105 protein-coding genes, 1 other RNA gene and 1 other annotated feature (2 of these 107 only partly in view) are annotated in these 115,343 nt (G+C 46.5%); of the genes, 10 read left to right on the top strand and 96 right to left on the bottom strand.

Annotation, left to right across the window (positions count from 1 at the left end):
• The 8 genes from NST33_RS21585 to pyrR form a co-directional block, all read right to left on the bottom strand.
• Positions 1-242, bottom strand: partial view of an ABC transporter ATP-binding protein gene (locus NST33_RS21585; RefSeq protein ID WP_339305007.1) — the 5' portion only. 688 nt of this gene lie to the left of the window's left edge; the window shows 242 of its 930 coding nt (coding positions 1-242); its start codon is at positions 240-242; the stop codon falls past the left edge of the window.
• Positions 243-532: 290 nt separating this feature from the next.
• Positions 533-1,174, bottom strand: a complete 642-nt coding sequence (gene pyrE, locus NST33_RS21590; RefSeq protein WP_036674850.1) for an orotate phosphoribosyltransferase — start codon at positions 1,172-1,174, stop codon at positions 533-535.
• Positions 1,171-1,911, bottom strand: a complete 741-nt coding sequence (pyrF, locus tag NST33_RS21595) for an orotidine-5'-phosphate decarboxylase (RefSeq protein ID WP_339305009.1) — start codon at positions 1,909-1,911, stop codon at positions 1,171-1,173. The genes pyrE and pyrF overlap by 4 nt, the downstream gene beginning before the upstream one ends.
• Before the next feature lie 103 nt (positions 1,912-2,014).
• On the bottom strand, positions 2,015-5,233 hold the full coding sequence (gene carB / locus NST33_RS21600) for a carbamoyl-phosphate synthase large subunit (protein WP_047843734.1): 3,219 nt from the start codon (positions 5,231-5,233) through the stop codon (positions 2,015-2,017).
• A gap of 1 nt (position 5,234) precedes the next feature.
• Positions 5,235-6,377 (bottom strand): glutamine-hydrolyzing carbamoyl-phosphate synthase small subunit, encoded by a 1,143-nt coding sequence (gene carA / locus NST33_RS21605; RefSeq protein ID WP_047843735.1) that lies wholly within the window; start codon positions 6,375-6,377, stop codon positions 5,235-5,237.
• 455 nt (positions 6,378-6,832) lie between these two features.
• Positions 6,833-8,137 (bottom strand): dihydroorotase, encoded by a 1,305-nt coding sequence (locus NST33_RS21610; protein WP_339305011.1) that lies wholly within the window; start codon positions 8,135-8,137, stop codon positions 6,833-6,835.
• A 125-nt stretch (positions 8,138-8,262) separates the two neighbouring features.
• Entirely contained in the window at positions 8,263-9,177 is a 915-nt protein-coding gene (locus NST33_RS21615) for an aspartate carbamoyltransferase catalytic subunit (protein ID WP_279303086.1), read from the bottom strand.
• Entirely contained in the window at positions 9,174-9,737 is a 564-nt protein-coding gene (gene pyrR, locus NST33_RS21620; protein WP_017687330.1) for a bifunctional pyr operon transcriptional regulator/uracil phosphoribosyltransferase PyrR, read from the bottom strand. The genes NST33_RS21615 and pyrR overlap by 4 nt, the downstream gene beginning before the upstream one ends.
• Before the next feature lie 707 nt (positions 9,738-10,444).
• Between pyrR and NST33_RS21625 the strand changes: the two genes are divergently transcribed.
• Complete coding sequence (locus tag NST33_RS21625; protein WP_339305013.1) at positions 10,445-13,120, top strand: YhgE/Pip domain-containing protein; 2,676 nt, start codon at positions 10,445-10,447, stop codon at positions 13,118-13,120.
• A gap of 98 nt (positions 13,121-13,218) precedes the next feature.
• Here NST33_RS21625 and NST33_RS21630 read toward each other — a convergent pair whose 3' ends face one another.
• The 8 genes from NST33_RS21630 to lspA form a co-directional block, all read right to left on the bottom strand.
• Complete coding sequence (locus NST33_RS21630) at positions 13,219-14,523, bottom strand: DUF6080 domain-containing protein (RefSeq protein WP_339305014.1); 1,305 nt, start codon at positions 14,521-14,523, stop codon at positions 13,219-13,221.
• A 31-nt stretch (positions 14,524-14,554) separates the two neighbouring features.
• Positions 14,555-14,875, bottom strand: a complete 321-nt coding sequence (locus tag NST33_RS21635) for an EamA family transporter (RefSeq protein WP_339177950.1) — start codon at positions 14,873-14,875, stop codon at positions 14,555-14,557.
• On the bottom strand, positions 14,862-15,191 hold the full coding sequence (locus NST33_RS21640; protein ID WP_017687326.1) for an EamA family transporter: 330 nt from the start codon (positions 15,189-15,191) through the stop codon (positions 14,862-14,864). Before NST33_RS21640 ends, NST33_RS21635 begins: the two co-directional genes overlap by 14 nt.
• A complete protein-coding gene (locus tag NST33_RS21645) occupies positions 15,179-15,811 on the bottom strand; it encodes an HAD family hydrolase (RefSeq protein WP_339177952.1) in 633 nt (210 codons plus the stop codon). Before NST33_RS21645 ends, NST33_RS21640 begins: the two co-directional genes overlap by 13 nt.
• 18 nt (positions 15,812-15,829) lie before the next feature.
• On the bottom strand, positions 15,830-16,720 hold the full coding sequence (locus NST33_RS21650) for a decaprenyl-phosphate phosphoribosyltransferase (protein ID WP_339185425.1): 891 nt from the start codon (positions 16,718-16,720) through the stop codon (positions 15,830-15,832).
• A gap of 203 nt (positions 16,721-16,923) precedes the next feature.
• Entirely contained in the window at positions 16,924-18,177 is a 1,254-nt protein-coding gene (locus NST33_RS21655) for an LL-diaminopimelate aminotransferase (RefSeq protein WP_036674844.1), read from the bottom strand.
• 110 nt (positions 18,178-18,287) lie between these two features.
• Entirely contained in the window at positions 18,288-19,259 is a 972-nt protein-coding gene (locus NST33_RS21660) for an RluA family pseudouridine synthase (RefSeq protein ID WP_339305017.1), read from the bottom strand.
• A complete protein-coding gene (gene lspA / locus NST33_RS21665; RefSeq protein WP_091028497.1) occupies positions 19,243-19,737 on the bottom strand; it encodes a signal peptidase II in 495 nt (164 codons plus the stop codon). Before lspA ends, NST33_RS21660 begins: the two co-directional genes overlap by 17 nt.
• A gap of 221 nt (positions 19,738-19,958) precedes the next feature.
• Here lspA and NST33_RS21670 point away from each other — a divergent pair, with 221 nt between their 5' ends.
• Positions 19,959-20,696: a TraR/DksA C4-type zinc finger protein gene (locus tag NST33_RS21670; protein ID WP_076211518.1), complete on the top strand. Its 738-nt coding sequence runs from the start codon at positions 19,959-19,961 to the stop codon at positions 20,694-20,696.
• 31 nt (positions 20,697-20,727) lie between these two features.
• On the opposite strand, the gene NST33_RS21675 is transcribed toward NST33_RS21670, so the two are convergent.
• The 37 genes from NST33_RS21675 to NST33_RS21855 form a co-directional block, all read right to left on the bottom strand.
• Complete coding sequence (locus NST33_RS21675) at positions 20,728-21,087, bottom strand: DUF5665 domain-containing protein (protein ID WP_017687319.1); 360 nt, start codon at positions 21,085-21,087, stop codon at positions 20,728-20,730.
• A gap of 165 nt (positions 21,088-21,252) precedes the next feature.
• Positions 21,253-24,351, bottom strand: a complete 3,099-nt coding sequence (gene ileS / locus NST33_RS21680; protein WP_339305020.1) for an isoleucine--tRNA ligase — start codon at positions 24,349-24,351, stop codon at positions 21,253-21,255.
• A gap of 425 nt (positions 24,352-24,776) precedes the next feature.
• Positions 24,777-25,069 (bottom strand) — a binding site (T-box leader).
• Positions 25,070-25,126: 57 nt separating this feature from the next.
• Positions 25,127-25,636: a DivIVA domain-containing protein gene (locus tag NST33_RS21685; RefSeq protein WP_017687316.1), complete on the bottom strand. Its 510-nt coding sequence runs from the start codon at positions 25,634-25,636 to the stop codon at positions 25,127-25,129.
• Between the two features lie 239 nt (positions 25,637-25,875).
• Entirely contained in the window at positions 25,876-26,658 is a 783-nt protein-coding gene (locus NST33_RS21690; RefSeq protein WP_221822044.1) for a YlmH/Sll1252 family protein, read from the bottom strand.
• A gap of 15 nt (positions 26,659-26,673) precedes the next feature.
• Positions 26,674-26,943, bottom strand: coding sequence for a YggT family protein (locus NST33_RS21695; protein WP_017687314.1), 270 nt, complete (start codon positions 26,941-26,943; stop codon positions 26,674-26,676).
• A gap of 7 nt (positions 26,944-26,950) precedes the next feature.
• Positions 26,951-27,418, bottom strand: coding sequence for a cell division protein SepF (locus NST33_RS21700; RefSeq protein ID WP_036614853.1), 468 nt, complete (start codon positions 27,416-27,418; stop codon positions 26,951-26,953).
• Entirely contained in the window at positions 27,409-28,110 is a 702-nt protein-coding gene (locus NST33_RS21705; RefSeq protein WP_036614854.1) for a YggS family pyridoxal phosphate-dependent enzyme, read from the bottom strand. The genes NST33_RS21700 and NST33_RS21705 overlap by 10 nt, the downstream gene beginning before the upstream one ends.
• Positions 28,111-28,116: 6 nt before the next feature.
• Complete coding sequence (gene pgeF / locus NST33_RS21710) at positions 28,117-29,016, bottom strand: peptidoglycan editing factor PgeF (protein WP_339305023.1); 900 nt, start codon at positions 29,014-29,016, stop codon at positions 28,117-28,119.
• Positions 29,017-29,067: 51 nt separating this feature from the next.
• On the bottom strand, positions 29,068-29,460 hold the full coding sequence (locus NST33_RS21715) for a YlmC/YmxH family sporulation protein (protein WP_017687310.1): 393 nt from the start codon (positions 29,458-29,460) through the stop codon (positions 29,068-29,070).
• A 174-nt stretch (positions 29,461-29,634) separates the two neighbouring features.
• A complete protein-coding gene (gene sigG / locus NST33_RS21720) occupies positions 29,635-30,417 on the bottom strand; it encodes an RNA polymerase sporulation sigma factor SigG (protein ID WP_339305025.1) in 783 nt (260 codons plus the stop codon).
• Between the two features lie 111 nt (positions 30,418-30,528).
• Positions 30,529-31,251, bottom strand: coding sequence for an RNA polymerase sporulation sigma factor SigE (gene sigE, locus NST33_RS21725; RefSeq protein WP_017687308.1), 723 nt, complete (start codon positions 31,249-31,251; stop codon positions 30,529-30,531).
• Between the two features lie 11 nt (positions 31,252-31,262).
• Complete coding sequence (spoIIGA, locus tag NST33_RS21730; RefSeq protein ID WP_339308739.1) at positions 31,263-32,243, bottom strand: sigma-E processing peptidase SpoIIGA; 981 nt, start codon at positions 32,241-32,243, stop codon at positions 31,263-31,265.
• Between the two features lie 261 nt (positions 32,244-32,504).
• A complete protein-coding gene (gene ftsZ, locus NST33_RS21735) occupies positions 32,505-33,620 on the bottom strand; it encodes a cell division protein FtsZ (RefSeq protein WP_017687306.1) in 1,116 nt (371 codons plus the stop codon).
• 150 nt (positions 33,621-33,770) lie between these two features.
• Entirely contained in the window at positions 33,771-35,054 is a 1,284-nt protein-coding gene (ftsA, locus tag NST33_RS21740; protein WP_036614863.1) for a cell division protein FtsA, read from the bottom strand.
• A 293-nt stretch (positions 35,055-35,347) separates the two neighbouring features.
• A complete protein-coding gene (locus tag NST33_RS21745) occupies positions 35,348-36,115 on the bottom strand; it encodes an FtsQ-type POTRA domain-containing protein (RefSeq protein ID WP_091014077.1) in 768 nt (255 codons plus the stop codon).
• 58 nt (positions 36,116-36,173) lie between these two features.
• Positions 36,174-37,457: a UDP-N-acetylglucosamine 1-carboxyvinyltransferase gene (gene murA / locus NST33_RS21750; protein ID WP_221822039.1), complete on the bottom strand. Its 1,284-nt coding sequence runs from the start codon at positions 37,455-37,457 to the stop codon at positions 36,174-36,176.
• 17 nt (positions 37,458-37,474) lie between these two features.
• Positions 37,475-38,380, bottom strand: coding sequence for a UDP-N-acetylmuramate dehydrogenase (murB, locus tag NST33_RS21755; protein ID WP_076250757.1), 906 nt, complete (start codon positions 38,378-38,380; stop codon positions 37,475-37,477).
• A gap of 149 nt (positions 38,381-38,529) precedes the next feature.
• A complete protein-coding gene (gene murG / locus NST33_RS21760) occupies positions 38,530-39,639 on the bottom strand; it encodes an undecaprenyldiphospho-muramoylpentapeptide beta-N-acetylglucosaminyltransferase (RefSeq protein WP_076211539.1) in 1,110 nt (369 codons plus the stop codon).
• A gap of 7 nt (positions 39,640-39,646) precedes the next feature.
• Positions 39,647-40,744, bottom strand: coding sequence for a stage V sporulation protein E (gene spoVE / locus NST33_RS21765; RefSeq protein WP_339305028.1), 1,098 nt, complete (start codon positions 40,742-40,744; stop codon positions 39,647-39,649).
• Between the two features lie 48 nt (positions 40,745-40,792).
• Entirely contained in the window at positions 40,793-42,214 is a 1,422-nt protein-coding gene (gene murD, locus NST33_RS21770; RefSeq protein ID WP_339305030.1) for a UDP-N-acetylmuramoyl-L-alanine--D-glutamate ligase, read from the bottom strand.
• A gap of 3 nt (positions 42,215-42,217) precedes the next feature.
• Positions 42,218-43,186 (bottom strand): phospho-N-acetylmuramoyl-pentapeptide-transferase, encoded by a 969-nt coding sequence (gene mraY / locus NST33_RS21775; protein WP_047843751.1) that lies wholly within the window; start codon positions 43,184-43,186, stop codon positions 42,218-42,220.
• Positions 43,187-43,198: 12 nt separating this feature from the next.
• Entirely contained in the window at positions 43,199-44,611 is a 1,413-nt protein-coding gene (gene murF / locus NST33_RS21780) for a UDP-N-acetylmuramoyl-tripeptide--D-alanyl-D-alanine ligase (protein WP_339308741.1), read from the bottom strand.
• Complete coding sequence (locus NST33_RS21785) at positions 44,611-46,098, bottom strand: UDP-N-acetylmuramoyl-L-alanyl-D-glutamate--2,6-diaminopimelate ligase (RefSeq protein WP_339185427.1); 1,488 nt, start codon at positions 46,096-46,098, stop codon at positions 44,611-44,613. The genes murF and NST33_RS21785 overlap by 1 nt, the downstream gene beginning before the upstream one ends.
• A gap of 140 nt (positions 46,099-46,238) precedes the next feature.
• Positions 46,239-48,191, bottom strand: coding sequence for a stage V sporulation protein D (locus NST33_RS21790; protein ID WP_339305032.1), 1,953 nt, complete (start codon positions 48,189-48,191; stop codon positions 46,239-46,241).
• 94 nt (positions 48,192-48,285) lie between these two features.
• Positions 48,286-50,619, bottom strand: coding sequence for a penicillin-binding transpeptidase domain-containing protein (locus NST33_RS21795; RefSeq protein WP_339305033.1), 2,334 nt, complete (start codon positions 50,617-50,619; stop codon positions 48,286-48,288).
• Between the two features lie 12 nt (positions 50,620-50,631).
• Positions 50,632-51,060 (bottom strand): hypothetical protein, encoded by a 429-nt coding sequence (locus tag NST33_RS21800; protein WP_339305035.1) that lies wholly within the window; start codon positions 51,058-51,060, stop codon positions 50,632-50,634.
• A gap of 27 nt (positions 51,061-51,087) precedes the next feature.
• Positions 51,088-52,038 carry a 16S rRNA (cytosine(1402)-N(4))-methyltransferase RsmH gene (gene rsmH, locus NST33_RS21805; protein WP_221822028.1) on the bottom strand — a complete coding sequence of 317 codons (951 nt, stop codon included), beginning with the start codon at positions 52,036-52,038 and terminating at the stop codon, positions 51,088-51,090.
• An 18-nt stretch (positions 52,039-52,056) separates the two neighbouring features.
• The gene (mraZ, locus tag NST33_RS21810) at positions 52,057-52,494 is read right to left on the bottom strand and encodes a division/cell wall cluster transcriptional repressor MraZ (RefSeq protein WP_017687291.1); all 438 of its coding nucleotides are present in this window, start codon (positions 52,492-52,494) and stop codon (positions 52,057-52,059) included.
• 273 nt (positions 52,495-52,767) lie between these two features.
• Positions 52,768-54,033 (bottom strand): adenosylhomocysteinase, encoded by a 1,266-nt coding sequence (locus NST33_RS21815; RefSeq protein ID WP_221822023.1) that lies wholly within the window; start codon positions 54,031-54,033, stop codon positions 52,768-52,770.
• A gap of 44 nt (positions 54,034-54,077) precedes the next feature.
• Positions 54,078-55,709: a bacillithiol biosynthesis cysteine-adding enzyme BshC gene (gene bshC / locus NST33_RS21820; RefSeq protein WP_221822021.1), complete on the bottom strand. Its 1,632-nt coding sequence runs from the start codon at positions 55,707-55,709 to the stop codon at positions 54,078-54,080.
• Positions 55,710-55,866: 157 nt separating this feature from the next.
• Positions 55,867-57,636: an ABC transporter ATP-binding protein gene (locus NST33_RS21825; protein ID WP_339305041.1), complete on the bottom strand. Its 1,770-nt coding sequence runs from the start codon at positions 57,634-57,636 to the stop codon at positions 55,867-55,869.
• Positions 57,637-57,653: 17 nt separating this feature from the next.
• On the bottom strand, positions 57,654-58,580 hold the full coding sequence (locus NST33_RS21830) for an ABC transporter permease (protein ID WP_017687287.1): 927 nt from the start codon (positions 58,578-58,580) through the stop codon (positions 57,654-57,656).
• Between the two features lie 2 nt (positions 58,581-58,582).
• On the bottom strand, positions 58,583-59,515 hold the full coding sequence (locus tag NST33_RS21835) for an ABC transporter permease (RefSeq protein ID WP_076211567.1): 933 nt from the start codon (positions 59,513-59,515) through the stop codon (positions 58,583-58,585).
• 189 nt (positions 59,516-59,704) lie between these two features.
• Positions 59,705-61,402, bottom strand: a complete 1,698-nt coding sequence (locus tag NST33_RS21840) for a peptide ABC transporter substrate-binding protein (protein ID WP_221822019.1) — start codon at positions 61,400-61,402, stop codon at positions 59,705-59,707.
• 153 nt (positions 61,403-61,555) lie between these two features.
• Complete coding sequence (locus tag NST33_RS21845; RefSeq protein ID WP_036614898.1) at positions 61,556-61,930, bottom strand: DUF3397 domain-containing protein; 375 nt, start codon at positions 61,928-61,930, stop codon at positions 61,556-61,558.
• Positions 61,909-62,889 (bottom strand): 2-dehydropantoate 2-reductase, encoded by a 981-nt coding sequence (locus tag NST33_RS21850; protein WP_339305043.1) that lies wholly within the window; start codon positions 62,887-62,889, stop codon positions 61,909-61,911. Before NST33_RS21850 ends, NST33_RS21845 begins: the two co-directional genes overlap by 22 nt.
• A gap of 149 nt (positions 62,890-63,038) precedes the next feature.
• On the bottom strand, positions 63,039-63,689 hold the full coding sequence (locus tag NST33_RS21855; protein ID WP_076211575.1) for an RsfA family transcriptional regulator: 651 nt from the start codon (positions 63,687-63,689) through the stop codon (positions 63,039-63,041).
• Between the two features lie 314 nt (positions 63,690-64,003).
• Between NST33_RS21855 and NST33_RS21860 the strand changes: the two genes are divergently transcribed.
• Positions 64,004-64,240, top strand: coding sequence for a DUF2626 domain-containing protein (locus NST33_RS21860; RefSeq protein WP_017687281.1), 237 nt, complete (start codon positions 64,004-64,006; stop codon positions 64,238-64,240).
• Positions 64,241-64,424: 184 nt separating this feature from the next.
• Entirely contained in the window at positions 64,425-65,504 is a 1,080-nt protein-coding gene (locus NST33_RS21865) for a hypothetical protein (RefSeq protein WP_339305046.1), read from the top strand.
• A 23-nt stretch (positions 65,505-65,527) separates the two neighbouring features.
• On the opposite strand, the gene NST33_RS21870 is transcribed toward NST33_RS21865, so the two are convergent.
• Together NST33_RS21870 and NST33_RS21875 are read right to left on the bottom strand one after the other, a co-directional pair.
• Positions 65,528-66,799: an extracellular solute-binding protein gene (locus NST33_RS21870; RefSeq protein WP_339305048.1), complete on the bottom strand. Its 1,272-nt coding sequence runs from the start codon at positions 66,797-66,799 to the stop codon at positions 65,528-65,530.
• Positions 66,800-67,020: 221 nt separating this feature from the next.
• Positions 67,021-68,355, bottom strand: coding sequence for a PhoH family protein (locus tag NST33_RS21875; RefSeq protein ID WP_024628438.1), 1,335 nt, complete (start codon positions 68,353-68,355; stop codon positions 67,021-67,023).
• Positions 68,356-68,507: 152 nt separating this feature from the next.
• Here NST33_RS21875 and NST33_RS21880 point away from each other — a divergent pair, with 152 nt between their 5' ends.
• A complete protein-coding gene (locus tag NST33_RS21880) occupies positions 68,508-69,206 on the top strand; it encodes a YhcN/YlaJ family sporulation lipoprotein (RefSeq protein ID WP_221822012.1) in 699 nt (232 codons plus the stop codon).
• Positions 69,207-69,213: 7 nt separating this feature from the next.
• Here the strand turns inward: NST33_RS21880 and NST33_RS21885 are convergent, their stop codons facing one another.
• The 6 genes from NST33_RS21885 to NST33_RS21910 all read right to left on the bottom strand — a co-directional run bounded on the left by NST33_RS21885 (position 69,214) and on the right by NST33_RS21910 (position 74,985).
• Positions 69,214-69,666: a pyridoxamine 5'-phosphate oxidase family protein gene (locus NST33_RS21885; protein WP_221822011.1), complete on the bottom strand. Its 453-nt coding sequence runs from the start codon at positions 69,664-69,666 to the stop codon at positions 69,214-69,216.
• 98 nt (positions 69,667-69,764) lie between these two features.
• Complete coding sequence (locus NST33_RS21890; RefSeq protein WP_221822010.1) at positions 69,765-70,826, bottom strand: LCP family protein; 1,062 nt, start codon at positions 70,824-70,826, stop codon at positions 69,765-69,767.
• Between the two features lie 90 nt (positions 70,827-70,916).
• Positions 70,917-71,213 (bottom strand): YlaH-like family protein, encoded by a 297-nt coding sequence (locus NST33_RS21895; protein WP_036614990.1) that lies wholly within the window; start codon positions 71,211-71,213, stop codon positions 70,917-70,919.
• Between the two features lie 300 nt (positions 71,214-71,513).
• Positions 71,514-73,358 (bottom strand): translational GTPase TypA, encoded by a 1,845-nt coding sequence (gene typA / locus NST33_RS21900; RefSeq protein WP_036674819.1) that lies wholly within the window; start codon positions 73,356-73,358, stop codon positions 71,514-71,516.
• A 177-nt stretch (positions 73,359-73,535) separates the two neighbouring features.
• Entirely contained in the window at positions 73,536-74,030 is a 495-nt protein-coding gene (locus NST33_RS21905) for a hypothetical protein (RefSeq protein ID WP_221822008.1), read from the bottom strand.
• A gap of 295 nt (positions 74,031-74,325) precedes the next feature.
• The gene (locus NST33_RS21910) at positions 74,326-74,985 is read right to left on the bottom strand and encodes a TerC family protein (RefSeq protein WP_091014030.1); all 660 of its coding nucleotides are present in this window, start codon (positions 74,983-74,985) and stop codon (positions 74,326-74,328) included.
• A gap of 87 nt (positions 74,986-75,072) precedes the next feature.
• On the opposite strand from NST33_RS21910, the gene NST33_RS21915 reads away from it, so the two are divergent.
• On the top strand, positions 75,073-75,783 hold the full coding sequence (locus NST33_RS21915) for a TerC family protein (protein ID WP_221822006.1): 711 nt from the start codon (positions 75,073-75,075) through the stop codon (positions 75,781-75,783).
• A 122-nt stretch (positions 75,784-75,905) separates the two neighbouring features.
• Here NST33_RS21915 and thiI read toward each other — a convergent pair whose 3' ends face one another.
• From thiI to NST33_RS21945, 6 genes are all read right to left on the bottom strand, one after another.
• Positions 75,906-77,147 carry a tRNA uracil 4-sulfurtransferase ThiI gene (gene thiI / locus NST33_RS21920; protein WP_221822064.1) on the bottom strand — a complete coding sequence of 414 codons (1,242 nt, stop codon included), beginning with the start codon at positions 77,145-77,147 and terminating at the stop codon, positions 75,906-75,908.
• A 5-nt stretch (positions 77,148-77,152) separates the two neighbouring features.
• Positions 77,153-78,301, bottom strand: coding sequence for a cysteine desulfurase family protein (locus NST33_RS21925; protein WP_221822004.1), 1,149 nt, complete (start codon positions 78,299-78,301; stop codon positions 77,153-77,155).
• A gap of 173 nt (positions 78,302-78,474) precedes the next feature.
• Positions 78,475-79,227: a lytic transglycosylase domain-containing protein gene (locus NST33_RS21930; RefSeq protein ID WP_237174367.1), complete on the bottom strand. Its 753-nt coding sequence runs from the start codon at positions 79,225-79,227 to the stop codon at positions 78,475-78,477.
• 189 nt (positions 79,228-79,416) lie between these two features.
• Positions 79,417-79,758: a hypothetical protein gene (locus tag NST33_RS21935; protein ID WP_237175704.1), complete on the bottom strand. Its 342-nt coding sequence runs from the start codon at positions 79,756-79,758 to the stop codon at positions 79,417-79,419.
• 108 nt (positions 79,759-79,866) lie between these two features.
• Complete coding sequence (locus NST33_RS21940; protein ID WP_074095869.1) at positions 79,867-80,085, bottom strand: DUF1540 domain-containing protein; 219 nt, start codon at positions 80,083-80,085, stop codon at positions 79,867-79,869.
• 166 nt (positions 80,086-80,251) lie between these two features.
• Positions 80,252-80,758 carry a YpuI family protein gene (locus tag NST33_RS21945; RefSeq protein WP_017687263.1) on the bottom strand — a complete coding sequence of 169 codons (507 nt, stop codon included), beginning with the start codon at positions 80,756-80,758 and terminating at the stop codon, positions 80,252-80,254.
• A 283-nt stretch (positions 80,759-81,041) separates the two neighbouring features.
• Between NST33_RS21945 and NST33_RS21950 the strand changes: the two genes are divergently transcribed.
• Positions 81,042-82,916, top strand: coding sequence for a S8 family peptidase (locus NST33_RS21950; protein WP_339305053.1), 1,875 nt, complete (start codon positions 81,042-81,044; stop codon positions 82,914-82,916).
• A 100-nt stretch (positions 82,917-83,016) separates the two neighbouring features.
• Here the strand turns inward: NST33_RS21950 and NST33_RS21955 are convergent, their stop codons facing one another.
• On the bottom strand, positions 83,017-83,274 hold the full coding sequence (locus tag NST33_RS21955) for a hypothetical protein (RefSeq protein WP_076211601.1): 258 nt from the start codon (positions 83,272-83,274) through the stop codon (positions 83,017-83,019).
• Positions 83,275-83,360: 86 nt separating this feature from the next.
• On the bottom strand, positions 83,361-84,881 hold the full coding sequence (locus NST33_RS21960) for a PLP-dependent aminotransferase family protein (RefSeq protein WP_339308743.1): 1,521 nt from the start codon (positions 84,879-84,881) through the stop codon (positions 83,361-83,363).
• A gap of 107 nt (positions 84,882-84,988) precedes the next feature.
• On the opposite strand from NST33_RS21960, the gene NST33_RS21965 reads away from it, so the two are divergent.
• Positions 84,989-86,218, top strand: a complete 1,230-nt coding sequence (locus NST33_RS21965) for a PLP-dependent aminotransferase family protein (protein WP_221821996.1) — start codon at positions 84,989-84,991, stop codon at positions 86,216-86,218.
• A 255-nt stretch (positions 86,219-86,473) separates the two neighbouring features.
• Here the strand turns inward: NST33_RS21965 and rnpB are convergent.
• The 25 genes from rnpB to NST33_RS22090 all read right to left on the bottom strand — a co-directional run bounded on the left by rnpB (position 86,474) and on the right by NST33_RS22090 (position 109,290).
• An RNA gene (gene rnpB, locus NST33_RS21970) (RNase P RNA component class A) lies at positions 86,474-86,883 on the bottom strand.
• Between the two features lie 82 nt (positions 86,884-86,965).
• Complete coding sequence (locus tag NST33_RS21975; protein ID WP_339305056.1) at positions 86,966-88,081, bottom strand: Nif3-like dinuclear metal center hexameric protein; 1,116 nt, start codon at positions 88,079-88,081, stop codon at positions 86,966-86,968.
• Positions 88,057-88,815: a class I SAM-dependent methyltransferase gene (locus NST33_RS21980; protein ID WP_133385556.1), complete on the bottom strand. Its 759-nt coding sequence runs from the start codon at positions 88,813-88,815 to the stop codon at positions 88,057-88,059. The genes NST33_RS21975 and NST33_RS21980 overlap by 25 nt, the downstream gene beginning before the upstream one ends.
• Before the next feature lie 184 nt (positions 88,816-88,999).
• On the bottom strand, positions 89,000-90,139 hold the full coding sequence (gene rpoD / locus NST33_RS21985) for an RNA polymerase sigma factor RpoD (protein ID WP_017687256.1): 1,140 nt from the start codon (positions 90,137-90,139) through the stop codon (positions 89,000-89,002).
• Positions 90,140-90,182: 43 nt separating this feature from the next.
• Complete coding sequence (gene dnaG, locus NST33_RS21990; protein ID WP_339305059.1) at positions 90,183-92,003, bottom strand: DNA primase; 1,821 nt, start codon at positions 92,001-92,003, stop codon at positions 90,183-90,185.
• A 47-nt stretch (positions 92,004-92,050) separates the two neighbouring features.
• Positions 92,051-92,539, bottom strand: coding sequence for a YaiI/YqxD family protein (locus NST33_RS21995; RefSeq protein ID WP_047843776.1), 489 nt, complete (start codon positions 92,537-92,539; stop codon positions 92,051-92,053).
• A 208-nt stretch (positions 92,540-92,747) separates the two neighbouring features.
• Positions 92,748-94,823 carry a glycine--tRNA ligase subunit beta gene (gene glyS / locus NST33_RS22000; protein ID WP_339305061.1) on the bottom strand — a complete coding sequence of 692 codons (2,076 nt, stop codon included), beginning with the start codon at positions 94,821-94,823 and terminating at the stop codon, positions 92,748-92,750.
• A complete protein-coding gene (gene glyQ / locus NST33_RS22005; RefSeq protein WP_017687252.1) occupies positions 94,816-95,703 on the bottom strand; it encodes a glycine--tRNA ligase subunit alpha in 888 nt (295 codons plus the stop codon). The genes glyS and glyQ overlap by 8 nt, the downstream gene beginning before the upstream one ends.
• A 135-nt stretch (positions 95,704-95,838) precedes the next feature.
• The gene (locus tag NST33_RS22010) at positions 95,839-95,964 is read right to left on the bottom strand and encodes a hypothetical protein (RefSeq protein ID WP_339305063.1); all 126 of its coding nucleotides are present in this window, start codon (positions 95,962-95,964) and stop codon (positions 95,839-95,841) included.
• 149 nt (positions 95,965-96,113) lie between these two features.
• Positions 96,114-96,866, bottom strand: coding sequence for a DNA repair protein RecO (recO, locus tag NST33_RS22015; protein ID WP_047843778.1), 753 nt, complete (start codon positions 96,864-96,866; stop codon positions 96,114-96,116).
• Positions 96,867-96,899: 33 nt separating this feature from the next.
• The gene (locus tag NST33_RS22020) at positions 96,900-97,040 is read right to left on the bottom strand and encodes a YqzL family protein (RefSeq protein ID WP_091013993.1); all 141 of its coding nucleotides are present in this window, start codon (positions 97,038-97,040) and stop codon (positions 96,900-96,902) included.
• A gap of 104 nt (positions 97,041-97,144) precedes the next feature.
• Positions 97,145-98,044 (bottom strand): GTPase Era, encoded by a 900-nt coding sequence (gene era, locus NST33_RS22025; RefSeq protein ID WP_076211614.1) that lies wholly within the window; start codon positions 98,042-98,044, stop codon positions 97,145-97,147.
• Between the two features lie 37 nt (positions 98,045-98,081).
• Positions 98,082-98,495 (bottom strand): cytidine deaminase, encoded by a 414-nt coding sequence (locus NST33_RS22030; RefSeq protein WP_076211616.1) that lies wholly within the window; start codon positions 98,493-98,495, stop codon positions 98,082-98,084.
• A 299-nt stretch (positions 98,496-98,794) separates the two neighbouring features.
• A complete protein-coding gene (locus tag NST33_RS22035; RefSeq protein WP_076211618.1) occupies positions 98,795-99,166 on the bottom strand; it encodes a diacylglycerol kinase family protein in 372 nt (123 codons plus the stop codon).
• The gene (gene ybeY / locus NST33_RS22040) at positions 99,166-99,654 is read right to left on the bottom strand and encodes an rRNA maturation RNase YbeY (RefSeq protein WP_339305067.1); all 489 of its coding nucleotides are present in this window, start codon (positions 99,652-99,654) and stop codon (positions 99,166-99,168) included. Before ybeY ends, NST33_RS22035 begins: the two co-directional genes overlap by 1 nt.
• A 113-nt stretch (positions 99,655-99,767) precedes the next feature.
• Positions 99,768-102,017 carry an HDIG domain-containing metalloprotein gene (locus NST33_RS22045; protein WP_036674803.1) on the bottom strand — a complete coding sequence of 750 codons (2,250 nt, stop codon included), beginning with the start codon at positions 102,015-102,017 and terminating at the stop codon, positions 99,768-99,770.
• A gap of 16 nt (positions 102,018-102,033) precedes the next feature.
• Positions 102,034-103,005, bottom strand: a complete 972-nt coding sequence (locus NST33_RS22050) for a PhoH family protein (protein WP_017687243.1) — start codon at positions 103,003-103,005, stop codon at positions 102,034-102,036.
• 6 nt (positions 103,006-103,011) lie between these two features.
• Positions 103,012-104,205 (bottom strand): sporulation protein YqfD, encoded by a 1,194-nt coding sequence (gene yqfD / locus NST33_RS22055; protein ID WP_339305069.1) that lies wholly within the window; start codon positions 104,203-104,205, stop codon positions 103,012-103,014.
• On the bottom strand, positions 104,202-104,495 hold the full coding sequence (gene yqfC, locus NST33_RS22060; protein WP_017687241.1) for a sporulation protein YqfC: 294 nt from the start codon (positions 104,493-104,495) through the stop codon (positions 104,202-104,204). Before yqfC ends, yqfD begins: the two co-directional genes overlap by 4 nt.
• A gap of 181 nt (positions 104,496-104,676) precedes the next feature.
• Positions 104,677-105,276: a hypothetical protein gene (locus tag NST33_RS22065; protein ID WP_221821985.1), complete on the bottom strand. Its 600-nt coding sequence runs from the start codon at positions 105,274-105,276 to the stop codon at positions 104,677-104,679.
• A 13-nt stretch (positions 105,277-105,289) separates the two neighbouring features.
• The gene (floA, locus tag NST33_RS22070; protein ID WP_221821983.1) at positions 105,290-106,300 is read right to left on the bottom strand and encodes a flotillin-like protein FloA; all 1,011 of its coding nucleotides are present in this window, start codon (positions 106,298-106,300) and stop codon (positions 105,290-105,292) included.
• A 160-nt stretch (positions 106,301-106,460) separates the two neighbouring features.
• Positions 106,461-107,783, bottom strand: a complete 1,323-nt coding sequence (locus NST33_RS22075; protein WP_221822063.1) for an NfeD family protein — start codon at positions 107,781-107,783, stop codon at positions 106,461-106,463.
• 282 nt (positions 107,784-108,065) lie between these two features.
• Positions 108,066-108,509: a GatB/YqeY domain-containing protein gene (locus NST33_RS22080; RefSeq protein WP_017687237.1), complete on the bottom strand. Its 444-nt coding sequence runs from the start codon at positions 108,507-108,509 to the stop codon at positions 108,066-108,068.
• Positions 108,510-108,524: 15 nt separating this feature from the next.
• Positions 108,525-108,698 carry a 30S ribosomal protein S21 gene (rpsU, locus tag NST33_RS22085; protein WP_005547957.1) on the bottom strand — a complete coding sequence of 58 codons (174 nt, stop codon included), beginning with the start codon at positions 108,696-108,698 and terminating at the stop codon, positions 108,525-108,527.
• 232 nt (positions 108,699-108,930) lie between these two features.
• Complete coding sequence (locus NST33_RS22090; protein ID WP_024628477.1) at positions 108,931-109,290, bottom strand: histidine triad nucleotide-binding protein; 360 nt, start codon at positions 109,288-109,290, stop codon at positions 108,931-108,933.
• A 247-nt stretch (positions 109,291-109,537) separates the two neighbouring features.
• Here NST33_RS22090 and NST33_RS22095 point away from each other — a divergent pair, with 247 nt between their 5' ends.
• On the top strand, positions 109,538-110,461 hold the full coding sequence (locus NST33_RS22095; protein ID WP_221821981.1) for a cysteine synthase family protein: 924 nt from the start codon (positions 109,538-109,540) through the stop codon (positions 110,459-110,461).
• A 1-nt stretch (position 110,462) separates the two neighbouring features.
• Complete coding sequence (locus NST33_RS22100) at positions 110,463-111,596, top strand: bifunctional cystathionine gamma-lyase/homocysteine desulfhydrase (protein WP_221821979.1); 1,134 nt, start codon at positions 110,463-110,465, stop codon at positions 111,594-111,596.
• Positions 111,597-112,366: 770 nt separating this feature from the next.
• Here the strand turns inward: NST33_RS22100 and NST33_RS22105 are convergent.
• Positions 112,367-112,711: a hypothetical protein gene (locus tag NST33_RS22105; RefSeq protein ID WP_036674796.1), complete on the bottom strand. Its 345-nt coding sequence runs from the start codon at positions 112,709-112,711 to the stop codon at positions 112,367-112,369.
• A gap of 588 nt (positions 112,712-113,299) precedes the next feature.
• Positions 113,300-115,343, bottom strand: the 3' portion of a protein-coding gene (locus NST33_RS22110; RefSeq protein WP_339305073.1) for an SMC family ATPase. Its footprint extends 1,376 nt past the window's final position; 2,044 of the gene's 3,420 nt are visible here — the last part of the coding sequence; the start codon falls outside the window, past its right edge; the stop codon is at positions 113,300-113,302.

The raw sequence follows: 115,343 nt of genomic DNA on the forward strand, positions 1-115,343 counted from the left end.
ATATCCTTCTTTGGTTTGATCTTCTTCTGGGGTTCCTCAACGGTAGTGACAGCAGCTGCAGCCACTTCATCTGAAGCGATTTCACTTTCAGGTAACGGAGGTTTATTCGTCGGGTAATCGTGTTCATTGTTGTATGTATTTTCCCCCGACTCCGTCGATGTCTCTAACGGTGTTTCCCCCTGTTGATGTTCATCGCCTGACTGGCTCTTGGCAGGTCTTTTTCTGAGAAATAAATTCTTCATGCCAGCAATCACGCTCATCCTTTCTTGAAATCCCGTTCATTTCTTCAAAAAACCTAAAATTAGAAATCTGTTCCATCCTACACTGAATTATAAACGACCGATCCCAACTAAAAGTTACAAGCTTTTTACAACGGTAGAGGGAAAAAGTTAATATTTTGATGAACAAACAAAAAAAGCACCCCAAAGTGCGGGATGCCTCTTGCATATTCGATGGTTTTGCCGCTATGACGGCAATCATTACAATTTTGATACCGTTCAATCCTGAACATTTTTTCGAGGTATCAATGATATTATTTACCAAATGAAGAAGGATCTTCACGCCAGGATTTAAGCAACTCAAAGTCACTCTCCTGAATCGTTCCCTGAGCCAAAGCCACATCCATCAAAGCCGTATAATTGGACAGCGTCTGAAGTGGAATTCCAGCATCTTCAAATGCTTTCACACCTTTATCCAGCTGGTAGCTGAAAATGGCAAGTACGGCCAACGGTGTTGCACCTGCTACACGTACAGCTTCGGCTGCTTTGATCGAACTGCCACCTGTAGAGATCAGATCTTCAATGACAACCACTTTCTGTCCTTCGGTAATCAGACCTTCGATCAGGTTCTCCTTGCCGTGTCCCTTGGCTTTATCACGAATGTAGGCCATCGGCAGATTCAGCTTCTGAGCCACCCAGGCAGCATGCGGGATACCTGCGGTTGCCGTACCTGCAATTACTTCTGCATCCGGGTATTGGTTCCGAATAATCGTTGCAAAGGCTTCAGCGATATCGTTGCGAATCTCGGGATAGGACATCGTTAAACGGTTATCGCAGTATATTGGTGATTTGATGCCGGATGTCCATGTAAATGGCTGCTGTGGGCGCAAAGCCACCGCTTTAATTTTCAACAGTTGGGAAGCAATATGATTTGGGATCTCATTGAGTTCGATCATGCGTTCAACATCTCCTTCAAAATGGTTTCTGCCGCTTCTCGCGGATTCGGAGCGCCTGTAATGGGTCTGCCTACAACAATGTAATGACTGCCTCTGGCGATGGCTTCACCCGGCGTCAAGACGCGTGTCTGATCTCCCAGACCACTACCTGCTGGACGAATTCCCGGTGTAACGGTGTGAAAAGCACTGCCGCACGCTGCCCGAATTGCGGGCACTTCCAGTGGAGAAGCAACAACCCCATCGAGTCCAGCCTCTTGGGCTAGTCCTGCATAACGGACCACAGTAGCTTCCACACTTCCCGGGATGCCAATCTCGTTATTCATCGTTTCCAGACTTGTACTGGTGAGTTGGGTGACTGCAATAATCTCGGGCTTACTAAGGGAAGGATCGGCAGCGATTGCTGCCTCAGCACCTTCACGTGCAGCACGCATCATGAGGGCCCCACCCGCTGCATGTACATTGAACATGTCTACCCCAAGACGTGTGATACTTTCAGCACCGCCACGAACGGTGTTGGGAATGTCATGCATTTTCACATCCAGAAAAACGGAGTAACCTTTGGATTTCAGCTCCCGAATAAAGTCCGGTCCTGCTGCGTAGAACAGCTGCATGCCCACCTTCAGATAACAGGGAATGCCCTCAAGAGCTTGTACCAATTCTTGAGCTTCTTCCGCTCCAGGATAATCCAGTGCCACCATCAGACGGCCAGCCATTTCATTGAAACTCGCTTGATTCATCACCAGCGCTCCCCTCCACTTGCTCATTTTTTCCGTTTTTGCCCGATATAAAGGACATCCCGCCAGCCCGCAGGCTGACTGATGTCCTTCATCAGAGAGTTATTTATTTTACAAAGACAGGCATTGCTTCCGAAGAGAAGTTGATCGTTTGCAGCATGATCAGCAGCGCACGAATCGTATCCAATGAAGTCATACATACAATGCCGTTTTCTACCGCTTCACGACGGATACGGAATCCATCACGCTGCGGTGTTTTGCCTTTGGTGAGTGTGTTGAAGACAAAGTTTGCTTCGCCGCTACGGATCATATCCAGAATGTTCGGCGAACCTTCACTTAATTTGTTCACAGTCGTTACCGGAATGTTCGCTGCTTCAAGCGCAGCTGCTGTTCCGCCGGTAGCCATGATTTTGTAACCCAGTCTGTAGAAACCTTCGAGCAAAGGAACCGCTTCATCTTTGTCTTTGTCTGCCACAGTTACTACGATCGCTCCGGTTGCCGGAATTTTCATTCCTGCACCGATGAGACCTTTGAACAACGCTTTAGCGTAATTCGGGTCACGGCCCATAACCTCACCTGTAGACTTCATCTCAGGTCCGAGGGTTGGTTCTACACGACGCAGCTTCGCGAAGGAGAAGACCGGAACTTTGACAGATACATGATCCGATTCAGGCCACAGTCCATCGACATAACCAAGATCTTTCAGTTTCACACCCAGAATGGCTTGTGTTGCCAAGTTCGCCATTGGAATGTTGGTTACTTTGCTCAGGAATGGTACGGTACGGGATGAACGTGGGTTCACCTCGATAATGTACACTTGGCCATCATGGATAACAAACTGGATGTTGACCAAACCTACCGTTTTCAGTTCTTTCGCAATTTTGATGGTAATCTCTACAATTTTTTCTTTCAAATCCTGGGACAGATGTTGAGGAGGATATACCGCGATGGAGTCACCAGAGTGAACCCCTGCACGCTCGATATGTTCCATGATTCCCGGAATCAATACCGTTTCACCATCACAGATGGCGTCAACCTCAACTTCTTTACCCATCATGTAACGGTCGATCAGGACCGGATGCTCCGGATTGATTTTAACCGCCTGTTCCATGTATGTCAGCAATTCAGCATCAGAGTATACAATCTCCATCGCACGACCGCCGAGTACATAGGAAGGACGAACCAGTACCGGGTAGCCCAGACTTTGAGCTGTTTCTACTGCATCATCAACGGAAATGACCGTTTTACCTTTTGGCTGTGCAATCTCCAGACGGGAGAGCAGACGCTCGAACTTCTTGCGATCCTCCGCCTCATCGATGCTTTCCAGATCCGTTCCGAGAATGGTTACACCTGCATTACGCAGTGGTGCTGCCAGGTTGATGGCCGTTTGACCGCCGAACTGTACGATAACCCCTACTGGTTTCTCCTGTTCAATCACGTTCATGACATCTTCGAAGAAGAGCGGTTCAAAGTACAGACGATCCGATGTATTAAAGTCCGTAGACACCGTCTCCGGGTTATTGTTGATAATGACTGCTTCATAGCCTGCTTTTTGTAATGCCCATACTGCGTGTACAGTAGAGTAGTCGAACTCGATCCCTTGACCGATCCGGATTGGTCCTGAACCCAGTACCACAACTTTTTTCTTGTCTGAAGGGATCACTTCATTCTCTGTCTCGTAAGTGGAGTAGTAATATGGCGTTGTTGCTTCAAACTCAGCCGCACATGTATCTACCATTTTGTACACTGGGCGCAGGTTCTCTGCTTCCCGACGAGTTCTAACTTCCGCTTCAGTTGTTAATGTGCCTCCTGGTTGACCTTGCGCACGCAGTTCAGCAATGGCACGGTCTGTGAATCCAAGGCGTTTCGCTTGATACAGAATGTCGGAAGACAATTCAGATTCTTCGCGAATGCGATCTTCAAATGCGATCAGACCTTCGATTTTGTCCAGGAACCACCAGTCAATCTTGGTCAAATCCTGTAGCTGTTGCAGCGTATACCCTCTGCGGAATGCTTCGGCAATCAGGAAGATACGCTCATCATCTGCTTTGATCAGACGCTCGTTCAGGGTAGCTTCGTCCAGCGTTTCAGCATCCTTCAGGTAGAGGCGATGTACGCCAATTTCCAGGGAACGAACTGCTTTGTGGATCGACTCTTCGAATGTCCGGCCAATCGCCATTACTTCGCCTGTTGCTTTCATCTGAGTTCCCAGTTTACGGTTCGCCGAGATGAACTTGTCGAACGGCCAGCGAGGAATTTTGCTCACGATATAATCCAGTGTAGGCTCGAAGCAAGCATACGTTTGGCCTGTTACCGGGTTTACGATTTCATCCAACGTGTAACCCATGGCAATTTTGGCAGCCATTTTTGCAATCGGATAACCCGTTGCTTTGGAAGCCAGAGCCGATGAACGGCTTACCCGTGGATTTACTTCGATAACATAGTATTGGAAGCTGTGTGGGTCCAGTGCAAACTGTACGTTACATCCACCCTCGATGTTCAGGGCACGGATGATTTTCAGGGAAGCTGAACGCAGCATTTGATATTCACGGTCCGACAGAGTTTGGCTTGGTGCTACAACGATACTGTCGCCTGTATGAACACCTACCGGGTCAAAGTTTTCCATGTTGCAGACAACGATACAGTTATCGTTTTTGTCCCGCATCACTTCATACTCGACTTCTTTCATGCCTGCAATACTCTTCTCGACCAGACATTGCCCAATCGGGCTGTAACGAATTCCCGCTGCCACAGTCTCACGCAGCTCTTCTTCGTTCGCACAGATTCCGCCGCCTGTTCCGCCCAGTGTATAGGCTGGACGCACGATGATTGGATAACCAATCTCATTTGCAAATTCAAGTGATTCTTCAAGTGTCGTTACGATTACACTCTCTGGTACAGGTTGTTCCAATTCACGCATCAGGTCACGGAACAGATCACGATCTTCCGCTTTCTCGATGGATGTCAGCTGTGTTCCGAGCAATTTCACATTTTCACGTTCCAGCACGCCTGCACGAGCCAGTTCTACAGCCATGTTCAGACCTGTTTGACCACCCAGTGTTGGCAACAAGCCGTCTGGACGCTCTTGACGAATGATTTGGGTTACAAAATCCAGTGTGATAGGCTCGATGTAGACTTTGTCAGCCATGTTTGTATCTGTCATAATGGTCGCCGGGTTGCTGTTGATAAGTACAACTTCCACGCCTTCTTCTTTCAGAGCCTGGCAAGCTTGTGTACCGGCATAGTCGAACTCGGCCGCTTGACCGATGACGATTGGACCGGAACCAATCACCAGGATTTTTTTGAGATCTTTGTTAATCGGCATGTTATTGTGCTCCTTTCACTGCGGCTGCCAATACGGCTTGACGCGGCTTTTGCGGGTTAGTGATCTTGTGCTCGCGAATCATCTCGATGAAGCGGTCGAACAGGTAGCTGTTGTCGTAAGGACCCGGGGCTGCTTCAGGGTGATATTGAACCGAGAATGCCGGGAATGATTTATGTTTCAGACCTTCAATGGTCTTATCGTTATTGTTGATATGTGTAACTTCCAGGTCTGTACTCTTCACAGACTCTTCGTTTACGGTAAATCCATGGTTCTGGGATGTGATGAAGCAACGTCCGCTCTCCAGTTCTTTCACCGGGTGGTTTCCTCCGCGATGTCCAAACTTAAGTTTTTCGGTGTCTGCTCCTGCTGCAAGTGCGAACAACTGGTGACCCAGGCAGATACCGAAGATCGGGTATTCGCCAAGCAGTTCACTGATCATGTTAACCGCATGAGGTACATCTTTCGGGTCCCCAGGGCCATTGGACAGTTGAATGCCGTCCGGGTTCAGGCGACGAATTTCGTCTGCTGTTACATCGTGTGGAACAACAACAACGTCACAGTTACGTTTGCTGAGTTCGCGCAAGATTCCTGTTTTAGCACCATAATCCACGAGCACAATACGTTCAGCCGTTCCCGGGCTGTTGTAGACATGTTCTGTAGAAGTCATTGGCACCTGGTTACGCAGCTCGGCAATGGTGGTGTCTCCCATCATCTCCAGCAGTTCTTCCACAGGCTTCGATCCTGTTGTGAGAATTCCCTTCATTGTGCCGTGGTGACGAATCCGGCGAGTCAACATGCGTGTATCAATTTCGCTGATTCCTACGATGCCGTATTCTTTGAGCAGATTGTCTACGCTGTATTCCGCACGCCAGTTGCTTGGCGTTGGCTCATGACGACGCACAACGAAACCGTGCACGTATGGACGAATCGACTCAAAGTCATCACGCGTAATACCGTAGTTTCCGATCAGTGGATACGTCATGGTCACGATTTGACCGCAATAGGAAGGATCCGAAAGCACCTCTTGATAGCCTGTAATTCCCGTATTAAAAACGACCTCACCTGTAGTTTCACCTTCAGCACCAAATGCTTTCCCGGTGAACAGTGTGCCGTCTTCCAACAATAATCTTGCCTGTGCCTGCATCCCATTTCACTCCTCTGTGTTTATCAACGTTGAATATTTTGAGTTGAACATGGGTGACGTTACGATTGTGCGGCTCCGCGTACAGAAAACCCTTTGATCGCTGTTATCCCCGGACTACTTTTTATCATTTTTCAAATGATGTAATCCGGTGATAAAGGCGAACGCTTTGCTTCTTCGGGTCTTTTCTGTCCGCTCCGCAGTTACGTTGGAGTCCAAGTTCAAAATCATGACATTCAACTTTGCTTGTTTCGTATGTTAGACTCTCGGCATGATTTGCCTCGAGTTAGTTGAAAAGATGTTACTGGTGTAAAAAGTTATAGATTAAGTTCTAGAGTTAGAGCTAGAGTTAGATTTAAAAAAGATTTGTTGTTTTAAAAAAGTTAAGAGTTACTATTGCTGATTTAAAGATTTAAAGATATAGCGTTACTAATTTATCAATTTACTAAATTACCGTTTTATTGTTGTACAGTGTTGCTCCATACGCTTTTGCCATCCACCCATGTTTGTGTGGCCCAGCCTTTCAGCTTCCAGCCTGTGAATGGAGTGTTTCTTCCTTTGGTTGCAAACGTTGCAGGATCAACTGCTTTTTCTTCGTTCAGGTCAATCATCGTGATATCCGCTGGTGCTCCCTCTTCCAGTTTGCCTGTATCCAGTCGGAATACACGTGCCGGATCAGCTGTCATACGTTTCACCAGGAAGTCCAAGCTCCACAGTCCTGTTTCCACAAACTTCGTGTACAGCAGCGGGAAGGCTGTTTCGAATCCTACGATTCCGAACGGTGCCAGCTCCATGCCTTTGGCTTTCTCTTCTTCACTGTGTGGCGCGTGATCAGTTACGATCATATCCAACGTGCCGTCCAGCAAACCTTCGATACAAGCCTGCACATCGCGTGGTGAGCGCAGAGGCGGGTTCATTTTCCAGTTGGCGTCCATGCCCGGGATATCTTCATCCGATAACACCAGATGGTGCGGACACACCTCAGCAGTTACTTTAATGCCGATGGACTTCGCTAGACGAATCAAGCGAACCGATTGCTCTGTACTTACGTGACAGACATGGTAGTGAACTCCCGTTGCTTCTGCGAGCAGGATATCACGGCCAACGTGGATAGCTTCGGATTCATTTGGAATCCCTTTGATGCCGTGACGCTTCGAAAACTCACCTTCCGTCACATATCCACCAACAACCAGTGAGTCATCTTCACAGTGAGCGATCACGGGCATATCCATGCTTGCCGCGAGGCTCATGGCATCTTTCATCATTTGAGCGTTTTGTACGCCTACACCGTCATCTGTGAATCCAATAGCACCAGCTTCTTTTAATGCGGCAAAATCGGTAAGTTCACGACCCAGTTCGTTTTTTGTAATGGCTGCATAAGGCAACACTTTAACCAGATCAGCTTCTTTGGCTTTATCCAATACCAGTTTCACAACTTCCGCTGTATCTGTTACTGGTCTCGTGTTCGGCATGCAAGCGATCGTTGTAAAACCACCTTGTGCTGCTGAACGGGCACCTGTCTCGATCGTCTCTTTGTGTTCGAATCCAGGTTCACGCAAATGTACGTGCATATCGATCAATCCCGGAATGACCAGTTTGCCTGATGCGTCTGTTACACTTTGCGCTGACTTTTCGGCATCCAGTACGGCTTGGTCTTCCAGACCAGCGATTTTTTTAATTTTACCTTCATCTATAATGATGGTTTTCCGTTCAAGTTCCCCTTGTTGGTTCAAGATGTTCGCGTTTTTTATAATCTGTAGCATAATTGCCCTCCGCTTCGGTTCTGTCCGGCTTACCAGGCAAGCCGGATGATTTTCTTTATCGTGTACTCTCTATTGCTCTATAAGAACTTCCGTACCATCAGCCTATGACCCACAGCCAGACCCTGTTACAGTTTCATCGCACGTTCCATAACCGCCATGCGGATTGGAACGCCGTTTGCCATCTGCGGGAAGATCCGCGATGCTTCACTCTCCACAACCGCGTCATCTACCTCGACATTGCGATTCACAGGAGCAGGGTGCATGATAATGGTGCTTGGTTTTAGGCGTGACGCACGTTCTTCCGTCAATCCGTAGTGTTCGCGATAATCCTCAGCTGAAGTAATTAAGCCATGTTGATGACGTTCCAGTTGAACACGGAGCATCATGACTACATCTGCATCCAGCGCTTCTTCAAGACCGACATAAGGAGCATGCTCTGCGAGTTCCGGTGCCTGCATTGTTTGCGGAGCACAGAAGCGTACATCTGCACCAAACTTTTGCAGTGCCCACAGGTTGGAACGAGCTACACGGCTATGCAGGATGTCACCAATGATGGAAACACGCAAGCCTTTCAGTTCGCCAAATGCTTTCCTCATCGTGTAGAGGTCCAGCAAGGCCTGTGTGGGATGCTCATTGTTGCCGTCTCCAGCGTTCACGAGTGGTACATTCACTTTCTGAGCCAGTTGTTGCAGAACGCCTGCCGGTTTCAACCGGATCACGCCTGCATCAATGCCCATCGACTCAAGTGTTCGTACCGTATCGTAAATGGACTCTCCTTTTTCCACACTGGATGCGGCTGCCGTAAAGTTCAGCACTTGTGCGCCCAGGCGTTTCTCTGCCATTTCGAAAGAGAAGCGGGTACGTGTGCTGTTCTCGAAGAACATGTTCGCAACGAAGCGTGATTCCAGTACAGGAACCAGTTTCTCTTTCTGCGCTTCCCAGTGAGCCGCTCTGTTCAGAATGGACTCAATTTCTCCTCGACTAAGTTCCTTCAGTCCAAGCAAGCTTCGGTCTCTCAATGCTGTCTGTGTAATCATTATGCTTGCTCCCCCCGGTTCTGAGTGATTTTGACTTCGTCCTGTCCATCCGTTTCCATGAGTGCAACTTCGATCTCCTCTGATTTGGAAGTCGGCACATTCTTGCCGATAAAATCAGGTCGGATCGGAAGTTCCCGGTGTCCGCGGTCTGCGAGTACAGCCAGCTGAATGTTCTGCGGTCTTCCACAGTCCATCAGGGCATCCATCGCTGCGCGAATCGTCCGTCCGGTATAGAGCACATCATCGAACAAAATCACTTTTTTGTTGTGGATCGAAAGTGATTCAGGTGTCATAATCAACATTTCCTTGCGATTCGCTTTATTTTCGTCCAAGCGGTCATCGCGGTAAGGAGTCACATCCAGTTCTCCCCAGGGGACTTTGGCGCCTTCGATTTCTTCAATCTTGGCGGCAATCCGTTCTGCCAGGTAAACCCCGCGTGTACGAATACCGACCAACACACAATCGTCGATTCCTTTGTTTTTCTCCAATATCTCATGGGCAATCCGTGTTAGTGCGCGGCGGATCGCCGTCTCATCCATAATGACATGTGTCTCTGTGCTCATGCGTTCAGCCTCCTCAGGATATCCCTTCAGCATCATGGCCCCGTGACGAGGAGAACAAAAAAGACTCCTTGCCGTGTTTATTGGCAAGGAGTCTCCGAACTTCAGACCGCTCTGAAGAAAGTTTACTCTCGGGGATGCATCGTTTCATTTGCCGCAGCAAAAAACGATGTATCGTTCACGTTACCTTGCCAGTCTCACGGGACTGATTTAAAGGTGCTATTCATGTCGTTCATATTGCAGGACCTCACAGGGTTCTGTACTCAATATGTCCGTTTGTCTTCATGAATTATGACAGAAAGACAACCCCCTGTCAACACCTCACCATCGCAGGTGAAAACCCTCTGCTACGTTCTTCTTAGAATCAGCAGTTAGGCTGAAAAACATCCATGCACAATACATCTCATTGGTTATTCATAATTATACATCATTTCTGCATATTTATCCATAGGCAAATGAGAAATTTGATATAACCAAAATAAACCTCTGACTATACTCAAGTAGAGACAGACACTTCTTTTTAGAACAAACGGTGAGTTTTATTTAAGTAATATATGAAGATTCCGAATTAGCAACGAGTGGAATGGGTACAGTTTATAAACATGAACCCATTCATAGATGCTGCAATAATGCCGATATACATAAGATTCACAAATAAGCGACATAGAAATAAGATACGCCCTACATTTATGTACATTTAGGAGGAAGTCATGCGTCACATTTGGCACGTTTACAAAACAGACTGGTTGCATATTCTGAAGGTCCCCACAGGTATATTTCTAATTGTGGCTATTATTCTACTACCCGGGGTATATGACTGGGTCAATGTGAAATCCGTCTGGGACCCATACAGTAACACTCAAGGGATCAAAATTGCAGTGACAACCGAGGATGAGGGTGCGACTGTTGAAGGAACCAACGTTAATATCGGAGACGAACTGGTAACCAGCCTCAAACACAACGAGAAGCTGGGCTGGACTTTTGTAGATTGGACTGAGGCTAGTCGGGGGGTACAAACAGGAGAATATTATGCAAGCCTGCTCATTCCCGGAGACTTTTCGTCCAAAATTACAGGTATCGTTGACGGAAAGCTGGAACGTCCAGAGGTAATCTATACCGTTAATGAGAAAGTCAATGCCATTGCTCCTAAAATCACAGGCTCCGGTGTATCTGCCATAACAACACAAATCAATGAAAGTTTCACTGAAGCCGTCAGTGAGGCCGTTCTAACCAAGTTGAAGGAAGCCGGGGTTGAAATTAACACCCAGCTTCCAACTTTGCGCAAGATGGAGAATGGCATTTTTACACTGGAGAAAAATCTTCCGGCTATTCAAGCCGCAGGTCAAAAGGTTCTGGAAGTAGAAAAAGCCATGCCCGAGATTGTAAAAGATGCTCAAAAGATCGTTGAAATCGAGAAAAAACTGCCTGAAATCAATGAAGCAGCACAGTATGTGCTCAAGGTGCAGGAGTATTGGCCACAAATCAATGATGCGGCTTCCGAAGTGCTGGCTATTCAAGGGCGGATACCGGATATACAAAAAGCGGTAGAACGCATTCGAGAAGTGGATGAAAACTTTGGCCAGGTATCAGATGTCATCCAAACAGCGTTGGATAAAACCAACAAAGCTCTGTCTATCGTAACGGCAGCAGAGCAAGATTTGGACAAAGTATCACAAATCGCTGGCAACGGGATTGAGCTTGCTGAGGGATTAAATCAGTTCGTGGATTCCAGTGAAGAAGCGTTTCAGACAATTGGCCCGGCGATCCGCCAAAATCTGCTGCTGGTGCAGCAGATTACTAACGCTGCAGGAGACGTATTTGCACAATTGCAACATTCTGATCTTAGTAACCTTCCTACAGCAGAAGATCTCGACCGGATTGCTTCGCGTTTAGGGATTGCGGTAAAACTCGTGGACAGTATGGCAGAACTATTGGGCAACATCAATAAATTGCTTCCAAGCCAACCGCTTGCCGATAAAATTACACAACTGAACTCCATTTCTGATAAACTTCAGTTGCAAATCCGCTTGACTGGCATCATCAGTGATGCCATGCGTCGTAATACAACTCCACCGACAGACGTCATCGCTCAGTTAAATACACTCTCGAAGGACATCAGCAGCGGGATTGGCAATATCTTAAACACCTATGAAAGTGAAATATCTCCTGCACTTGCAGCTGGTGCGGATAAGTTCAGGTCTACCCTCTCCACTTCAGCAGAAACTCTACAAGGAGCAAAAGATCGTATTCCGGATATTGCAGACATTCTTGCATCAGCCAAAGAAGGGATTACGTTTGGGCAGACCGAGTTGACAAAAATCCAGAGCGAACTGCCTCAAATACAATCTAAGATCCATGAGATATCAGAGACACTCGCGAACAAAAGTGAAGGTTTTATCCAAGCTCTGAACACAGTGTCTTCATTAATTCGAAACGATCTGCCCAAGCTGGGAAACAAACTGAACGAAGCCGCTGACTTTGTTCGTAATGATCTGCCTAATGCCGAGAAACAGATAGGCAAGGCATCGGATTTTGTCCAGAACCAGCTTCCGGAGGTCGAAAAAGGAGTTCACAGAGTTGCCACGCTGGTACGTGATGATCTGCCAGCATTGGAAAGTGCCATCAGCAAGGCTGCTGACAAACTTCGGGAGGTCGAAGGTAATAACCAGTTTGCCGAACTTGCCAAACTTTTGCGTGGTGATATCGAAGAAGAAAGTGCTTTCCTTGCAAGTCCGGTGCAAATCAAGGAACAACAGCTTTACCCGATTCCGAATTATGGATCGGCTATGTCACCATTTTATGGCGTGCTGTCTTTGTGGGTTGGCTCAACACTACTGATTTCTCTGCTTCGTGCCGAAGCTGAAAATCCAGAGGGCAAGTTCCGGGGATATGAGTTGTATCTTGGACGTCTCGCTACTTTTCTGACCATTGGGTTACTTCAGGCGATATGCGTCACCCTGGGAGATATCTTAATCTTGGGTACCTATGTCGCAGATAAACTGTGGTTTGTCCTGTTTGCCATGCTGGTGAGTGCCGTATTTGTCACCATAACATACACCCTGCTGTCCGTTTTTGGGAATATCGGAAAAGGGATCGCCATTATCTTCATGGTGTTCCAGTTCTCCAGCTCCGGCGGTACGTTCCCAATCAGCATGACATCACCCTTTTTCCAGGCATTGAATCCGTTCATGCCCTTCACGTATGCGATCAGTCTGCTGCGTGAGTCGGTCGGCGGCATATTGTGGTCTACTGCCATCAAGGATATTCTGTGGTTGTGTATGTTCATCGCGCTGAGTCTCATCGTTGCACTTGCTTTGAAACGCCCACTCAGCAGTCTCACCAAACGTTCAGCCGAGAATGCCAAAAAGACCAAAATTATTGCTTAACTCATGTGCTCAACACTAAATAAGATAAGGCCATTGGACTTTCCATCCAATGGCCTTATCTTATTTCATTATATGAATCGATACATTTGACTATTTGACTATTTCACTGAGCGTTCCTGTTCCAACTGATTATAGGATTGTTTGATTGTTGTTAATGTTTCTACATGGCGATAGATGTTGTTACTTACCGTAACGATGACACATAACATGATCAAGCCTATAACCAATTTTTTCACCAATCCCGGACGAAGGCTGATGACGAAACCTCCACCCAACAGGAAAAACGCAAACAGATAATGCCCCGCATACAGGTACATATCATATTGAAATACAGCCAGACCAAAGCCCACGACGACATGAAGCAAAAAGGCAAACAGAATATATGGCACCAGGGTCCACACTTCACGTTCACGAATACCCTTAATGAAGCCCATGAATGCCAGTAGTAAAACAAAGATACCTGTCATCTGCACATAGATTGGATTGGAACGGGATAGATCCGTAACAAAGGCTGCCATGCCCGGGTCCAGTAAATGCATCTTCGGTGTCAGCATCGGATTAATGGTTAACATGTTCAATGCTTTCCAATGAACAGCGAACTGGAATGGTGTTGCATAGCTGGTTCCACCATTTTGAATGCCCAACAGCCAGTTACTAACCCAGCTACGGCCCCCAAAGGCAACATACTGAATGCCAGTTAATACGACGATGATCAGAACCGCCAGTGCCATGATGCCGATGTATTTTTTCAAATTTGCCTTATTGCGCCATGCATGCATATTGAAGAATGTGGCAGCAGCAAATGGTACGATATTGGTCGAGGTTAGTCCAAAGTTAATCGATGCAAGCAATGCATTGGGTACATAACGTACGTCCTGACGCTCACGAGTATACTGCATGTAAACCACTGAGAACAGAATAACGAACTGTACATAAGGATACGAATCCGGGATCAACGCGGTATACATCAGGTAGGAACTGAAACCAAACAGTAAGGCAAACAGCAGCGGTACGATGGTCGGTTTATCTTCTTTTTGACTCAGGAACAGATACGCCAGCACCACCGAACCCGCATTCACCAGCGATTGCAAAATTAGAAAGAACCAGTTGCCTCCCAGAAGTTTCGCTACAGCCGCAAGGGTGACTGCGAGAAAGGAAATCAGCGGATGGATCACGGAAGAACTGTTGTCCCCATAATACATTGAAGGATCAAAGTTGAATAAATTGATTGGAAACAGCGTTGTATTAAATGGGCTATAGGCCCCAAGCATCTCTGCATTATTTTCAATGTACAGAACATACGAGCCGTTCATTAAACCATAGAACAGAGCAAATCCTGCAAACAGGTAAAAGGCTGTCCAGTTGGCTCTGCGATTATAAAATAAGTAATCTAAAAAGTTCATGCTTTCTTTTCACATCCTGATTAATTAAGTTCTAAAATACCAGTAATAGTAAGCCACCCATAATACATGCCACACCGATCCAGCGTAAAGGGCCCACTGTCTCTTTAAATACCAGTCGCGCTATGATAAGAGTCCACACATATGTTAATGCGTTCGCAGGCAACACTACAGTTAATGGAAGAAACTTCAGCAATACAATATTCAGCAACGCACCCGTTCCGTAGAATCCAAGTCCCATGGATACATGCAGACGATTGCGACTGGAAGCATAAGCTTTCAGTCCGGCCCCGCCCAGTGCACCACACAACGTCATGACAATTAATACGGCAACCATCCAGCTATCGATCAACACTGGTTAATGTCACCCCGATTCCAAGCAACACAACTGCTGCCAGCTTTTGCACCGTAATTTCTTCCCCAAGCAAAAAATACCCATAGATTAAGGCAAATACGTAGCTGGCACACATCAGAGGATAAGCAACAGAGAGTTTTTCCAGAGCAAAAGCTTTGATCATCAAAATCGCTCCAAGTCCATAACACAGAAAACCAACACCCAGGTAGATCCACTCGGTTAGTCCCCATTTCCAGAACAATTGACCCGTTGCTGTCAGAAAAGCGGAAACGAGCATCAACCATTTACCAGTATGACGCGATTTTATTTCCCCCACGTTAATGCCTCCATGTCTGGTACACGCTTGTTAATAAAGTATCGTTGACTTACAAGCTGCATGACTGGAAGGTCGGATAAAGAATCCGAGTAGGAACATGACTGGTCATAATCAATGACCATATTCTTCTCACTCAGATAAGCCTGAATTCGGCGTACTTTCTCTTCCCCTTTGCAATTGCTGCCATCAACTCTGCATGTGTAACCATTCGCATGGCGGACAAGTTCAGTTCCAATTACGTGATCCACCCACGGAAAATTATTAAAGTATTTCATATAGGCATGAGGAGATGCAGTTACCAGCAAGACATGATAACCTGCTTCTTTGCGATGTTGCATCTCTACACTGGCCTCGGCAAAAATGGACGTACGCAAACGAGTATCAAAGAAATGTTCGAGATCTTTTTCAGACATACGCTCAATTTCTTGAAAGTAGGATCGTTTGACTTGTTCAACCGTCATGAAGCCTGCCTTGAATAACACGGTATGTAATGCAATAACAGGTAATCTCCATACCTGCCACGGGTAACGGCGAACTCCGTAATGCACAAATTGAAACATGGAATCACTGCGTATGATCGTTTTATCAATATCAAAAATGGCAACTTTCGTGCTTTTCACCCTGATCCCCCTCAGCTTTTATTCAAAGATTGCAAAGATTGTAATAACACTTATCACATACAACGTAACCGTAATTAATATGGGCTTGTCCTCAAACAGCACACGATCGGGCGAACCTCCCTGGTCCTTCATGTGGATCAGATACAGGTAACGGAACATGCCGTAAATAACCAATGGAATCGTCCACATGAGATGAATGGTTCGATCTGAAGTGAATGTGAACAGGGAATAACTGATAATCGTAGCTGTCGTCACAATCGTATTGAATTGATCCAGTAACGTAATGGAGTAGTTATCCAAAACCTTACGATGTGATCCCGTATTTCCCTCAAGCAACGTAAGTTCATTTCTGCGTTTGCCAATAGCCAAAAACAACGACAACAGCATTGTACAGATCAAAAACCACGGCGTAAATGGCACATGGATCAGCACACCACCTGCAATGGCACGAAGTACAAAACCGGCTGCAATGGTCATCATATCCAGGATAACGAGATGTTTCAGCACAAATGAATATGATACATTCAACAGGAAATAGACGATACATAACACCCCGAATAGAGGGTTCATCATGAAGGCCGTTCCTACGGAAAGGATTAATAGAAGAATGCCAAACAACAAAGCATGACTCGGATTCACCTGCCCAGAAGCCATGGGACGATACTTTTTCACCGGATGCTGTCGATCCCTGTCCCGGTCTACAAAGTCATTTAAAATATACACACAGCCTGCAACGAGGCTAAATAGAATAAAACCAAGCAACGTCGCAAGAATGGTTTCAGTCCGAATCTCCTCAAAAGAGAATAGTAACGCAGCAAATAACAGCAGATTTTTGGTCCACTGTTTGGGTCTTAACAATCTGAATAATCCTGACACTGTACTACCTGTTCCTGTTGCCGGTGAGGACACCGTACTTGTTCGTGATGATAACAATTGAAATAACTCCCTTCAAAAACAACTTCTGTATATAACAAATAACGTAAAGATCTAATCATATGTTGCTTGTATAATTTTGTAAAGGGAGTAAATGAAAAAAATCTAATATGGGCATAAAAAAAGAGACCGTATCCGGTCTCTTCGTTAGTACATGATTTAACTATTGGGTACTGCGATTAAAATTCAAATTGTACGTCGCTCAGACGACGTTTGATCTCAGCAATAACACGTTTCTCTTCCTCTTCACCCTTCGCTTCAAAGGTTACGGAGAAACGAACAAAGTTACCCGCATCATCCCAAGGTACGGATGAGATCAGTTTCTCACGGATCAGGAATTGGGAGAAATCTTCGCCGGATTCGAAGCGACGTCCACCAACCACACCTTTTGGTGCTTCAACATACAGGAAGAATGAACCTTTAGGTTTTTCAGCCTGGAAGCCCAGTTCGTTCAGTGCGGCAACGAGCATGTCGTGACGACGGGAATATTTCTCTGCAATTTTTTCCGTGATCTCAGGGTGATTCAATCCATAAGCAGCAGCCTTTTGAATCGCGATGAACTGACCGGAGTCATTGTTGTCCTTCACGTCGCTGAATGCTTTGACTACAAGCGGGTTACCCGCTACAAATCCGATTCTCCAACCTGTCATGTTGTAGGACTTGGACAGAGAGTGCAGCTCTACGCCGACATCCTTCGCACCAGGTACCGAGAGGAAGCTGAACGGTTTTTTGCCATCATACGTCAATGCTGCATATGGAGCATCATGTACAACCACAACATTATATTTCTTCGCCCACTCCACGACTTCAGTGAAGAACTCCACTGTTGCACTTGCACCTGTTGGGTTGTTCGGATAGTTCAGGTAGAGCAACTTCGCACGTTTTGCGATGTCTTCCGGAATAGCCGTCAGATCAGGCAAGAAGTTGTTCTCTTTCGTCAACTGGATGTTGAACACTTCTCCACCCAGATACTTCGTATGTGTACCCATAACCGGGTAACCTGGAACGGTCATGATCGTCACATCACCCGGATTGATGAAGCATGAAGGCATCATCGCCAAAGCCGGTTTTGAACCAATGGAGTGCACGATCTCAGTATCTGCATCGATACCTTCTACGTTGAATACGTTTTTCAGGTAGGAAGCAGCAGCAGCTTTGAATTCAGGAATACCATTGTCAGCATAACCACGGTTCTCAGGTCTGGAAGCTTCTTCTGCAAGTGCAGCTACAATGCCTGCATCAGCCATTTCGTCCGGTTCACCTACACCAAGGTCAATCAGTTCCACATCGGGAAAATCTTTTTTGGCCGAAGCTTTGGCACGTTTGATTTTCTCGAATTTATAAATGTTCGTGTCTTTACCATAGTTGGAGCCACCGATACGGTCGGCAAAATTAGTCTGAATGTAAGTTTCTTGGTATTTATCGATACTCATAACGTTGTTCATCTCCTCATTTGACGCAAATTTCTACACTTTAATATGAAGCATTTGCGTGATCAAAGCCATGGACAAAGTATCCGAACATTTGTACTTTCTTGGAGCTGTTAACGACTGCGTAGCGAGGCGAGCACGTCTTCCATATCTTGCGGAATCGGAGCTGAAAATTCAAGGTATTCTCCCGTTGTTGGATGCACAAATCCAAGAATGGCCGCATGAAGAGCCTGTCCTTGCATTTTGATGCCTTTATTCCGTCCATAAGTTGGATCTCCTACAAGTGGGTGACCAATAAATTTCATGTGAACCCGAATCTGGTGAGTACGTCCTGTCTCCAGTTTCAATTCCAGCAAGGTGTAATCATTAATCCGCTCTGTAACGGTAAAATGCGTAACGGCATGTTTACTGTTACGTTCTGTGACCGTATACATTTTGCGGTCATTGGTATCGCGTCCAATCGGTGCATCAATGGTCCCTTGATCATGGTTAAGATGACCATGAACAAGCGCAATATACCGTCTATTCACCGTATGTTCCTTCAACTGAGCAGCCAGTGATGCATGCGCACGATCGTTCTTGGCAGCCATAATCAGGCCAGATGTATCCTTATCGATACGATGCACAATACCAGGACGCAACTCCCCATTAATACCCGAGAGGTCTTTGCAATGATACATGAGTGCATTAACGAGGGTACCCGACGTGTGTCCTGGTGCCGGATGCACCACAAGACCACGCTGTTTGTTGATCACGATCAGGTCGCTATCTTCATATACCACTTCCAGCGGAATATCTTCGGCAATGATCTCCACAGCAGCTGGTTCTGGAATCTGTAACTCAACCAGATCCCCTTCGGATAACTTGGCATTGGCTTTGACTACAGTACCATTTACCGTAACCATTCCGTCTCCGATCCACAATTGAACTTGGGAGCGAGATACGTTATCCACGGCTTCCGTAATATATTTGTCAATTCGTTCTTTTTTATGTTCAGCGGCAACGGTCCATTCCATACGTTCATTGCCATTCATTAGTTCTTCGTCGTTAATCTGTTCCTTATTCGGATTACTCATGATGTTCATTCCCTTCAATCTTCGCGGCTGCTTTTTCGCGCCGTCCTTCAAGCAACGTCTCCACAATGATCAACGCTACACCGATGCAGATTGCCGAATCGGCGATGTTAAAAATGGGAAACGTATAACTTCCAAAATTAAGCTGTACAAAATCTACAACTTCTCCGGTCAATGCCCGGTCAAGGAAGTTGCCAATTGCTCCACCAAGCACCAGACTAAGCGCCACAGGCAGCAATTTGTGCGGGGTATCTTTTACCTTTTGCAAATACCAAATCAAGGCAACGACCACAATCAACGTAACCACGATAAAGAACCAACGCTGGTCTTGCAGAATGCCAAATGCTGCCCCTGAATTACGATGTGATGTGATGACAAAGAAATTGCCGATGACCGGAATTTCTTCTCTGAGTTCCATCCGGGTTGCAATCAGATACTTGGTTCCCTGATCCAATAAAAATACGATAAAAGCGAGGATATAATACACCACGTTTGTTTGTCACTCCGTTCTTGTCTTTTCCAAACGATACCAGGCTTACGCCAGACTTGTTTATTGTAGCACAGCTGTTTGGAAATCGTCCACGACGTGCTACATCGCAATGCTTATGGCAAAAACGATAACATTTCCCTTCTGTAATCTTGCCCTTAATGGCACATCCTACAATAGAGTCAAAATCCGGATTCCAGCATGAAAGCAGAAAGGGGAAAATCATGTCACATTTTACTAACGAACAACTGCAATTTTTACGTTCCCAACTGATGTCCGATAAGCGCGATATTGAACATAGACTTTCGGAAAACGAGCATTATGGCCTTGGAGATTCCCTTAAACTACAGACAGGTGAATTATCACCAATTGATAACCATCCTGGTGACATAGCCACGGAGGTGTATGAACGCGAGAAAGATATTTCCCTGCTGGAACATGATGAATTCCAATTGGAACGTATCGATTCTGCACTGCACTCCATCGAAGAAGGACATTACGGTACATGTGCGGTCTGCCAGCAACCCATCCCTTATGAACGCATGGAAGCTGTTCCCTACACCAAATACTGCAAAAAACATCAACCGGAAACCGTTGTCTCTGAGAACCGTCCTGTAGAGGAAGAATTCCTTGCCCCGGCATTTGGTCGAACCAGTCTGGACGAACGTGATGACCAAAATGGCTTCGATGGCGAGGATGCCTGGCAGATCGTTGAGAGCTGGGGCACATCGAACTCACCAGCCATGGCTGAAGGGCGTGATATCGACAGCTATGATGTTATGGCGATTGAAGCCACCGATGAAGTGGAAGGCTGCGTTGAAGCGTACGAAAGCTTTGTTGCAACAGACATCTATGGTCATGACGTCTCCATCGTGCGCAATCGGCAATATCGCCAGTACCTGGAGAACCGTGAGGGCGAGGGTCTGTTAGAACCAGATATGGAGACGGATGACATGTACTAAATGCACTTTGATATCCTTCACCTTTAATCGCTTAATAGGTGTTCATATCAAGCTGACGCTGGACAATGCGCACAATATCAGCGATGTAGTCTCCAACAATGGGAAGATTGAGCGCCCCAAGTAGCTGCAAAACGTAAATGATCGTTGCTGCGAAAAAGGTAAACCCAATCGCGATCCCCACACCTCGGGCGGCTCCTGACAACAGGTTAAGTCCAATCAATTTCCATGGTCTGTTCAGCAATTCTGTGTATTGCGCTATTCGTGAACGTTCCAGTTCATTCGCCAGACGGTTCGTCAGGGTATGTAACTCTTCAATTTTGTCATGGGAATTCAGATTATCTGATGTTGATTGTTGTGAAGTGGATGCGGTTTGCTTGTCATGTTCGCTCATGTTTTGGTCAGTTCCTTTGATCAATATAGATTGACTGCACTATAGAATCATTGCCTTTTTGCCTAAAAAACAAACGAGCCCAGATACAGGGAATATGTCCCTGCCTCTGCGGCTCGTTTGTTTATGCTCTATATTCTGTCTTAATTGGATGGGACATGCTCCGAATTACGCTTCGATGTAAATACCGATCGATTTGCCTCCGGCTTCAACACGTTCCATGGACTCATTCGAGCCAAATGTAACTTCGGTTACGAGAACATTTTCACGCAACACATCATCAAACGCCTGAATAGCTTCCTGAAGGGATGCATCCACATCCAGCGTCAAACGTACTCTTTTCTCAATCGGCAGGTCCAGTCGTTTCCGGGTATCCTGCACAGCACGAACCACTTCACGGACCCAGCCTTCCTGTTCCAATGCTGGCGTGATTTCGGTATTGAGCGCAACCGTCAGACCGTAACCTGATGCTGATGCAAAACCTGATTTGGCCTGTTTATCAACTAATAATTCTTCGTTCGTCACTTGCAGCTCTTCTCCTTCCGGTGAAACGATGTTCAGCATACCCTCCGAAACCACTTTACGTGTCTCATCGGCCGACATTCCCTTGAAGAAGTTTTGCAGGAATCCTACGTTTTTACCGTATTTCTTACCTGCAACTTTCAGGTTCAGCTTCAATGTAAAGTCAACGAATTCCGCATCATTATGCTCCGTACGGATTCCTTTTACATTGATCTCTTCCTTGATGATCTCTTCATAACTTGCCAGGTCAAACCCTTTATCAAGAGAAACGATCAATTCGGACAGCGGTTGACGTGTCTTGATACCTGTTTCGTTACGAACGTTACGGGCAAGTTCAACCACGCGGCGAGCCGTCTCCATATCCTGTTCCAGTCCTGCATCAATCAGCGCTTCATTGGCTACTGGATAGTCTTCCATGTGTACACTCTCACCTGTTGCAAGGTTCAGATAGATGTCTTCTGCCAGCATCGGTGTAAACGGAGCAACCAACTTCGCAGTAGTCACCAGTACCTCAGTCAATGTACGGTAAGCGTCCAGTTTATCCTCTGTCAGACCACTTCCCCAGAACCGGTCACGGGAACGACGGATATACCAGTTACTCAACTCATCAACAAATGCTTCAATCGCTTTGGAAGAGTTCAGATAGTCGTTAACCAACAGCGCTTTTTCTACAACCAGGATCAGGCTGTTCAGTCTCGACAGAATCCAGCGATCCAGCTTGTGTGCAGACAGTTGGAACGGGTGCTCCTGTGGATCAAATCCATCAATGGTAGCATAAAGCGTCAGGAATGCATGGGTGTTGACCAGCGTATCCACCATTTTGGATTTTGCTTCGCCTACGATACCTTTGGAGAAACGTTTGCTGTTCCACGGTGCACTGTCAGACAACAAAGCCCAGCGGAATGCATCTGTACCGTATTCTTCAATCACTTCCCAAGGATCGATAACGTTACCTTTGGATTTGGACATCTTCTGTCCGTTCTCATCAAGAACGTGTCCTGTAGCCATAACCGCTTTGTAAGGCGCTTTGCCTGTCAAAAGGGTGGAAACCGCCAGCAAGCTGTAGAACCAGCCACGTGTCTGGTCAATCCCTTCACAGATCATATCAGCAGGATACTGCTGTTCGAATACTTCTTTATTTTCAAATGGATAGTGCTGCTGGGCAAACGGCATGGAGCCGCTGTCGAACCAGACATCGATCACTTCCGGTGTACGTTTCATTTCATATTTGCCACAAGAGCTCATGACTTTAACGTCATCCACATATGGTTTATGCAATTCAAGATTCTCAGGCACATCACCTACTGCACGAGCACGCAATTCTGCAATGCTGTGTGGAGCAAATTGTTCGCCAGTCTCCTCACATACCCAGATATTCAGCGGAGTTCCCCAATAGCGATCACGGCTGATGTTCCAATCCACCAGATCCTCGAGGAATTTCCCGAAGCGACCTTCACGAACGTGACCCGGGTACCAATCCACTTCACTGTTGTTGGCAATCAATTCGTCCTTGATGGCTGTTGTTTGGATAAACCAGCTGTCCATTGCATAGTACAGAAGCGGTGTATCACAACGCCAGCAGAACGGATAGCTATGCTCATATTTTTCTTTGCTGAACAAACGTCCATGCTCAGACAGATATCGCACGATATCAATATCACAATCCTTCACGAAACGTCCGGCAAAGTCAGTCACTTCAGCGACAAATTTACCTTCCAGGTCCACCATGTTCACAAAGCTGATGCCATTCTCACGGCATACACGGTAGTCATCTTCACCATGGGCAGGAGCCATGTGTACGATACCCGTACCACTTGCATCCGTTACAAAGCCTGCACCCAGAATGATGTTGGCTTTCTCAGCCTGAATGTAGTTGAACGGAGGATCATACGTTTTGCCAACCAGGTCGGCACCTTTCAGTGCACCGATGATCTCATACTCACCCTTGGTATCTTTCATCACTTTTTCAACCAGATTGGTTGCCATGATGTACACTTCATCACCTTGACGAACACGGGAGTAGTCCATATCCGGATTCACGGCAAGTGCAACGTGTGAAGGCAGTGTCCAAGGTGTTGTCGTCCAAGCCAGTACAAATTCTCCGCTGTCATTCAGTTTGAATTTCGCTGTAGCACTCAGATCTTTAACGTCTTTGTACCCTTGTGCAACTTCATGGGAACTCAGTGTTGTCTGGCAAGATGGACAATACGGGCTCACACGGTGACCACGATACAACAGACCTTTCTCATGAATTGTCGCCAGGATGTTCCATACACTCTCGATGTAGTTGTTATCAAGGGTGATATACGGGTTATCCATATCCGTCCAGTATCCGATACCTTCTGTCAGATCACGCCATTGTTGCTCGTACTCGAATACGCTCGCTTTACATTCGTTAATGAATTTTTCCACGCCGTAATCTTCGATTTCCCACTTGTGGGAGATACCAAGCTTCTTCTGTACACCCAGTTCTACAGGCAGACCATGTGTATCCCAACCTGCTTTACGAACAACACGGTAACCCTTCATCGTGTTATACCGTCCAACAAAATCCTTGATTACCCGTCCCAGTACGTGACCGATATGCGGTTTACCGTTCGCTGTAGGTGGCCCTTCATAAAATACGAAGTTTGGCTTGCCCTCCCGGTTTTCGATGGTTCTTTTGAATGTATTCTCCGTTTTCCATTTATCTAACACGCGTAATTCTCTGGCACGTGCCTTCTCTTTGACGTCAACTCGTTGCATGATGATTATCTTCCCTTTCTTTGGTTGGATTGTGGACCGTCCACAAAAAGCGTTTCAATCCCCCTAAATCCCCCTTGCCAAGGGGGACCCCATAGGCGCTCCGCCCTCTGGACACCCGGGATGGGTTGTCGGTGGGGGATCGGTGGCGCTTATGGGTGAGGGGGGGATGTGCGTAGTGGCGGCCATTTTGCGGCTATTCCCTGCGTGAACGCCGCATGGCCTTACCGCGAGGCGGGTGTTGCCGGGCGCTTCGCTGCCCCGGCGGGTGGCTCTCTCCTTGAGGTCCCTTCGGGCCTCATGGACGCTCGCCTTAGCGAACCCGTGTGCCGGGCGCTTCGCTCTCCCGGCGGGTGACTCTCTCCCTGAGGTCCCTGCGGGCCTCATGGGCGTTCGCCTTTTTTGGACACAAAAAAGCCCCGTCCCTGGAAAGGGACGAGGCTATACTCGCGTTACCACCCTAATTCTGTTCATCACAAACCACATCCAGGCAAGCCTGGGTATGCTCTGTCATCAACAGCGCTTATGCCCCGCTAAGCTACTGCAGGGTGCCGTTATAACGTACGGCTTACGGTTCGGCTTACACACGGCATTCAAGATCACCGCTTCAGCGTCACTTCTCCGGGGAGATATTCGGCTATAACTCATCCATTGGTTTGCACCAACCACCAACTCTCTGAGGGATGAGATCATAACGTACTAAACCCGTCATGGAATCACTATTCATTATGAATATAGTTATAGCCTCTTTGCAGACAAAAGTCAACCAGGCGACAGACTAATAAATTTCTTTCATCTCCCGCTCACGGTCACGCACTTCCTGCTCCCGGCTCTCCAGCACTTCCCAACCATCCTGAGTCAACAGTTCAAGCTGCGCTTCAACAAGCGTGCGGAAACGGGCACGATAAATCGAGGCCTGCTTTTTCAGTTCTTCCACTTCCAAAGCAATTTTACGCGATTTGCCCAGCGATTCGTTCACGATCCGGTCTGCATTTTTCTCTGCTTCCTTCACGATCAACTGCGCTTCTTTCTTCGCATTACCCTTCACATCATCAGCAGCTTCCTGCGCAATGATGATCGTTTTGCTAAGCGTCTCTTCAATTGTAGAAAAATGATCCAGTTTCTCCTGAACGGACAGCAACTGATTGCTCAGCTCTTTGTTCTCGCGAATGACGCCTTCGTAATCTTTGATGACTTGATCCAGGAATTCATTGACTTCATCCTCGTCATACCCGCGCAAACGTCGGGAAAATTCCTTGTTGTGTATGTCCAGCGGCGTTAATGGCATGCTGTCCACCTCCTGTAAAAGTTCCTTCCCGTTTAGAGAAGGTTGCAGCATATGGGTACCACCCAAGGGGCCGTATCGTTGATGCCTAACCTTGGCAACATATACGGAATGCAGGATCCGAATTGCATCCTCCAACGTTCAGGTAAAGCTTTGACTTAATGTATATCGGATACACCGCGTATTTTCTACACCTTTATGATAAACATTTCGACAAGAAAGCGGATTTTCCTGCAACAGACTCAGGCAAATTTGCCGATTTTCACTCGGCAGCGCCCTTTTTTAGTCATCCCATCCTGTTCCATAACCTTGAAACGGCCAAATCCCTGAATGGATACGACATCACCCGCTTTTAGCGATTTGGAGGGATCTTCCTCAACCTTCCAGTTCACACGGCAGCGACCAGCTTTGATTGGCACCAGCACTTTACTGCGACTAAGCCGATACACATCTGCGCAGATTCCATCCAAACGAAGAGAAGCGACCGTAATGTCCATCGTCTCCAGTTTACTCTCTGACCACCGCATCTGATCCAAAGGAAGTAAGTCTGTGAACACATGTAACCGATGCACCTGATTCAGTTGAAGCGATAAAAAAGCGCCGGTTTCCGCCGCCACCACTGTATGGCAACCGTCCTCCAGCACTTGGATATCCCCGATCTTTCCACGTTTCATCCCAAGCCCGAGCAGGGAACCCATATAGTCCCCATGCTCCAGCTCCGAGATTTTCTGATCATCAGACGTGATACTGAGCACCTGCATTCCCATATCCTCATCATCCAGATACATATAATCAGGTGCAACCAGCGCACGCTTGCGTTCAGCAGCCTCGTAACCACCATCCAGACGAATCTGAACGTCGTTACGGCGATTTGCAAGAGTCTGTAATATAAAAACCTGTCTTGGATCAAGGAAGTCAGTTAGCTTCATGTCATGATACTTACCTGCCCGCTCAACCCAATCCGAAGCCTTATCTACAAAATCCCGCTCATCATGGCTAAAATGTTCGTAAATTTCACCGCTCATCTATGTCACCCTACCCTAATATGCAAAATACCGGAGTATAGAGATTAGCCCATTAAGCGCAAGTTGCAGAACGATCAGCGCCACAATCGGGGAAATATCCAGCACACCGAACAAAGGCGGTATAAATCGGCGAAACGGACTTAGATATGGTTCCACTAATTTGCCCAGCCATTCACCGATAAAGCTTTCCCGTGCGTTGGGAAGCCATGACATCAATATGTAGACGATGACCATGTAAAAGTAAATTTGATATGCAAAACCCAAAATATTAACTAACGACTCCAAAAACGGCTCACCTCATTCTGTTATAATCTTGCTCGCTGTCAGCCAGTATTTCCGTAATTGATCCCTGAATTTCAACCGTATCTGGCGTACAGAGAAAAATGTTTCCGCCGATTTTGGAAATACCGCCACCCAATGCATATACCGTGCCACTCAAAAAATCAATAACGCGCAGCGCTTGGTCCTGGCGAATTCGTTGCAAGTTCACCACAACGGTACGATGCGAACGCAGATGGTCGGCAATTTCCTGAGCCTCGTCATAAGAACGCGGTTCATACAGGACAACTTTAACATTTTTCTGGGAATGAATGCTCACCACATTATTCCCCCTTTGGTTTCTACGTTTATCGAGACTGGAGGTTTCAGCTTCCTGATGTTCAGCCTCATTTTCCTCCTGCGCAGCCATTCGTTCACGTTCCACAATCTCTTCCTCTTCCTGAAGTCCGAGGAAATTCATAAATTTATTCATTACGCCCATCGTGAACCCTCCTCTTTTCCTACGAGAATCGATCCTAGCCGTACCCAGGTTGCACCTTCTTCAATGGCCACTTCAAAATCATTGGACATCCCCATCGACAGCTCAGTCAATGGCTCTGCTGTCAGGGCTTGTCCATTCAATTGATCTCTCAGCTCACGCAATCCACGAAATACGGGACGCGTCAGCTCCGGATCTTCCTCATGAGGTGCCATGGTCATCAGGCCGACGACCTTGAGATTGTTGAACGAACGAATATCACGCAAAAAAGAACTTGCCTGTTCAGGCTGTAAGCCATACTTGCTCTCTTCACCCGAAATATTCACCTGCAAAAACGTTTCCACTTGGATGCCAAGTGAAGCTGCTTTTTTATCCAACTCCTTCGCCAATGACAAACGATCCAGTGAATGGATGTAACGAAACTTGCCAATCACGTCTTTCACCTTGTTTGTCTGCAAATGACCGATAAAGTGCCAGGTACCCTGCTGACCAAAAGCTTCCCATTTGGCCTGTGCATCCTGCCACCGGTTTTCTCCAATATGCTCAAGACCATGATCCAGCACCGATCCCGTTGTTTCAAGTGAGACATATTTCGTGACCGCAATCACATTCACATCATCACGATGACGGTTACTGCGCCGACATGCATCCTCGATCTTCTGATTTACCTGTTGTATACGCTCCTCCAATGACACAGAGGGTCACCTCTCTTCCAGCCCAATCCAGCTCGCCATCCGTCCTGTAACACCATTTTCCTTCCGATAGGAGAAAAATAGTTCGGGATGACAACTTGTACACCATGTTGTACATTCGATATGATCCGGCATTATTCCTGCTTTCATCATAATGTGTCGATTACATTCTTTCAAGTTTAACATCGTTTTACCGTTATTCACGGCTCGATATGCTTGTTTAGAAGCAGAATCCTCGTATTTATCATTAACCGTGGAATCATCAAACCAAACCCGTACATGCTGCATGACCGCCTCATCCACTTCATAACAGCAATCCCCAATCGACGGACCGATTGCAGCTCGAATGTCCTGCCTACGGCTTCCATACTCCCGTTCCATCGTCTCCACCATGGATACAGCGATACCCGCGACTGTACCTTTCCAGCCGGCATGAGCAAGACCTACCGCCTGCTGCACAGGGTCATAGAAATAAAGCGGAACACAGTCTGCATAGAAAGAAGTCAACAGCACACCAGGCACATTCGTGACCAATCCATCCGTATCCTGCAACGCAGATTGACGATCAAGTAATCCTCTGCTCCGATCTTCAGCGGTAATTACAGCTACATGTTTGCCATGCACCTGCTCTCCACAGGTCCATGCTTCTGCTGCAAAACCAAGCTTCTCGGTTATAAGCCTGCGGTTGTTAAGTACAACTTCAGGGTCATCCCCCACATGATAAGCACAATTGAGCGTGGCATACGGAACTTTTCCAACTCCACCATGTCTCGTCGTAAACCCGACTGACAGCTGTTCAAATTGCTGTGTCCAAGGCTCAACATATAATAATAACGGATCAGGACCGAAATCTGAATTTGGGTTCTTTGTCCGTTCAAGTAATTCCTTATCCAATACAAAGGGTTCCATTATCTCACCTCACCACTTCCAGTGTACCAAATGAGCCACATTCTGTCTCATTTATATCGTTCGACGCTGATTACGTTCCGACCGTTCAATGCGTTCCACTCTCTCTGTGCGGTTATGTTGCTGTTCATCATACAGGCGCGCTTCGCGATCACGCTCGTCATACGTATTTTCCTTCACCTCATCCATCTTCACCAGTATCACATCTGAACCAATCTTCACAATGTTTCGCCAGGGAATCACCAGATCCGTTCCCCCGCCAAAAAGACCCATAAAACGGCTGTACCCCGGCACAACAATCGCTTCAATTCGTCCCTGTTTCAGATCCAGCTCCAAATCACTGATCTGACCGAGGCGTTTACCATCCGTAATGTTAATGACATCCTTTGTCTGAAAGTCCGAGATTTTCATGCCTCGTGCCGCTACTTCGCTCGTATTTACTTTCATTCATTCCCGCCCCCTGTTATTCCTCTTCTGCCCGTTCTTCACGCTTCTATACAATATATGTTTCAGGGGCGAAAAATGTCCTGTTTTTCACCGAATGTGGAAACGGTCCAAAACAAAAAGACGACCAACGGTATACACTGCCCCGATTGATCGTCCTTCTGCCCTTGCATCGTGTTATGAATTTACATGTTTTTGCATCTGCTGTATCGCTGATTTCTCCAGACGTGATACCTGAGCCTGGGAAATGCCAATTTCATCAGCCACTTCCATCTGGGTTTTCCCTTCGAAAAACCGCATCGACAGAATCATTTTTTCCCGCTGACCAAGACGATGCATCGCTTCACGAAGTGCAATTTCCTCGATCCATGACACATCCTTGTTTCTGTCATCGCTGATCTGATCCATAACATAGATCGGATCTCCACCATCATGATAAATCGGTTCGAAGAGCGAGACCGGGTCCTGAATGGCGTCCAATGCAAAAACAACATCTTCCTTCGGCACATTCAGTACTTCCGCAATTTCAAATATCGTCGGTTCCCGGGAATTTTTATTCGTCAGGCTGTCACGGACCTGAAGTGCTTTGTAAGCAATGTCCCTCAAGGAGCGAGATACCCGAATTGGGTTATTATCACGCAGGTATCGACGGATTTCACCGATAATCATCGGCACCGCGTAGGTTGAAAATTTGACATTCTGGGATAAATCAAAATTATCAATGGCTTTCATCAGGCCGATGCAACCAACCTGGAACAGATCATCGACAAACTCCCCCCGATTGTTAAAACGCTGAATGACACTGAGTACCAGACGCAGGTTGCCATTCACTAATTTCTCTCTTGCTGAGCGATCATGGTGTTGCTGAAGGGAATGAAACAATTCCCGCATTTCAGTGTTGGTGAGGACAGGCAATTTTGCGGTGTCCACGCCACAAATCTCGACTTTGTTTCGGGTCATCGTGATTTACCTCCCAAGGAGAAACATTAATGTACATTATCTCCGGGGCAGGCTTTTTTATTCGTACTTGGCACCCTTGCCAGTAATACCCATTCTGACCAAAGATGTATTTCAGACCATTTTATTGAACTCCTTGCGGAGTCTTTTAATGATTCTTTTTTCGAGTCGAGAGATGTAGGATTGGGAGATTCCGAGGAGATCCGCTACATCTTTTTGTGTCTTTTCTTCCCCATCCGTCAGGCCAAAACGAAGCTCCATAATCATTCGCTCGCGCTCCGTTAATTTTTCCAGTGCCTTGTGCAAAAGTTTCCGGTCTACCTGCTCTTCAATATTCCGATAGATTGTATCGTTTTCTGTGCCCAATACATCGGATAATAATAGTTCATTTCCATCCCAATCAATGTTGAGCGGTTCATCAAAAGAAACTTCAGTTCGGATCTTACTATTACGTCTCAGGTACATCAAAATTTCATTTTCGATACAACGTGAAGCATAGGTTGCCAGTTTGATTTTCTTTTCCGGGTCAAATGTATTAACTGCCTTGATCAATCCGATGGCTCCAATGGAGACCAAATCTTCAATATTGATTCCTGTGTTTTCAAACTTTCGTGCAATGTACACCACCAGGCGCAGATTGCGCTCAATGAGCATCGCGCGAATGGCCGAGTCTCCCGAGGATAATTTTTGCAGCAAAAATTCTTCCTCTTCCCTTGTCAATGGCGGCGGAAGTGCCTCACTTCCCCCAATGTAATAGATCTCTTCACTCTTGAGCCCCAACAAAAATAACAGACGGTAATATTGCAGCTGCGCCACCAGTTTCCATTTCACAAGCATGTACGTTCCTCCTATACCACATTCAGCGGCTTTTCTGTTGCTCCCGCAGAGAGAGCCGTAGACTGCGCAGAAGCAGCGTCTTGCACAAGTTCAGGATGAATCACGGCCTGGTATTTCCCATCCGACGACAAAACACCTCCATCCAGCCCAATAAGTACTCTTGTCGTCTCATAACATGTTTCCTCCATCGTCACCTTCACCCGGTCCGGCTTCATTGCCAGCATAAACGCAGTCCCTTTGTTAATGCCCCGATAAGGCACTAGCCGCAGTCGATCCTGCCACTGAAAACTTTCCTGATCAAGCTCCAGAATAAGGTTGTCCGGCGCCTCGTCCTTGAGTCTATCCTTCCATGAAGCAGGTAACATGTCTTGCCATAACGAAACTTCCATCACCATGACCGGCATGCGCGATAAGGGATCTGTAAGTTGATTGCCCGTATCCAGAAGGCCTGTACAAGAAATGACTACCTCATCGATGCAGACCTCAACTTTACCCAAATAGGTCGTCATGCGATCCGTTTTCCGTTTTGAGCTCTGCACAGCTTTGAATAAAAACAGAACAGCAAAAAATACGATAAACGTGAACCAGAAAGCAATTTTCAGATCAAATGACATACCGCCAGAAGCCGTAAACCAGATGCCGTTAAACAACTCACCGGAGCTCTGAAGCATGTAATGCACACCCAGAATACCTCCGGCAGCGACAAAATTAATCACATAGAAGGTACCGAGCGTCCTCGCAAAAGCCTGCAGACCCTTAAAACCAAAAGCAATCGTAAGCATGACCAGCGAGAACCCGAACTTGATCAGAAAGGTGAACATAAAATCAAACTCCGGTACAAACATCATGACCACGTATAATGCGCCCACAATGGCTGACAGCAACCACCGCCACCAAACTAGCTTTGTCTTGCGCATCCAGGCGGTCATTCCGATGAGTGCACCGTCAATACACAGGTTTGTCAAAAAAATCAGATCCACATAAACAACCAAAGTCTTCACCTGCCTGCGCGCAACATATCGAAATACCGGTACCCGATATCCTGATATTCATGAGCATATTCACAAGTATACGGAGCCCCCTGTTCAAAGTCTGTCTAATCATGGGGGTGTGGTTCCAACTTTTTTTGTCGGAATTGCTCAGGCCCTTTGTTCAGAATTTGTTCATTGCTGTATGCTATGATATCTAAATAAACAGAAAAAACCCGGTCGCTCCATAAGGAGTACCGGGTTTCCAATAAATTGATTTGCGTATTAATCGTTGTTATTATTGCGTGAACGATTGCGTAAAAATGTCGGAATGTCCAGCTGATCATTGCTCGGCTGATTTCCGAAAGGACGCAGGTTCGGCGAACGTGTATCCGTCGTCTCCGCTGTTGCTGGAGCTGGTTTACGTCCTGGTGGTGGTGGAGCAGGTTTATCTTCAAAACCAGTTGCAATAACTGTAACCTTAATCTCCTCTTTCAGATCTTCGTCAATGATGGCACCAAAGATCATGTTCACTTCCGGGTCGGAAGCAGAAGTTACGATCTCTGCCGCTTCGTTCACTTCATACAGGGACAGATTAACGCCACCTGTAATATTCATGATTACGCCGCGAGCACCTTCAATAGAAGTTTCCAGCAAAGGACTCATAATGGCTTTGCGTGCTGCTTCTGCGGCACGATTCTCGCCAGTTGATTCACCAATCCCCATAAGGGCTGAACCACGTTCGTGCATAATCGTTTTGACGTCAGCAAAGTCAAGGTTGATCAGACCCGGAACAGCGATCAAATCAGAGATACCTTGTACAGCTTGACGAAGTACGTTGTCCGCTTGACGGAATGCTTCAAGCATAGGAGTCTTTTTGTCTACGATTTCGAGCAAACGATCATTAGGAATCACGATCAGTGTGTCGACTTTTTCCTTGAGAGCTTCAATACCTTGCTCTGCATGGCTGGAACGCTTGCGTCCTTCAAATGTAAATGGACGAGTTACGACACCAACGGTAAGTGCACCACACTCTTTAGCGATTTCGGCAATAACCGGAGCCGCACCTGTACCTGTACCACCGCCCATACCGGCTGTAACAAATACCATGTCTGCACCTTTCAACGTGTTCATGATCAGATCGCGGGACTCTTCCGCTGCTTTTTTACCTACATCCGGGTTGGCGCCAGCACCAAGACCACGAGTCAATTTATCACCGATTTGCAATTTATGCTCGGATTTCGCCAGGTGTAACGCCTGAGCATCCGTATTCACCGTAATAAATTCAACACCTTGTACACCATTTTCAATCATACGGTTGACTGCATTGCTTCCGCCGCCGCCTACACCGATGACTTTAATTTGAGCCAAGCTCTCCATCTCGAAATCAAATTCCAACATATTATTCCATCTCCCCCTCAATGTGCATGGATGGCCCGTCCAATTTTTGATTTGAACCGAATCAATTTCATATATCGACGAACGAAAGCGTTTATTTTAGTACCGGCGCATTCAGACGGCTTCAAGAATGTATGAAATGGATCCAACCTGTTATATAAATTCGCTGAACATATTCTTCAGCCGCTCGAACAGACCGGGTTTTTGCTCCGATTCCTGTGCCGTATTTGGCTTCGGACGGTTGGTCGGTTTCTTGTTGTTATTATTGTTGTTGTTGTTTCCACCGCCGTTATTGATCGAGGGACGAATGCGCAAACTGCGAATTACACTGTGCAATATGCCGACTCCGCTTGTAAACCCAGGGTCACGCACACCAATATAATCCGGAACTGCAACTCGTACCGAAGCAGCAAGCTCATGCTGAGCGACCTGCAGAACCCCCGGCATAGAGACCGTACCTCCCGTTAGTATATAACCTCCAGGAAGTTCGTTGTAACCAAGACGTTTCACTTCTTGGGATATCATCTGGAATATTTCTTGAACCCTAGGTTCAATAATTGCTGCCAGATCCTCCTGTGAAAACTCCTTGTCTACATTACTGCCAATTCGGGTGACTTTGAACATCACATCCGCAGCAGCATCATCCAACCAGGCGCAGCCATATTTCAGTTTCACCTTCTCCGCCTGATCCGTTAACGTGCGTAAGCCATAGGCGATATCATTTGTTACGAATTCCCCACCTATAGGCAACGTTGATGTTGCAACAAGACTGTCTTCTTCAAAAATGGCGATGGTTGTTGCACCTGCTCCAATATCAACAAGCACTGAACCCATCGTTTTTTCATCTTTGGACAAAGCCAGTTGACCCGCTCCAAGCGACATGAGAACCAGATCGCTTACTTTCAGACCCGCTTTTTCCACGCAGCGCAAAAGATTATGTATCGCGGTTTTTGCACCCGTTATGATCGTTGCTTCAACTTCCAGACGAACACCAATCATACCACGGGGATCCTGTATGCCCTCCAAGCCATCTACAACATATTGCTTGGCGACAACATCAATAATTTCCCGTTCCGGAGGAACTGCAATGACTTCGGCTGCTTTCAACACCCGTTCCATGTCTTCTTCTCCGATTTCACGATCCTCGTTAGACACAGCCACGACGCCGTGACTGCTCATCAGTCCGATATGATTTCCCGAGATTCCAACATACACTTCGGATATTTGAATACCTACCATACGTTCTGCATGATCCACTGCGTTGCGAATCGACTGCACCGTCTGATCGATATCTACGATTACACCTTTGCGAATTCCCTCCGAGTCGGCAGATCCAACTCCTATAATATTAAAGGTTCCATTATTCATTTCCCCAATAATAGCGCGAATTTTGGATGTACCGATGTCCAAACTAACAATGATGTCATTGTTGCTCAAGTCTGTGGCACCTCCTGACTCCAATAGTAAATTACGTTCGAATTTAAACACTCTTAAAACATATTCAACACACTTCAGGCTTTCCCTCTTTTTTCTACAATGTTTTTGGGTGTCAAAATCTGGTTGCCAGACATAAAACCTTGAAGAAAAAAGAAGGAGGCAACTCAGGTGCCATAAGTTCAAGTGTATCATTTTTTCTTCATCTCAGAAAGAACAAGTTTCATTGCTCTGACGGGGCCAAACCCCGACCTGCCTAGGCTTTCATATTCAGTCCAGCCTCATAATGGCAAAGATCAGGGGGTTGCTCCTGGTTCAGCATCATCTTCGGGATCATCCGGGATGAAAGGGACATAGGTATCTGCCTCAAGCATGGTGATTTTCCCAGGCCGTTCGGTCTCAATCACCTGATTCAGATACTCCACTTTATCCGATAAAAGAGAGACGGTTGTAATCACTTCAAACTGCGATTTGGTATACATCCGAATCTGATCCGGAAATGAAGGCGTTGGGTTCGGAATAATTTCCGAAATATCCGTCGTCAATTCATTTGGAATTTTAGCCAGTGTCTGGCTCAGTTTGGCTTTGAGTGGATCATCAGCCTTCCATTGGGTCAATATGGGCTTCTCCACAGCAACGCCAATTGTTGCCGGAACCGTCAAGCTTGTCCCACTGGCTAATATCGCTTTTAACGTACCGTCAGAACCAAGCTCATAAGCAACCGTGGCATATTCCTGAACCTTGATATGAATAATACCCGGAAATTGCTTGTCCACGGTAACGGTGGAAATCGCCTTGATGGTCTTGAGACGCTCAATAACCTCGGCAGTACTTGTCCCAAAAAATTGTTCGCCTTCTTTCAGCCCGCTTTTCTCCAGCAGTTCTGAAGTTGCTGTATATACATTACCCGTAATTTCAATTGCCGAAATCCGACTCATGGAAGAACGAAAGAATAGTACAGCGAGCAAAACAATAAATAATAATAAGAGAATAATTACAATTTTGCGGCTTGTGTTTCCTTTTGGCCGATTCTTCTTCAGAACCGGAATTTGACTTTTAGGCATAAGTAGCGCTCCACAAAGCCTCAGGTCCCCTCCCTTCAAGAAGGGGACTCCAAGGACGTTAATTGGCAAAATCCAACTGTTTCGAAACGGGCGACTGACGCTCAACCGATGCTCCAAGACTTTGGAATAACTTCTCGATCTGATCGTAGCCCCGGTCAATATGATGCACTTGCTCCACAACCGTTTTGCCTTGAGCAGCCAGACCAGCAATGACCAGAGCTGCACCTGCACGAAGATCGGTTGCTTCTACTGTAGCCCCGTACAGACGGGGAACACCACGGATAAATGCTGCGTTCAGATCGACTGAAATATCAGCCCCCATCACATTCAGTTCATCCACATGTTTGAACCGGCCCTCGAATACCGTTTCCTTCATCACACTGAATCCGTCTGCCAGACTGAGCAGCACCATGATTTGCGATTGCAAATCTGTCGGAAACGAAGGATACGGAGAAGTCACAATACGGTCTACTGATTTGGGACGGCTCATACAGCTCACCGTCATTATATCATTGCAGACTGTGATTTGAACACCAGTGCGCTTCAATACATGTATAAGTGAAGTAAGATGAGCAGGATTGCAGTGTGTAAGCGTAACATTGCCTCGTGTTGCTGCTGCTGCAATCATTACGGTTCCGGCAACGATTCGATCCGGTATAATCTCATAGGAACAAGGCTTCAGTTCCTCAACGCCATTGATCGTAATTGTATCCGTTCCTGCACCAATAATGCTTGCACCCATAGCATTCAAAAAGTGTTGCAGGTCCTGGATTTCAGGTTCTCTTGCCGCGTTGCAAATGGTTGTCGTGCCTTTAGCCAGAACGGCTGCCATCATGATATTCTCGGTTGCTCCCACACTCGGGAAATCCAAATGAATATCTGTACCCACCAGATTGTGCCCATGACAGATAATCTGTTGGTCCTGCTCTTCAATCAAGGCTCCGAGCGCTTCCAGGCCCCGGAGGTGAAGATCAATTTTGCGTTCTCCAATGGCACAACCACCTGGCTGATACACTGACACTTGCCCAAACTTAGCCAGCAATGGTCCCATCAAAAAAATGGAAGAGCGCATCTGCTTCATTAGATCTTCTGGCACATCATATGACCGGATAGACGAGGTATTAATCGTCACTGTTCCCTGTTCATGCCGACACGTGCATCCAAGCCGTTCCAGGATATACAGCATCACTTCAATGTCCAGCAAGTGTGGAACGTTATGCAGTGTAACTTCTCCATCTGCCAACAAACTTGCGGCCATAATCGGTAAAGCGGCATTTTTTGCTCCATGGATGCGTATGGATCCTGAGAGGGGTTTCCCGCCTTCAATCACCAATTTGTCCAATGTATCACCTCCGGGGTTTACCGCTCACCCACTACGAAGACTTCCGGTACCAGGTTAATACCGTTTTGAGATGATATAGTGCTCTGTATCTGCTGCATTAGGGTGATAACGTCCTCTGCTGTTGCTTGGCCTGTATTAACAATGAAATTGGCATGCATGGTGGATACCTGTGCGCCTCCCTGGGTCATTCCTTTCAGCCCTGCTGCTTCAATCAGGCGGGCTGCATGATCACCCGGTGGATTTCGGAATACACTACCTGCACATGCCATCTGCAGTGGCTGTGTGCGGCGCCGGCGATCTTTGTAAGCCGCCATCGTTTCCGAAATGACGTTGCGCTCTCCATGCTGGAGTTCAAATGTTGCTTCCAGCACAATGCCTCTCCGATCATGCAGAACAGAGTGGCGATAGGCAAAATCCATGTCCTCCTTGCTGTAACGTACCAATTCCCCTGTCTCCAGTACAATCTCAGCGAATTTGAATATCCGTGACACATCCGATCCATGCGCGCCTGCATTCATGTACACAGCTCCACCAACAGTGCCGGGGATACCGCTGCCGAATTCCAGACCGGTCCATTCCTTTTTGGCAGCAACCACACTGAGTTTAACAAAAGAATGCGCCGCTCCGGCGGTTACACCGCCTTCGTGAAATTCGGCATAATCAAAGCCCTCGCCTGGTTTCACCACAACACCGCGTATTCCTTTGTCTGACACCAGCATGTTTGAGCCCCGACCAAGTTGCATCCACGGAATCTGATACGTGTGAAGCAATTGAACGAGATTCATCATCTGCTCTTTATTCTCAGGAATGACCAGTGCATCCGCAGGACCGCCGATCTTCCATGTGGTGTATTTGGCTAGCGATTCGTTTTCAAGAACTCTGCCAACATTATTCTGGGATAGTAACGATATCCACTGATGCATGTTTGCTTCCTCCTTTGCTTCAAAACCGATGAACACGGTATATTCTGTTGTTACAGACCGTGCTCTGGCGCCATGGAACGATGGTCACGATTTATACGGTATCTTATGTCAGCCCCGTCTTGTGTGTGACAATAGCCCACAAACGCACTTTATCGGCGTGCAGCAAGACGCTGAATTTCATGAACAAGCACCTCAGCTGCATCGGGTTTCCCCAGTTTCCGGGAGGCTTCAGCCATTCGTTTGCGTCCCGATTCATCATTCATAATCTTGGCGATGGCTTCATACAGGACTTTGCCTGTAAGCTCCTTCTCCAGCATCGTAAGTGATGCGCCTCCACCTTCAAGCGTGCGTGCATTGGCTTCCTGATGATTATTAGTCACGTTAGGTGACGGAATCAGGATCGAAGGAATCCCCAGGGATGTAATCTCCGCAAGGAATGATGCACCTGCGCGGTTTACAATCAAGGATGTGCAGGCAAGCACCTCAGGCATATTATGCACGTAAGGCAGGACATGCAGGTGGTTTGGCATCGTACCCAATGAGCTGCGAATGGCTTCACGCGTTTCATCAAAATAGGTATCCCCTGTCACGTAAACGACATGTACATCGTCCAGTTGATCCAGCATTGGAGCCATGTCCACCATGGCCTGATTGATTGCTTTTGCCCCGCGGCTGCCACCAACCACAAGAACAACACGGCTGTTCATCGGTACACCTAACGTGGCAAAACCACGATCACGGCTAGCCTGGGCTACCGTAGTCGCTCGCGGATTACCGGTGTAGATCACCTTTTTTGCGCCGGAAAACGATTTTTCAGAACCTTCAAAGCTAACGGCAACCGTGTCCACATAACGCATCAAAAATTTGTTCGTCAGACCAGGAATGGCGTTCTGTTCATGAATTATACTCGGAATTCCCAGTTTTGTTGCTGCGTATACCACAGGTCCACATACATATCCACCTGTACCAATCACAACATCCGGTTTGAATTCCTTCAGCATTTTTTTGGACTTGCGTACACCTTGAATGAAACGCATGACCGTTTTCAGGTTGTCGATGGACAATTTCCGCCGAAAGCCCGTAATATCAATGGATTTAAAAGGAATATTTTCTTGGGGAACCAGCTTGCTTTCCAGCCCTCTGGTTCCTCCGATGTATAGAAATGTCGAGTCCGGGTTCTCCGCCTCGCATTGTCTTGCTATGGCAACGGCCGGATAGATATGTCCACCCGTACCGCCACCGCTTAGAACGACTCGCATCGCATAGTCACCTCGCATAACGGGATAAATTCACTAAAATGCCCAGTGCTGTGAGCATGAGGGTCAATGATGATCCACCGTAACTGATCAGAGGCAATGTAATGCCCGTAACAGGCATCATGCCAATGACAACACCAATGTTAATAATGACCTGTACGGCGACCATACCTACGATACCAACACCAAGCAGACTGCTGAAGGCATCCGGAACGGTCATGGCTACACGCATTCCTCTCCACACCAGCACCAGAAACAACAATAATACAATCATTCCACCTATAAAGCCGAGTTCTTCGGCCAAAATACTAAAAATAAAGTCCGTTTGCGGTTCTGGTACATAACTGTACTTCTGCCGGCTCATACCCAGTCCCAATCCCGCCAGTCCACCAGGACCAATCGCGTATAAGGATTGAATGATCTGATATCCGGCACCCAGTGGATCGGACCACGGGTCCAAAAACGCTGTGATACGCTGCAACCGATAGGGTGCTGCTGCAATCAAAGCTGCAAACCCCGCTACGCCACCAAGAGCAAGCAAGCTCAGATGTTTCATTCGCGCTCCGGCTGTGAAAATAATAAGCATCGATGCGCCCATCATCACGGTGCCAGTCCCCAAATCAGGTTGCAGCATAATAATCCCAAAAGCCAACCCGATCAATCCCAGCGGTGGCAGAAGCCCTGATGTGAAGGTTTTGATTTTACCCGGTTCCTTGCTCAGCCAGTGAGCGAGAAACAGAATCATGCCCAGCTTCATGAATTCTGAAGGCTGAATACCGAACGAACCAATGCCCAGCCAACTTCGTGCGCCACCGCGAACCACACCAATTCCAGGAATGAGCACCGCAATGAGCATAATAAAACAGGCAATCAGTATAGGCTTGGCATATTTCCTCCACACCCGGTAGTCTACATTAGCAGTTACGAACATGGCCACAAGCCCAAGCACCGCAAACAGGGCCTGTCTTTTTACAAAATAAAATGAATCGCCATAGTCATGAAAGGCAAGCACCGAGCCCGCACTATATACCATAATAATGCCGATGGCAAGCAATGCCAAAATACAAATCAGCAACCAAATATCTGGTGCCGGTCGCGTCTGTTTCATCAGGAGGCCACCCCTTGCATGGAAGTAGGGGCTTTTCCACCCCCCTACTTACAAGTTATGCGCCGCCTCTTTAAAAATGCGTCCCCGCTCTTCATAGGAAGCAAACATGTCCCAACTTGCACATGCCGGGGATAACAAAACGACATCACCGGCACTGGCAAGCTTCGATGCTTCCTGCACAGCAACGGTTAACGTCCGGGCAGCGTCCTCCTCATTATCGACGACCTTAATTTGCTTTAATCCGGCAAGTTCCGCGACCTTGGCAATTTTTGTCCGTGTCTCACCAATTGCAACGACAGCTTTTACCCGTTCCTGGAACAAGGGTAACAACTCCATCATGTCTGACCCGCGATCCAACCCTCCAGCAATTAATACGACCGGTTCCTTGAACGAATTCAGGGCCATAACCGTAGCTTTCGAATTGGTCGCTTTGGAGTTGTTGTAGTATGCAGAACCGTTATGCTCCAGGACATATTCAAGTCGGTGTTCAACTCCCTTGAAGTCTGCAAGCTGAGCAGCCAGCACCGCAGGATCAGCTCCTGCCGCTACAGCAATGGCCACAGCAGCCAGTGCATTTTCCACATTAAATCGCCCAGGAAGGCCAATATTCTCAACGTCGATAATGATGTGGTGATCTCCGTTTTCATCCGCGTAGATTACCTGACGCTTCACATCGTCCTCTTCTCCATCCACATAAGGAGGATCTGCATACACACCTGTATCCAATTTCTCTGTCACTGAGAAGGGGATCAATCTGCCTTTGATGTAAGGAATCAGACCACGACATACCGCATCATCCCAATTCAGAATGGCTACGTCGTCAGGCTGCTGATTAGCGAACAGTTTGGCTTTGGAAGCCACATAATCATCCATGTTCCCGTGATAGTCCAGATGCGTCTCTGCAACGTTAAGCAAGCTGGCAATCCGAGGACGGAAATCAACCGTTCCTTTAAGTTGGAAACTGCTAAGCTCAACAACCATCCAGTTATCTGGAGAAGCTTGCTCTGCCGCTTCACAGAGAGGTGTTCCGATATTACCGGCAACAATCGGTTTGAGGCCGGCATGCTCCAACATTTTACCCACCCACGTGGTGGTTGTTGTTTTACCGTTGGAGCCCGTAATCCCGATCATGGGTGCAGCACATAGATGATAAGCAACCTCTACTTCGGTCACCACTTCAATGCCCAATGCCATAGCTTGCTGCACAGGAGCTGCATGGTATGGGATACCCGGGTTTTTAACGACCAGCTTCACACCACTGTGAATCAGATCATCCGGATGTCCTCCGCATACAACAGAAATTCCCAAAGCCTCCAATTCGGAAGCTTCGGGACATTGATCTCTCTCTTTTTTGTCATTTACTGTAACCTTCGCTCCGGCGCGATCCAGCACTTTGGCGACCTGTACGCCGCTTTTGGCCAATCCGAGCACGACTACTTGTTGTCCGCGATATGATTCAGGATGATTCATGATCTACAACCCCTTGTTGAGATAAAGTCCAAGAGCGGCCAAAATTGCGCCTACCGCCCAAAAGGTAATAACAACCCGCCATTCTGACCAACCACTTAATTCAAAGTGATGGTGAATGGGGCTCATTTTGAATACACGCTTGCCACGAGTCTTGAAAGATACCACTTGAATGATGACAGACAGGATTTCGATAACAAAAATACCGCCAATGATGACAAATAGAAGCTCCGTCTTGGTTACAATCGCTACCGCACCAATCGCACCGCCAATCCCCAGAGAACCGGTGTCTCCCATAAACACTTTGGCCGGATGTGCATTGTATACCAGAAAACCGAGTACAGCTCCGATCATCGCTGCTGCACACACTGCTGCCGGCATCGACGTGGCTTGCATCGCCACAATGGCAAACGCGCCAAAGGCAATCGCACTTACCCCTGACAGCAAACCATCCAGACCGTCGGTAAAGTTAACCGCATTGGTAATGGCAAGCATCATGAATACGACAAACGGATAATAGAACCATCCTGTCCAGTCGAACGAGAATGACGTACCCGGAATAGAGATGGCTGTGCTGTGTCCATTCTGGATCAGCAAGAAACACATCACTGCACTAAAGAACAATTGGCCCAGCATTTTTTGTCTGGCCGTCAGTCCCAGCGAACGTTTGAACACAATTTTGATGTAATCATCCAGGAAGCCAATCAGCCCAAATCCCAGCGTAGCCACGAGTAAGACATAAAAGTCTGTATTCTTGACTGCCGAAAATTTCAAAAAGGCCAATGTGAACGCAACTAAAATGACGACTCCACCCATTGTAGGTGTCCCGCTTTTTTTCAAATGGCTCTGAGGCCCATCTTCCCTAACTTGCTGTCCGAATTTCATTCGACGTAACAGCGGAATCAGGAGCGGTGCGGCAATCACCGCCAGAATAAATGAAACACCGATTGTTAACAGTAATACCTGAAAATCCATGGGTTCACCCCTCTAGTCTACTCGATTCTGTAATGGTGCTATTTGTAGTGCTTCGACCACGTCCTCCAGCTTCATGCCTCTTGAGGCTTTGAACAAGACAACGTCTCTGGGATGTAGTTTCTCCAGTAGATAACGGGTCATTTCTTCTTTATCTATAAAAGCATGCACAGCCTCTGCCGGCATATGCTTTCTTGCTCCTTCAGCAATATGTGCTGATAGCGTGCCATATACGAGCACCATGTCCATTTTGGCAGAGGTAATATACTCACCAATTCCAAGATGCAGATTCTGCTCCTGAGGACCAAGTTCAAGCATATCACCAAGCACAGCCACTTTCATGCGGTATCCTTTCAGACCTTCTAGTACATCGATTGCGGCCTTCATGGAGGTTGGACTTGCATTGTATGCATCATTCAGCAAGGTTAGACCACTAACGCCTTGAGTAACCTCAATACGCATGCCTGTCAGTTTCAAGCGAGATAATCCCGCGGCAATCTGCTCCGTCGTCACTTTGAAATGACGAGCTACAGCCAAAGCAGCCAGACAGTTAACGACATTATGCGTTCCTAGCAGAGGTAGCGTAAATGCATGTTCTCCAGACTGTTTGGTGGTGAAAACTACGCCGTTTTGCGCATTCATAAGTCCAGTAGGATAGTCATCATTATCGGTTTGCAGACCAAATGTAAACCGCTGCAATCCATCAGGTTGTTTAGTTGCGGGCTCTTCAAGGACTTGTGCAATTAAAGGCTCGTCTCCGTTGTAGATCAGTAACCCGCCAGGCTTCAATCCCGCGGCAATCTCAGCTTTGGCTCTGGCAATCTCCAATCTGGACCCTAGCTGAAGCAGATGAGATTCACCAATATTGGTAATGATCGCTACATCAGGCTGCGCAATAACCGACAGATCGTTAATTTCCCCGCGACCACTCATACCCATCTCCAAAATGATAATCTCGGTATCCGGGTCCATGCTTAGTACAGTCAGTGGTAAACCAATGTGATTATTGAAGTTGCCTTGCGTCTTATGCACTTTGAACGTCGTTGAGAGAATGGCATCAACGATGTCCTTTGTTGTTGTCTTGCCGTTGCTGCCTGTAATGCCGACTACAGCCGCTTTATTCTCCGTTAGATAAGCAGATGCGAGTGCTTGCAGTGCAACAAGTGTGTCGTCAACAACAATGACAGCTCCTTGCGGCGGAATACCATGATCCTTTTGCCAGATCGCGCCTGCAGCCCCCTTCTCCAGACAGGCTTGCACAAATTCGTGTCCGTCAAACCTTTCACCCACTAGCGGGATAAACAAACTGCCTTCCAGAGGTTTACGCGAATCGGTAAACACTCCTTCCACCATTACATTGCCATGAGCGGCAACGTCACTTAATGTTCCTCCACACATCTCGGCCAATTGTGCCAATGTTCTTTTTATCAATTGGATTTGCCCCTTATCGCTTCTTTGGCTATGATTCGGTCATCAAAATCGGTTTTGGTTGTGCCGATAATCTGATAGGTCTCGTGACCCTTGCCCGCAATCAATACTACATCGGCTGGGCTTGCCATTTCAATAGCTTCATGAATCGCCTGGCGCCGATCCACAATCATCGTATAACGTTCAGCAGGAACGGATTCTTCAATCAGGCCCTGTTCAATGTCTTTGAGAATCAGATCCGGATCTTCTGTCCGTGGATTATCGGAAGTAACCAGTACAAAATCACTATAATTCGCAGCAATTTTCCCCATGAGAGGGCGTTTGGTACGGTCCCTGTCACCACCACAGCCAAACACACAGATCACACGTCCTTCGGCAAATTCCTTCACCGTCCGCAGCACATTCTCCAGTCCATCCGGTGTATGGGCATAATCGACAATAACAGCAAATGGCTGTCCTTCGTCCACTCCTTCAACACGTCCATCCACGCCCGGAACCGTCTCCAGACTGCGCTTGATCTCTTCCAGCGGAATACCTTCCACCAGCGCTGCAGAGATGGCTGCCATTGCATTGTACACATTGAATTTACCTACCATGCGCAATCGAATATCCGCGTTGCCTGCAAATGTATCCACATGGAAAGAAGTTCCCTGAGATGTAATTGAGATTTGGGATGCGCGTACATCCGCCTTTTCACCCATGCCATATGTAATCACTTCAGCCGCAGTCACAGAGATGAAATAAGCCGCAGCCGGATCATCTGCATTGATGACAGCGAATTTGCGCTGTGAAACATCTTCTGTATAACCGTTACCCAGACGTGCAAAGAACAATCCTTTGGCCCCGCGATATTCCTCCATGGAATGGTGGTAGTCCAGATGATCCTGCGTCAGGTTAGTGAATACCGCAGTACGGAAATTTGTTCCCTTTACTCGCCCTTGTTCCAATGCGTGAGAAGAAACTTCCATAACACAGCAGTCCGTACCCTTCTGAACCATATCATGCAGACTACGCTGCAGATCAAGCGCCTCTGGTGTTGTTCCTGACATCGGGTAGGTGCGACCGTCATACCGCATTTGAATAGTGCCGATCAATCCCGTCTTGCGTCCGTAATCACTCATGATTTTTTCAATCAAATAGGTGGTCGTTGTTTTTCCGTTCGTTCCCGTTACACCAATCATATTCATTTTTTGGCTTGGCGAGTCAAAAAAGAAATCTGCCAGAACAGCCATCGCAAACCGGCTGTCCTTCACCAGCAATTGTGGTACAGGCAGATCCAGCAGCCGTTCAACCACCAATGCGACTGCACCCGCATTTACAGCTTTTTCTGCATAATCATGACCATCTACCGTATGTCCCGGAAGACAGATAAACAGATCACCCGGTTTTACCTGCCGGGAATCTGTCTGAAGGTTTTGGCATTCTGTATTTGATTCGCCCACGAGGCGGGCGGTGGTCAGCATCGATGCAAATTGTTTTAAAAGCACATGAATAACCTCACTTTTCCAATTATACTTCTGTTTTAACATATGTCTGTATTTATTAATATCGTCAATACAACCCAATAATGAAACGCACTTGGATGAATTTTGTTGCGCTTGAAGCCTCAAACTACCCCTAAGCCCTGTTATTCATCCTTTGTGTGATCATGTGCATCGTTCAGTACATCCCCCATATATATGCGGATGGTTGATCCCTGATCTACCCTCGCCCCAGGCTTAGGTGCCTGATTAATCACGTATTTACCACTGCCAGACTTCGCCAGCATAAAATTCATGTTCAGGTCTTCGTACAGATCTTCAACAGTAGCTCCTGTCAGGTCTGGGACTGTCACGATTTTGGTTTCACCATACTTGTATTCTTTGGCGACCTGATCCTTCCGAACAGGGACATTCATATAATGCAAAGCATCTTCAAGGATGTTCTGCACAATCGGGGCGGCAACCACACCTCCGAACTGAATTCCTTTGGGATTATCAACTGCCGTATAGACCACAATCTGTGGGTCATCTGCCGGTGCAAATCCAATAAAGGATACAATATGCTCAGTCGAGGAATAACGTCCGTTGATAACCTTCTGGGCTGTACCTGTTTTGCCACCGACCCGGTATCCATCAATGAATGCCGGACGCCCGGTACCTTTTGCGACAACACTCTCGAGTGCTTCACGTACTTGTTTGGATGTACTCTCCGAGATCACCTGACGAACCAGTTCCGGCTTGGCTTCTTCCATGACTTCTCCCGTGACCGGATGGACCCACGCTTTTGTAACATAAGGCTTGTAAAGTTTACCCCCATTGATGGCTGCTGACACAGCAGCTACTTGCTGAATGGGCGTTACGGATACACCTTGACCAAAAGCCGTCGTTGCAAGCTCGACAGGTCCCACTCTGGACAGTTTGAACAGAATTCCACTGGCTTCTCCGCTGAGATCGATCCCTGTCTTGGTACCGAAACCAAAGTCTTTAATATAGGAGAAGAGCGATTCTTTGCCCAGCCTCTGCCCCAAAGCCACAAAGCCCGGGTTACACGAGTTCTCCACAACTTGTAAGAAGGTCTGACTTCCGTGGCCGCCCTTTTTCCAGCAACGTAGACGGGCTCCACCCACCTCAACATATCCGGGATCAAAAAATTGATCCTGTTGCAGATTGACCTTTTTCTCTTCAAGCGCCGCCGCCAAGGTAATGATCTTAAATGTGGAGCCCGGCTCGTAGGTCATCCAGATCGGTAAATTCCGATTGTATATCTCCGCGGGATATTGTTGATAATCGGCAGGTTCGTATCCCGGCCTGCTGGACATCCCCAAGATTTCACCTGTTTTGGGATTCATCGCTATGGCCAATGCTGAGTTCGCCTGGAACTTCACCATGGCCTGATCCAGTTCTCTCTCCATGATGGACTGAATGGATTTATCAATGGTCAGCTTGAGGTTAAGGCCGTCCTTCGGTTCCACATACTTCTCGGATGAGCCCGGCATTAGCCTTCCGGCCGCATCGGACAAGTAGGACACACTGCCATTCAAACCATTCAGCTTATCATCATATTTCTTCTCAACACCCGTTAAGCCCTGATTGTCAATGCCCGTAAAACCAAGAATATGGGCAGCCAAATCGTCATAAGGATAAAAACGTTTATTGTCCTCAGCAACAACGATACCCGGAAGCTTCAAATCACGGATGCGCTGAGCTTTCTCCATCGTAATTTTGCGGCCGCCGGGTTGTAGTCGTACAATGAGTTCTCGTTTCTTGATGGTTGCCAGCACTTTTTCTTCCGTCATCCCAAGCAATGGGGCCAGCGCTTTAGCTGTCGATTCGGCTTCTTTAACCTGAGCCGGAATGGCCATAATGGTTGGTGTTGTCACATTATAGGCCAGAGAGGTTCCATTTCGATCCAGGATCTCCCCCCGCTTGGCTGAGTAAGGAATATTACGCCGCCAGGATTCTTCTGCTTTTGCTGACAATTCAGGGCCTTCCCCGAGCTGTACATAAGCAAGCCTGATCATCAGGGCCGAAAATAACAAAACTAAAATCATTAAACTCCATAGCAACCTGCGTCGCAGATTTACGCTTGATCCCTTCACGAAAAGATCCCCCCACTCGTCCCAAAATCATGACATTCGTTCCATTCATGAATATTCAGGACAACCGGGGGTTAGAACAAGCTGTCAGAGCTCCCTAAGGAAGCGAAGCTCCGTTTGTTGCTGGATCGTCAGAGGATTCGGATTCATTGGCAGGAGCTTTGTTGTTATCTGTTTCGTCTGTTTCGTCGGTTTTAGCTTCTCCGGCCGAAGCCTCTTGTTCCTTCACTTCAGCTTCTGACGACGGATCAGAAGAGATTGGAGCCTCATCGGCTATACCTGTCACTGCAGCTTTGGCAGTTTGCAAGTTCAACTGTACAGTTCTCTGCTCACCTGCGACCTGCTCGGTTTGCTTCACGACATAGCCCTCACCCTTGACCGTAACCCCCACCTTCATGAGAGAAAGTACTTCAAGGGCATCACGGAGAGATTCACCTGTTAGATCGGGAATCTTCATCTTGCTGCTTTCTTCCGTTAGCAGATAGATTCGTTGGCCTGGATTCATAGAGGCGCCAGCAACCGGATACTGCCGAATTACATTATCACCTTGACCAAGAGTCACATAAGCAATACCTGCGCTTAGAAGCTGGCTTCTGGCTTGTTTGGCTGTCTTGCCACTCAAGTCAGGCGCCTTGGCTTGCACGACCGAGACTTCTTTTGACTTTTTGTCAGGAGTTTTGGCTGTATCTTTGGGTATTCCCATGTATTGAAGAGTCTGGCTGACAATCTTTTTGAACACCGGGGCAGCTGCAGTTCCTCCCCCAATGTTGGTTCCATCCGGTTGGTCAATGACAACAAGTATAGCAATCTTCGGATTATTCACGGGCGCGAATCCAATAAACGATACAACGTCTTTCGACTTGCTGTATGCTCCGTTAACAACCTTTCTTGCCGTACCTGTCTTACCAGCTACACGGTAACCTTCAATATAGGCGTTACGACCGGTACCAATCGTTTGGTCTGCAACGACTTGTTCCAGATAACCACTCACCAGTTTGGAAGATTCCTTGGAAATCACCTGACGAACAACTTTGGGTTTGATGACTTCCGTTGTCCCATCATTCGGGTTCTTGATCTCCTTCACCAGATGTGGCTCCAGCAATTTGCCACCGTTGGCAATCGCAGAGATTGCTGCGACCTGTTGAATTGGTGTTACCTGTACCAGACCGTGTCCGTAAGCAGCAGTAGCAATCTCGGATTTGTAAACCAGTGGCTTGATCGGGGACGCTGCCTCGTTCGGCAGATCAATACCCGTCTTTTTGCCGAAACCGAATTCGTCTATGTAATGACGCAGACGTTCACCGCCAAGCATGTTGTAACCCAAGTTAACAAAAGCAATGTTACTTGACCGTTTGACACCTTCGAGATACGAGATCCAACCATAGGAATGACCATTGTCACTAATTGGGAAACCACCGATATACATGCGTTTGGATTCAAAACTTGCATTGGGATCGAAAAGTTTTTCTTCAACAGCCCCTGCTAGCGTCACTATTTTGAATGTACTCCCTGGCTCATAGATGGATTGCGTAGCATGGTTGATAAAATTCCTTTGATCAGGTGTACTCCCATACGTATTCGGATTAAAAGTTGGCCAGTTAGCCATCCCTAGAATCTCCATCGTATTTGGGTCCGCAGCAATGACCGTCATGCTCAATGGATTATACTTGGCGACGGCTTCTTTCATTGCATCCTCAATGTAGAACTGGATCGTATCATCGATGGTCAGCGTAAGGTTCTTACCGTTCTGAGGTGGCAGATAGTTATCCTGTGAATCCGGAAGTTTGATGCCTTTGGCATCTTTCTGATAATTCAGATATCCGTCTGTACCTGTCAGTGTTTCATCATATGAGACTTCAAGTCCATTGACAGCTTTTCCATCACGGCTCATATATCCCAAGAGGTGAGAAGCAAGTGTTTCTTCAGGGTAAAAACGCTTCGACTCCTGAGTCATCACAATTGCATTACGCGCCTTATATTCATCTTGCAGTTCTTCACGCAACTCGTTGACTTGTGCCGCAAGTTCAGGACTTATTTTATATCCTTCACTACGTACTTCACGCTGTTGAAAAAACTCACCATCTTTTTTCTTCGCTGTGACCAAAGCACGCATCTCACTCTCATTTTTCCCAAGAAGGGCAGAGAGCTTCTCCGTAACAACATCCTGGATTCCGAGTTCATTAATTAATAACGGATTAACGGAAACCGTATATGCAGGCGCGTCAGTAGCCAAAATGTTACCGTTTCGATCCGTAATCGTTCCACGTGCAGCCTTAATCGTCTGTTCCCGCTCTACCAAACCGGCTGCCCGTTCCTGCCATACACCGCCATTCACAACTTGAATGAAAAAGATTCGGGTTACGAGTACAAGAAAAAAGAGGGTAATACATCCCCCTATAAGCAACGTGCGCATCTTTATTCTTTTTATCATCGGAACACCTCTTTACTTACTGCTTGCTGTATTCGAGGACGACTCAGTACCAGTTGAATTCGTACTTGTTGAGCGAGGTACATAAATGACATCCTTACCGGATGCTTCAACGTAACCAAGTTGTTTTGCATTTTCGATGACCTGGTTGTTCAATGTTTCTTTTTCCACCTGCAGGTCTGCAATCGTCTTTTCATACCCTTTGATATCCGAAATAGTGGACTGAGCCTGCTTGTTCAGATCATAGATATGAGCATAACGAGACATCAAGGCTCCTCCAACCAGGATAACTGCAACTAAGGTAATCAGATACAGAATCTTCTCGCGTGCCGGAAGACCCGTACGACGGGTCACCACTTTGGTGGTTTCTTTGTATCGTTGCTGGGTCACACGTTCCTGGGACGCTTTTTCTTTTACAGCGAGATTACCACGTGTATATGCCATACTCCGATTCTCTCCTCCACTCTTGATCTACAATTTCTCGGCTACGCGCAGCTTGGCTGAACGAGCACGTGAATTTTCGGTCAATTCCGTTTCCGTTGGAATCAACGGTTTTCTGTTAACTAAACGCAGGGTCCCTTTGCCGCCGCATACACACAACGGAAAATCGGGTGGACATGTACATTTTTCCAGATAACTGCTGAAAATCTGTTTACATATCCGATCCTCAAGGGAGTGGAAGGTAATAACAGATACACGTCCTCCTGGTGCCAGACAACGAACAGCCTGATGCAAGCCTTCTTCAAAGGCACCTAACTCATCGTTGACGGCAATGCGTAATGCCTGGAAGCTGCGTTTGGCAGGATGTCCACCGGTACGGCGAGCTGCCGCCGGGATGCCTTCCTTGATCAGTTCCACGAGTTCTCCTGTCGTCTCAATGGTAGACTGCGCTCGTTTTCCGACGATAACACGGGCAATTCTTCTCGAAAACTTCTCTTCACCATAGCGATACAAAATTCGAGCAATCTCTTCTTCTGGCCACTCATTCACAATCTCTTTAGCCGTCAGCATTGCATCCTGATCCATTCGCATATCGAGCGGAGCATCGTGATTGTAGCTGAACCCACGTTCTCCTTCATCAAATTGCGGAGATGACACACCCAAGTCGTACAAAATACCATCGACCTGTGGTGCACCATCCTTCATTGGTACATCCAGATCCTTGAGTACCTGTTCCAGATCTCGAAAATTGGTTTTCACCAATGTTACATGTTCTCCATAAGCAGCGAGCTTCTCGCGAGCATTATCCAAAGCCCAATCATCCTGATCAAGTGCGATCAGACGTCCCCCTGGACCGAGCTTGGAAGCAATCACGGAGCTATGTCCGCCACCGCCTAAAGTGCAGTCCACGTATATACCGTCCTGCTTGATGTTTAATCCCTCTGTTGCCTCTTCTTTGAGTACGGTTATGTGGTGAAACAACCTGCACCCCTCCTGACTTTATAAATCAAAATTAAAATCGACCAGCTTTTCGGCAATGTCGTTGAATGCTTCTTCGGATTGATTGAAATAACTCTCCCATATGCCTTTGCTCCAAATCTCCACCCGGTTTGACACGCCAAGAACAACACAATCCTTGTCCAGCTTGGCATACTCTCTTAAATTGCCCGGCAGATTTACCCTGCCCTGTTTGTCCAGTTCACATTCGGTTGCACCCGAGAAAAAAAACCGGGTAAACGCACGTGCATCAGATTTCATCAATGGCAGTGCTTTGAGCTTCTGTTCCATGACCCCCCACTCCTCCATGGGGTACACGAAAAGGCACTGGTCCAAACCCCGTGTGACAACGAAAGACGGTCCCAGAGATTCGCGGAATTTAGCCGGAATGATAACCCGACCCTTATCATCAATGCTATGTTGGAACTCCCCCATAAACATTGGCCCACTCACTCCTCACCCGTTTCTCCCACTTTGCCCCACTTTCCACCACCTAAGCATAATAGATTCGCACAAAAAAATCAAAACCCTTCTTGCATGACTTGATTTTTTAAATTTTCAGCATAAAAAAACGTCCTTGATCCTGTCACTCAGGATCAAAGACGCTTCCCGTAAACGGGCAATCGTATGTCTACCCGCACATGAGCCATATCATCAATAAACCATTCTATACCTATTGAATCATTTCATCAGCTTGTAATTATTGGATAAAGCTTAAAATTTCCAGCTATCCAGGTATTTCTCTTGCTCAGCTGACAAGGAGTCGATGCCAATATTCAGGCTTTCAAGTTTATAGCTGGCAACCTGCTGGTCAATATCATAAGGTACATTAACAACGTTATTACCCAAGTTTTCATAATTTTCACTTACATAACGCAGACCAAGTGCCTGCAGGGCAAACGTCGTATCCATGATTTCGGCAGGGTGACCATCTGCTGCACCCAGGTTCACAAGACGACCTTCTGCAAGAAGGTACATTTTACGACCATCTTTGAAGCGATATTCCTCAATGTTGCGACGAACTGTGCGAATCGATTCCGAACGTTTAGCCAGTTCAGGTTTATTCACTTCAACATCAAAGTGACCTGCATTACTCAGGATCGCTCCGTCCTTCATCACATCGTAATGCTCACCTGTGATAACATCCTTATTGCCTGTAACTGCAATAAAGAAATCGCCCAATTTGGCGGCTTCTACCATCGTCATGACCCGGAATCCGTCCATGTGTGCTTCTACCGCTTTGATTGGATCGATCTCGGTTACGATCACATTTGCACCAAGACCTTTGGCGCGCATCGCTACACCTTTACCACACCAGCCATAACCTGCTACCACTACGTTTTTACCAGCGATAACTAGGTTGGTTGTACGAATAATCCCGTCGAATGCAGATTGTCCCGTACCGTAGCGATTGTCAAACAGATACTTGCAGTATGCGTCATTAACCGCAACCATCGGAAACTTCAATTGGCCTTCTTTCGCCAATGCTTTCAAACGAATAATACCCGTTGTCGTTTCTTCTGCTCCTCCGCGAATGGTTGCTGCGAGGTCAGGGCGCTCGGATGCAATGATGGTTGCAAAGTCTCCACCATCATCAATAATGAGATCAGGCTTCACCTCAAGCGCACGCAGTTGCAATGTTTTGAATTCCGCAGGCTCCGGATTGTACTTCGCATACACCGTAACGCCGTCTTCCACCAATGCTGCGCAAACATCATCTTGTGTAGACAATGGGTTGCTGTGCGTAATCGTTACTTCCGCCCCACCCGCTTGGATCACTTTTGCCAAGTAAGCTGTTTTCGCTTCCAGATGAAGACAAATGGCAACCTTCAAACCTTTGAAGGGCAGATCCTGTTCGAACTGGCGACGAATGCGGTTCAGTACCGGCATATGCGCTTCTACCCAATCAATTTTCAGGTGACCCTCTGAAGCGAGTCCCATATCTTTAACAATACTGTTTTGCAATGCAGGTGTAGTCATTTCATATCCTCCTCATTTATGTGTTTCTTCTATTATAAAGGGCTCTACAGTGCAATAACCTTATGCTCTCCAAGGAATTCACTTGAGTCCTTAATCAGTTCATCGATCCACTCGGTGCCATAACGATTCAGGTAAAAGAGTGCATTATGTACTCGTTCCTGTGGTTTGCCCGTTGGGAATAAGGAGTTCTGAATGCCGTTCCAGTGCCTTAGACTCACATTGTGTTTATCTTCGATAGCTTTGTGAGTCTGCTGTTTCAGATACTGCATTTGCTCGTTGATTTTACTCAAATTGGTATCGCCAATTCGTTCCAGCCCCGGATGAATCTCTGCGATCTCATCTAGCAACGGTCCATACAGATCAAGAAACGCCTCCTGAACCTTGTCAAACTGTTCATCTACCTGGAACGTCTCCTGCTGTGCGAGCCACTGCTCCTTCTTTTCTTCTATATGATATTGAACATCTTGAAAAGAAAGCCCATATTGTTTCATATGTTTGTGATGAATATCTTCCATAATGGTGAAAGACAACCGCGGCAACAAAATGGGCATTTGCAGGCCGAACTGACGGAATGCCTCCCGAGTCAAACCCCAATATGCAATTTCACCTTGCCCCAAAATAACAGCGGCTACAGGCAGCACGGAATCTTGCATTAATGGTCGTGTCAGTACATTGTTACTGAAGCGCTCCGGATGTTCTCCCAGTTCCTGAAGCAAACGTTCCTCTGTAAAAGAAACCAAACCTTTGCGATCACTATATAACCCGTCCTTCAACAACAAGAGTAGACGCGCACCTTCATGAATGTAGAACAGATTGGCTCCATCCTCTGCTACTTCGGCAGGCATAGCATAACCAGCTTGTTGTACCTGCGAAGCACCTTGTGTGTATGCGTTGCGCAGCACTGCATTTTTTCGTATCAACCGCTCAAACACGGGCTGTTCCAACCTGCGTAAATCTGGATCCGATGCATCCATTAGAACAAGTCCACTGCTGGCAAACAAGGCAGATATCATGCGGGCAAATGCATCACTCAGATTTGAACTGGATTGATGGATCTCTGTGATACATTTCATCAGTCCTGGTTTATGTATCGTATCAGGTAAAAGATGTTCCACCTGTTCGAGTACATTCATCCACTGCTGTTTATCCACATGAACATTACTCACAGAATCCCTTCCTGCGAATCGTCCTTGTAACTTAACCTTCTTCATGTCTCCCTGATGATCAGGTAGATATGTGTGGTTAACCTCATCCCAGTCATGGTCTTCACCGGCAATCCAAAATACTGGGACTACCGGGCGTTGAAGTCTTTCTTCCGCTTCACGCGCAGCTGCCACTACGCTGGCGGCTTTGTATATGACGAACAGGGGTCCGGTGAGCAGACCGCTCTGCTGTCCTCCTGTAACTACGAGTGCATCTTGTTCTGCAAGACGTGTGATAGACGCATGAACCTCTCCATGGTCGTTCACCCGCTTATTATATATACGTAAATACTCTGCCAGATCACGACGATCAATACGTGTGTTTTCCGATTGGTCCAGCCACTCGGCACGCGCCTGAAGTCCTGATTCCCAGCGAATGTCATACTCGTAAAGGCCACGCGCAGCATCTCTTGAACAGATATATTCTTCTGCAAGTCTTGATCCGCTGCGGAGTGCCTCGGTAATACCGTTCATGAGGTCTGCCTCCTATTCTGCTTCAAAGAGCCTTTCTTGATTGTACCGAATTCAAGGCCGCTTCGTCAAAAGAAAGTGATTAAAATACGAAAAAAACCGCCGAACAAGTCGGCGGCATTTAATACATCAATAATAGCATATCGCTTTAATATTCCTATTATACGTAAGGTTCTGCAACCCAGTGACCTTTGGAAACCTCAATCAATTGAGCATTTTCCAGGTTGTACGGGTCATTTGCAGGACCACCAGATCCATTCTGAATCGGGCTCATATGCTCTTCCGGCAGCAAGATGCGACGTTTGTTCGCTTCCACTTCCGGATCAGGTACAGGGATTGCTGAGAGCAATGTTTTGGTATAAGGGTGGATAGGGTTCGCATACAGTTCTTCACTTTCTGCGAGCTCAACCACTTTACCCATGTACATTACAGCGACACGGTCACTGATATGTTTAACCATCGACAAGTCATGCGCGATAAACAGGTAAGTCAAGCCGAGACGTTGCTGAAGTTCTTCAAGCAATTTCACGACCTGCGCCTGAATGGATACATCCAGTGCAGACAATGGCTCATCACAGATGATGAATTTAGGGTCTACAGCAAGTGCACGCGCAATCCCGATCCGTTGTCTTTGACCACCGGAGAATTCATGTGGATAACGAAGAGCATGACTTGGATTCAAACCTACCAGATCAAGCAGTTCCTCCACTCGTCTCTTGCGCTCTTTAGAGCTGGAAGCCAGACCATGAATATCGAGGGACTCCCCGATAATATCCATAACATTGAAACGCGGGTTAAGAGATGCATATGGATCTTGGAAGATCATCTGCATATCTTTACGCATTTCTTTCATTTTGCGCGGGGACAACTTGTAGATATCCGTTCCGTTGAAGTTAACATTTCCGCCAGTTGGCTCATAAAGACGCAGAATGGTACGACCTGTTGTGGATTTACCACAGCCAGACTCGCCTACAACGCCAAGTGTTTCACCTTCAAAGATATCAAAGCTTACGTCATTGACCGCTTTGAGAATGTTACCTTTACCCAAATTAAAGTACTGTTTCAAGTTTTTCACTTGTACCAGAGGCTTATTGCTGCCTTTGATAATACCAGCCGGAGCTGGTTTTTCCTTTTTGGGCTCGTTCAGACGAGGCAAAGCATTCAGCAATTTAATGGTGTATGGATGTTGAGGGTTACTAAAGATTTCAGCAGTTGTTCCTGTTTCAACAACTTCGCCTTCCTTCATAACAACAACACGGTCACACATACCCGCTACGACACCAAGGTCATGCGTAATCAGCATGATCGATGTTCCCAGCTTTTGCTGCATGTCTTTCATGACATCCAGAATTTGAGCCTGAATTGTAACGTCAAGTGCAGTTGTCGGTTCATCCGCAATCAGAAGGGATGGACGACATGCAAGTGCGATCGCAATCATGGCACGCTGACGCATACCACCAGAGAATTGGTGTGGATAATGATTCATGCGAATAGCCGCATTTTTAATACCTACAAGTTCAAGCATCTCCAAAGCCGCTTTATTCGCCGCTTGTTTGGACATGTTCTGGTGCTTGCGCAATACTTCGGTAATTTGTTTACCAATTTTAATAGTAGGATTCAATGAAGTCATTGGATCTTGGAAGATCATACCGATATCTTTACCACGAATCGCTTCCATTTGTTTGTCTGTCTTATTCAGCAGGTCTTGCCCGTGAAAAGTAATTTCTCCGCTTTTGACCTTCGAAGGCGGGGAGGGAATCAATTTCATGATGGTTTGGGCGGTAACACTCTTACCACTACCCGATTCACCTACGATCCCCAGCGTCTCTCCTTTGCCAAGTTCAAAACTCACATGTTTAACGGCATCAAATTCACCAGAACGTGTTGAGAACGACACACTCAGGTCTTTGACAGTTAAAATCGGCTCCATAATCCCACCTCCTGTTTCTATTTACGTAATTTCGGATCGAGTGCGTCACGCAGACCGTCTCCGAGCAAGTTAAATGCAAGCATTGTAAGAACCATCAGACCTGCTGGGAACCACATCCGCCACGGGAATAGCGTCCAGCCTGTAAGTGCATCATTGATCATAGAACCTAGTGAAGATCTTGGTGCTGATACACCCAATCCAAGGAAGCTCAGGAACGCTTCGGCAAAGATTGCATTTGGAATGGACAACGTCAATGTTACAAGAATCGGTCCTATTGCATTGGGCAACAAATGACGGAACAATTGACGCCCTGTGCTTGCTCCCATGGACCTTGCAGCAAGAATAAAGTCTCTGTTTTTGAGTTGCATAATTTCACCACGCACAATCCATGACATGCTGATCCAGCCTGTGATGGTGAGGGCAATGATAATCGTTGTTAGACTTGGTTCCAGTACAACCAGTAACAAAATTACAACAAGCATGTACGGCAAGGAGTAGAGGATTTCAGAAAACTTGTTCATAATTCCATCTACACGTCCACCGTAGAAACCCATGATCGCTCCATAAATAACCCCGATAACAAGGTCAATCAAGGCTGCGGCCAAACCTACAGTAAGGGATACACGTGCTCCTACCCAAGTTCTTACCCACACGTCGCGACCAAGCTCGTCCGTACCGAACCAGTGCTCCGCACTCGGTGCTGCATTGGCATTCAACAAATCATTGGAATAATAATTATAACTTGTAAACAAAGAAGTTGGACCAATCAAAGAGAAAATCACGACAAGAACCAACACGCTCAGACTGATCATTGCAGCCTTATTGGTTGCAAGTCTGTACATGGCATCTTTAAAAAGGGATACACTTTCTTGCGGTTTAACCGCTGCCTGACTAGTCAGGTTCGTGTTCGCCGTTTCATTCTTTTTATTATTCGTGCCAGACAACGTTATGCCCCCTTCCGGCTTTCCAGCTTAATTCTAGGATCAATCAGCACGTAAGCGATATCCGTAAAGAAACGAGCCAACATCAGGAGGATACCATAGAAAATTGTAATCCCCATGATCATAGTGTAATCACGGTTTGTGATACTCTCTACGAATACTTTACCAATTCCCCCGATGTTAAAGATCTGTTCAATTACAACGGAACCTGTGATGATATTCGCTGTCATTGGACCAACATAAGTTACTACTGGTAGAATACCGTTTCTTACAACGTGTTTAAACATAATTGCAGGCCATTTCAGACCTTTGGCTTTAGCTGTTTTGATATAATCAGCATGTAAGACTTCAAGCATGCTCGAACGCGTCAAACGAGCGATAAATGCAATCGGAGATGCAGATAACGCTGCAACCGGAAGAACGTAATCCAATGGACCATCAAAGCCCATAACGTTAAACCAGCCTAATTTAGTAGCAAAGAGATACTGCAATAGTGACGCCAGCAAGAAGCTCGGAACAGCTATACCTATGACAGCCAGGATCATCGTGATATCATCAATGAGTTTACGATGGTAAACTGCAGCAATAAGCCCCAGCAGAACACCCACGATAATGGAGATAACAATTGCAAACACGCCAAGCTTCAACGAAGCGGTGAATGTTTCGCCGATCATTCCGGCTACATCTCGATTGAGATATTTCATTGAGACTCCGAAATCTCCCTTAAGGATTCCACCCATATACTTCAGGTATTGTTCATACATCGGTTTGTCCAATCCATACTTCTGTTCCAGCAAGACCCGAATTTCAGGCGATACTTTTTTCTCGGATGTAAAAGGGTCACCCGGAATAGCCTTCATCAGGAAGAAGGTTGCAGATGCGAGTATGAAAAGCGATAGCAGCATAAATAATAGTTTTTTCAACACATACTTAACCAACCCTTGCACACCTCCACAAACAATATTTTGTATACAAATCGATTGTAGAATTAGACAGAAATAAAGTCCAATCCATTTATCGGAAATTTCAAGAATTATAAGGAAAATCGGTGCACATACAAAAAATCGGGATATATATGGAATTCCACATATATATCCCGAAGTATTCATATTAGACTTCAGAACAACTTATTTCTCTTCCAGATATGCACGAGTGTAGTCAATAGCTCCACTGAAATCAAGTTGTACGCCTTTCAGGTAAGGCTTAGTCAAAGATACGTTAGTGTAATAATAGATTGGCATAACGCCCATTTCATCTTGAATCAGGATTTTCTCAGCGTCAGCAAATGCAGCCATACGAGCAGCTGGATCAGCAGATTTTACAGTTTCTTTAACATCTTTGTCATACTGTTCGTTGCTGAATTTGGAATCATTGTTTGTGTTTCCAGTAGTCCACATTTCCAAGAAGTTGTATGGATCGTTGTAGTCAGCAGACCAACCTGCACGAGCTACTTGGAAGTTTTGGTTTTGACGGTTCTCAAGGAATACGCCCCACTCTTGGTTTTCTGTTTTCACATCAACACCAAGATTTTGTTTCCACATGTCAGCAACCGCCAAAGCGATTTTCGCGTGACCATCACTAGTGTTGTAGATCAACGTAACAGCTGGCAATGTTGTGTAACCTTCTTCTTTCATACCTTCAGCAAGCAATGCTTTAGCTTCTTCCACATTTTCTGTGAAGTAATCGTCTTTGTGCTCATCACGGAATTCGCCGTTTTCACCACGGATACCTGGAGGTACGAAGCCGAATGCTGGAATTTGTCCACCTTGTGTAACTTTGTCAACAATCAGCTGACGCTGAATTGCCATTGCAAATGCTTTACGGATTTTAACGTTGTTAAATGGTGCTTCGTTTACGTTGAACTGATAGTAGTACGTACTTGCAATACCAGTAGCTTTGAACTCGTCCGGCAATTCCGCTTTTACAGAAGGAATTTGGTCGGATGGAATTTCACCGTTAGGTGCACCAGTGTAGTCCAATTGTCCTGATTTGTAAGCTTGCAGTTCGGAAGCACTGCTGTTTGTCAGAGACATATCGATTTGAGCCAATTTAATATCGGCAGCTGCATGGTAACCATCGTTTTTCTTCACAACAATTTTTTGACCTTTAGAGTATTGATCCATTACAAATGGTCCGTTAACGATCATGTTTTTGTAGTCTGTGAAGAATTTGTCATTGGTGTCAGCAGATGCATGTACTGGGTAGTACGTGTAGAATGCTGTCAGACCCAAGAAGTAAGGTGTTGGGTTTTCCAATGTTACTTCCAATGTGTGCTCATCAGTAGCTTTAACGCCTACTTGTGAGAAATCTGTGACTTTAGTACCTTTGTATGTTTCATCTTTGCTGAGGTTGTAACCTTCAGCGCCTTTAATATAGTACAATTGGTATGCATATGGAGAAGCTGTTTCCGGTTTCAAAGCACGTTCCCAAGAACGAACAAAGTCTTCGGCAGTGATTGCATCACCGTTACTCCATTTAGCATCCGGGTTCAGGTTGAAAACATATTTCAAACCATCTTCGGAGATTGTCCAGTCTTTAGCTACGCCAGCTTGTTCTTTGCCATCAGCATCGATGCGTACAAGACCTTCATACAAGAATTTCAGAACTGTGTTGGTTTGGCTGTCTTTTGCTTGAGCCGGGTCCAACGTAGGAGGTTCAGCTGACAGGTTGATTTTCAGAATTTGATCTTTAGCAAGACCATTTCCTTCGCTTGCAGAACCAGTATCGGTGTTACCTGTGCCTTCGTTTTTCGATCCGCACGCTGCAAGTACGGTACCGAACGCCAAAATCAGCGTCAAAAGGACTAATAGACTTTTCCTTTTCATCTAACACGTTCCCCCTAAATTGATATGGTTTATATGTTTATAGATTATACAACCACCGGTCAAAAAAATCTACATTACTTTTTCAGAAAGTAATGTTTTTTTCAGTTTTCGACAAAATCGACACATTTTTTAGCCTTTTTGCGTTATGTATCCTTACATCTGTTGCATGAAGTATCTAAATAATCCAAATAAAGTAAACAAAACATACCCGAAACTCATGATGACGAAAGACATGCGCCATACGGCCCGGAACATTCTACCCCTATCAACCTTCCCTTTTAGTCGATTTTGCGCACCCCCGATGAATCCAAGTGCTACTAGTATGAGTATTAATGTCAGATAAAAACCAAAATTCGAATCAAATGTTAAGTTGAATAACGCTGAAACTGAAAATACAAGAAAAAAAGTGGTTACATCCATTGCCATTCGCAATGCTTTGCGTTTGTCTTTTTTCCACACATACATTCCCCAATAAACAAGAAAGAACGGAAAAAAGGGCAATATGCTCAACACAATAAAAAGTCCCATTCATTCACTCCTTCCGGTTGCATTCCTTCAATCAGATGAAGCAGTATTTCATGTGTAGGTGCAACAAGGTCCAACTTCTGTGCCATTCTTACAATATGACCGTTAATTGACCTCACTTCTGTACCACGTCCAGCGAGAACATCTGCAAGCATGGAGGAAGTATTCGTGGCAGTAGAACGACAGACCGATAGTAGTTGATCCCACATATCCTGATCCAAACATATTCCACTTGCAGAATAGATTAACAATACTTCATCATATAACTGGCGCATTAACCTCTTTCGTTCTTCCTTGACGATCAATTCTCCATTAGGGATTCGCCATAGTGCTGTAAGCGGGTTAATGACTGCATTAATCAATAGTTTCCTGTATATCAGCTTATCGATTTCATTCGACACTGTACAGTCAAATCCTGCCTGCTGCAACGATCCCGACAGAGTAAATGTTCTCTTCTCCTCTATAGAGGTAGAAGCTACTATATGTGTGTTGTACCTCCCCAGCCTGGTTTCACCTGTACCTGCACGAATCACCTGACTTTGTGTACGCTTCGCACCTTCTGTTGTAACCGCACTACACAGAAGCGACTTTGGCAAAGCTGCGTGAAGTTTTGCCAGGTGGCCCATCCCATTCTGAAAACAAGCGATATTCACCACATGATCTTGTAATGGACTAATCTCATGAATGAAATCATCAATGCTTGTCTGCTTAACCATGAGCAGTAACCATTCTCCTGGTGTGTTCTTCCAAGTGTCAGTCAGCTCACTTACTGGTTTCGCCTGTATTTGATCCGGTAGAATATGTATCTCCTCGTCTTGTTCCACAATGGTTACTCCATTATGACTGAGGAGGTCTGCCTGAGCTGTTGTTCTGGTCCAAAATCTGACCTGGTTACCTGATGCCAGCAGTTTCCCGCCATACAAAAGACCAAGTGCCCCCGCTCCTACGATGTCAATGATCATATGATGCACTCCTCTCCGCTTCAGTAGTTGCCTTCTAATATCTATAATAGAACAAAAACACCAAACTAAAAACCCGTCATACCTGCCGTTGTGTAACGGAGGTGTGGCGGGTTCATACCTGACTTTCACAAATCAAACGTCTGAACTTGTTATTCAATTCGTTCCAGATTCCCGTTGGCATCCATCTTGAAACGTGTCTTAAGTTCCTCTTCTTCTTCGGACAAAAATGCGAGTCTGCGAGCCCGATCCATAATCTGAATCAAAGCTTTGTAGTCGTCATTCACCACACGGTAATCCGTCTGTACTTCATTCACTTCCTTGGAGAGACGGTCATTCTCAAGACGTAGTTCAAGCAATTCATCTTCTTTCTCCCGAAGCTCCTTCTCCAGCATCTTGAGTTGACGATTACTCTCCTGCACTGTTCCCTTCCATTGTCGCAGGAAGCGGATTACTGCATCCATCGATAATGAATCGTCTGAGATCCCATCTGATTTGTACAGATGTTCTTCAGTGTCCAGTGTAGACAATGCTGCAACCTGTGGTCCGAGCATAGCTGGCTGCTTTCTGAGATAACTTCGTTTTTGTCGTTGTGCCTTGGCGTTACTGATGGCCGAATCATACTTTTTACGTACACAACTGTTCCAGCGAAAACCGCATGCGGCAGATGTTCTGCCTATTTTTTCGCCCACCTCTTCAAAAGCGGCCAATTGTGTACTGCCTTCCCGAATATGACGCAAAGTAACCTCAGCCAATATCAAATCGTCCTCTGTACTCCAAGCATCCTGTCTCACTGCAGTCATGCTATAATACCCTCCTAACAACATCCTAAAATAACCGTCCGCATTACCGGAAGCCCGGTATGTGAATTAGGTATAAAAGCTGCTTCATTCATTCTTATGCCTCTCATAGAGTTCATAGAATTGATTTCATACTAAAATGTATTTCCACATTCAGGCTTGCTCATACGTGACATATGCAAAACATATCCCTCTATACTTACTTTTAGCAAAAAAAGAATTCGCTTTCATATCCAAATTTGTTTACACGTTTTTCCTTTCCCGGTATAATGTTGTGTAGACAATCTATGAACGTACTTAGGAGAGGAGGATTTACCGTGGCACGCATGTTTCGGGTACTCGGGTTCTTCACGCTTGCAATTGGCCTGATGGCTTTTGCGGGAGATCTGGTCGAAATGGCTTTGCTTTTTTTCCTGCAGACTGCGTTTTTTGTCATTTTGGGATACTTGAAATTTACCGAGCGAACGTACATATTGCTCTTCTGGGGTTATATGATCGTAACATTCACGGGGTTCAGCTACTGGACCGTATTCGAAATGGGGTTGCCGCTCTAATCCACCTGCAGCATCAAAGTGATCCGATATCTGTCGGGTTGCTTTTTTGTTGTGTTCAGATTAAATGAATGTTCGTGGTGTTATGTAACCACTAAGGATATTTCACGTATTTGTTTCATATATTGTCTGGAAGGCAACCAGCCTGTACGATAGTCATTTAAGAAGTGGAAAGGAGAATGGATCGGTGAAACGTCAATACGGCATTGCCGCCTTTATATTATGCATCATTTTATTCCTCCAGCTACCTTTAGCCCATGCCTATGGAGAGTCTTCACCTGAGGATACACGTGAGATATTGCAAAAAAGTCTATCTATTGTTGAAATCGATCACGAAATCGAACGCATCGCCGAAAGGCAGAAGCAGCTGGCTCAACAATACGAGACATTATCCGTCCAGCTTCAGGAACAGGAAGAACAGATACATATTCAGCAAGATCGGGCCGGAGCTGTAGTAAGATCCTACTACACAGGAGAACGAGACAGCCTCCTCATGACGGTCCTGGGAGCCAGGTCATTCAAAGACCTGTTTGTACTGTATGATTATTACCAGATTATTATCGGACGGGATCAGGCTGTGCTGGACAAGTATCAGGACCGTTATCGCAACCTGCAACAGACTTCCACTCAGATTCGTCAGACTACAACAGAATTAACCGAAATGAAGACTAATCTTCAAAACCAGCGGGAACGTGTAGTCACCTTGCAAAAAGAAATGGATGCCCAAATAGCCACCAGCGGAGATGCGGCAGCGATTCAGAAACTGATGGATGAACTTACCCTTTATTGGGAGAATATCGGCATCTATGAGGTGAAACGATATTTCAAAGCTTTGGCATCTGCCATGCAGAACCTGCCCGATTTTATCCAAAAACAAAACGGAGGCATATCCACGACTGGAACAACCTATACGATTCGAATTGGGCAGGATGAGCTTAATGCATTTCTGCGTTCCCAAAATTCAATCTTTGAAGACTTTGCCTTTCAGTTTAACCAGGATAAGATTATAGCTTCCGGTCAGCGGGATCAGTTGCAATTAAGCATTGAAGGACATTATACGGTAGAAAATGAACCTCAAAACTCCATTCGTTTTCATGTGGACAAACTTGTATTCAACCAGCTTGAATTACCAGATACGACTCGTGGAATGCTGGAAAGAGAATTTGACCTTGGGTTCTATCCGCAGAAAATCCTGTCGTTTGTCAAAGCAACCGATGTTTCAACAAATGAAGGCGTACTGGAAGTAAAACTAGCTATATCATTTTAAAGAGGTTGAACACGAACTTAAAGTTAATTCGTCGTTTTAATACTGTCTACGTATTGATTCGCTGTAATTTCTCCCTTTAAGAATTGTTGTACTTTTTGATGAAAACGAGTTATTAGAGCATGACTTTTGATCGTTGCAGCGGGGACATCTTGGGTGGTTGAGAACCAGGATTGTCCCTTTGTCATGTCATAACGTCCAACGAGTTTCTCAGACTCCAGATCCAGTTCCTGCTGCTTTGCGGGCAACCGGTTAACCTGTTGGTACCATTTCAACTGTGTCGTAGCGGACGTCATTCCTTCAATCCATCTACTGGCCTCCTCTGCCTCAACGGAACCCGCAGTAATGACAAGGCTTCTAGATTTTACAGTATCCAAGGTTTCGAAAGAAATCCGCTCCAAAGAATCTTTATCAACTGTACTCGCTTGATCCGCATTTAATAATTGAGATAACAATGATACAACCATCGGTGTGTCGTTCGGGTCAGCAGTCGGAGAGAACCCCGAATTGGTAGAATCAAGCCTAATAAGGGGCTGAATCTGATTCATCAACTGAATCCCCTGCTGAAGATCCCCCGTTTGCGAATCTATTTTCGTTCGTTTAACTTGATCTGGTGCCATCCTCGGTTCCAAATGATTCAGCCACGCATTCGTTCCGTACATATCATTGATGTTCATTGTAATTAAAGGGATGCTTTCCGCAATGGCTTGTTGAGTAAGTTTGACCCACTGATCTTTATTGCGAGGTAATGACTCCAGACCAGCTCTCTTCAGAAATGAAGATTGTGCAGCCAGAATGTACGGATCAAAATCAAAAGGCATTCCCCACTGATAACCATTCCACTCTGTCATTCCCCGTAACCCCACTATCGTATCTCCTAGTGACTTTGATAATGTTGTTCCATTTAACGGATACAAGTACCCTTTTTGGGCATAGTATTGCACTTCCTCACTATCAAGCAGAACAACATCACCGTTCTCTCCCAGTGAAAATTCAAGATCCAAAACTTGTTTATATGTATCCGGCTTCTCATTCCGAAGATTAATCTCTACCAGCTGGGAAGCAGCAACTTCTTTGGCTATTTTTTGAAAAGCTTGAAACTCCTCATCCGACATGGCCACTACAATCTCCAGCAGAGCTTGAGCATCTTCATTACGGGACGAAGACCCAGGAAAAGCATCCTTCTCCTGATCGCGTTCCTGATTAAGCTGTGAACCTCTAAAGTCAAAACTCGGTGACAAGATCGTTAACGAAAGCAGCAATACCGCGAACAAAACAACCTGATGTCTACGCTTCATTAACTTCCCTCCCCGCTCACCTAGTTTTTTCCTGCAGCAATTATTGTAACAAATAAGTAGTACTCTTGTCCTACCCTGCCGAAAAACACTTTTTCGGATTTTTGCATAATACGAGCATATCGTGTTCTGTGTAATAACGCTTACTTATTTTTTCAGCAAAAAGCCGGCTCCAGGAGCCGGCTTCGATAACAACATTTTCCGGGAAATAAATCCCCTAAATATTACAATAAATCAGCTGCAAGTTGTGCCAGCTTGGACCGTTCTCCTTTTTCGAGCATGATGTGTCCGCTGATTCCCTCTTGTTTGAACCGTTCCACGATATAGGTCAGACCGTTACTGGCAGAATCAAGATACGGATGGTCTATCTGTTCGGGGTCTCCCATCAAAATAATCTTACTGCCTTCACCGACCCTTGATACAATGGTCTTCACTTCGTGGCGCGACAGATTCTGGGCTTCATCAATAATGATAAACTGTCCAGGTATCGATCTTCCACGAATATACGTTAAAGCTTCCACCTGAATACTGCCAAGCCCCATTAGAATTTTATCGATATCTCCGGCTTTTTTGGTATCAAACAAAAACTCCAGATTATCATATATCGGCTGCATCCAAGGACGTAGTTTTTCTTCCTTCTCACCAGGCAAGTAACCGATATCTTTCCCCATCGGAACGACAGGACGAGCGATCAACAGTTTTTTGTATTTATGATCATCCTCTACCTTAAGCAGACCTGCTGCAAGTGCCAGCAAGGTTTTCCCTGTTCCGGCTTTACCGGTGATGGTAACAAGCGGGATGTCATCATTCAAAAGCAGTTCCAATGCCATGCGTTGTTGTGCGTTACGTGCACTAATACCCCAGACATTATCATTACTGAGGAAAAGCGGCTCCAGCTTTGTTCCCTCTGTGTTCACTTTAAGCAAAGCCGATTTATTGGTTCCCATCTCATCCTTGAGAATGACAAATTCATTCGGATACAACGAATAAGACAACTGCAACGGTTTGATTGGTAAAAAACGATATGTGTAAAACTCATCAATCACTGACGGATGAACTTTTAGGGCCGTATAACCTGGATATAACTCACTGAGTCCTGCCGTCCGATCTGATAAGTAATCCTGTGTAAACAGACCAAGTACATCCGCTTTGATACGCACAAGTACATCTTTACTGACAAGCACGACCTGACGTTCGACTACTTCCTTTTCGTTCTCCTCAATCTGATAATTCAGTGCGACAGCCAAAATGCGATTATCGTTGGACACTTCACCGAACATTTCCTGAACTTTCACGAAACTCCGATGATTCAGCTCTACTTTCAGGTTACCTCCATTAGCCAAAGGTACCCCACTGTGCAGGTGACCCAGCTCACGTAATCCATCCAACAGTCTGGACACATTACGGGCATTACGCCCAATTTCATCGGCATTTCTTTTTTTGGAGTCAATCTCCTCCAGTACAACCGCGGGAATGATTACCTCATGTTCCTCAAAGGCAAATATGGCATTGGGGTCATGCAGAAGCACGTTGGTATCCAATACAAAAATCTTTTTCATTCAATCCCCTCCAAAGCGGCGTCGTTAAAGGCATGGATAGTGTGATCTTTCAGCAGCGGCATGGACAATCATGATCCCATACATAAATGTATTCGACTAGGGCAAAATAATTGTCAACCATTCTGAAAAACTCCAAGAAAGGATGAACATTTATGAAAAAATGGGTTTGCACGCTGCTTCTGATCTTTATACTTACAGGTTGCAACAGTTCCACACGCAGTGCTTCACAGGAGCCACATACCTCGCATCCAAGAAGTTACGGAGGAAATATAACAACTCAGCAAGATCAAAGGAAAGGATCTCACATGCTTAATGCACAGGAAGATCGGATGAATCCTTCACGTTTGGACCGCCTCAATGAGGATACAGGTGAAGTCCATGATACCAACATTGCGGATGATGCAAAGAATGGCCGTATGCCCAATGAAAAACGAATCAATCACCTTAAAGCCCTTGCCAAGCAAGTGGAAGGTGTTGAAGATGCGAACTGCGTCATACTCGGTAATACAGCCGTAGTTGGCATCGATGTTGATGGTGAACTGGAACGTGCTCGGGTGGGTACCATTAAGTACGCTGTTGCCGAAGCACTTCGCAAAGACCCCGAAGGTATAGATTCCATCGTTACTGCTGATGCAGATGTCACTGAACGAATTAAAGAAATCGGTGAACATATTCGTCAAGGGCATCCAATCTCCGGTTTTGCTTCAGAACTTGCTGACATGGTGGGACGAATTATCCCTCAACTCCCGAAAGACGTCAAAGTCCGTCAAAATCCGGATGAACCCGTGAATCAAAAACAACAAATGCAGCAGCTGCATTCATCTGACAAAAGACAACAAAAAGCCCAGTGATCTCTCACTAGGCTTTTTTCATGGCAGCAAAAACCTGCTCATCTAATTTCTCAGCAGCACGCTGATCATATATTTTGACATATTGAGGCACAGAGGACAATTGAGCGCCGTAAAACAGAGCATTACTCACCGCTTCAATTGTAATGTCGAAACAGCACATATTAAATGGAACGTCCTGCAGCGGATCTTGTCGTACCGCAGCACGTCCGTTCACTGCGTACACCGTCTCTTCTCCAAAGACAGTCACTGTAATGAGCGGATTAGTAATCATGTTATTCACTAAACGTGAACGATGATCGATCGCTAAACGAAAAGTAGAAGCATTCTCCGCATAAATCCAGGAGATGGCTGTTGAAGTCGGACCTCCGGATTCTACATCCACTGTGCTAAGAAGCACAAAGGTCTCATTCTTGAATTGCTGTAAAAGAGATTCAGTTAATTGTGTGACGGCTTCGGACATTCAACCAGCCCCCTAACCTTCTTTATGCAATTTTTGTACTTGGTTTATGTTATTATAGCATACCGATTAACGTGCTTCCAATCCCAAAAGAATGAAGGTTATTCGCCTGAAGGTGAAGCCGTTACTTTACCTGAAAGTGTATCTTGTAAAGCCTGCTTTGCATTGGCGAGTTCCGTCTCATTAATATACACATATGGACTTCTCCACTCTCCGGTAACCGGAGTATAGTGCACATCCGAAGTGGAAATGTTCCAATACGTCGAGATAAAGTTTTTCATTTGTTCCGATTCCACATCTGTCGTCATATTGTTGTCAACTGCACCAATCACTTTGCTGATCTTTGTAATGCCTCCAAGAGATTTCATCTGATCCAGCATGGAATTCAGCACTTGGTTTTGACGTTTGTTACGATCAAAGTCGTTGGATTCATCAGTCTTTGGATTACAATTGGATTTGCGGTAACGAACAAAATCCAGTGCTGCTTTACCATCGAGATGTTGTGCGCCTGCGACCAGATTGATATCTGTACCATCGGCTGTATCTCTATAACACATATTTTTATCCACAGTCACATCCACGCCACCCACGGCATTGACAGCATCACGGAATGCCTGGAAATTCAGGACGGTTGTATAATTAATATCTACATCCAAATACTTGCCCATCATTTCTTTCATCTGATCCTCTGCATTTTTGCCAGTGGTTTTTTCCTGTGCTTTGAATCTTGGATAATAGGAATTCAGCTTGTTGGATTTGTACCCATCCAATTGAATACGCGTGTCTCGAGGCAAAGATACAATGGTTGCCGTCTTGGTCTCCGGATTTAACGAAGCCACCATAACAACATCCGAGAGATATGTGCCAGTTTCAGGACGGTTATCTGTGCCTAATAACAGCATCGTGATCGGTTTGGTTGTGGCTGACATCCCGGGAGGTACCGGTTTATCGATGCCTGTATCCACGACTTGATTGTATACCCAGTACGCATATCCACCGCCTACCACAATGGCAATAACCAATAGACTTAAAAGGATTCTGCCAAAAGCATTCATTCTCTTTTTCTTCTTAGGCTGCTTGCCCTTGCCATTCTTCGATCCAGAAGCACCGGATTGCGTTGGTGCCTGTCTCCGTGGAGGCAGTCCGTTCGAATTTGAGTTCATATCTTCAACACCTTTATCACATCTGTTTTTGTCTAAATAAAAGACAACCGCTTTCCCTAAGGAAAACGGATGGTCTGTACAAGACAGGATTTATGAGTTTCGAGCGGCAGCTTCCGCTTTTTTCTTTTGACGACCTTCAATAAAATAACGCACTCTCACTAACAACATCAAACCAACCGCGACCAACAAACATTGAATGATGGGCAGCTTGTCGATCTGAAAAATAAGAAGCATGAATGTGCCCATCGCCATCAAAATATAGAGAACGATTTCCTTACCCAGTGGCAATTTCTGACGTACCCGAAACACCTTGTTATATACGTAAGTAATCAATACAAAGATGACGATGTAGGCTACGATCGGGTGTGATGCGAACCATGCTTGCATGCACAGCCAGCTCCTTTCGTGTTCATGCTAGGATATAAGTTAACTGGTTGATGGAATCCCCTCTAGCAACTTAGAGAGCCCAGTACGTGCGTCGTGACCGTTTCGGTCTCAGCTCGTTCTTACGATCGCTGTTATCCCCAGATTTTTTTGATCCATTCTTCAATGGTAAAATCCGGGGATAAAGGCGAACGCTTCGCTTCTTCAGAATCGATTCTGATCCCTACACTACTTTAGCTGTACAAGCTCTCGTTACTTGTCGGGCTCATCAAATGCTAACTTATATATATTATTTTATTGTTATTAGGCTTTAGAAGCCATTTTGCGTTGTTTTTCTGCACGCTCACGCTCGGATTTGTTCAGGATCTTTTTACGAAGACGAATAGATTTTGGTGTAATCTCACAATATTCATCTTCATTCAGATATTCAAGCGCCTGTTCCAATGAGAAGATAATCGGAGTTTTAATTTTAACCGTATCATCTTTACCGGAAGAACGAACGTTAGTCAGTTGTTTTTCTTTGCAGATGTTAACAACGATATCATTGTCACGTGTATGTTCACCAACAATCATACCTTCGTAGATTTCAGTTCCCGGCTCCAAGAAGAGCGTACCGCGATCCTCAACGCCCATCATGCCATAGAACGTGGATGTACCCGTTTCAGTTGAGATCAACACGCCTTGGTGACGTCCACCCACTTGACCGGATACTACTGGAGCGTAGCTGTCAAATGCATGGTTCATTACACCGTAACCACGAGTCAATGTCAGGAAGTTTGTGCTATATCCGATCAAACCACGTGCTGGAATCAGGAACTCCAGACGAACTTGACCACTACCTGTGTTAACCATGTTAACCATCTCTGCTTTACGTGCGCCCAGGCTCTCCATTACGGAACCCATGCTCTCTTCAGGGATATCAATCAACAAGCGCTCAACAGGTTCCATTTTCTTACCGTCAACTTCTCTTACGATAACTTCTGGTTTGGATACTTGAAGCTCATATCCTTCACGACGCATATTTTCAATCAGGATACCCAAGTGAAGCTCACCACGTCCGGAAACGATAAATGCATCAGGGCTATCCGTTTCGTCAACACGAAGGGAAACATCTGTTTCTAACTCTTTGAACAAACGCTCACGAAGTTTACGGGAAGTTACCCATTTACCTTCACGACCTGCGAATGGACTGTTGTTCACGAGGAACGTCATTTGCAGTGTTGGCTCATCAATTTTCAGAACTGGCAAAGCTTCCGGGTTGTTAGGGTCGGCAATGGTTTCACCAATGTTGATGTCCTTGATCCCTGCAATGGCAACGATGTCGCCTGCTCCTGCTTCTTCCGTCTCAATACGTTTGAGACCCTGGAAACCGAACAGTTTCTCGATACGTGCAGTTTTGCTCTTACCATCACGCATAATAACCGTTACCGATTGTCCTTGACGGATCACACCGCGGTTAACACGACCAATGGCAATACGGCCAAGGTATTCATTGTAGTCCATCAAAGTAACGAGGAATTGAAGCGGTTCTTCAACATTTTCGGTAGGATGTGGGATATGACTAACGATGGTATTGTAGATCGCCATCATGTTGTCATCTTGTTTGGCAGGATCATTATCCATGCTGGATGTTCCGTTCAATGCGGAAGCATATACAACAGGGAATTCGAGTTGTTGATCGTTGGCACCCAGTTCAATGAACAGGTCCAATACTTCATCAATAACCTCAGTCGGACGAGCCGCTGGACGGTCAATTTTGTTTACAACAACGATTGGTGTCAGGTTATGCTCAAGTGCTTTACGAAGTACAAACTTCGTTTGTGGCATACAGCCTTCATAAGCATCTACAACGAGCAATACACCGTCAACCATTTTCATGATACGTTCAACTTCACCACCGAAGTCGGCGTGTCCTGGTGTATCCACAATATTAATCAGGTAATCTTTATAAGTTATAGCCGTGTTTTTGGCCAAAATCGTAATACCGCGTTCACGCTCCAAATCGTTGGAGTCCATTACGCGCTCCTGTACCGTTTCGTGATCTCGGTAAGTACCGGATTGCTGGAGCAACTTGTCAACGAGTGTTGTTTTTCCGTGGTCGACGTGGGCAATAATCGCAATATTGCGAATGTGTTCTCTTGAATGCATGTTTTGTATCCATATCCTTTCCAATTTCAAATCATATCTACTTAAACTTCCCGCAATTTCGCAGGTTACTCACAAAATAAGCGTCGGTGATATCCCGACGCATGTCTATATCCCTTATATTATAGTTTATTATAGGTAAAAATCAAGATATTTCGCACGAGAAGACCACTGGGAATGTTACCAGCCTCTCCCTTGACGTCCTCGTCCAAGTAATAACCAGACTCCGCCCAAGATCAAAAGGACAGCAAGTACATAGATTATTCCCGTTTGCAGCAAGGTAAATCCGAATAATATGATGGACACCGCACCAAGGATCAAAGCTGCAGGTAACACATATTCCGGTCTTCGCCGCTCAGCCATTCCATATTCGAGTAACCCTATGGCGATCCCAAGCAAGAATGCTGGCCACAGCCTGCTCATAAGTCCAGCGCCCCATGTATTCGTTATACTGAATAAAACACCATACACCGTTAGTATGCCGGCAGGAACGAGTGACCATGATGGTGAAATACGCGCATAATATAACGCATGAAGGGCGATGCCTGGCAGCAGGATCAGCAAAGGCCAGAAATTGCGACCAATAAATCCAAACACGCCAAACTTGCCAAGCAGAATAACAATTCCCGCAGCTACAATAAATAGTCCAATCGCTTTTTCATTTCTCATCCTCATTATCAATCACCTCTTATACTATGGCTATGTACTTTATTTCTCCTTAAGCGATACGCATTCCATGCTGACTGTTGATTTCCAAACCTGTAATCCTGCTACTAGTGTATCCGATGTTTCGGCAAAAAACTATACTTTATGTCGCACTTTGCGTGCGCCCTTTACCTGTATTACCCTAAAATGTGCAACTTATGACAGCCCATTAGTTGTTGTATTCACAAGTGTATTCTCTCAACACAAAACCGCCTAAACCGGACGGTTCAGACGGTCTTAATTCAAACTTTTATCCAAAATTAAACTATGCGTTCTTACGCACAAATTTATGTGCGCCTCCAATCGCAACCACAAGACAAGCCATTGCTACGGGAAGCAGCGTATGCACCTCTGATGCCATACCTCCCAGCCATTCTCCTAACTTGGGGTCTTTCATCACCATCTCACCTGCTGTGAAGGCCAGAATGCCTGATCCGACGAATACAAGAATCGGAAATCGCTTCAACAAACCAACAATTAACCCGCTCCCCCATACGACGATGGGGATACTGATTGCAATACCAATGACGATCAAAGCCAAATCCCCATCAGCCAAAGCCGCTATGGCCAAAACATTATCCAAGCTCATTACAAAATCGGCAATCAGAATGGTTTGAATGGCTTTCCAGGTCGTAGATGCTTCTCGAATATGTACTTCATCATCATTTTGAAGCAGTAGCTTTACTGCAATCCAGAGTAGCAACAGCCCACCTGCCGCTTGGATAAAGGGAATTCCCAGCAACAATACCGCTACAAAGGTTAATACACAACGCAGCAGCACCGCACCAAAAGCTCCCCACCATACCGCTTTTTTGCGTTGTATTGGTGGCAGATCCTTGCTGGCAAGCGCAATAACAACCGCATTATCTCCACTCAATACCAGATTGATCATTAAAATTTCAGTTAAAAGCCATAGTGTATCCATGTCCTCATCCCCCCACATTAACTTGTATGTCGGAGTTGTCCATGCTATTCTTAATGATTGAACCGTATATAAGGAGTGACATATCTCATGGAGCTATTTAGTCCCACATTCTGGCTGGCTTTGCTGAACGTTGTCTTTATTGATCTAATTCTGGCTGGAGATAATGCCATCGTCATTGGTCTCGCAGCTCGAAATTTGCACCCTTCTGTGCAGAAAAAGGCGATTCTATATGGAACTGGCGGCGCACTTTTGATTCGAATTTTAGCAACAGTTGTTGTTTTATGGTTGCTTAAAGTTCCGTGGCTCTTGCTTGTGGGAGGCATACTTCTGATCTGGATTGCCTATAAATTATTGGCGGATCAGGGTGATGAACACAATGATGTCCAGGCGGGAACTTCCTTGTGGACCGCAATTCGTACCATCGTAATCGCGGATGCAGCCATGGGATTAGATAACGTGATCGCAGTTGCTGGAGCAGCCCAGCAGCATCTCGTGCTTGTCATCCTTGGACTCCTGATTAGTGTCCCTATTATCGTCTGGGGCAGTACCCTGTTTATCAAACTAATTAATCATTTTCCTTGGATTATCTATGTCGGAGCCATTGTTCTCGGGTATACGGCTTCTAATATGATCACGGAGGAACAGCGACTCTTGCCTTACTTTACTGAACATCCGGCATTGCGCATTCTCTTTATCGTTGTGGTTATTGCAGGTGTAGTCTTTGCAGGTTATCGCAAACGCTCCAGCAGTTCCAGCCACAAGGGATCTGACGGGGAACAGCAGCGCTCCTATTCGTAGGCTAATTTAAACTAAAAATTTCATCCTGAATACAGCAAAGGACTGAACGATATTTCATCGGACAGTCCTTTTTGCAGTTAACATAGCCCTTATTATGTCAGCCATGCTAATTTTTATTGAGTTTAGAACCAATCATCCTTCATGCCATTGTCGCCTGTCGGATTCGTTACCACAGAAGTTTCACCGGCATGCAGGGTGATCGTTTCAGTTTGTTCCACCGCCTGATCCACCCATTCTGACAGATGGCTCATTGTTGATTCTATTTTATCCACAATTCGAAGATTTGGATTGGTTGAAGGTGACTTTGGCACAAAGAGAGTACAGCAATCCTCATATGGCAAAATAGATATGTCATAAGTTCCAATCTGTTTGGACAGGGTAATGATCTCCTGTTTATCCATCATAACCAGTGGTCGTAACAGTGGCAGATCCGTCGCACGACCAATGACATTCATACTCGGAAGAGTCTGACTCGCTACTTGGCCCAGGCTATCCCCGGTGATCAGTGCGAGTGCCCGCTCACGCTCGGCAAGTTTGGATGCAATTCGCAGCATTGAACGTCGCATCAGCGTAATAATCAGATTGTCCTGACCCAGCTGGGTAAATGCCGTTTGAATCTCTGTAAATGGAACCAGATGCAGCTTGATTGCTCCTGCATGATCAGCAAGGGCACGCGCCAAATCAATGACCTTCTCTTTGGCACGCTGGCTTGTGAACGGGTAACTGTAAAAATGTACACATTCCACTTCAAGCCCACGGCGCATGGAAGACCAGGCTGCAACCGGGCTGTCTATTCCACCTGATAACAGTACCATTGCTTTGCCATTCGTACCCAGTGGAAAGCCACCTACTGCCGGAATGGTTTCATTGAAAATATAGGTACCCTGATCCCGAATTTCCACTCGCAGTTCGATATCAGGTTGACGAACATCAACACTTAATTGCTGAAACTTCCGAAGAATCGGGGAACCAACCAGATGGTTCATTTCATGGGAAGAGTTCGGGAACTCCTTCCATACCCGCCTTACATTTACCTTAAATGTGGTACCTTCCTTGAATTCGTCTTCCCTTTCGTCCATAAACGCAACTGCTGTTTTCACAATCTCATCAAGCTCGGATGGAGTAACTTTAACCGGACTAATCGACATCACACCGAATACCCGCTTCAGCACCTTAATCAGTTCAGTATGTGATTCACCGCCAAGATCTACATACACACGGCCATATTCTTTGCGAAGGCTCGCTCCTGGATAAGGTTTAAGCAAAGCTTTTACCTGTGTAATGATCGTTTTTTCAAATCGGGCACGATTTTTCCCTTTTAACATAAACTCTCCGAAACGGAGAAGCAGCATATCATATTTCATATCCATTACATCCGCCTTTCGAGGGGCCGCAACTGCGCCACCATCTGATGTAAAGCCCGCTCAAGCAAGGCTACATCTTCTTCTGTATGTTCATCTCCAAGACTAATACGCAATCCGCCACCAGCACAAGCTGCATCTCTGCCCATCGCAAGTAGAGCCCGACTCGGTTCAGCCGAACGCGAAGAACAGGCAGATTGAGTCGATATGGTTACCCCAAGTTGCTCCAAGGTGTGCAACGCCACTTCTGCCTTCATCCCGGGATAGGAGAAGTGCACAATATGAGGTGCACCCTCTGTGCGGCTGTTCAATTCAAATTCAGGAATGTCACGTATTGTGTCCATCAACCGATCACGGAGCACCGTTGTACGCCGGGCAAAATCAACCTGATCTTCTGCTGCCATTCGCATGGCCTTTGCCATGCCTACCAGCAAGGCCACGTTTTCAGTGCCTGCTCTTAGGCCTTGTTCCTGTGATCCTCCTGACAATAGTGGCGTAAGCTCCACTCCACTTCGCACATACAGGAGACCTGCTCCCTTCGGTCCACGAATCTTGTGAGCAGACAGACTGTACAGATCTGCACCCCAAGCGGCAGGTGTTGCCTTCATTTTTCCAAAGCCTTGAACACCATCCACATGGAAAAGCACCCGTGGTGCTTCCTTTTTGAGCTGTTTGCCGATTTCTGCAATCGGATGGATGGCTCCAGTTTCATTATTTACATGCATCAGACTCACAAGCACCGTGTCGGGCCTGATCGCGTCTACAACCTGCTGAGCGTTGACCACTCCATCGGAATTCACAGGAACTAATGTCACTTCCCATCCCCACTGCTGCAATTGCATAAAACTTTCGTACACCGAGGCATGCTCGGTAGCCGTAGTGATGATGTGTCTGCCTCGTGACTGATATCGTAATGCCGCACCTTTTATCGCAAGATTATTACTCTCGGTCGCACCGGAAGTAAATACAATCTCCTCAGGCTTAACGCCGATTGCCGCAGCACAGCCAGATCGTGCACGACGCAGCAACTGATGAGCACGCTCTCCATACCCATGGATGGAGGACGGGTTACCAAATTGTGTCTCCATAATTTCGGCCATCGTACGAATCACATCGGGATGGGGAGGTGTGGTTGCAGCATAATCAAAATATTTCAAATGAGGTTAGACCTCCCTTTATCTCTTCGTTCATGAACCTACAGTGAGCATTGTAACACGATACCCATACAACACAAAAAGACCAACCGGGAACAGGCGTTTCAAGCGCTACTGCTCCCACATTTGATCTCATCCTGCCTATCATGTGTTTTCACAAATGTCTCTCTGTGAGTTTAGATCACATATTTCGACTGTGCCTTCTCCACCTTGGAGATATAATTCTGTGTTTCGGAAGGCAAACGGTTAAGTACACTCATCAGTTCGCTATCACTAGACACGCCCAGACGTGAAACACGGCCCGGTCCTGCATTATATGCAGCAAGTGCCATCTTCACTTCTCCACCGAAACGCTGGAGCTGAAGGGAAAGATACTTCGTACCCGCATCAATGTTCTGGGCAGGATCAAATGAATTACTCACACCCAGCCCTGCAGCCGTACCATCCATTAATTGCATAAGCCCTTTGGCACCCGCGGAGGACACGACATTTGGGTTAAAATTGGACTCTGTGTCAATGACGGCCTTGATCAATGATTCAGGAACACCGTATTTGGCACTTGCCTCGGCAATCAAAGATTCATAATCCGTAGGTACAGATGCACCGGAATCCACGATTCCTGTATTGGATGAAGATAATAAAGACCCAACGATGTTATTGGAGACAGAGGACGATCCTGCCGTATTTATATCCGGATTGTACGTGCTTCCGAGTTGCAGCCACAACAAACCATCACTGGATCTTTTGGAGACCGTAGCGGTGGAATCCGTATTACTCATCGAATTGGTACCCGTACCTAACAGCCCGTCCATCACATTGGCGAAATCCACAGTTGAACCAGCATTTGGTTGTGATCCACTAGTTTGGTTATTCACATTGGACAATTGCAGTTCCAATAACTGCCGCGATCCGCTTGGATCAATCTGCATGAGTTATACCCACTCCCGTATAATTAAGCGTATTATGACCTTATTCTACATCGTTTTACAGCAAGGTTCCATTGTTTTCAAAAAAATATATGAATCTTCCCACCTAACCTGCACATATACGAAAAAAACCTTCTGTAATTCACCGCATTTGGGTGAAAACAGAAGGCTGTTGAATGAACATTTTACAATCTAGCGAGCAAATGGAATCATGAAAAAATAACTCAGCGTGGCTACAATACCGAGTCCGATGGACCAAGCTCCCGCTGTCTTACGACCATTCACATAAGCATAGTAACCCAGAACGGCTGCCGCTGGTCCAAGTACGATTGACCACATGAACAAGGACGCGATGCCGAAGGCCAGCCCCATATAACCTGCGACTTTACCTGTTGACTCCATGACACGGTCTGCCTCATGTTTCTCAGGTACAGGTTCTGAGCGTTCGGTACCTCCAGTTCTTACGACAGTCGGAGGAGCAACCTCTGCCCCGTATTCTTCCCGATGTGTTTTTCTGGGATAATCGACGCGCATACGCTGTTTTTCACCGTCAACATTGGTTTCAGGGCGATCTTTAAAATTAAACTTATTATCGTCATTTTCCATTTGGAAGCACCTCCGTTATGAAATAGGGATGACTGCTCACTTGGGTTTGAACGTGTGACAGCATGTTGCAGAGGATGTGCGTGCATGATCATGGTGATCGGAGTCAAATGTCTCACCGGCAAATTCCTCATGCAGACGACGGGTGGCATGTTGGTCAATGTCAATCATGATGGCATCAGCGTGGCAGAAGTTGTTCTCTCCCCAAAAGTTGCAGTTGGAGACACTGCATTTGACAATTGGTTTGTCTTGGCTCATTTTTTTATCACCTCGACTACTATTGTCTCCCCGCCACAAACCTGATATTCCCCGTCAAAATGCCAGATGATGACATGATCACACCTCGTCTGATTCTCACTAATAACACAAAAAAACCGCCACAAGGGCGGTTTCGTCCAATTTCATATTCAGGTTTAAACGTTCATTAGGCGTGATTCCGTTGATTTTGCATACGGCGCTGAGTCAGGTAATCACTTTCGTAATATGCCAGATCATCGCGCAATTCTTCGTACGTTTTGGAAACCTCAAGAATGACATCCCGTACTGCACGGATTGGCTTGTCACGGAAACGAATGGCATCTTGTCCTGTGTAAGCGTATCTTCCGTCTTCAGAATAACATTCATTTTTGGGATAGAAAAAGCTGTTTACGCATTGGTGATACGTATTATAAAGAGCCTTTTCGGCAAAATCGACATCAAAGTTGGCACGACGCAGCACAACGCCAAGTTTTTCGTAAGAAACTTCAGAAAAAACGAGCAAATGACGGAGATCTGAAAGAAATCCTTTGTAGAAGGCTGTTGATTCTTCCGTCTGATTCTGATCCAGTTCAGGCAAAGCATTCTCATTCAAAAAATTTTCAATCCGATCGATAGCCGGTTTTAACTTTTCCCTAGTTGACTCACATGTTTTCTGTACATTGGCTGCTGACATAAAGGTAGCTCCCCCTTAAATAAGTCCTTACATATAGGTCGGCCAACGGTGGTTTTCCCCTGACCTTTGAATTCTCAGCTATAATCCTACCATAAAAAGATGACGAGCGGTATCCCTTAATCATGCTTTCCGCTTCTGCCGTTAAACATGCCTATTATACGCAGTCAGACTCGAACTCACCTGCATAAAAATATCCGCTTTTTCTAACGATAGATATAACCAGTGACAACGATGAAGCACTGTTAATGATTGTCCAAAATGAACGAAGGAGGTTCCATCCACCATGTCCAGACCGAAATGGATTAACTGGGCCCTTGCAGCTGGTGCAGGAGCACTCGCCCTGACGCTTCTGCTTCCAACATCAAATCGTCAAGAACCCAAGCCAAGTGCCCTGTCAAATTCTGCTCATGAAGAGCACACGAGTAAGCAGCGTCTGAAAGTGCAGGATGTCAAAGCAACCGATCTTCTGACCCGTATGGATGCCAAGCAACATCTCAGTATCATGCTGGAGAAAACCGCCACAATGAATGCTGCGCAGGTTAGCCGATATGTGAAGGATCTCCAAAGTTCACATGAACATATCAGATCCATTCATCTCATGAATACCAATGGCTCTTTTAACAAACCCTTTGATCAAGCCTCCACACAAGGAAGCAAGTTGGAACAACAAAAACTTCAACATGCGCTCAATCTTGCCAAAAAAGCGGTAAACAAACGCCAATGTTTTGAATCCTCTTCTTTTCCTTTGGGAAAAGAAAAATATTTTGTTATGGGGCAACCCTCCAAAGATGGCAAAAGAGCTGTCATTGCCTTGTTCAGCCAGAACGTATTAAATGCTGTTGAACAACATCAGCGCAAAAATCTGCGCATGATCCCTTATCCGCGTGAGGGTAAATTCAAAATTGAATCTGTTCACCCGGATACGCTTAACGAAATCACAGTGAAGACCGGACATGATAATGCCAATGCCAGTCATTTTTATGAAAATGAAATCGTCATCCGTTTTCGCCAGGATCCCGGTGAACGGGACATGCGTATCATTAAATCTGATCTGAGAGCGCAATCTGCGCGCAAGCTGGGATACACGTATGTTTTTCGGTCAGAACACATGAGTTACAAACAATTGCATAGTTATTTCGATAGCAAATGGAATCCACTCTATATGGAGCCCCACTATATGTATTTAACCAATGATACTGTAACTGAACAAACAGATGTAACGATACCCAATGACATTTTGTTCTCCGATTATCAGTGGAACCTGCCTGCGATTGAGACAAACAGAGGTTGGAATATTACCAAAGGAAACAAAGATGTCATCGTTGCGGTGGTCGACACGGGGGTTGATATGAATCATCCTGACCTGAAGGGCAAGCTCCTTGAGGGTTATAATGTGGTCGAGCCGGGAAGCCAACCGATGGATGATGTGGGACATGGAACACATGTCGCAGGCATTATCGGCGCTACTGTCAACAATAATGAAGGCGTGGCAGGCATGAGCTGGTATAACAAGGTACTACCGGTTAAAGTACTCGACAACTCGGGTTCTGGTACCACGTATGCCGTTGCCGAAGGCATCATCTGGGCAGCCGATCATGGAGCCAAAGTTATCAATATGAGTCTGGGCAATTATGCTGATGCACAATTTCTTCATGATGCCATTAAATACGCTTTTGACCGGGATATCGTCCTGATTGCAGCCACAGGGAACGATAATACCGAGCGTCCAGGATACCCTGCTGCTTATCCGGAAGTATTTGCCGTATCTGCTACGGACCCGGATATGAGCAAAGCTTCCTATTCCAACTATGGGGATTATGTAGATGTGATGGCTCCAGGGTCCAGTATCGCCAGTACCTATCCAAATAATCAGTATGCGGCCTTGTCTGGAACGTCCATGGCTAGCCCTCATGTAGCCGCACTTGCAGGTTTGATCCGTTCGTTGAACCCGGACTTGACCAACACGGAAGTGATGGATTTGATGCGCCAAAGTGTTATTGACCTCGGTGATCCGGGTCACGACAAGTATTTCGGCTATGGCCAAATCGATGTCTATAAGGCACTGCAAGCCGCATCAGGCAACAGCGCTCCTTTGCAGTTCTGGCCGCAACATGTCAGACAACAAATGGATAATACGATGAAAAAGTATACTCCTTAATCGTAATAACTCTACTCAGTAAAAATACAAAAGCAGCTGCGCCCCGGGGCGTACGCTGCTCTTTTGGTTTATATCCAATTCCCCGGAGCACCCGCTGCGCTTAGCGCTTGCGAGAAGATGTGCGGGCTTTACTTGATTTTTTTACGGATTTTTTCTTCGGATTATGGCTGGATACATAACAAGGGTCTTCTTCTTTGACAACAACAGGATACATGTGGTGATGAATCGGAACACAGTGATGTTTTTTGATCACTTCAATCGGGTGGATTACAGGCACGATTTGTGGGATGTAATAATCCTCAACAACCTGGATCGGGTCACAGACAATCGGGCAAAGCGGTGGACAGTAATGGTTCATTTCAAAACCAACTCCCTTTCTGGTGATACTATAACCTATTGCAGCAGATCGAAAGTGGATTGGATGTATGTCCATAGTCCGAAAAATTATATGAGCGGTAGCCTGTCCGCCACTGTCCCACCCTGCCCAGGTGTTACTCTGTCAATGACTTGGCACAGTACACGGAGTCCTTCACACAAAAGCTCAACGTTTGTTACAGTGAAGCAGATACGCAGACTTGGTGTATCCATCTCTCCTACATAACAGGCGGAACCTGGCAGGAAAGAAACCCCTGCAGCAAGTGACTGATGATGCAACTCACGCATATCCAGGTTACTCGGAAGTTGAAGCCACAGATTGAGTCCTCCCTCTGGCAAGCGCCATTGCATACCCGTAGTAGCATGCTGTTCCAGCACTTCGGATGCTGCGCACAAGCGAGAATACAATTCATCCCTCAATCGGGATACATAGGCACCATACTGATTCTGAATAAAAGATTGCAGCGCCTTTTGTGTAAGCAGCGGACTCCCCAAATCCGCCGTAGATTTTGCGGCCACAAGCCGGGTCAATACACTTCCGTCTGCGATGGCGCAGGCTATACGGCAACCGGGAGACAACACCTTGCTGAAGCTTTTGATATATACGACATGACCTGTCCCATCCATCGATTTAATCGACGCCGGAGGAGGCTCACGAAAATAAAGATCTGCAAAAGGGTCATCCTCCAGAATAAGGCAGTGGTAGCTTTGCGCGAGATTAAGAAGCTGTGCCCGTCTTCTTGCACTCATCGTGATCCCTGTTGGATTGTGATAGGTCGGGATCGTATAGATCAGTTTGGGCGGATAGGTATCACATAATCGGGTCAACAGATCAATACGCATGCCTTCGTCATCCATCGGGACCGTAATGATCTTCGCGCCTCTACTCGTAAATACATCAATAGCTCCGGTATAGCTTGGTGCCTCCATGTACACAACATCCCCAGGTCCGACAAAAGTTCGTGCCACAAGATCGATCCCCTGCTGAGCACCACTTGTAATTAACATGCGTTCAGGTGCAGCCTGTAGTCCACGCTCGGCAAAATGTTCGGCAAAGATCTGTCTAAGTTCCCGATCCCCCTGAAAAGATCCGTAAGCTGCCATACGCTCTGTATGATCAGAGGAGAGTCGGTAGGCGCTGTCGATAATCTCGCGTGTAGGCAACAGTTCAGGCTGAATCGCTGACATATGAAGTTCATACCATACTTGTGGTGACGTATCAAAATGTCTCCAGAGCTGGGCTCGCGGTAAATAATCCACCAGTGCCATCTGCCAATTCCATGACGTACTAGATTCACTGTTGGCATGGTTTCGCTGCGCTCGGTCCACATCCTCCATCTGATCCACGTTCAATGTACCTCTCACATAACAACCTTTCCCCTGGGAGCAGGTGATCAATTGAATCGCTTCAAGTTCAGCATACGCTTTGGATACAGTAACCAGGCTGACACCCAAATCCGCGGTCATTTTACGAACAGAAGGAAGCCGGGTTCCGGGTTCAATGAGTCCTGATCTGATGCGATCGGCAATCGTTAGCGCAATCTGCACGTACAATTTGGTACTGCTTCCCCGCTTTAATTCAATATGCATGTGTGCTCCCCCAACTGTTATGATCTTCATTTTACTGTTATAGTGTAGTCCGTCTATTATAGTTTATAATATCAGTATAACAGTGAATAACAGGAGATGAGAATAACATGAGTATCCCTTGGTCCAAAATGGCACAAAACACCCCGTCCTCTGTCGTTCGCGACATGCTCCAGGCCGCTCAGGCACCTGGAATGATCTCACTAGCCGGTGGATTACCAGCCCAGACTTCATTCCCGCTGGAAGCCATCCGCGTTGCATATGAAAAAGTATTTATGAGCGGAGCAGCCGCTCTTCAATATGCGGAGACTGAAGGTTACCGTCCTCTTCGCGCCAAAATTGCGGAACGTCTTGAATCCAAGGGCATTCCCGCTTCACCCGATCACATGCTTCTCACTACGGGTTCACAGCAATCCATTGACTTGGTTTGCCGCATCCTTCTTGACCCAGGTGACCGCGTATTGGTTGAATCACCAACCTACCTCGCTGCTCTGCAAGTCATTCATTCCTATCAGGCTGAATCTCACGGCGTAGCCTGTGATGATCACGGCATGTTGCCTGAATCTCTGGAGGAACAGCTCCAGTCGCATCGTCCAAAACTTGTCTACATTAATCCCACGTTCTCCAATCCTACGGGAAAAGTGTGGTCACGAGAAAGAAGACAGCAGGCTGTGGATCTGTGCCGCAAGTATGGTGTACTCATTTTGGAAGATGATCCCTATGGTGAAATTCGGTTCAATCCGGAGCAATTGGATGTCCCTGCTCTCGCAGAACTGGATGCAGTATCCTATGACGGCCCTTCCAATGTTATTTACACCAGTACATTCTCCAAAACGGTAGCACCTGGCCTTCGTACGGGCTGGATACTGGCTGCTCCCGATATTGTCAAAATGGCAGCACGAGCCAAACAAGGTGCCGACTTGCACTCCAGCAGCATTGACCAAAGAGCGCTTCATGCACTGCTTGAATCTTTCGATCTGGATGCGCATATCCGCCATATTTCAGAGGATTACGAACAACGCATGAAAACACTGACGACTCTCATGGCAGCCAAAGCCTGGGAAGGCATCTCGTGGAATTCACCACAAGGTGGCATGTTCTTGTGGCTGCAACTGCCTGAAGGCATGCTAGCAAGCAATCTGTTCACATATGGTATCCAGGAGAAAGTGTGCATTGTCCCGGGTGATTCCTTCTATGCAGGTACACCAGAGTTAAACCGCATGCGAATCAACTTTACTCATACGGACCCTGAGCTTCTTCCGGAAGCGGTGGAAAGAATGGATCGCGCCATCCAACGCTGGCATGCTTCCTTGACATCGGACAGTGTTGTTACACTGTAATGAACTGTCATAAACGTTTTGCTGTCCACTAGCGTATGAAGGTTAATAACTTGATATGAGAAACAAAAATAAGGCGGCATGCCCGAGAATCTCGGGCATGCCGCCTTATTTTATAGAACCTGTTATTAACAGGAGTTATGTTTGTTCAGATGTTCATGGGTCCTTCTGATCAGTCAGGCCATCGGATGAATCATACGAGTTGTCCTCGACTGATAGGTGGACTACATTGTGTTGCTATAATGTTGTTGTTGCAGTTAGGAAAGCTTACCGTAAGCCGGGTTCTGTGCTCTTCGTGGTTCATACGGGAACTACCCTCCCACCAGAAGCGACAATCATCTATCTAGGCCATACATTGCTGCACAGCTCAAGCGACCAACCTAGACACACCTCGGGCTAAGGTTGCCTCCTCCGAAAAGGCGGCTGTGTCCCATTAGGTCTTGCTCCAGATGGGGTTTACCAGGAACGAAGTCACCAGCGTTCCTCGGGGTCTCTTACACCTCGGTTCCATCCTTGCCTGTGCCGGAAAATCCGGCCATCGGCGGTCCATTTCTGTGGCACTATCCTTCAACTCGCGCTGACTGGACGTTATCCAGCATCCTGCCCTGTGGAGCCCGGACTTTCCTCTCGTGGCAACAAAGGCCACCAGCGATTGTCTGTCAAACTTTCCGAACAACATTACATAGTATACAGGCATTTAGGTTCCCAGACAAGCTTAATATTACTGGAAGCCGTACATCAACGGTCTTTTTAGATAAACTGGAATACTTCCGTATTTACCTCTGAAGCTGTAACTTGCGTATCATATCGTTTTTCTTCCAAACGGGAACGAAGCCAATCCGCTGTTTTTGGTTTCATAATCTTCTCGGAATTATGTCCCGGGTCGATGATACACATACCTGCCATTAACGCATCATGAGCCGTGTGGTAATCGATATCTCCAGTCACAATAACATCCGCACCTTTGAAGCGGGCAGTGAGCGCATAACGGCTGCCAGAGCCGCCAAGAACCGCAGCTTTTTTGATCTGCTTGTTCAGATCTCCTACTACACGCACATGAGGCACACTGAATTGGGTCTTCACAACCTCCACAAGCTCACCTAATGTCTTAGGTTCCTTAAGGGGTCCCAAACGTCCCAGACCAAGCGTACGGCCCTTTAAATCCATTGCATAGAGGTCATAGGCGACTTCCTCATACGGATGAGCCTTAAGCATCGCCTGAACGACCTTACTGCGCAGACTTTGGGGTACGATGGTCTCAATCCGCATTTCTTCCACACGTTCCATCTGCCCTTGGGTACCGATAAACGGTTGAGTCCCTTCACCAGGTACAAACGTTCCTGTACCTTCCGTGTTGAAGCTGCACTTGTTATATTGACCGATACTACCCGCTCCGGCTTCCAGAATGGCCTGAAGAACCTGTTCATGATGGGTACGAGGCACAAACACAGCCAGCTTGTACAAATGATCTGTGTGTACATCTTCCAGCGATTCTGTACTCTCGATGCCAAGTGCCTCGGCCATCCAGTCATTCATACCACCCTCGGCCACATCCAGGTTCGTATGACTGATATAGACAGCAATATCATGCTTAATCAGCTTTTCATACAATTTACCCATAGGTGTATCTGTACTCAGTGACTTAACCGGACGGAAAATGATCGCGTGATGAGCGATAATCAGGTTGGCACCAATACGAATCGCTTCGTCCACCACTTCATCCGTCACATCCAAAGCTACTAACACGTGACTGATTTCTTTTTGCAAACTGCCGAGCTGCAGACCAATGCGGTCATCCGGTACAGCCAGATGTTTGGGAGCGAGTTGCTCCATCAGTTGAATTACAGTTTGACCTTTGGCAAACATGCCAAAACCTCCTTCAAGTTTGCGATAAGACGCTCTACCTCAGCCGCCTTGTCCCGGGAAGAATCCTGATCGGATTTGGAGATCGAGTTTACAACCCCTTGCAGTTTGATGATCTCACTTTCCCATTTGGCAAAAAATACATCCGTTGGACGATCCACCAAATATGGCCCCATCCGCAGCAGCAAATCTTCCGTTAATTCTGCCCCGCCTTGAAGCGGACGTGCACGATACACCTCTACATTGGCAATCGGGCTTACGGATTGTGGCATCGCCGTTATAATCTCATAGATCTTGCCATCTTCTTCGAGCAACTGTTCTGCTACAACCACCCAGTGATGCTCCAACAACCAGCGTCTGAGGATATCCTCTCCCACATTTGGTTGCAAAATAAGTAACTGGACTCCTTCCAGTTTGGATAAACCTCGGTCCAAAATAGAGGCAATCAGGGCACCACCCATGCCTGCAATGGTGATGACATCCACTTCTCCTGCAGAGATTACATCCAATCCGTCTCCACGGCGTACCGTTATTTTTTCTTTCAAGCCAGCATCGCTGACTTGTTTGCATGCAGCATCATAAGGGCCAGGATTGACTTCCCCGGCTACTGCACTTGCAGCTTTCCCACTGCGGATTGCGGCTACTGGCAGCAACGCGTGGTCTGAACCGATATCAGCCATGCGGCTGCCATCGGGAATTTGATCATGTATTCGCTGTAATCGATTCGAAAGTTTCATGAAGCACCTACACCATTCATTTAATTTATTGATTTGCATTGAACAAGGAAAAGCGATAAAATAAAATCCAATAAAACATTTCAAGGATGAATTTCCAAAACCAAGAAATCAAGACGTTTAAATTAAAAATAAAGGAGACCCCGCCGCCGCTAAAGCGTCTTGCGGAAAGTCTCCCATAGTTCGATTATTCGAGGAAATCCTTGAGTCGTTTACTACGACTCGGGTGACGCAATTTACGAAGAGCCTTGGCTTCGATCTGACGAATACGCTCACGCGTAACACCAAATACCTTGCCAACTTCCTCCAGAGTTCTCGTCCGTCCATCGTCCAGACCAAAACGTAGACGAAGCACGTTCTCTTCACGTTCAGTCAGTGTATCCAATACATCTTCGAGCTGTTCTTTCAGCAACTCATACGCAGCAGCATCCGCCGGAGCAAGTGCTTCCTGATCCTCAATGAAGTCACCCAGATGGGAATCATCTTCCTCACCAATCGGGGTTTCCAGAGAAACCGGTTCCTGTGCAATCTTCGTAATTTCACGAACTTTCTCTACACTCAGATCCATCTCAGCAGCGATTTCTTCTGGTGTCGGTTCACGCCCAAGTTCCTGCAACAGCTGACGGGATACCCGGATCAGCTTATTAATCGTCTCCACCATGTGCACAGGGATACGAATGGTACGCGCCTGGTCAGCAATAGCACGAGTGATCGCTTGGCGAATCCACCATGTAGCATACGTACTGAACTTGTATCCTTTTTTGTGGTCGAACTTCTCAACCGCTTTGATCAGACCCATATTACCTTCCTGAATCAAATCAAGGAACAACATTCCACGTCCAACGTAACGCTTGGCGATACTGACTACAAGTCGAAGGTTCGCTTCAGCCAGACGACGCTTGGCTTCTTCATCCCCGTTCTCAATCCGTTTAGCCAGTTGCACTTCATCATCTGCCGACAACAGTGGCACACGACCAATTTCCTTGAGGTACATACGGACAGGGTCATTGATTTTGATACCTGGCGGCAAGCTCAGATCATCATCAAAGTGGAATTCGTCCTCTCCCTCTCTGGTGTTGTTCTCGGAATCTTCACTAGGACGAAGTGTAACCTCTTCATTATTTTCATTCACTACATCGATACCCAGATCGCTCAGTTGCTCATAGAACTCATCCATTTGCTCTGCATCCTGCTCAAAAGGAGAGAGTTTCTCTATAATTTCCTTGTAATTCAGCGAAGCTCTTTTTTTACCTGATTCAATCAATTGATCTTTAACCTGATCCAGTGTCAATTCTGTTTCTAGTTCAGTATGCTGATCATTCGCCATAACTCGACTCCCTCCTCCCTAGAAACATCTAATCATCAGACGTTCACTGTCTCTCTAGGGCAATCATTTCAATTGCAATCTGTGCCGCGCGTACAGAATCACCTGCCCGCTCTGCAGCAATCATTTCTTCTTTTTTCAAATCGTACTCTTTCTTACGCGGATGCTTCAGCACTTCCCTGATGCAATCATCGAGCATTTGAATACTCCATTCACCTGGACCATCCATCATCGAGATTGAACTGACCGTTTTTTCCAGGCGATCGTCATGCAGTGAAGACATAAAACGGCTTGTATCCGACGGTTTGCCTTGCGCATAGTAGGCATATAGATAAGCAGCAATAGCTGCATGATCCTCCAAGTTAAAAGCTTCACCAAGATGTTCATTCACGTACTGGGCAGCCTCATCATCCTGCAACATCCAGGCAATCAGTTTGCGTTCGGCAGCGTGATAAGCCGGCAACAGATTCGGTGTAGGCACCTGCCTATTTTGTTGCCTACCATTATTCCACCTTTTCGGGTTATTATCCCCGTACTGGAGGTTATTTTTCATTGCCTCCCGTTCTTCATTACACTCCTGCTTCAATGTTTCGAAGGATACGTCCACTTCTGCAGCCAGTTCACGGAGATACACTTCCCTCTCTGTTGGAGAAGGTAAGGGTGCAATCAATTTTACTGCTTCTTTCGAATAGGCGATTTGTCCGCCACCCTCTAGCAGTATATGGCTTTTTTTTAAGTTTATAAGTTTAAATTTTGTAGTTGTCACGGCACCGTCCACAATCTGGTTTCGGAACCGTTCACCACCATGCTTCCGGATAAAATCATCCGGGTCAAGTCCCTCGGGAATGAGAGCCACTTTGACCTGCAATCCAGCTTCCTCAAGAATAGGGAAGTTTTTGAGTGCAGCAGCCTGTCCTGCTCGGTCACCGTCATAACAAATAATGACTTCGTCGCACATGCCTTTGAGCATCAGGGCCTGATTCTCGGTTAACGCAGTACCCATTGCCGCTACACCATTCTGGATATCCTGATCCCATGCGGAGATGACATCACCATATCCCTCAAACAAAATGGCTTGTCTTTGTTTGCGAATTGCATTTTTGGCATGATGCAGATTATAGAGAACACGGCTTTTGTTAAATAACCGGGTTTCCGGTGAATTTAGATACTTCGGTTGCCCATCTCCCAATATGCGTCCTGCAAATGCAATTGGCTTACCGCTCCTGCCATTAATCGGGAACATAATCCGGTCTCGGAATCGGTCCACATATCCCTGACCTTCATTTCGCGATGACAGAAGTCCACCCTTTTCCATCTCTTCGAGCGGATAGTTACGTTTCTCGAGAAATTGTACCAGTGTGTCCCAACGATTTGGTGCGAAACCAATCTGGAACTGGTCGATCAATTTGTCGCCAAAACCTCTTGAGCGTAAATACTCCATAGCTGACTTGCCATGCTCTGTATTTTTCAACAAAAAATGATACAGCTTCGCGGTAAGCTCATAAGCCTCCAACAGACGTTCAGTCTCCGGATTCACATGAGCAGATTCACGCCCTTGCCAGTCCCCCATAGAGATGTGACTTTCTTCCGCCATCGTTTTGACAGCCTCGGGAAAGGATAACCCTTCGATTTCCATCCTGAATTTGATGGCATTTCCACCCGTGCCGCAACCGTAGCAGTAGAAAATTTGTTTCTCAGGTGTAACGGTGAACGAAGGCGTCTTCTCGGAATGAAAAGGACAGAGGCCCTTCATATACTTCCCCTGTTTGGTCAGATGCACAAATCGGCTCACCGTATCGACAATATCATTCTGCTGTAACACCGATTCAATAATACTTTCGGGTATACCGCCTTGTCCGGTACTCATCTCTGGCCACCTTCATCTCTTCAACACGTAAATATAATTCGATAAACTTACACATTCTCCTGCAAATCTTTTAAAAGTTTTGTCAGTTTATGTTGAAACATTTCTCGATCCTGCTCTGTGAAAGGCTTTGGGCCTTTCCCGTAATGGCCTCTTTTTCGTGCTTTTGCCGCAGTATGACGAGAATCCAACATGAAATCAATGTCACGATCGTTGAATTCACGACCACGAAAGGACAAAACATAACAACGTTTGCCGAGCGCAAGTGCGGCAAGTCCATAGTCCTGAGTGATAACCACATCATATGGCTTAATATGATTAGCAATATACAGGTCTGCGCTCTGATCACTGCGATCCACTTGCACGGTTCGTACCCCTTCTCCTCCTTGAAGCAAATGATCAAATGAAGAGACTAACAGTACGGGAATGTTGAAAAGGCGAGCGGTTTGCGCAATCTCGGTTTTGACCGGGCAAGCATCACCATCCACAACAATGTGACGTATATTTAACTCACTCAAACCCAGACCACCCGGTTTCATAAAATAGCTGCATATTGTTATATACGACCCCGGCCAGGCAAAATCCTTCTGGCACAACAAGGGAAATCAAAGGCTAAAATACGGAGCGGTTGTAAAAAATACATTTTACAACCCGTTCCGTATATTTATACCCTCATATATCCTTCTTTAATACTGAATTTTAGCTTTGCGCCAAGTCTGTGGAAAAGGACTCATGAAATACGCCCAATTACCAAACCAACTTGGAAAAATCAGCAAATCCTTTCAAGTCACGATCAATAGCCGCGAGCAAGGCAAGTCGATTCGCCCGAACAGCTTCATCTTCGGCCATAACCATAACCGAATCGAAGAATGAGGTAATACCATCCTTCCATGCAGATGCAATAGCCAGCGCTTCAGCAGCATCATGCTGAGTTAACGCCTGACGATATTCTGCATTCGTTTTGCTCCATGCCTCATGTAGCTGACGTTCTCCATCTTCCGTGAACAGTTCTGGATGTACGGAAGCATTGGATGCTTTGGCAGCCAGATTACCCACACGGTTGAACGATTCAACCGTTGTTTTGAATGCGTCTCCTGTCAGAACAGCCGCCATCAACGCTTCACCTTTTGGTACCACAGCGCTGATATCATCGAATCCGGAAGAAATTACGGCATCCACTACGTCGTAGCGAACGGTTTCGGACAACAATTTTTTCACACGGAGACCAAAGAAGTCTTGCAGATCTTTACGAACCTCTTCATCTGCACGTTTCAACAGGTTCATCTGGGCATGTACTTGAAGTGCTACTCCGAACACGTCTGACAATGTCAGCGGAAGCTTGTGATCCAGCAAAATCTGTACAATACCTGCAGCCTGACGGCGCAGTGCGTACGGATCCTGGGAACCGGTTGGAATAATATTGATGGAGAAACAACCCACGATTGTATCCATTTTGTCCGCAGCACTCACAATGGCACCAACAAGAGAAGCAGGGGATTGATCTCCAGCGAAACGTGGCTGATAGTGTTCGAATACCGCTTTGGCCACTTCTTCTTTTTCGCCAGCTTTACGAGCGTAATCCTCACCCATCACACCTTGCAGTTCCGGGAATTCTCCCACCATCAGTGTCACCAGATCGAATTTGCAGATATCTGCTGAGCGGCTAACGGATTCAGCAACATCACCGGATACTTGCAGTTTGGCAGCAAGTCCATCTGCAATCTTGCGAATACGGCGCACTTTATCTCCAACGGTTCCTAGTTCTTCCTGGAAGACGATACTTTCCAGCTTCGACAATGCATCCTTAATCTGTAGCTTCTGATCTTCCTCATAGAAGAACTTGGCATCAGACAGACGTGCACGCAAAACTTTTTCATTTCCTTTGGCAATAACGTCCAGTGAATCACTTCCACCGTTACGTACCGTCACGAAGAATGGTAACAATTGTCCTTCATTGTCCAGTACAGGGAAATAACGCTGATGCTCACGCATGGAAGTAATCAATACTTCTTGTGGAATATTCAAGAATGAAGAGTCAAATGTTCCGAACAATACGGTAGGTGTTTCCACCAGGAACAGGACTTCCTCCAGCAAGTCTTCCTTAATCGCGATATCCCATTTTTTCTCAGCAGCCAGTGCCTGAATCTGGGATACAATCATCTGTTCACGTTCCTGAATATCAGCAATGACATGTTCTGCACGCAACACTTCCACGTATGAAGACGGATTGGAGATCACGGCCTCCTTACCGAGGAAACGATGTCCGCGAGTTACATTACCCGACTTAACACCTGTCACTTCCAGATCGATAACTTCACTGCCGAGCATAGCCACAATCCAGCGGATTGGACGTACAAATTTGAAATCATAGGAAGCCCAACGCATGAATTTCGGGAACGTCATGGCATGTAATACAGAAAGTAATCCTTCGCCAACCACAGAAGCAGTCTCTACACCTTTGCTGCTCTTTGTTGCATAGATATATTCGACACCGTTCAGTTCCTTGAACGTGAACTGGTCGGGTTCAACACCTTGACTGCGGGCGAATCCGAGTGCAGCCTTGCTCCAATTGCCACTGTTGTCCAGTGCAATTTTGCGTGAAGGACCTTTCACTTCTTCCTCGATATCTTCCTGCTTCTCAGCCACATTTTGAATCAAAACAGCCAGACGGCGCGGTGTGGCATACGCGTTCACTTCACCATAAGCAATGCGGGATGCGTCAAGCCATTTCACGACACGCTCTTGCAGCTGTGCGATTGCTGCGCGCATAAAGCGTGCAGGTACTTCTTCCAACCCGATTTCAAACAACAGATCCTTAGACATGCTCGGCTCCCCCTTTCTTGATCAGCGGGAAGCCTAGCTTCTCACGCTCTTCCATATATGTTGCAGCGACTTGGCGAGCCAGATTACGGACACGTGTGATGTAACCCGTACGTTCCGTTACACTGATGGCCCCACGTGCATCCAACAGGTTGAACGTGTGGGAACATTTCAGCACATAGTCATATGCAGGGAATACTAGATGCTGCGCCATGGCCTTGTTTGCTTCTTCTTCATGCATGTTGAAGAGTGTAAACAGCATTTTGACATCAGATACTTCAAACGTATATTTAGAGTGTTCGAATTCTGGCTGACGGAATACATCACCATAAGTGATACCTTCCACCCATTCCAGATCAAACACATTCTCTTTATCCTGAATGTAAGAAGCCAAACGCTCCATACCATACGTAATTTCAACAGCTACCGGATTTGTCTCGATTCCACCAACCTGTTGGAAATACGTAAATTGTGTAATTTCCATTCCGTCCAACCATACTTCCCAACCAAGACCTGCACAACCAAGGGAAGGATTCTCCCAGTTATCTTCAACAAACCGAATATCATGTTTGAGCGGATCAATGCCCAGACGTTTCAGACTTTCCAGGTAAATTTCCTGAATATTGTCCGGTGAAGGCTTGATGATTACCTGGAACTGATGATGCTGGTACAGCCTGTTAGGGTTCTCACCATAACGTCCGTCCGAAGGACGACGGGAAGGCTCCACATAGGCTACTTTCCAAGGTTCGGGTCCAAGCGAACGCAAAAAGGTCATCGGGTTCATCGTACCTGCCCCTTTTTCCGTATCGTATGGCTGGACAATAATACAGTTATGCTCGGCCCAGAATTGTTGCAGCGTTAGAATCATCTGCTGAAAATTCATAATCATGCTCCTTTTCAATGGTTTGTTAGCAAGCTTAGGACGGTGAAGACAACAATAAATAGCCCCCGTCCTACGCCTGTTGTACAGACGTAGGGACGAGAGCTATTCCCGCGGTTCCACCCTACTTGGCTTAGATCAAACAGGATGATCCTGTTCGTTCCAGCCCACTTTTCCGTGTCCATTCATGCTCCCGAGTGCCGTTTCAAAGACCGATTTAGCCAGGCTCCCACCATCCCCGGCTCGCTCATTCATGATTCTCAAGTGTTATACAACGACTTGTCTCCATAAATACAATAAATCCAGTCTTTTACTTTCTCGTTCAATGCATGTCTCATAAAGAGAAATTATATTTCATAATATATAAAATCTAGTATGAAGTCAAGATATAGTTTCGCTTCCACCAAAACGCCTCAAATCCCGTACTTCTCCATCTGATCGAGGAAAGAACGGGATTTAAGATTCAGACCGAGCTGATGATCCATAAAAGCACGCATCAACTTTTTGATCTCATCACGGGTAGACTCACTTACTGATATATTCCCCAAGCGTTGCAGATCCAACTGCGCGAACAAACGCAACAACTTCAGAGCCTTTGGACTAACTGACATCGCTGGAGGATCGAAATGTTTGCATGCTCGACACAAGACGCCACCAAGTCTGGGACTTATAAACAACTGCTCATCTGGTCGCTCCTGATTGCAGGAGATGCACTCATCGAACTGTGGGCCATATCCGGATGCCTGTAATATTTTCATTTCGTACAGACTTGTAATAACAACCGGATCTTTCTCTTCCTTCAACGCCTGCAAACACGCCTTCAACTGTTTGAACCAAAATGTACCTGTCTCTTCATCCTGAAGCACCCGATCCAATAGTTCACACGCATAAGAAGCATATGAGGCCTTGACCAGATCTTCACGCAACTCATGATAAGATTCAACAATTTCTCCAGCGTTCAGTGTGCCTAGACCTGTATTGCGAAAATATACATATTGACCATACGTAAACGGCTGCACCAGTGCAGCATGTCGGCTCTTGGGCTTTTTGGCACCGCGGACGAGTACCCCTACTTTCCCGCCGCTTTCGGTGCAAAGCGTAATGATTTTGTTCCCTTCGCCGTAGTCCATGCTGCGGATGACAATCCCTTCCACCCTGTATAGCATGCCTCGTCACCTAACCATTCCCGAATCAGCCAATTATCCTTCGGCTTCTTCATCTTCAATCACTTCCCTTGCATGATCCGACTCCTGTCCTAACGAGTTACACGCCTCGGTATATAACAAATAGGACTCCACATCCCCCGTCATCGCAAAAACCTTCCACGAAAAATCTCGCATCGGAATTTCATCCTCTCTTCGGAAATGACGTCTGCATCTACCAAATAGGATGGAGTCTTGCAAGGTAAACTATGTGTTGCAATTACTGGATACAATTCCGAAGATTAGTCGCGGCCAAAGCCAAGGTCACGCAGAACTCTATCCTGATTTCTCCAGTCTTTTTTCACTTTAACCCACAGGTCCATGAAAATTTTGGAGCCAAGCAAATTCTGAATGTCATGTCGAGCTCTTTTACCCACTTCTTTCAGAAGGGCACCTTGCTTGCCGATAATGATGCCTTTTTGTGAATCCCGTTCCACAAAAATGACGGCTGAGATATAAACGACACCATTATCCTGCACTTTCATATCTTCGATCGTTACTGCAATGGAGTGAGGCACTTCTTCACGAGTCATTTGCAGAATTTTCTCACGAATCAACTCGGCACATACAAACTGCTCCGGATGGTCAGTAACCTGGTCATCAGGATAGTACTGTGGACCTTCAGGCAAATACTTGCCGAGCTGTTCCAACAACGTGCTGACGTTGCTGCCAAGCATGGCAGAGACAGGAACGATTTCAGCGAAATCGTGAAGCTTGCGATACGTCTCAATGAGTGGAAGCAGTGCTTCCGGCTCAATTTTGTCAATTTTATTCATGACAAGAATGACAGGCGTACGAATATTTTTCAACTGTTCCGCAATATAACGGTCACCGCCACCCATGCCTTCCGAAGCATCAATCAGGAACAATGCTGCTTCTACTTCTCCAAGTGTGTTCAGAGCAGTCTGGTTCATGTAATCGCCAAGTTTGGATTGACGTTTGTGAATACCCGGTGTGTCCAGGAATACGATTTGTTGATGTTCGGATGTATACACACCATGAATTTTATTACGTGTGGTTTGTGGCTTGTCCGACATTATCGCAATTTTCTGTCCGATCACCTGGTTCATCAGTGTGGATTTACCTACGTTTGGACGTCCAATAATAGCTACAAAACCGGATTTAAATGCTTGTTTTTTCATATGTTCCTCCTCAGGCGCCTAGGCCTGGAATATTGGTTTATTTTTTGGCAGAATTCAGATCAGAAGGCCCAAAAGCCCAAGGTAACAGTTCAGCAACGGTGGTCTCTTGAAGATCACCCTTCATGTTCCCCAAGATAACTTTCATATCCGGTTCACACAGTTCGTACATCACCTGACGACATACGCCACATGGAGCAATCGGACCATCCGTGTCGCCCACAATGGCGATCGCTTTGAAGCTGCGAGGCTTCTGCCCACCTGCAATGGCGCTGAACATCGCTGTGCGCTCAGCACAGTTACCTGGTGTATACGCAGCATTCTCAATATTACAACCATGATGCACATGACCTTCACTGTCAAGCAAAGCCGCGCCTACACCAAAATGGGAGTACGGCGTATACGCCTTAGTACGTGCCTTAATTGCCTCTTGCATTAACAAACCGTTATCCATTAATATTCTCTCCCTTAGGGTGCAATATAAAGTTACTACCTACGAATTAAGTTCAACTAAAGCCAAATTTACACTAGTCACTCCGAGTCCAGAATAACCCTTCGATCGCTGTTATCCCCAGATTTTTTGATTCACTTTTCAATGTGAAAATCCGGGGATAAAGGCGAACGCTTCGCTTCTACAGGTTTATTTCTGTCCTCTTCGTTATCGTGTAATGTCTACAAGTTCAACTTAAACAAGGTCTAACTTCACAAAGTTGTGTAGTATTAAAATCAAAACAAATCAAAGTTAATACAAAATCAGTACAAACCTAGCCAATTCATCACGGGCTTAATGAAAACAATACAACCGATGATGACGGCGAATACCGCTGCCAGCAGAACTGCCCCGGCCGCGGTATCCTTTGCCGCTTTTGCCAGCGGATGGATATGGGGGTGTGCCAAGTCAACCGCTGCCTCTACAGCCGTGTTCATCAATTCAGTCACCAGGACCAAAAAGACAGCGGTCAGCACAAACATCCAATCCGTTCTTGAGATTCTGAAAAAAAAGCCGGCTACACACATCAAAATAGCCACTCCCGTGTGAACTCTCACATTACGCTGAGTCCGCAACCCATATGCGATTCCTTCCGCAGCATTGCGGAATACCAGACCCCAGGAGCGCCTTTTCATTATCGAGTCAACCCGGCCTGGGCCAATACCGCTTCTTGTTTGCCCATCATTTCAGCCTCACTTGCTTCATCCTGATGGTCGTATCCGAGCAGGTGCAAGAAACCATGGACAAACAGAAAACCAAGTTCACGTTCAAATGAGTGTCCATACTCTTCACTTTGCAGGATGGTCCGTGGTACGGAAATGATGATGTCTCCAAGAACATCCGGCATTTCTTCATCTTCGTCCAGCTCATAGATAATATCGAGCTCTTCATCCACCGTCTCGTTCATCGCAAAAGACAGTACATCCGTAGGACGGTCAATACCGCGATAATCACGGTTCAACTCATGGATCTGCTCATCGTTCACAAAAGTCAGAGCCACTTCCCCGTCTGCAACACCTTCCGCTTCTCCGGCGAGATTCAGCAACTGTTCCAGCATTGCAATCATTGGGTCTGTAATTTCTTTATCCTGTTGTTCATTATTCCATGCCAGATTAAGACTCATTCTTTCATAACTCCTGTCTGCTCATATTAGAGGTTGTTCAAAAAGCCTTACTAGCTTCATTCCATCTTCTCGGTACTGAGAACCGACCTTTTCGAACACGAACTATTATTAAATTAGCCTGCTTCGGGTGAAGTCGGCTTCGGTTTCTTAATCTCCTCCGGATATTCTATCCTGGAGTGGAAGATACCCATCACCGTTTCCTTCAATGTTCTGGCGACGATATCCAGTTCACGCATCGTAAGGTCACAATCATTGAATTGATGATCGTCCAATCGTCCTTTAATAATCTTCTCAATCATGGACTCCACTTGCTCCACTGTCGGTTTGCGCAAAGATCTCACAGCAGCCTCCACACTATCGGCAATGCCAACAATAGCCGATTCCTTGGACTGAGCCTTCGGCCCAGGGTAACGGAAATCTTCTTCCGTGAAATCAGGCTCAACGCCTGCTTCTTCCGCCTGGCGCAGTGCTTTGTGATAGAAATAGTGAAGAAATGTCGTGCCGTGATGCTGTTCCGCAATATCCCGAATAGGTCTGGGCAGCTTGTAATCCTTCTGCATTTCCACCCCATCGCGCGCATGGGCAACGATAATGGATTTGCTCAGTTTCGGATCAATTGAATCATGCGGATTCTCCATATTGTTCTGATTCTCAATAAAATAGATAGGCCGCTTCGTCTTGCCAATATCATGATAATACGAACCCACTCGGCAGAGCAATCCGTTAGCTCCTATGGCTTCTGCTGCTGCTTCGGACAGATTGCCTACCATAACACTGTGATGATAGGTACCCGGTGTCTCCGTCAGCAACTTGCGTAGAAGCGGATGGTTCGGATTAGACAGTTCTACCAGTTTGAGCGCTGACAAAATGCCAAATGAAGTTTCAAAAAATGGCATCAGCCCAATGACCAGTATGGCAGTCAGCACGCCACCAGCAAATGCAAACCCAACGCCATACAGCGTCGTGGTTCGATTCCAATCGCCCGAGTCAATCAAAGCCAAGGTGAAGACGGCTATGGACCCGAACAAGCAGACCATAATGGCCCCTTTCAGGATCGTGGATCGCTGGCTAGCCTTATGTGTTGCGAAGATCGCAACAAATGAAACCAATACAGCGAAGAAACCCAGTTCGAAGTCAAAAAGTTGACCCTGATGCGTATTCAAAATAATGCTGGATAACATACCGATCAATATCGAACATACAAAGGCAAGCGACGTATCCAGCAATAAGGCAATTAACATCGCCCCTACCGCAACAGGTGCAAGGAAGCCCACATAAGACCGCTCATTGGTTTGGATAATCGCTGTCACATGCATAACCACAATCGTAATAATAAAAATGAGAACAAGCATCAACAGCTGCGCATTATTATATTTAAAGTGCGTTCCGCTGCCTTGCTGAATATACATCAGAATTGCTGCTGACAACAGGCAGGAAAACATAAGAAGACCAAGCTGTGGCCAGTAGTTCACTTCATTTTTCAGCAAATCATTCTCATCCAGCAAAGTATACATCTCCGGGGTGATCATCTCACCCTTGGCAACTAGTGTGTCCCCTTGCTTGATAAAGACAGTTTGCGTGTTCTCACGCGCCTGAACTTTCGCTTCCTTGGTTCCCTCTTCATCGTAGAAGCGGTTAGCGGTCACCACGAGGCGAGCAAGCTCTTGCACGACCTCACGTTGCGTACGCTTACCAAGAGAGCTGACACTCACCATCTCAGCTACTTTGGCACGGGCAGTGGTTGCATCGCTGATCTGATCCGTCATTAACCGGGCAACAATATCCCTCGCAACCGGTTTCATCTCCTGGATATCATCCGATGTCAGCCGTGAGATTTTGATGTAGGTTTCTTCGGGAATACGGTAGCTTTGCTCCTGTACCACATTTCTGATCTCTTCCAAAAGAGTCTCGGAGTATGTACCGGCTTTCCGATTATTATTGATATAGTTGGTCACAAAGTCCTTCTGGCGCTGCGGAATTTCATCCCGATAAATATCAATCTTGTCCTGACTTGAAATCTGATCATCCTGATTTAATCGATCTACACGGTCTAGCAGGGTAGTCATCAAATTTTCGTTTCGCAACTGGACAATCTGAAATATCGGCTGTACCCGTTCAGCAGCTTCTTCCTGTGCTTTGAGTGTGGCCTTGTTATTCGGAATCTGCATGGGCGCAGCAATGTCCACTTCACTCCGTGTCCCTTCCTGAATATCATAGCGCTCAGGGAGCAGCTTCGAAGCCAGACTCACGTAGAAAAGAATCACCAGAAACAAAAACAGAAGATAGCGTGCCCACACGCTATACTTCCATCCTGTAGCCTTATTCTGAAAAGATTTGCCTTTTGACGGTTCCTTCGAGGTCACTTTAGACAATCCCTTTCTATGCTTGATTTTCTGCGGCGTGGTTGTAAGCCACGATAATTTTCTGGACGAGAGAATGCCGCACAACATCTTGCTCGGCAAAATAGACAAATCCAATCTCGTTAACTTCGTTCAAGATCGTATTCGCTTCCACAAGCCCGGATTTCTTACCACGCGGTAAATCAATCTGTGTAACGTCTCCAGTGATGACCATTTTGGAGCCAAAACCAAGCCGGGTCAGAAACATCTTCATCTGTTCAGGCGTTGTGTTCTGTGCTTCATCGAGAATGATGAAGGAGTCATCCAGCGTACGCCCCCGCATGTAGGCGAGTGGTGCGATTTCGATTAACCCCCGCTCCAGTGCCTTCGCGGTCTGTTCCTGCCCCATAACGTCATATAAGGCATCGTACAGCGGTCTCAGATAAGGGTCTACCTTCTCCTGAAGATCACCTGGCAAAAACCCAAGACTCTCTCCTGCTTCAACAGCAGGCCGTGTGAGTACAATGCGTTTGACGCTGCCTTCTTTAATTGCGGCAACAGCCAGTACAACAGCAAGGTAGGTTTTACCCGTACCGGCAGGACCAATGCCAAATACAATATCACGTTTTTTAATTGTAGTTACATAGTGCTTCTGTCCAATGGTTTTAACACGGATTGGTTTACCTCGGTATGTCGTAGTAATCTCGCCTTTGAACAGGTCCAAGAGTTGGTCTGCCCGCATATCCTTGGCAAGTTCAATCGCATACTTCACATCTCTCTCGGTTAACACATATCCATTGCGTATCAATTGCAGTAACACATCAAATAATTGTTCAAGCGATTCCACCTGCTGTGCGTTGCCAAAAATCACAATCTCCGCTTCACGGGATGCAATCTGGGCAGGAATCTCGGATTCAATCAGTTTAAGAAAAGTATCTTGGGGTCCAAAAAGGGATTGGCCCTCTCCCGCACTCTGGAGGGAGATTTGTATGCTGCGTGTTTGCTCTGACAAATATCCTCATTCTCCTTGACTATGGACTAGCGGAAGTTCTTCCGCAATGCTTTCTTCTACTTCAAATAAGACTTTCATATAAACTTTACCATTCTCTTTCTTCTCATGCAAAATTTTTTCACTTATAATTTTTGTTCCTTTGCCGTTTTTGGCCATAATATCATTCCTTGCTCCTTCCAATCCTTTCGTTCTGGCCCATTCTACCGTCTGTTGTTGCTCATGCTCTCGTGTCTCCAGATCTTTCTCTGTCAGCCAACCCATGGGAAGTGTAAAGGATCGCCACGTCAATGGTTTATGATTACTCTCGGTATCAAATGAACTGAACGGTGTACTTCCGTACCCCCACAGTTGGATTGCCCATTTCCCCAGCACCATGTAAAAACGTTCTTTGCTCTCACCTGTCATTGTATTATGTTTTTGCACCAGCGGAACCTCTACCTGATACTCACGCCATACCAGACCACGAACTTCACCTTTGGCAACAATGGTTTTGGTGTTCTCCTCATCCCCGAGAATCCCCGAGATCAATACCTGACCCTTTTTGACACGCATGTCCTTCTCAACAACAGGGCGTCCCTGCTCCGCATAGATTTGAGTGACAACAGCATCTGACTTACTGATCAGATGTCTGGGATTCAGTAATGGTTCGCGCTTTGGTTGTGCCGATTCCACGACCTGAATGGTGATGGTTGTCCCCTCTTTGCTCACGCCAATCCAGGTTACATCCGGCAGAGCGAGTGCAAGCTGCCTGGAGAGCTTGTCTTGGCTTTGCAAGCGGAACCCCCATTGGAAAGGATATATGCCCTCTTTCTTCGCTGCTGCGAGCACCTCGTCGGTAGGAATGGTGACGTTACCCTTGACCTCCACATCCCATACCATGGACGACAACGCAAACAAAGCTGCCACAAAAAACAGCATCCCCCCAAGAAAGAACTTCCTCCGCAATAATCGGGCCGCAAAAAAAGGGAAACCACTGCGATGGGTTACTTTCACCCTGCAGCCTGTCCGTTTCAACACAGGACGCAACCTGAAAAAATGCGGCAGCAGAATGTTCATCTCTGCCACGCGTCCATCGTGAGCACGCAGGTTCCAAACTTCCAGCCCCTGCTCTGCCACCGTGTTGATTAATGTTTCAATGTCTCCCCCAGTGACCGTGATTCGGACTGCTCCCCGCAGTTTATACAGACTGGGCTGCTTCATCCGTTCCCCTCCACTCCATTCATATGAATATCCAGAATCGTTCCTTCAACAGCTACTTCATCCGGCAAAATGTTACGTATCACCAAGGCAGTTCCTTTGATCTCCAACTGGCCTTGGGAAAGAGCCAACACGATACGATCCGGGGTGAAATGGATGACACCGCGATGATTCTCTATATACAGTTGCTTACTGCCAATCAGGGTTAACCGTGGCATATCATAAAGCACATCCTGCGGCAGATCCAACACTTCACTGGTCCATCTGCGCAGCTTGCGGCTGATCCGGGTCATTCGAAGGTCTTCCCCCTTCCTCTACAGTTCAACTTATGCGCAGATTCATGAATTTATGAAAATTCCGGAGCGTGTTAGGGACGAATGTTGAGAAAAAAGTAAGGAACACAGAAAAAGCCGTCTCCGGCGGCTTTCTGCGCACCAGAGACGGCTCTATTTTCTGTTCATAATGAAGACTTGTTTACAGTTTCCCTCTTGTACCAAACGGCTGTTTGGAACGAGGAGGACCCAATACTTCTGCCCACAGCACACCTGTACGAATATCAGCAGGGCGAAGCGGAGATGCTCCCGATTCATCGGTGTTGGGTATATCCCAACTGGAATCAGACACAACAGGTTTATTTGCAGAAGAGAAGCGATTTAATCTCTCTTGAATCAAACGCTGCTGTTCTTCCATACCTCTCATCTGTGCCTCAAGTGAATTTTCCATGGCACTCATCGTGCCCTCACTTCTGTAGTCAGTTGCGGGGCGAGAAGATGCAGCAGGCTCTGAATACGGCTCATCATACTGATTCTCATATTGCACGTCATCATACCGATCGTCATACTGTTCATCATAGCGGGGGTCTGCAGGTCCGGAAGACTGCTGCGGAGATGAATTGTCTCTTGAACGTTCATCCCGGCCTGAATCACCACTGCCTCCAAATGTAGGCATCCCGTTGGCAGGACGCTTTTTGTTCGGATCAGCCGATTTCGCAGCTTTCCCCAAGAAGGAGAAGAGTGCAAAACCGATGACGGCCACAATATACAGATTATCAAAAATCCATTCAAATAGGCCCATATGCACTCACCGCCTATCTTCCGTTTTTGGAATCACCCTGATCGTTGGAATTCGAACCTTCACCAGGTTTTCCTAATGTGTTGCGCATTTGAGTATCCGCTTCAATATTTTTGAGATTCATGTAATCCATCACACCGATTTTACCGTTACGAAGTGCCTCAGCCATGGCGAGAGGTACTGCGGATTCAGACTCAACAACACGCGCTCTCATTTCCACAACGCGCGCTTTCATCTCTTGTTCTTGGGCTACAGCCATTGCACGACGCTCTTCTGCTTTCGCCTGAGCAATTCGCTTGTCAGCTTCTGCCTGCTCGGTTTGCAGGAATGCACCAATATTTTTACCAATATCCACGTCCGCAATATCAATGGACAGGATCTCAAAGGCAGTTCCAGAATCCAGTCCTTTGGACAGGACTGTACGAGAGATCAGATCCGGATTTTCCAACACCACTTTATGCGTTTCTGCTGAACCGTTGGTACTTACGATCCCTTCACCGACACGGGCAATGATCGTCTCTTCACCGGCACCACCAACGAGTCGGTCAATATTCGCACGAACTGTAATTCTTGCTCGAACTTTAACTTCAATACCATCTTTTGCCACCGCAGATACAACAGGCGTTTCGATAACACGCGGGTTAACACTCATTTGGACCGCCTGTAATACGTCACGACCAGCAAGGTCAATCGCAGCAGCACGTTCGAATTCAAGTGGAATGTTTGCACGCTGAGCAGCAATCAGAGCGTTTACAACACGGTCAACATTACCACCCGCCAGAAAGTGACTCTCCAGTTGGTTCATGGTTAAATCAAGGCCCGCTTTTCTTGCTTTAATCAGTGGATTTACGATCCTGCTAGGTGTTACACGTCTAAGTCTCATGGCTACCAGTGTAATAATACTAACACGGACACCGGATGCAATAGCTGAGATCCAGAGCATGACCGGGAAAAAGCTGAAAAATACGCTCAGTACGATAATACCTACTACCGCAATGAGCAAAATCGTAATCATAGATGTGTCCATTGTTTAATTTCCTCCATTTGCAATTTGAATTTGATAAAAATGTTTGAGAAGACACTCATGAGTCCGCTGCTAAATTAAAGAATGCACCACCTCGCTGGCAGCATCAGCACGTGGTTATGTACATTGCCGAAGCGTTAATCCGCTTCGACAAGAGAGCAAGTTACACCGGCAAAGCTTGCTGAACCACAATCCGGGTACCTTCCGCTTTAATCACAATAATCGGGGTGTCAACCGGAATGAAATCACCATCTGTCACAACATCAATTCGTTCTCCTTCAAACATCGCTGTTCCAGAAGGCCGAAGCGGTGTGAGACTGATGCCTTGCAGTCCAATCAACTCTTTACGCTCGGTAGCGGATGAGTATCCACGCTCAGCTGACAGACTGTCACTCAGTATGAATCGATTCCATATCCCTCGATCTTTAAACAGTACTGCGATAATCGCAATCACTACCAATGCTGCTCCGAAAGCGATACCCAGGGAAACGAATGCATCACTCGTATCATAAGCAGCCCTCACAACACCTGCAACAAGCGCAATTGATCCCAGAATACCCAAAATACCCATGCTTGGTATGAACATCTCCAGAATCATCAAGATGAGTCCAACAGTGAACAATACCCACGTCTCTGCTCCTGCAAAACCGGCAACGTAATTTCCTGAGAAATACAGGACAAAACATACGATACCGACAATACCAGGTACTCCGAACCCAGGAACGATCAATTCAATGGCCACACCTGCGATTCCGAGGAACAACAATATGGTCATGACAACCGGATTGGTAAGAAAGGATGAGATGTTCTCTGCTGTCGTCCGTTCTACCTTAAATACATCATCCTGGCTGTAACCGAGCCACGTTGCCGCTTCTTCCGGTGTGTTGCTGATGTGATCAGCATAACCAACTTTCAGCGCTTCTTCAGCAGAGAGAGCAATAATCTCACCTTTTTGCTTGGTTTTATTAATCTCTGGCATTTCCACAACCATGTTAACATCCGTCATTCCAGCTGCAATCTTGCCATCACGACCACTGATCTCAGCTGCTCCCTGCATTTTGCTTTTCCAGAATGCAACAAGCTTTGGATCATCAACATGTTTACCCGTACTGTCCACCATTGCTGCCGCACCAATCATACTGCCTGGTGACATTACGATCTTATCTGCATTCAGAGCCAGAAAACTCCCTGCTGAAGCAGCATCTCCACGAACAAATGCAACAGTCTCAATCGGACTGTCCTTGATCAGGGTACCCAATGCTTCTGCAGTGTCGACACGGCCTCCCGGCGTATTGATATCAAGAACGATCAGGCCAGCATTCATCTCTTCCGCTTGCTTGAACCCGCGTTCCATGAACTTGCCAAGTCCCTGCTCGATTGGTTTATCAACCGGAATAATATATACGGCGCCACTCTTCTCAGCTGCATGCGCTGACGGTGATCCAATCCAGACAGGAAGCAACAGCGTCAGCAGCATTAAGAGCATCAATGGCCCCGTAAGCTTCTTCCGGCGCTTTCCCTTCACAATAGTCCCCCCTTTTCCATTAATGTTATACTGTCCAGCTTATGGTATTTATTACGTGCAATGCAACATTTCGTTTCAAAATCTTAAAATTATATTTGAAAACTCAATCAATTGCAAGAATAATAATCCATAATAATATATATTAACCATTAAAAAGAAATTTCGTCATCCCAAAGACATCATGCCTTCTGATAAATGGAAAAAACACCTCCTGACAAGTCAGAAGGTGTTTATTGATTTGCTTTATTGCAGAAATTGTTGAACTGCTTGATTTACCAGTTTGCCGTCCGCTTTGCCTTTAACTTTCGGCATAAGGGCCGCCATGACTTTCCCCATCTCGGCTTTCGAAGAAGCACCGGTTTCCTGGATGGTCTGCTGTACAATAACTTTAATTTCTTCTTCGGTAAGCTGTGTGGGAAGGTACTGGATGAGTACTTCAATTTCCGCTTTTGCATTTGCCGCGAGATCTTCACGGCCCGCTTTGTCAAATTCTTGGAGGGCATCTTTGCGCTGTTTGATTTCACGACTCAGGATATCAAGCACTTCGTTGTCATCCAAATCTCTTTTCAAATCTATTTCAAGATTCTTGATCGTCGAACGAATCAACCGAATGTTGGAGAGTCTGAACTTGTCCTTACTCTTCATCGCTTGCTTCATATCTTCGTTCAATCGTTCGCTAAGATTCATGTAGTTAAAATCCTCCTAAAACTTTCTCTTACGAGCAGCCTCGGACTTTTTCTTGCGCTTTACGCTTGGCTTCTCATAATGCTTACGTTTCTTCACCTCAGCCAATACGCCATCTTTAGCGATGGAGCGTTTAAAACGACGAAGTGCAGCATCAATAGTCTCGTTTTTGCGAACTTTAGTTTCAGACACCAGTTTTCCCTCCCTCCGACCAGACCGTCCAAGAGCAATAACACGGTTCATCATCTTACATTATAGGCGAAAGATAATAAAGGTGTCAACCTCAATGTAATGATCACTTATTTGAATCCATTTTATAACTCAAAGGTATTATGAAATGAATTCATTATATAAGCATTTGGTCACACATTCGTGGATTTAATGCATATGACTAAATCCTCAATATTAGTACCCATTAGCTCGTTTATTTGTGAGAATCGGACAGACTTGTCAACACGCCAAGTCTGGTACCACCCAACAAATGGTAATGCAGATGATGAACGGTTTGTTCTCCATCCTTACCACAATTATTGATTAAGCGATATCCCGTTTCCTCCACGCCAAGACGCTTCGCCGCTTCTTGAGCAGCCAGATGAATCTCGCCGATCAATGGCAGATCTTCTGCAGTAACTTCATTCATGGAAGCAATATGTTTCTTCGGAATGACAAGAACATGTGTCGGTGCAGCGGGCTGGATGTCATGAAAAACGATAACATGGTCATTCTCCAGTACTTTATTGGAGGGAATGCTGCCCTCTACAATTTTGCAAAATAAGCAATCCATAGTTCATACCCTCCTTTGTATTCCAGTGTATGTATTCCCTTCTATCATACTAGAAGTAAAAACCCACGTCCAATCTCTAGACACACAACCAGGCATTCCAGGTCAACTCTCCATCTATCATCGAGCCAAACACTTTACAACATTGGAAGTACACCAAGCCATTTTATCGAAATATGGTTTTATCACGCACTTTTCCCAATTAAACAAATATGTATGGTTAATGACACACAAAAGGAGATTGGTTAATTTGACCGTTTATCAACATGTACAGGAACTTATCGGTAATACGCCACTGCTTGAATTAACTCGTTATCCATTACCGGAAGGAATCCGCCTGTTCGCCAAACTGGAATTCATGAATCCTGGAGGAAGTGTGAAAGACAGGATCGGCAAGTTTTTATTGGAGAAGGCCTTGGCACGAGGAGATGTTAAGCCAGGTGGAACGGTGATCGAAGCTACCGCAGGCAACACAGGAATTGGTCTTGCAATGGCGGCTGTAGGCCTGAATTTAAAGGTCATTTTCACGGTACCTCAGAAGTTCAGCGTCGAGAAGCAGCAATTGATGAAAGCCCTTGGTGCTACGGTCGTTAACACACCCACATCCGAAGGAATCACTGGTGCCATACGCAAGGCGGAATCGCTGGCGAAAGAAATACCGGGTTCCTATATTCCAGGTCAGTTCTCCAATGCGGATAACCCACTCGCACATTATGAACATCTGGGCCCTGAGATTTGGCGTGATCTGAACGGGCAGGTGGATGTATATGTCGCCGGAGCCGGGTCTGGCGGAACTTTCATGGGAGTATCTCGCTATTTGAAGGAGCACAACCCGTTAATTAAAACATGTATCGTAGAACCCGAAGGTTCGATTCTGGCAGGAGGTCCATCGGGACCACATCGTACAGAAGGAATAGGGGTCGAAACGTTATCTTCTTTTATGGATGTGAGTTACTTTGATGCCATTCATACGATCTCAGATGAAGATGCCTTTGAGCGGGTCAAGGATCTGGCCTTGTTGGAAGGCTTACTGGTAGGGAGTTCCTCAGGTGCAGCTATGCAAGCCGCATTAAACGAAGCTGTTCACGCAGCTCCCGGAAGTAACATCGTTGTAATTTTCCCGGATAGCAGCGAACGGTATTTAAGCCAAAATATCTATAATGGAGGACAATGAAATGAAACCAAAAACCAAGCTGATTCATGCAGGTATTGTTGGTGATCCACACACTGGAGCAGTGAGTGTACCGATCTATCAAGTGAGCACGTATGAGCAAGAATCGGTTGGCGTACACAAAGGATACGAGTATTCACGTACGGGCAACCCTACCCGTCATGCGTTGGAAGAAGTCATTAAAGAGCTGGAGGATGGCGTTCGAGGTTTTGCTTTTAGTTCGGGCATGGCTGCAATTCACGCTGTACTTTCTCTGTTAAAAACTGGAGATCACGTCATTCTGACGGATGACGTATACGGCGGGACCTATCGCATTTTCACCAAGGTGCTGAATCGTCTGGGGATCGAATATACCTTTGTAGATACCACCTCACTACAAGCACTGGAACAGGCTTTACAATCCAATACAAAGGCCATTTATGTAGAAACACCTACCAATCCGTTACTCAAGGTCACCGACATTGCTGCTGTAGCGAAATGGTCGAAACAACATGAATTGCTGTTCATTGTAGACAACACGTTTAGTACGCCTTATTGGCAAACCCCGCTGGCTCTGGGGGCAGATATTGTACTGCATTCTGCAACAAAATATATCGGTGGTCATAGTGATGTCGTGGCAGGACTTGCGGTTGTCAACAGCGAGCAACTTGGTGAAGATCTGCATTTTATTCAAAATGCAATTGGAGCAGTCCTGGGACCTATGGATTCCTGGCTGTTAATGCGAGGTCTGAAAACATTGGGATTGCGGATGGAAGCGCAAGAACACAATACAGAGCAGATTGTGGCATTTTTGAATCAACATCCAACAGTGAGCAAAGTCTATTATCCCGGGTTGCCCAACCATCCACAGTATAAGCTTGCTTCCACGCAAGCGAGAGGATATGGAGGTATGGTTTCCTTTGATGTAGGCAGTGCTGAAAAAGTAGATGACGTGTTAAGCAAAGTCCGTTATTTTACATTGGCTGAGAGTCTGGGCGCGGTGGAAAGTTTAATTTCTGTCCCTGCCCGAATGACACATGCTTCCATTCCCTATGAACGTCGGCAAGAATTGGGGATCACAGATGGTTTGATTCGGATCTCCGTTGGGATCGAGGATGTTGAGGATTTACTTGAGGATTTGAAATCTGCATTAAGTTGAGGGCATTTTGAAGTCCATGCTGGCTGATCTTGGAGAAGGAGTAGTGGTCGATGGACGATTTTCCAAGGAACACAGGACGTCTTATTTGATGTTCAGGCCACATTTGAAATTATAAGGAACATCAGGCACGTTTTTTCCCGAAATAACCTCAAAAAAATACTGAAAGCGGCTGTTTGTTCGGTTATAACGTGTATCAGATTCCTTAAAATTCTGAGGGCGCTTCAAAGCCTTGAATAAGATGCCTCAGATTCGTCAGCACTCACACATCATGCTTTGCTCCTCCAATCCTGGGCAAGAGAACAACATCGATTTCACCCAAAGCGAAGCTTTTAATCGGAATAGAGAATTAAAGCTTTTCGGTGTCTTGATCGTTGCTCGCACATGGTCACGTTCTCGCTTATTCAGGATGCAGTAAGCTGCTTGCTGCTACGGACACGTTAAGGCCCGCTTCTGATTTAAGCAGGTTTAAATAGACGCTATTTGCCATCCGTTCATCATCGACCTTACACTAATTAGATTCAAAAAAAGGTCATGCCTTACAGAAGTTCGCTTCTGCACAGACATGACCTTTTTGGATATTCGGTATGTTGCCAGTTGTATTGCAAAGACTGTTGCGATACATCAGGCTGAGACTCCGTATGTGATAAGACCTCTCTAATTTATGCTGTATGGTACCATGAATGAAACATCCATCCTCAGCTAGTTATTTTCGAGGATTTTCATAAGAAGCATGAGAATGAATCACTGTAGTTATACCTGTTTTTTCAATTTCAATAGTAAGGTAAAAGGGTTAACGCTGTAAGCGCAAAAAGCGGGAGCACCAGTCGGTTAAAACGTCTACGGCCATAACCATAATATGGATAAGGAGTAGGGTAACCGTATCCTGGGTAAAATCCGCGAGTATGACCTATTGGATAGTTTGCTCCCGGCATTGCATTTGGAGCCCAGTTCGCATGATTCACCATGGCTTCCGGTCCAACGGGAACAGCCAGATAGATCATTTCGTCATCCACATTTTCCATAATGCCATCGTAGTGCATACCGTCATTCATCTGTACACATACATAACGGTGCATGTGTTCCTTGCATATTTTCTTCGCTTCCACTTTTTCCACTTGCCAACGCCTCCCTGGTTCTGCTCTTGATCACCTTTTCATGGTATTCAGAACTGGGCGAATTGACACTACTGACGGGAAACACAAAAAAAGAAGCACCCCGTGAGCGGCTTCCTTGGAAGTCTGCTGCGCGGACATCTATTCAGGAAACGTCCTGATCAGATGTCCGCCGGGGTACTTAAATAAAGTTTGTCGGCTTAACTGTAGTATAACAGCGAGATGAACCTGTATCTGTGATGTAACTCACTCCGCTATGTTGTAAAAGCAAGAAAGAAATATTTTTACAATAAATAACATTCGGAAATAGTGCGTGTTTAAAAAGGGCGGTTTTCAGTACCAAAAAGACGGGATAAAGCTAGAAATGGAGTAGCGGAGCATAGATAGAGCTACGTGAGAACCGCAATGTTTCCGAAGGAAACAACCTTCGTAAGCCCCTACTTATTTCGGCTGAATTCCATATTCGATGTTGATGATGCCCCCTAGGCACCATTCGTAATCAAAAGCGGTCTTTTTGAACAACCTCTATTATTCATTTTGCTTGGACTATTAGAGGCGCTTCTATGATCTATATTGCTTACACATTGCCCTCTACAGGGTCTCCAAGACCACACGTGAGCCGTTTCCGGCCTCACCTGCCGGAATCACCACAAGTTTGCGCGGCAAGCGTGCACGCAGTTCAGGTACGTGACTTATTACACCAACAGCCAATCGGTCGTCATGCAATTTTTCCAGAGACGTAATGACGGTATCCAACAGCTCAGGGTCAAGTGTACCAAACCCTTCATCCAGGAAGAAGAATTGAAGTGGGTACTGACCTCGCAGCTGAATCTGGGCTGACAGTGCCAAAGCCAGTGACAACGAAGTCAAAAACGTCTCGCCACCTGACAACGTTGATACCGGTCGTTTGACTCCCCCGTTAGCATCATCACAAATCACAAAACCACCACCGGAATCCACCTCGAGTGAATAACGCTGTTTGGTCAGGAAGCGCAGACGCTGAGATGCCGCATGACTAACCTGCATCAGTTGTTCTTCAGCAATATACTCGACAAAAGCATTGCCTCTGAACGCGGATTGCAGTTTGCTGAGCAGTTCGCCTTGACGGCTTACCTCCACCCGCTTGTTCTCCAGTTCGGTCCAGCGAACATGTCGCTGCTCCACATCCTCCAGATCACGTTCTGCACGTGCTTTGGCACGAAGGGCAGCCTCATCCTGAGTCCGGACCTGCTGCAATCGTTCGGTGCACGCTAACCACTGTTCCTCCGATACGGCAGCACCACCCAGCTTTTGTTCCAGTTCACGCAATTGGGATGCCAGTTCACGCTCACGTTCACGGTGCTGCTGGATCTCTCCTGCCAGTCGTTCTGCTTCCTGTGAAGGAATTGCCGCGGATACAACAGCATCATCCGAGTCAAACGGGGATTGTTCCAGCAATTGCTTCCACCGTTCCTGTGCCTGTTGCAGATGCTCTGTTGCCGAGGCGGCTGCCTGTTGAGCCATAACGTCTCTCTTGGCTGATTCCTGCTTCAGTGTGTCCGCCTCTTTGAAGCGTTGTGCCGAGTCCGAAGCTGCTTTCCGCAGTCCATCCAGACGAGCCTGAGCCGCAGCAATCAGATCTTCTACCCGCTGCTCCCCAACCCACTGACGCAAGCGTTCTTCCTTCTCGGCCAGCTGTTTGCTATTGCCCTGCCACTGCGTTTGCCACTGGATCAGTTGTTTGTCCAATTCGACCAGCTTCTGCTGAAGAGATTGAATGATCTGGTCTTTTTCCTCAAGGAACGTCACACTTTTGTTCAGACGTTCCTTGATGTCTTCGGCGCGCGTATCGCGCTCCTGCATCGCCTGATAGAGGGTCTTGGCCTCCTCCTGAGCGATGCCCGGCAGTTCTGTGGCCCAGCGGCCCTGCAAGGCAGCCGCTGCGGCCTCGCTCTCGGCCAGCTTGCGCTCCGCCTGGGCGAGCCCGGCACGGCCGGCCTCTTGCGCAGCTGCCGCTTCCATGCGGCGCTGCTGCGCGCCCACAGCCGCCTGCTGCAACGCGGCGGCTTCGGCCTGGAGCGGCGCTGCTGCGGCAGCCAGCGCCTGCGCGGCTTCGCGCAGCGCAGCGGCACGCGATGCCCAGCCTGCCGGGGAGCGCCCGTGTTCGGGCGACCCTGCGGGCTCGGGCTCCGCTGCGGCAGGCGCGGCCTCGGCTGCGGCAGGAGCTTCGCCGGCCGCAGCGCCAAGCTGCGTCAGCAGGCTACGACGTTCGTGCAGCTGCTGGCGCAGCCCAAAGCGCAGCTCCTGCAGCTCCGCGTGCAGGCTGCGCAGCAGTTCCAGGTCCGCATCGCCTGCGTGCGGACCTTCTCCCGACGGCGCAGCCGGGAGCGGGTGGTGCGGCGAGCCGCACACCGGGCATGGCTCGCCGTCACGCAGCTCGGCGCGCAAGGCGGAGGACAGCCGGTGCAGCTCCTGCTCACGCATTGTGCCACGCAGCTGTTCCTCCGCAAGGGCCAGCAAGCTTTGTTCGCGGCTAATATCCTGCTCACAGGCAAGCAAGGCCTCAAGACCTGCTGACGCCTGTTCTACCAGATGCTGCCGCTGATCACTCAGGCGTTTTTCTTCCTCAGCCGACGCCTTCAGCTTGTCGGCTCCC

Origin of the sequence: Paenibacillus sp. FSL L8-0435 (genome assembly GCF_037965655.1) — a bacterium.
Lineage (GTDB): Bacteria > Bacillota > Bacilli > Paenibacillales > Paenibacillaceae > Paenibacillus.

Bases quoted from the DNA above. Each gene is read 5' to 3' on its own strand.
- pyrE (WP_036674850.1), bottom strand. From the start codon at position 1,174: ATGATCGAACTCAATGAGATCCCAAATCATATTGCTTCCCAACTGTTG.
- pyrF (WP_339305009.1), bottom strand. From the start codon at position 1,911: ATGAATCAAGCGAGTTTCAATGAAATGGCTGGCCGTCTGATGGTGGCA.
- carB (WP_047843734.1), bottom strand. From the start codon at position 5,233: ATGCCGATTAACAAAGATCTCAAAAAAATCCTGGTGATTGGTTCCGGT.
- carA (WP_047843735.1), bottom strand. From the start codon at position 6,377: ATGCAGGCACAGGCAAGATTATTGTTGGAAGACGGCACACTGTTCACC.
- NST33_RS21610 (WP_339305011.1), bottom strand. From the start codon at position 8,137: ATGCTACAGATTATAAAAAACGCGAACATCTTGAACCAACAAGGGGAA.
- pyrR (WP_017687330.1), bottom strand. From the start codon at position 9,737: ATGAGCACAGAGACACATGTCATTATGGATGAGACGGCGATCCGCCGC.
- NST33_RS21625 (WP_339305013.1), top strand. From the start codon at position 10,445: ATGCGTCACATTTGGCACGTTTACAAAACAGACTGGTTGCATATTCTG.
- NST33_RS21630 (WP_339305014.1), bottom strand. From the start codon at position 14,523: ATGAACTTTTTAGATTACTTATTTTATAATCGCAGAGCCAACTGGACA.
- NST33_RS21655 (WP_036674844.1), bottom strand. From the start codon at position 18,177: ATGAGTATCGATAAATACCAAGAAACTTACATTCAGACTAATTTTGCC.
- NST33_RS21660 (WP_339305017.1), bottom strand. From the start codon at position 19,259: ATGAACATCATGAGTAATCCGAATAAGGAACAGATTAACGACGAAGAA.
- NST33_RS21670 (WP_076211518.1), top strand. From the start codon at position 19,959: ATGTCACATTTTACTAACGAACAACTGCAATTTTTACGTTCCCAACTG.
- NST33_RS21675 (WP_017687319.1), bottom strand. From the start codon at position 21,087: ATGAGCGAACATGACAAGCAAACCGCATCCACTTCACAACAATCAACA.
- ileS (WP_339305020.1), bottom strand. From the start codon at position 24,351: ATGCAACGAGTTGACGTCAAAGAGAAGGCACGTGCCAGAGAATTACGC.
- NST33_RS21685 (WP_017687316.1), bottom strand. From the start codon at position 25,636: ATGCCATTAACGCCGCTGGACATACACAACAAGGAATTTTCCCGACGT.
- NST33_RS21690 (WP_221822044.1), bottom strand. From the start codon at position 26,658: ATGAGCGGTGAAATTTACGAACATTTTAGCCATGATGAGCGGGATTTT.
- NST33_RS21700 (WP_036614853.1), bottom strand. From the start codon at position 27,418: ATGGGCGTAATGAATAAATTTATGAATTTCCTCGGACTTCAGGAAGAG.
- pgeF (WP_339305023.1), bottom strand. From the start codon at position 29,016: ATGGAACCCTTTGTATTGGATAAGGAATTACTTGAACGGACAAAGAAC.
- NST33_RS21715 (WP_017687310.1), bottom strand. From the start codon at position 29,460: ATGAAAGTAAATACGAGCGAAGTAGCGGCACGAGGCATGAAAATCTCG.
- sigG (WP_339305025.1), bottom strand. From the start codon at position 30,417: ATGACCCGAAACAAAGTCGAGATTTGTGGCGTGGACACCGCAAAATTG.
- sigE (WP_017687308.1), bottom strand. From the start codon at position 31,251: ATGCTTGTGAAATGGAAACTGGTGGCGCAGCTGCAATATTACCGTCTG.
- ftsZ (WP_017687306.1), bottom strand. From the start codon at position 33,620: ATGTTGGAATTTGATTTCGAGATGGAGAGCTTGGCTCAAATTAAAGTC.
- NST33_RS21745 (WP_091014077.1), bottom strand. From the start codon at position 36,115: ATGCCTAAAAGTCAAATTCCGGTTCTGAAGAAGAATCGGCCAAAAGGA.
- murB (WP_076250757.1), bottom strand. From the start codon at position 38,380: ATGCATCAGTGGATATCGTTACTATCCCAGAATAATGTTGGCAGAGTT.
- murG (WP_076211539.1), bottom strand. From the start codon at position 39,639: ATGCGAGTCGTTCTAAGCGGTGGCGGTACGGGTGGACATATCTATCCG.
- spoVE (WP_339305028.1), bottom strand. From the start codon at position 40,744: ATGAAACAGACGCGACCGGCACCAGATATTTGGTTGCTGATTTGTATT.
- murD (WP_339305030.1), bottom strand. From the start codon at position 42,214: ATGAATCATCCTGAATCATATCGCGGACAACAAGTAGTCGTGCTCGGA.
- mraY (WP_047843751.1), bottom strand. From the start codon at position 43,186: ATGGATTTTCAGGTATTACTGTTAACAATCGGTGTTTCATTTATTCTG.
- NST33_RS21795 (WP_339305033.1), bottom strand. From the start codon at position 50,619: ATGATAAAAAGAATAAAGATGCGCACGTTGCTTATAGGGGGATGTATT.
- NST33_RS21800 (WP_339305035.1), bottom strand. From the start codon at position 51,060: ATGGCATATACACGTGGTAATCTCGCTGTAAAAGAAAAAGCGTCCCAG.
- mraZ (WP_017687291.1), bottom strand. From the start codon at position 52,494: ATGTTTATGGGGGAGTTCCAACATAGCATTGATGATAAGGGTCGGGTT.
- NST33_RS21815 (WP_221822023.1), bottom strand. From the start codon at position 54,033: ATGACTACACCTGCATTGCAAAACAGTATTGTTAAAGATATGGGACTC.
- bshC (WP_221822021.1), bottom strand. From the start codon at position 55,709: ATGAACGGTATTACCGAGGCACTCCGCAGCGGATCAAGACTTGCAGAA.
- NST33_RS21825 (WP_339305041.1), bottom strand. From the start codon at position 57,636: ATGGAGCCGATTTTAACTGTCAAAGACCTGAGTGTGTCGTTCTCAACA.
- NST33_RS21840 (WP_221822019.1), bottom strand. From the start codon at position 61,402: ATGAAAAGGAAAAGTCTATTAGTCCTTTTGACGCTGATTTTGGCGTTC.
- NST33_RS21845 (WP_036614898.1), bottom strand. From the start codon at position 61,930: ATGGGACTTTTTATTGTGTTGAGCATATTGCCCTTTTTTCCGTTCTTT.
- NST33_RS21850 (WP_339305043.1), bottom strand. From the start codon at position 62,889: ATGATCATTGACATCGTAGGAGCGGGGGCACTTGGTCTTTTGTATGGC.
- NST33_RS21855 (WP_076211575.1), bottom strand. From the start codon at position 63,689: ATGACTGCAGTGAGACAGGATGCTTGGAGTACAGAGGACGATTTGATA.
- NST33_RS21870 (WP_339305048.1), bottom strand. From the start codon at position 66,799: ATGAAGCGTAGACATCAGGTTGTTTTGTTCGCGGTATTGCTGCTTTCG.
- NST33_RS21875 (WP_024628438.1), bottom strand. From the start codon at position 68,355: ATGAAAAAGATTTTTGTATTGGATACCAACGTGCTTCTGCATGACCCC.
- NST33_RS21880 (WP_221822012.1), top strand. From the start codon at position 68,508: ATGAAAAAATGGGTTTGCACGCTGCTTCTGATCTTTATACTTACAGGT.
- NST33_RS21885 (WP_221822011.1), bottom strand. From the start codon at position 69,666: ATGTCCGAAGCCGTCACACAATTAACTGAATCTCTTTTACAGCAATTC.
- NST33_RS21890 (WP_221822010.1), bottom strand. From the start codon at position 70,826: ATGAACTCAAATTCGAACGGACTGCCTCCACGGAGACAGGCACCAACG.
- NST33_RS21895 (WP_036614990.1), bottom strand. From the start codon at position 71,213: ATGCAAGCATGGTTCGCATCACACCCGATCGTAGCCTACATCGTCATC.
- typA (WP_036674819.1), bottom strand. From the start codon at position 73,358: ATGCATTCAAGAGAACACATTCGCAATATTGCGATTATTGCCCACGTC.
- NST33_RS21905 (WP_221822008.1), bottom strand. From the start codon at position 74,030: ATGAGGATGAGAAATGAAAAAGCGATTGGACTATTTATTGTAGCTGCG.
- NST33_RS21910 (WP_091014030.1), bottom strand. From the start codon at position 74,985: ATGGATACACTATGGCTTTTAACTGAAATTTTAATGATCAATCTGGTA.
- NST33_RS21915 (WP_221822006.1), top strand. From the start codon at position 75,073: ATGGAGCTATTTAGTCCCACATTCTGGCTGGCTTTGCTGAACGTTGTC.
- thiI (WP_221822064.1), bottom strand. From the start codon at position 77,147: ATGAAATATGATATGCTGCTTCTCCGTTTCGGAGAGTTTATGTTAAAA.
- NST33_RS21930 (WP_237174367.1), bottom strand. From the start codon at position 79,227: ATGCAGATTGATCCAAGCGGATCGCGGCAGTTATTGGAACTGCAATTG.
- NST33_RS21935 (WP_237175704.1), bottom strand. From the start codon at position 79,758: ATGCGCGTCGATTATCCCAGAAAAACACATCGGGAAGAATACGGGGCA.
- NST33_RS21940 (WP_074095869.1), bottom strand. From the start codon at position 80,085: ATGAGCCAAGACAAACCAATTGTCAAATGCAGTGTCTCCAACTGCAAC.
- NST33_RS21945 (WP_017687263.1), bottom strand. From the start codon at position 80,758: ATGTCAGCAGCCAATGTACAGAAAACATGTGAGTCAACTAGGGAAAAG.
- NST33_RS21950 (WP_339305053.1), top strand. From the start codon at position 81,042: ATGTCCAGACCGAAATGGATTAACTGGGCCCTTGCAGCTGGTGCAGGA.
- NST33_RS21955 (WP_076211601.1), bottom strand. From the start codon at position 83,274: ATGAACCATTACTGTCCACCGCTTTGCCCGATTGTCTGTGACCCGATC.
- NST33_RS21960 (WP_339308743.1), bottom strand. From the start codon at position 84,881: ATGCATATTGAATTAAAGCGGGGAAGCAGTACCAAATTGTACGTGCAG.
- NST33_RS21965 (WP_221821996.1), top strand. From the start codon at position 84,989: ATGAGTATCCCTTGGTCCAAAATGGCACAAAACACCCCGTCCTCTGTC.
- NST33_RS21975 (WP_339305056.1), bottom strand. From the start codon at position 88,081: ATGTTTGCCAAAGGTCAAACTGTAATTCAACTGATGGAGCAACTCGCT.
- NST33_RS21980 (WP_133385556.1), bottom strand. From the start codon at position 88,815: ATGAAACTTTCGAATCGATTACAGCGAATACATGATCAAATTCCCGAT.
- rpoD (WP_017687256.1), bottom strand. From the start codon at position 90,139: ATGGCGAATGATCAGCATACTGAACTAGAAACAGAATTGACACTGGAT.
- dnaG (WP_339305059.1), bottom strand. From the start codon at position 92,003: ATGAGTACCGGACAAGGCGGTATACCCGAAAGTATTATTGAATCGGTG.
- NST33_RS21995 (WP_047843776.1), bottom strand. From the start codon at position 92,539: ATGAAACCGGGTGGTCTGGGTTTGAGTGAGTTAAATATACGTCACATT.
- glyS (WP_339305061.1), bottom strand. From the start codon at position 94,823: ATGTCTAAGGATCTGTTGTTTGAAATCGGGTTGGAAGAAGTACCTGCA.
- glyQ (WP_017687252.1), bottom strand. From the start codon at position 95,703: ATGAATTTTCAGCAGATGATTCTAACGCTGCAACAATTCTGGGCCGAG.
- recO (WP_047843778.1), bottom strand. From the start codon at position 96,866: ATGCTATACAGGGTGGAAGGGATTGTCATCCGCAGCATGGACTACGGC.
- NST33_RS22020 (WP_091013993.1), bottom strand. From the start codon at position 97,040: ATGCGAGATTTTTCGTGGAAGGTTTTTGCGATGACGGGGGATGTGGAG.
- era (WP_076211614.1), bottom strand. From the start codon at position 98,044: ATGAAAAAACAAGCATTTAAATCCGGTTTTGTAGCTATTATTGGACGT.
- NST33_RS22030 (WP_076211616.1), bottom strand. From the start codon at position 98,495: ATGGATAACGGTTTGTTAATGCAAGAGGCAATTAAGGCACGTACTAAG.
- NST33_RS22035 (WP_076211618.1), bottom strand. From the start codon at position 99,166: ATGAAAAGGCGCTCCTGGGGTCTGGTATTCCGCAATGCTGCGGAAGGA.
- ybeY (WP_339305067.1), bottom strand. From the start codon at position 99,654: ATGAGTCTTAATCTGGCATGGAATAATGAACAACAGGATAAAGAAATT.
- yqfD (WP_339305069.1), bottom strand. From the start codon at position 104,205: ATGAAGCAGCCCAGTCTGTATAAACTGCGGGGAGCAGTCCGAATCACG.
- yqfC (WP_017687241.1), bottom strand. From the start codon at position 104,495: ATGACCCGGATCAGCCGCAAGCTGCGCAGATGGACCAGTGAAGTGTTG.
- NST33_RS22065 (WP_221821985.1), bottom strand. From the start codon at position 105,276: ATGGGCCTATTTGAATGGATTTTTGATAATCTGTATATTGTGGCCGTC.
- floA (WP_221821983.1), bottom strand. From the start codon at position 106,300: ATGGACACATCTATGATTACGATTTTGCTCATTGCGGTAGTAGGTATT.
- NST33_RS22075 (WP_221822063.1), bottom strand. From the start codon at position 107,783: ATGCTCTTAATGCTGCTGACGCTGTTGCTTCCTGTCTGGATTGGATCA.
- NST33_RS22080 (WP_017687237.1), bottom strand. From the start codon at position 108,509: ATGAATCTTAGCGAACGATTGAACGAAGATATGAAGCAAGCGATGAAG.
- NST33_RS22090 (WP_024628477.1), bottom strand. From the start codon at position 109,290: ATGGATTGCTTATTTTGCAAAATTGTAGAGGGCAGCATTCCCTCCAAT.
- NST33_RS22100 (WP_221821979.1), top strand. From the start codon at position 110,463: ATGAAACCAAAAACCAAGCTGATTCATGCAGGTATTGTTGGTGATCCA.